This window comes from Parabacteroides sp. KHUB-03 (genome assembly GCF_056640975.1).
Genome location: NZ_CM153257.1, coordinates 2169899 through 2285241, shown reverse-complemented (window position 1 = coordinate 2285241; position 115343 = coordinate 2169899). Strand labels below are relative to the sequence as shown.

The 115343-nt window shown below is 41.2% G+C and carries 87 protein-coding genes, 2 tRNA genes and 3 pseudogenes (2 of these 92 running past the window's edge); 60 read left to right on the top strand and 32 right to left on the bottom strand.

Going from position 1 to position 115343, the window contains the following annotated elements:
* Positions 1-25, bottom strand: partial view of an alkaline phosphatase gene (locus tag ACYIB7_RS09765; protein WP_103982172.1) — the 5' portion only. The gene continues 1676 nt to the left of window position 1, outside the view; only the first 25 of its 1701 coding nucleotides appear in the window; its start codon is at positions 23-25; the stop codon falls past the left edge of the window.
* 21 nt (positions 26-46) lie between these two features.
* Positions 47-1222 carry a M24 family metallopeptidase gene (locus tag ACYIB7_RS09760; RefSeq protein WP_103982171.1) on the bottom strand — a complete coding sequence of 392 codons (1176 nt, stop codon included), beginning with the start codon at positions 1220-1222 and terminating at the stop codon, positions 47-49.
* 307 nt (positions 1223-1529) lie between these two features.
* On the opposite strand from ACYIB7_RS09760, the gene ACYIB7_RS09755 reads away from it, so the two are divergent.
* The 4 genes from ACYIB7_RS09755 to ACYIB7_RS09740 all read left to right on the top strand — a co-directional run bounded on the left by ACYIB7_RS09755 (position 1530) and on the right by ACYIB7_RS09740 (position 8485).
* A complete protein-coding gene (locus ACYIB7_RS09755) occupies positions 1530-1880 on the top strand; it encodes a hypothetical protein (RefSeq protein WP_103982170.1) in 351 nt (116 codons plus the stop codon).
* Between the two features lie 32 nt (positions 1881-1912).
* Positions 1913-4105, top strand: a complete 2193-nt coding sequence (locus tag ACYIB7_RS09750; RefSeq protein WP_480336916.1) for a DUF4838 domain-containing protein — start codon at positions 1913-1915, stop codon at positions 4103-4105.
* A 184-nt stretch (positions 4106-4289) separates the two neighbouring features.
* Positions 4290-6008 carry a phosphoethanolamine transferase family protein gene (locus tag ACYIB7_RS09745; protein WP_480336914.1) on the top strand — a complete coding sequence of 573 codons (1719 nt, stop codon included), beginning with the start codon at positions 4290-4292 and terminating at the stop codon, positions 6006-6008.
* An 11-nt stretch (positions 6009-6019) separates the two neighbouring features.
* Positions 6020-8485 (top strand): ATP-binding protein, encoded by a 2466-nt coding sequence (locus ACYIB7_RS09740; protein WP_480336912.1) that lies wholly within the window; start codon positions 6020-6022, stop codon positions 8483-8485.
* Here ACYIB7_RS09740 and ACYIB7_RS09735 read toward each other — a convergent pair.
* Positions 8482-9315: an exodeoxyribonuclease X C-terminal domain-containing protein gene (locus tag ACYIB7_RS09735; protein WP_103982166.1), complete on the bottom strand. Its 834-nt coding sequence runs from the start codon at positions 9313-9315 to the stop codon at positions 8482-8484. The genes ACYIB7_RS09740 and ACYIB7_RS09735 overlap by 4 nt on opposite strands.
* Before the next feature lie 427 nt (positions 9316-9742).
* Here ACYIB7_RS09735 and ACYIB7_RS09730 point away from each other — a divergent pair, with 427 nt between their 5' ends.
* Complete coding sequence (locus ACYIB7_RS09730; RefSeq protein ID WP_480336910.1) at positions 9743-11077, top strand: sigma-54-dependent transcriptional regulator; 1335 nt, start codon at positions 9743-9745, stop codon at positions 11075-11077.
* Between the two features lie 217 nt (positions 11078-11294).
* Positions 11295-13565 carry an LruC domain-containing protein gene (locus ACYIB7_RS09725; protein WP_103982164.1) on the top strand — a complete coding sequence of 757 codons (2271 nt, stop codon included), beginning with the start codon at positions 11295-11297 and terminating at the stop codon, positions 13563-13565.
* A 45-nt stretch (positions 13566-13610) separates the two neighbouring features.
* On the opposite strand, the gene ACYIB7_RS09720 is transcribed toward ACYIB7_RS09725, so the two are convergent.
* Together ACYIB7_RS09720 and ACYIB7_RS09715 are read right to left on the bottom strand one after the other, a co-directional pair.
* Positions 13611-14567 (bottom strand): GNAT family N-acetyltransferase, encoded by a 957-nt coding sequence (locus ACYIB7_RS09720; RefSeq protein ID WP_480336909.1) that lies wholly within the window; start codon positions 14565-14567, stop codon positions 13611-13613.
* A gap of 7 nt (positions 14568-14574) precedes the next feature.
* On the bottom strand, positions 14575-15486 hold the full coding sequence (locus ACYIB7_RS09715) for a DUF2156 domain-containing protein (protein WP_099465209.1): 912 nt from the start codon (positions 15484-15486) through the stop codon (positions 14575-14577).
* A 207-nt stretch (positions 15487-15693) separates the two neighbouring features.
* Between ACYIB7_RS09715 and ACYIB7_RS09710 the strand changes: the two genes are divergently transcribed.
* The 26 genes and pseudogenes from ACYIB7_RS09710 to ACYIB7_RS09585 all read left to right on the top strand — a co-directional run bounded on the left by ACYIB7_RS09710 (position 15694) and on the right by ACYIB7_RS09585 (position 43633).
* Positions 15694-16506: an AraC family transcriptional regulator gene (locus ACYIB7_RS09710; protein WP_103982161.1), complete on the top strand. Its 813-nt coding sequence runs from the start codon at positions 15694-15696 to the stop codon at positions 16504-16506.
* A 22-nt stretch (positions 16507-16528) separates the two neighbouring features.
* Entirely contained in the window at positions 16529-17386 is an 858-nt protein-coding gene (locus ACYIB7_RS09705) for an AraC family transcriptional regulator (RefSeq protein WP_103982160.1), read from the top strand.
* Positions 17387-17548: 162 nt separating this feature from the next.
* Positions 17549-17653 (top strand): annotated as a pseudogene (locus tag ACYIB7_RS09700) (DUF417 family protein); the annotation flags it as partial.
* A gap of 62 nt (positions 17654-17715) precedes the next feature.
* Positions 17716-19095 (top strand): FAD-dependent oxidoreductase, encoded by a 1380-nt coding sequence (locus ACYIB7_RS09695; RefSeq protein WP_480336906.1) that lies wholly within the window; start codon positions 17716-17718, stop codon positions 19093-19095.
* Between the two features lie 12 nt (positions 19096-19107).
* Positions 19108-20571 carry a decarboxylating NADP(+)-dependent phosphogluconate dehydrogenase gene (gene gnd / locus ACYIB7_RS09690; protein WP_103982158.1) on the top strand — a complete coding sequence of 488 codons (1464 nt, stop codon included), beginning with the start codon at positions 19108-19110 and terminating at the stop codon, positions 20569-20571.
* Positions 20572-20581: 10 nt separating this feature from the next.
* Positions 20582-22048 (top strand): glucose-6-phosphate dehydrogenase, encoded by a 1467-nt coding sequence (zwf, locus tag ACYIB7_RS09685; protein ID WP_103982157.1) that lies wholly within the window; start codon positions 20582-20584, stop codon positions 22046-22048.
* Between the two features lie 9 nt (positions 22049-22057).
* Complete coding sequence (gene pgl / locus ACYIB7_RS09680; RefSeq protein WP_103982156.1) at positions 22058-22756, top strand: 6-phosphogluconolactonase; 699 nt, start codon at positions 22058-22060, stop codon at positions 22754-22756.
* Positions 22757-22975: 219 nt separating this feature from the next.
* Positions 22976-23902, top strand: a complete 927-nt coding sequence (locus ACYIB7_RS09675) for a tyrosine-type recombinase/integrase (RefSeq protein ID WP_103982155.1) — start codon at positions 22976-22978, stop codon at positions 23900-23902.
* 375 nt (positions 23903-24277) lie between these two features.
* Positions 24278-25615: a DUF3575 domain-containing protein gene (locus tag ACYIB7_RS09670; RefSeq protein ID WP_480336905.1), complete on the top strand. Its 1338-nt coding sequence runs from the start codon at positions 24278-24280 to the stop codon at positions 25613-25615.
* Between the two features lie 10 nt (positions 25616-25625).
* Entirely contained in the window at positions 25626-26528 is a 903-nt protein-coding gene (locus tag ACYIB7_RS09665) for a DUF5119 domain-containing protein (RefSeq protein ID WP_480336903.1), read from the top strand.
* Between the two features lie 22 nt (positions 26529-26550).
* A complete protein-coding gene (locus ACYIB7_RS09660; protein WP_103982153.1) occupies positions 26551-27462 on the top strand; it encodes a fimbrillin family protein in 912 nt (303 codons plus the stop codon).
* Between the two features lie 18 nt (positions 27463-27480).
* Positions 27481-28398, top strand: coding sequence for a fimbrillin family protein (locus ACYIB7_RS09655; RefSeq protein ID WP_480336902.1), 918 nt, complete (start codon positions 27481-27483; stop codon positions 28396-28398).
* A gap of 26 nt (positions 28399-28424) precedes the next feature.
* On the top strand, positions 28425-29375 hold the full coding sequence (locus ACYIB7_RS09650) for a fimbrillin family protein (protein ID WP_480336901.1): 951 nt from the start codon (positions 28425-28427) through the stop codon (positions 29373-29375).
* Between the two features lie 21 nt (positions 29376-29396).
* Positions 29397-30362: a fimbrillin family protein gene (locus tag ACYIB7_RS09645; protein WP_480336900.1), complete on the top strand. Its 966-nt coding sequence runs from the start codon at positions 29397-29399 to the stop codon at positions 30360-30362.
* 82 nt (positions 30363-30444) lie between these two features.
* Positions 30445-31782 (top strand): fimbrillin family protein, encoded by a 1338-nt coding sequence (locus ACYIB7_RS09640; RefSeq protein ID WP_480336899.1) that lies wholly within the window; start codon positions 30445-30447, stop codon positions 31780-31782.
* Positions 31783-31804: 22 nt separating this feature from the next.
* Positions 31805-32932 carry a fimbrillin family protein gene (locus tag ACYIB7_RS09635; RefSeq protein ID WP_480336898.1) on the top strand — a complete coding sequence of 376 codons (1128 nt, stop codon included), beginning with the start codon at positions 31805-31807 and terminating at the stop codon, positions 32930-32932.
* A gap of 88 nt (positions 32933-33020) precedes the next feature.
* Positions 33021-34220 carry a BF2992 family fimbrillin-A clan protein gene (locus tag ACYIB7_RS09630; protein ID WP_233202189.1) on the top strand — a complete coding sequence of 400 codons (1200 nt, stop codon included), beginning with the start codon at positions 33021-33023 and terminating at the stop codon, positions 34218-34220.
* A 25-nt stretch (positions 34221-34245) separates the two neighbouring features.
* Complete coding sequence (locus ACYIB7_RS09625) at positions 34246-37602, top strand: BACON domain-containing protein (protein ID WP_480336897.1); 3357 nt, start codon at positions 34246-34248, stop codon at positions 37600-37602.
* 80 nt (positions 37603-37682) lie between these two features.
* Entirely contained in the window at positions 37683-38420 is a 738-nt protein-coding gene (locus ACYIB7_RS09620) for a DNA-binding domain-containing protein (RefSeq protein ID WP_480336895.1), read from the top strand.
* 346 nt (positions 38421-38766) lie between these two features.
* Positions 38767-38985 carry a hypothetical protein gene (locus tag ACYIB7_RS09615; RefSeq protein ID WP_480336894.1) on the top strand — a complete coding sequence of 73 codons (219 nt, stop codon included), beginning with the start codon at positions 38767-38769 and terminating at the stop codon, positions 38983-38985.
* 65 nt (positions 38986-39050) lie between these two features.
* Positions 39051-39335, top strand: a complete 285-nt coding sequence (locus ACYIB7_RS09610; protein ID WP_480336892.1) for a hypothetical protein — start codon at positions 39051-39053, stop codon at positions 39333-39335.
* A 520-nt stretch (positions 39336-39855) separates the two neighbouring features.
* The gene (locus ACYIB7_RS09605; protein WP_480336891.1) at positions 39856-40074 is read left to right on the top strand and encodes a hypothetical protein; all 219 of its coding nucleotides are present in this window, start codon (positions 39856-39858) and stop codon (positions 40072-40074) included.
* Positions 40075-40449: 375 nt separating this feature from the next.
* Positions 40450-41820 (top strand): RNA-directed DNA polymerase, encoded by a 1371-nt coding sequence (locus ACYIB7_RS09600; RefSeq protein WP_146059433.1) that lies wholly within the window; start codon positions 40450-40452, stop codon positions 41818-41820.
* Positions 41804-42148, top strand: coding sequence for a four helix bundle protein (locus ACYIB7_RS09595; RefSeq protein WP_099465227.1), 345 nt, complete (start codon positions 41804-41806; stop codon positions 42146-42148). Before ACYIB7_RS09600 ends, ACYIB7_RS09595 begins: the two co-directional genes overlap by 17 nt.
* A gap of 20 nt (positions 42149-42168) precedes the next feature.
* On the top strand, positions 42169-42450 hold the full coding sequence (locus tag ACYIB7_RS09590; RefSeq protein WP_099465228.1) for an HU family DNA-binding protein: 282 nt from the start codon (positions 42169-42171) through the stop codon (positions 42448-42450).
* 7 nt (positions 42451-42457) lie between these two features.
* The gene (locus tag ACYIB7_RS09585; protein ID WP_480336888.1) at positions 42458-43633 is read left to right on the top strand and encodes an OmpA family protein; all 1176 of its coding nucleotides are present in this window, start codon (positions 42458-42460) and stop codon (positions 43631-43633) included.
* Between the two features lie 132 nt (positions 43634-43765).
* Here ACYIB7_RS09585 and ACYIB7_RS09580 read toward each other — a convergent pair.
* The 4 genes from ACYIB7_RS09580 to ACYIB7_RS09565 all read right to left on the bottom strand — a co-directional run bounded on the left by ACYIB7_RS09580 (position 43766) and on the right by ACYIB7_RS09565 (position 45517).
* Positions 43766-43837, bottom strand: a tRNA-Met gene (locus ACYIB7_RS09580).
* Positions 43838-43966: 129 nt separating this feature from the next.
* Positions 43967-44281: a chaperone modulator CbpM gene (locus tag ACYIB7_RS09575; protein WP_099465230.1), complete on the bottom strand. Its 315-nt coding sequence runs from the start codon at positions 44279-44281 to the stop codon at positions 43967-43969.
* Between the two features lie 14 nt (positions 44282-44295).
* Positions 44296-45201 (bottom strand): DnaJ C-terminal domain-containing protein, encoded by a 906-nt coding sequence (locus tag ACYIB7_RS09570; protein ID WP_103982145.1) that lies wholly within the window; start codon positions 45199-45201, stop codon positions 44296-44298.
* Between the two features lie 244 nt (positions 45202-45445).
* Positions 45446-45517 (bottom strand) — tRNA-Met (locus ACYIB7_RS09565).
* Between the two features lie 216 nt (positions 45518-45733).
* Here ACYIB7_RS09565 and ACYIB7_RS09560 point away from each other — a divergent pair.
* From ACYIB7_RS09560 to ACYIB7_RS09545, 4 genes are read left to right on the top strand one after another with little or no spacing between them, the layout of a single operon-like run.
* Positions 45734-46327 carry a TetR/AcrR family transcriptional regulator gene (locus ACYIB7_RS09560; protein ID WP_103982314.1) on the top strand — a complete coding sequence of 198 codons (594 nt, stop codon included), beginning with the start codon at positions 45734-45736 and terminating at the stop codon, positions 46325-46327.
* A gap of 8 nt (positions 46328-46335) precedes the next feature.
* Positions 46336-47280, top strand: a complete 945-nt coding sequence (locus tag ACYIB7_RS09555) for a 3-oxoacyl-ACP synthase III family protein (RefSeq protein ID WP_099465233.1) — start codon at positions 46336-46338, stop codon at positions 47278-47280.
* A gap of 20 nt (positions 47281-47300) precedes the next feature.
* Positions 47301-48047, top strand: coding sequence for a 3-oxoacyl-[acyl-carrier-protein] reductase (gene fabG / locus ACYIB7_RS09550; protein ID WP_099465234.1), 747 nt, complete (start codon positions 47301-47303; stop codon positions 48045-48047).
* A gap of 1 nt (position 48048) precedes the next feature.
* On the top strand, positions 48049-48723 hold the full coding sequence (locus ACYIB7_RS09545; protein WP_480336884.1) for an RluA family pseudouridine synthase: 675 nt from the start codon (positions 48049-48051) through the stop codon (positions 48721-48723).
* A 56-nt stretch (positions 48724-48779) separates the two neighbouring features.
* Here the strand turns inward: ACYIB7_RS09545 and ACYIB7_RS09540 are convergent, their stop codons facing one another.
* From ACYIB7_RS09540 to gltB, 7 genes are all read right to left on the bottom strand, one after another.
* Entirely contained in the window at positions 48780-50966 is a 2187-nt protein-coding gene (locus ACYIB7_RS09540; RefSeq protein WP_099465236.1) for a glutamine synthetase III family protein, read from the bottom strand.
* Between the two features lie 127 nt (positions 50967-51093).
* Positions 51094-52326, bottom strand: coding sequence for an LL-diaminopimelate aminotransferase (locus ACYIB7_RS09535; protein WP_455628343.1), 1233 nt, complete (start codon positions 52324-52326; stop codon positions 51094-51096).
* Between the two features lie 35 nt (positions 52327-52361).
* A complete protein-coding gene (gene dapF, locus ACYIB7_RS09530; RefSeq protein ID WP_480336882.1) occupies positions 52362-53171 on the bottom strand; it encodes a diaminopimelate epimerase in 810 nt (269 codons plus the stop codon).
* A 415-nt stretch (positions 53172-53586) separates the two neighbouring features.
* A complete protein-coding gene (locus tag ACYIB7_RS09525; RefSeq protein ID WP_480336880.1) occupies positions 53587-55293 on the bottom strand; it encodes a DUF6383 domain-containing protein in 1707 nt (568 codons plus the stop codon).
* A gap of 138 nt (positions 55294-55431) precedes the next feature.
* Positions 55432-57096, bottom strand: coding sequence for an asparagine synthase B (asnB, locus tag ACYIB7_RS09520; RefSeq protein WP_103982140.1), 1665 nt, complete (start codon positions 57094-57096; stop codon positions 55432-55434).
* Positions 57097-57116: 20 nt separating this feature from the next.
* Positions 57117-58541 carry a glutamate synthase subunit beta gene (locus tag ACYIB7_RS09515; protein ID WP_103982139.1) on the bottom strand — a complete coding sequence of 475 codons (1425 nt, stop codon included), beginning with the start codon at positions 58539-58541 and terminating at the stop codon, positions 57117-57119.
* Positions 58542-58675: 134 nt separating this feature from the next.
* On the bottom strand, positions 58676-63190 hold the full coding sequence (gene gltB / locus ACYIB7_RS09510) for a glutamate synthase large subunit (protein ID WP_480336877.1): 4515 nt from the start codon (positions 63188-63190) through the stop codon (positions 58676-58678).
* 360 nt (positions 63191-63550) lie between these two features.
* Here gltB and ACYIB7_RS09505 point away from each other — a divergent pair, with 360 nt between their 5' ends.
* From ACYIB7_RS09505 to ACYIB7_RS09490, 4 genes are all read left to right on the top strand, one after another.
* Positions 63551-65437 (top strand): amidophosphoribosyltransferase, encoded by a 1887-nt coding sequence (locus tag ACYIB7_RS09505; RefSeq protein ID WP_480336875.1) that lies wholly within the window; start codon positions 63551-63553, stop codon positions 65435-65437.
* Positions 65434-66537: a glutamine-hydrolyzing carbamoyl-phosphate synthase small subunit gene (gene carA, locus ACYIB7_RS09500; protein WP_480336873.1), complete on the top strand. Its 1104-nt coding sequence runs from the start codon at positions 65434-65436 to the stop codon at positions 66535-66537. The genes ACYIB7_RS09505 and carA overlap by 4 nt, the downstream gene beginning before the upstream one ends.
* 183 nt (positions 66538-66720) lie before the next feature.
* The gene (gene carB / locus ACYIB7_RS09495; protein WP_480336871.1) at positions 66721-69948 is read left to right on the top strand and encodes a carbamoyl-phosphate synthase (glutamine-hydrolyzing) large subunit; all 3228 of its coding nucleotides are present in this window, start codon (positions 66721-66723) and stop codon (positions 69946-69948) included.
* An 83-nt stretch (positions 69949-70031) separates the two neighbouring features.
* On the top strand, positions 70032-70619 hold the full coding sequence (locus ACYIB7_RS09490; RefSeq protein WP_103982134.1) for a Crp/Fnr family transcriptional regulator: 588 nt from the start codon (positions 70032-70034) through the stop codon (positions 70617-70619).
* 54 nt (positions 70620-70673) lie between these two features.
* Here the strand turns inward: ACYIB7_RS09490 and ACYIB7_RS09485 are convergent, their stop codons facing one another.
* The 9 genes from ACYIB7_RS09485 to ACYIB7_RS09445 all read right to left on the bottom strand — a co-directional run bounded on the left by ACYIB7_RS09485 (position 70674) and on the right by ACYIB7_RS09445 (position 79570).
* Positions 70674-71816, bottom strand: a complete 1143-nt coding sequence (locus ACYIB7_RS09485; RefSeq protein ID WP_103982133.1) for an iron-containing alcohol dehydrogenase — start codon at positions 71814-71816, stop codon at positions 70674-70676.
* Between the two features lie 42 nt (positions 71817-71858).
* On the bottom strand, positions 71859-72632 hold the full coding sequence (gene trpA / locus ACYIB7_RS09480) for a tryptophan synthase subunit alpha (protein WP_103982132.1): 774 nt from the start codon (positions 72630-72632) through the stop codon (positions 71859-71861).
* Positions 72633-72699: 67 nt separating this feature from the next.
* Positions 72700-73350 (bottom strand): phosphoribosylanthranilate isomerase, encoded by a 651-nt coding sequence (locus ACYIB7_RS09475; protein ID WP_103982131.1) that lies wholly within the window; start codon positions 73348-73350, stop codon positions 72700-72702.
* Positions 73347-74156: an indole-3-glycerol phosphate synthase TrpC gene (gene trpC / locus ACYIB7_RS09470; RefSeq protein WP_480338470.1), complete on the bottom strand. Its 810-nt coding sequence runs from the start codon at positions 74154-74156 to the stop codon at positions 73347-73349. The genes ACYIB7_RS09475 and trpC overlap by 4 nt, the downstream gene beginning before the upstream one ends.
* 106 nt (positions 74157-74262) lie before the next feature.
* Positions 74263-75258: an anthranilate phosphoribosyltransferase gene (gene trpD, locus ACYIB7_RS09465; RefSeq protein WP_103982130.1), complete on the bottom strand. Its 996-nt coding sequence runs from the start codon at positions 75256-75258 to the stop codon at positions 74263-74265.
* Positions 75255-75830, bottom strand: coding sequence for an anthranilate synthase component II (locus ACYIB7_RS09460; protein WP_103982129.1), 576 nt, complete (start codon positions 75828-75830; stop codon positions 75255-75257). Before ACYIB7_RS09460 ends, trpD begins: the two co-directional genes overlap by 4 nt.
* 51 nt (positions 75831-75881) lie before the next feature.
* Entirely contained in the window at positions 75882-77285 is a 1404-nt protein-coding gene (locus ACYIB7_RS09455) for an anthranilate synthase component I family protein (RefSeq protein ID WP_103982128.1), read from the bottom strand.
* Between the two features lie 37 nt (positions 77286-77322).
* The gene (gene trpB / locus ACYIB7_RS09450; RefSeq protein ID WP_480336867.1) at positions 77323-78507 is read right to left on the bottom strand and encodes a tryptophan synthase subunit beta; all 1185 of its coding nucleotides are present in this window, start codon (positions 78505-78507) and stop codon (positions 77323-77325) included.
* A gap of 388 nt (positions 78508-78895) precedes the next feature.
* On the bottom strand, positions 78896-79570 hold the full coding sequence (locus ACYIB7_RS09445) for an SGNH/GDSL hydrolase family protein (protein WP_103982126.1): 675 nt from the start codon (positions 79568-79570) through the stop codon (positions 78896-78898).
* 101 nt (positions 79571-79671) lie between these two features.
* Here ACYIB7_RS09445 and ACYIB7_RS09440 point away from each other — a divergent pair, with 101 nt between their 5' ends.
* Both ACYIB7_RS09440 and ACYIB7_RS09435 read left to right on the top strand, forming a co-directional pair.
* Positions 79672-80229 carry a LemA family protein gene (locus ACYIB7_RS09440; RefSeq protein ID WP_099465256.1) on the top strand — a complete coding sequence of 186 codons (558 nt, stop codon included), beginning with the start codon at positions 79672-79674 and terminating at the stop codon, positions 80227-80229.
* A 5-nt stretch (positions 80230-80234) separates the two neighbouring features.
* A complete protein-coding gene (locus tag ACYIB7_RS09435; protein WP_103982125.1) occupies positions 80235-81209 on the top strand; it encodes a M48 family metallopeptidase in 975 nt (324 codons plus the stop codon).
* 436 nt (positions 81210-81645) lie between these two features.
* Here the strand turns inward: ACYIB7_RS09435 and metF are convergent, their stop codons facing one another.
* Together metF and ACYIB7_RS09425 are read right to left on the bottom strand one after the other, a co-directional pair.
* A complete protein-coding gene (gene metF, locus ACYIB7_RS09430) occupies positions 81646-82596 on the bottom strand; it encodes a methylenetetrahydrofolate reductase [NAD(P)H] (RefSeq protein ID WP_099465508.1) in 951 nt (316 codons plus the stop codon).
* Between the two features lie 50 nt (positions 82597-82646).
* Positions 82647-83012 carry a winged helix-turn-helix transcriptional regulator gene (locus ACYIB7_RS09425; protein ID WP_103982124.1) on the bottom strand — a complete coding sequence of 122 codons (366 nt, stop codon included), beginning with the start codon at positions 83010-83012 and terminating at the stop codon, positions 82647-82649.
* Positions 83013-83178: 166 nt separating this feature from the next.
* On the opposite strand from ACYIB7_RS09425, the gene ACYIB7_RS09420 reads away from it, so the two are divergent.
* The 8 genes from ACYIB7_RS09420 (at position 83179) to ACYIB7_RS09385 (ending at position 92946) form a co-directional block, all read left to right on the top strand.
* Entirely contained in the window at positions 83179-83706 is a 528-nt protein-coding gene (locus ACYIB7_RS09420; protein ID WP_103982123.1) for a DJ-1/PfpI family protein, read from the top strand.
* 161 nt (positions 83707-83867) lie between these two features.
* Entirely contained in the window at positions 83868-84887 is a 1020-nt protein-coding gene (locus ACYIB7_RS09415) for a branched-chain amino acid aminotransferase (protein ID WP_480336864.1), read from the top strand.
* 173 nt (positions 84888-85060) lie between these two features.
* On the top strand, positions 85061-86239 hold the full coding sequence (locus ACYIB7_RS09410) for an ATP-binding protein (RefSeq protein WP_099465488.1): 1179 nt from the start codon (positions 85061-85063) through the stop codon (positions 86237-86239).
* Between the two features lie 47 nt (positions 86240-86286).
* Entirely contained in the window at positions 86287-89835 is a 3549-nt protein-coding gene (gene nifJ, locus ACYIB7_RS09405; RefSeq protein WP_103982121.1) for a pyruvate:ferredoxin (flavodoxin) oxidoreductase, read from the top strand.
* A gap of 204 nt (positions 89836-90039) precedes the next feature.
* A complete protein-coding gene (locus ACYIB7_RS09400; protein WP_480336862.1) occupies positions 90040-90816 on the top strand; it encodes a Cof-type HAD-IIB family hydrolase in 777 nt (258 codons plus the stop codon).
* Between the two features lie 31 nt (positions 90817-90847).
* Positions 90848-91390, top strand: a complete 543-nt coding sequence (locus ACYIB7_RS09395; RefSeq protein ID WP_099465485.1) for a beta-class carbonic anhydrase — start codon at positions 90848-90850, stop codon at positions 91388-91390.
* A 188-nt stretch (positions 91391-91578) separates the two neighbouring features.
* Positions 91579-91740 (top strand): hypothetical protein, encoded by a 162-nt coding sequence (locus tag ACYIB7_RS09390; protein WP_200817927.1) that lies wholly within the window; start codon positions 91579-91581, stop codon positions 91738-91740.
* A 207-nt stretch (positions 91741-91947) separates the two neighbouring features.
* Positions 91948-92946, top strand: coding sequence for a M20/M25/M40 family metallo-hydrolase (locus ACYIB7_RS09385; protein ID WP_480336860.1), 999 nt, complete (start codon positions 91948-91950; stop codon positions 92944-92946).
* A 65-nt stretch (positions 92947-93011) separates the two neighbouring features.
* Here ACYIB7_RS09385 and ACYIB7_RS09380 read toward each other — a convergent pair whose 3' ends face one another.
* Together ACYIB7_RS09380 and ACYIB7_RS09375 are read right to left on the bottom strand one after the other, a co-directional pair.
* A complete protein-coding gene (locus ACYIB7_RS09380) occupies positions 93012-94964 on the bottom strand; it encodes a SusD/RagB family nutrient-binding outer membrane lipoprotein (RefSeq protein ID WP_103982117.1) in 1953 nt (650 codons plus the stop codon).
* Positions 94965-94983: 19 nt separating this feature from the next.
* On the bottom strand, positions 94984-98160 hold the full coding sequence (locus ACYIB7_RS09375) for a SusC/RagA family TonB-linked outer membrane protein (RefSeq protein WP_103982116.1): 3177 nt from the start codon (positions 98158-98160) through the stop codon (positions 94984-94986).
* Positions 98161-99052: 892 nt separating this feature from the next.
* Between ACYIB7_RS09375 and ACYIB7_RS09370 the strand changes: the two genes are divergently transcribed.
* A complete protein-coding gene (locus tag ACYIB7_RS09370; RefSeq protein ID WP_103982115.1) occupies positions 99053-102220 on the top strand; it encodes a SusC/RagA family TonB-linked outer membrane protein in 3168 nt (1055 codons plus the stop codon).
* Between the two features lie 47 nt (positions 102221-102267).
* Positions 102268-104184 carry a SusD/RagB family nutrient-binding outer membrane lipoprotein gene (locus tag ACYIB7_RS09365; protein ID WP_480336858.1) on the top strand — a complete coding sequence of 639 codons (1917 nt, stop codon included), beginning with the start codon at positions 102268-102270 and terminating at the stop codon, positions 104182-104184.
* A gap of 78 nt (positions 104185-104262) precedes the next feature.
* On the opposite strand, the gene ACYIB7_RS09360 is transcribed toward ACYIB7_RS09365, so the two are convergent.
* The 3 genes from ACYIB7_RS09360 to fabD form a co-directional block, all read right to left on the bottom strand.
* Positions 104263-104934 carry a 3-keto-disaccharide hydrolase gene (locus ACYIB7_RS09360; RefSeq protein ID WP_103982114.1) on the bottom strand — a complete coding sequence of 224 codons (672 nt, stop codon included), beginning with the start codon at positions 104932-104934 and terminating at the stop codon, positions 104263-104265.
* Between the two features lie 9 nt (positions 104935-104943).
* Positions 104944-106293: a Gfo/Idh/MocA family protein gene (locus tag ACYIB7_RS09355; RefSeq protein WP_103982113.1), complete on the bottom strand. Its 1350-nt coding sequence runs from the start codon at positions 106291-106293 to the stop codon at positions 104944-104946.
* 153 nt (positions 106294-106446) lie between these two features.
* Positions 106447-107325, bottom strand: coding sequence for an ACP S-malonyltransferase (gene fabD, locus ACYIB7_RS09350; RefSeq protein ID WP_103982112.1), 879 nt, complete (start codon positions 107323-107325; stop codon positions 106447-106449).
* 141 nt (positions 107326-107466) lie between these two features.
* Between fabD and tatA the strand changes: the two genes are divergently transcribed.
* From tatA to radA, 8 genes and pseudogenes are all read left to right on the top strand, one after another.
* Positions 107467-107667 carry a twin-arginine translocase TatA/TatE family subunit gene (tatA, locus tag ACYIB7_RS09345; RefSeq protein WP_103982111.1) on the top strand — a complete coding sequence of 67 codons (201 nt, stop codon included), beginning with the start codon at positions 107467-107469 and terminating at the stop codon, positions 107665-107667.
* 6 nt (positions 107668-107673) lie between these two features.
* Entirely contained in the window at positions 107674-108516 is an 843-nt protein-coding gene (gene tatC / locus ACYIB7_RS09340; protein WP_103982110.1) for a twin-arginine translocase subunit TatC, read from the top strand.
* 100 nt (positions 108517-108616) lie between these two features.
* Positions 108617-110827 (top strand): GH92 family glycosyl hydrolase, encoded by a 2211-nt coding sequence (locus ACYIB7_RS09335; protein WP_480336855.1) that lies wholly within the window; start codon positions 108617-108619, stop codon positions 110825-110827.
* Between the two features lie 175 nt (positions 110828-111002).
* Positions 111003-111992 (top strand): isoaspartyl peptidase/L-asparaginase family protein, encoded by a 990-nt coding sequence (locus ACYIB7_RS09330; protein WP_103982108.1) that lies wholly within the window; start codon positions 111003-111005, stop codon positions 111990-111992.
* Between the two features lie 17 nt (positions 111993-112009).
* A pseudogene (locus ACYIB7_RS09325) lies at positions 112010-112818 on the top strand (DUF2961 domain-containing protein).
* Positions 112819-112867: 49 nt separating this feature from the next.
* Positions 112868-113821 (top strand): annotated as a pseudogene (locus ACYIB7_RS09320) (glycoside hydrolase family 43 protein); the annotation flags it as partial.
* Positions 113822-113902: 81 nt separating this feature from the next.
* On the top strand, positions 113903-114985 hold the full coding sequence (locus tag ACYIB7_RS09315; protein ID WP_234999269.1) for a glycoside hydrolase family 43 protein: 1083 nt from the start codon (positions 113903-113905) through the stop codon (positions 114983-114985).
* 2 nt (positions 114986-114987) lie between these two features.
* Positions 114988-115343: the beginning of a DNA repair protein RadA gene (gene radA / locus ACYIB7_RS09310; RefSeq protein WP_103982106.1), read on the top strand. It continues 1015 nt past the right edge of the window; only the first 356 of its 1371 coding nucleotides appear in the window; it begins with the start codon at positions 114988-114990; the stop codon falls past the right edge of the window.

Below are 115343 nucleotides of genomic sequence, written 5' to 3'. Positions count from 1 at the left end.
GCAAAATAGCTATTGTCTTTTTCATATGTATAAAATTAATGTAAGTTTAAGATAACTCGATTATTTCTTCATTGCAGCGGGTCAACTTTTCAATACCGGTATCAGTCACCAGAAAACTATTTTCTATACCCACAGCTCCTACGCCGGGAATAACAAATTTCGGTTCCAGGGCAAATACCATATTGGGGGCTAGTTCTTCTTTAGAACGGGGTGTTAGTACAGGCAATTCGTTTATTTGGATACCGATGCCATGCCCTATAAACTTAGCTTGTTGCTTTGTTCCCATGAAATAGGGGGAAAGGCCTTCTTTCTCCACGATTTCCATTGCCGCATTATATAAATCTGCACAGGCTGTTCCTGGCTTAGCATTACTTTCTATTTTATTTTGTATGGTAAGGGCAACCTGATGGGCGCGGTAGGCCAGGTCTGTAAGTTTCCCAACGGAGAAAACGCGTGTCATGTCAGTCATATATGGAGTATAGTTCCCTGCCATATCTACCATGATGGCTGTTCCTTCTTTTAAAACCGTTCCGTTTGCCCCCAAAGGACACGATGCATCCATTCCAGCTCCACCTAAAGCAAAATCAAAAGGAGAAGGGACTTCTGCATTTTCTCCGGCCAGAATACTTCCCATGAATATGTCCATATTGGCGCCGAATGCCCTGAATAAACCTATCGATCCGTTTTTTCTCATTCGCTTTTCTATTTCATACTGCAGTTCCAGGTCTGTCATTCCGGGATGGAAGCATTCCGGAATTTCCGCATAAGTAGCAACGTGGTTTTGGGCTGATATCCGGAATTGTGAAATTTCCCGGGGTGTCTTTATCATCCGTAGCGTACGCATCAGAGTGGTTGCATTGCCTGTTTCTTTTGGATTAAAAACAGACTGCAACCGGACGAAATCATTATAAGTTAATTCGTCTGCTTCCAATAGCAGTTTGCCAGGCATTTTTAGTCCTTGTTTTGCAAAAGTTTCTGTTATCTGTTCCGGTTTGCGTATATAAACTACGTTATTGCCTGATAACCCGTTTGGCCGTTTTACAAAGAACCAAGGAGTCCCTTCTGCCGGTATGTAAAAATATCCGCTGTAAATGCGACCGGTCGTATAATATAGATTAACATCTACGGTAAGTAAGCATCCGTCTGCTTCTATTTTTTGCATAGCTTGTTGTATGCGTTTCCATTTTAATTTCAGGTCACCAATCAATTCTTCTTGTATCATTTTTTTGGAACTTTTTATTTTTATCCAAGCATCAAAGGTATTAATAATTGTAAGGAAAAAGAGCTGTTCTATATTAATTATTGATTAAAATATGTCATAAATACCTACATGTAGGTACTTCTTTGTCATTTTCCGAAATCATCCCGATCTTTTTTCAAAACCATCCCGATGAAATTAAAAAATCATCGGGATGGTTTGCTTTTGTGATATTATTTGTAATGCCTCATTGGATAAAAGATTCGTAGATTACGGCGAAAAACAGTATATTTGCATAATCCTGTAGAATGATATTATAGAATTACGGTTTATGACAAAAATACAAGAAACACTGGCTGCACTGCCGGAAGATAAAAAAATACAGTTTATACCTGTTTTTGGTGATATAGATACTTTTTATACGGTGGTTTATCTTATTGCCCGTAATGAACATATAACGGATATTGAGAAACCTGAACGTTATGAAGACAGATTGCAGATGATTCGTCAGATACGTGCGAAAGTAAAATGTTTAGTAAATTCTTTCGGGCTGGATGGGGAAAATATAGTTGCTGATATTGCGAGCGATTATTTTGAGGATTATGTTAACTATAAGGAGCCGGAATTTATTATTACGAATGATGAATTTATTGCTATTGTCCGGAAAATTTCAAAAGCCTGATATAAATCGATATATTTCTAAATCTAAATAACATGAAACTAAAAAACACGTGTGCAGCCCTGCTCTTGTTAGTGGCGACAGGAATAAATGCACAAATTCAGTTGGTAAAAGACAATAAACCCGTTTCGAGGATTATTGTAGACAAACAAAATGCTGTGGATGATCAGGCTGCACTTTTATTGCAGGATTTTGTGACCCGGATAAGCGGAGCAAAGTTACCTATAGTTTATAGTAAAAAGGCAAAACCGGGGGATGTCGTAGTAGGAAAAGGAGATACTTCGGGATTAACCGAAGACGGTTTCCGCCTGGCGACGGATCAGGGGATTCTTTACATTAGTAGCGGAGGAGATAAAGGTTCTATTTACGGGGTCGTAACATTACTGGAGGATTACCTGGGAGTTGCATATTATACGGCAGATACCTATACAGTTAAAGAGCAGTCTACTATAATTTTGCCGAAACTGGATCGTGCGGAAAATCCTGCATTCCGTTATCGCCAGAGTCAGTGTTATGCCTTGAAAGATGATCCGGTTTATAAACTTTGGTTTCGTTTTGAGGAACCTCAGGAAGTATTTGCAGGAGGTTATTGGGTGCATACGTTCGACAAAATATTACCATCGGATATATACGGAGTTTCCCATCCGGAATATTATTCGTTTATTAATGGAGAACGCCGTCCGGGCAAAGCCAGTCAGTGGTGTTTGACAAATCCTGAGTTGTTTGAAGTGGTAGCACAGAAAATAGATTCTATTTTTAAAGCAAATCCGGGAATGAATATGATTTCGGTTAGCCAGAATGACGGGAACCATACCAATTGTACTTGTCCGGCTTGTAAAGCTTTGGATGACCGGGAGGGAGGACCTTCGGGAAGCCTTATCCATTTTCTGAATAAACTGGCCGAACGTTTTCCTGACAAGGAATTTTCTACTTTGGCCTATCTGTATACAATGCATCCCCCAAAGCAAGTAAAACCATTGCCGAATGTAAATATTATGCTTTGTGACATAGATTGCAAACGTGAAGTTCCGTTGACGGATAACGAATCGGGACAGGACTTTATGAAAGCAATGGAGGGTTGGTCTGCTATCAGTAAAAATATATTTGTATGGGATTATGGAATCAATTTTGACAATTTTGTTTCTCCGTTTCCTAATTTTCCAATATTGCAGAAGAATATTCAGTTATTCAAAGAACATAATGCAACAATGCATTTTTCGCAGATAGGAGGCTCCAAAGGTGGCGATTTTCCGGAAATGCGTGCTTATATGGTGAGCAAACTGATGTGGAACCCATATCTTAATACAGATTCGCTGATGCAAGCCTTTATGGATGGTTATTATGGTGCTGCTGCTCCATATATTTATCAATATGAAAAACTGTTGGAAGGTGGTCTGCTGGCAAGTAATGTGGATTTATGGATATATGATTCTCCTGTTACGCATAAAGATGGCATGTTGAATGCCAAATGCCGTAAACGCTATAATGAATTGTTTGACCAGGCAGAACAGGCGGTTGTATCAGATAAAACTCTGTTAGACCGTGTACGTCTTTCGCGTTTGCCATTGCAATATGCAGAACTTGAAATTGCACGTGCTGAGGGTGGGCATGATGTAGATGAGATAAAGGCAAAGTTGGCCTTGTTCGATGAAAGAACGGCTTACTTCAACGTGCCTACGCTGAACGAACGGAGCAATTCACCTCACGAATATTGTCAGTTATATACGGAACGTTATCTTCCGGGTAAGGCAACCAATCTGGCAAAGGCAGCGAAAGTGATCTGGCTGACACCCCCTTCCGGCAAATACAAAGCAACAGGAGAAACAGCCCTTACTGATGAACTGTTTGGCGGAACTACCTTTGTGGAAAGCTGGGTAGGTTGGGAAGGCGTAGATGGCGCTTTTATCCTGGATATGGGAAAAGAAACGGAATTTTCGTCAATTGAAAGCGACTTCTTGCATCAACTGGGGCAATGGGTGTTGCTGCCTAAGAGCGTTACTTATTCGGTATCTGCCGATAACAGGACATATCAACCTTTCGGAACAAAGTCTCTGGATGAAGACCGGTCTGTCCAGGTAAAATTTGTCCAGGTAAAATGTGAAGCGGATGCACCTGTGACAGCCCGTTATATAAAGGTAGAGATAGAAGGTGTGAAGACATGTCCGTCATGGCACTACGGGGTAGGTTACCCGGCCTGGTTCTTTATAGATGAGGTAACGGTAAGGTAATATCTTGCGTATAAATAAGTGAAAAGTTATTTTAATGGGATTTTAATCCTGTTGAAATAACTTTTTTTGTGTCTCTGTACAGTTATTATCCAATAGATAACAACTATTTTTGTCAGTTCCAGAAATTCGTTTTCCGGATCAGAAGTCGTATGTTGGGTTAAATGGATGATATATAGTATAGATAATGAGGCGTTGTGATAAGTTGGTACATTGGATTTCTTTGCAGAAGCATCTTTTTTTTGTTTTTGCTTTTTTATTTGTTGTGCCTAATTTTGTGTTATTCTTTACGGAATCCTTGCCAATAACGGTTGGAGTGGCTTCTATACTATTGCCGTTAGCTTTCTGGATGGGATTATTATTGTTGACCCGCAAGCCGGGCATTGTAGTCTGGTGCTTTTTACCTAAAGTGATATTGGATGGGGGGCAATTAGTATTATTGTATGTTTTCGGCCAGTCTGTAATAGCCGTAGATATGTTTCTTAACCTGACAAGCTCTGATGCATCGGAGGCCAGTGAGTTGTTGGGGAACTTAATTTTGATAATAAGTTGTGTGTTCTTTTTGTATACGCTTCCTACTTTATGGTTAGCTTTCAGATCGATTCGTTCTAAAAAAGTTCTATCTGCTTCTTTTAGAAAAAAATGGGCGAAAATAAGTTTGCTTATGTTTATTACAGGCGTTGTATTCTGTTTTTTATCTCCTTTACAAGATTATCGTTTTTCTCTTAAAGATGATATTTATCCGGCAAATGCTTTATACAATTTGTATTTTGCTATAAACAAAGCGGAGAAAAATGCGAATTATTCGAAAACATCTGCAAATTTTAAGTTTGATGCAACGAAGCCTGTGCAGGCGGAGGGGCGGCGTGAAATATATATATTGGTAGTAGGCGAGACTTCAAGAGCAATGGAGTGGAGTCTTTATGGCTATGACCGCGAAACGACCCCTTATATGGAAAAACTTGCAGGATTAGCACATTTTACGGACGTGGTTACTCAATCGAATAATACGCATAAAAGTGTGCCTATTATCCTTTCGGCAGCATCGGCAGAAGATTACGGAGTTATATATAGCGGAAAAAGTATTGTTACGGCTTTTAAAGAAGCAGGTTTTCATACGCTTGTGATAGCCAATCAGAAACTGACTACTTCTATGATCGGGGCTTTTTACCGGGAAGCCGATACTTTTATAGACATGAGCCAGTTTAAGGCAGGTTCTTATTTAACATCTTTGCATGACGGTGCTATTTTACCGTATTTGCAAAAGGAACTGGATAAATCGAAAGGAAACGTATTTGTGGTACTTCATACTTATGGCTCTCATTTTAATTATCATGAACGTTATCCGAAGGAATTTTCAATATATAAACCCGACCAGGTAGAGGGTATACGGGCATCACACAAAAAGATATTGCGGAATGCTTATGATAATTCGATAAGGTATACGGATTATGTATTGAATGGAATTGTTGAAATTTTAGGGAAGACGAATGCATGTGCTTCCATGATGTATCTGAGTGATCATGGAGAAGATATATTTGATGATTCCCGCAACCGTTATCTTCATGCTTCTCCGATACCGACTTATTATCAGTTGCATATACCTTTATTGATTTGGTTTTCTCCGGAATATCGTGAAGTATATCAGGAGAAATACCAGACCGTAATGGCTCATCAATCTATACCGGTGAGTACAAATACGGTTTTCCATACTATGCTGGATATAGCAGGAGTACGTACTTCTGTTGCCGATTCGACACTGGCCGTGTCGAATCATGCTTATATAATCCGTGACCGGATGTATTTAGGGGATCATGACGACCCGATACCATTTTGGAAAGTAGGCTTGAAAAAAGCAGACTTTATAATGATGGATAAATGGAACATTGCTTACGATAAAGACTGATTTTTTTATAAATGAGTAGTCAAAACAGACATATAACAAGTAAAGTTGTTTTCGGCTATATATTATTGATAAGTATAGCTGTATGTTCTGTTGCTTACACTTATCGGATTGTGCAGCAAGTGGCCGGAGAAGAGCAGCCAGACAGTACTTCAAGGCGTAAAGTCTATTATGTTACGAATACTTTGTCTCTTTTGTATGAAAGTGAAGCTTTGGGACAACTGGTGGGAATACCGGATAATGATTTGACGCATTTTAACCGAACACTTAACAAAGCCCATCAGAATATGGATACGTTGCGTGTGCTGATATCGGATTTGCAACAACAAGCAAAAATAGATTCAATAGATATGATGTTGGAGCAGAAACGCCGGAATACTCTCAATCTGTTGGAAACCTGGAATGAAGCTAATGCAGAACGTCTATATACTGAAAATATAGAAAAAGTAATAGCCATACAAGATACTGTGGAAGAACGGGTTGAGTTGCAGGATCGGATTCATATAAAAAAAGATACAGTTGTGATTCCTCAGAAACGCCGGGGCTTTTTTCGACGTCTGGCTGAGGCTTTTTCTCCTTCCAAACAAGATACGAACATCGTAGTGAATACTACGCGCGAGATTGTATCGGATACACTTTTAAATGCTTTTAGTCCATCTGATACGATTGTAAGTGTATTAAAAAGCATACAGGATAGTGTAGCCGGGCAACGTAAACAATTAATAGATCTTTTAATGGTGCGTGCTGTGAACTTGCGTTATAACAATAGCGTGATAACTAGTAAGATAAATCAAATGTTACGCGATATTGAAGAGGAAGAGGTTAACGCTTCTCTTGGGCGGATGACTAAAAAACAGGATTTGCTTCGTGAAACTTCCCATTTAATCGCAGGCATAGCTATTATTTCGGTTATTATTGCAGTACTATTTTTATTCTTTATCGGTCGCGATATTTCACGTAGCCAGTATTATCGTTTGCAGTTGGAAAAGGCGAAACAATACGCTGAAAATCTTTTGCGCAGCCGCGAGAAATTAATGTTGACAATCAGCCATGATATACGTGCTCCGCTTTCATCCATAATAGGTTATATTCAATTGTTATTGAATTTGCATCCGGATGAACGTCAAAGGTATTATCTGGAAAATATGACTGGTTCTTCCAATCATATTTTGTCATTAGTAAACGATTTACTGGATTTTCATCGGTTGGAATCCGGGCGAATGGAGATACATCGTGTTCCATTTAATGTAGCCACACTATTTAATGAGATATATACGAGTTTCAAGCCTCTGGCAGATGCGAAAAAATTGCAATTTGTCATGAACCTGAAAGACCGGTTTATGGATAAAGCTTATGTAGGAGATCCTATCCGTATACGTCAAATAATTGGTAATCTTTTGTCCAATGCCATTAAATTTACTCAAGAGGGGCGGGTTGTGATGGTTGTCTCTATTAATGAAAATGAGGCGGTTTATCAGCTTTCTGTCATAGTTTGTGATTCGGGACCGGGTATACCCACGGAGGAACAAGGCCGTATTTTTGGCGAATTTACCCGTTTGCCGGAAACGGATGAGGAAGAAGGGTTTGGTTTGGGGTTATCAATTACCCATAAACTTATATCATTAATGGGTGGAGAATTATCATTACAAAGTACATTGGGGGAAGGAAGTGATTTTACTGTGATTTTACCACTTTCTTTATCGGATATACCTGTTCAATCTCCAACTCAGGAACGGGAGAATGGTAATGTTGTTCATACTTTTGATAAACGGGATATCTGTTGTCTTCTTGTAGATGACGATCCTTTACAGCTAGCTTTGACAGAAGAACTTTTGAAACAAAGCCATGTAAAAGTAGTATGCTGTACAAATCCGCATTCGGTACCTGAGTTATTGAAAAATACTTTTTTTGATGCAATAATTACGGATATTCAAATGCCTGGTATGGATGGTTTCCATTTGTTGGACATGATACGGACTTCGGGCATACAAGGTACGGAAAAAGTACCTGTTATTGCTCTTTCTGCGAGTGTGTCAAAAGAACATGATCATTATTTGGATGCAGGGTTTACGGCTTTTCTTAATAAGCCGTTTACAGCTACACAGTTAATATCTTTGTTGAATAAGTTGTTGACTATAAATCTTGAAGTAAAGACGGAATTGAACTTTTCGTCATTAACAGCATTTGCAGGAGAGGATAAAGAAGCATCGGCTTCTATTCTTCATACGTTTTCGGAGGAAACGAATAAAAGCATAGTACTTTTGCAAGAAGCAAAATCTAAACATAATAGGGAGGAAGTAGCACGATTGTCTCATAAATTAATACCTCTTTTTACGATGTTAGGCGCTAATACATTGGTTCAGCAGCTAAGGTTGCTTGAAAAAAACGATGAAGAGTTGTCTGATACCGGTTGGATGCATTTGTTGTCCGAAGTTATAGAGCAGGCTGTTGTTATAGTAAAACAGGTAACAGGAAATTAGAATTTGATGTATCCTAATTTGGTATATTTTATGCCTCGTATTTCAATATGTTTTAAGATTCTTGCTGACAATAAATGTATTTTTTCTTCCACTTTGTATGCATGGGTATAACAACTTAAAACACGTGATTCGAAACTGTGCTCTTTTGCTTTGTATGTAAACAGGAATAAATTTTTATCTGTGTCTATAGCAGTAATAAGTTGATCTACGTAAAAATAAGTACTCCCGTTCTCTATCCTTGTTTTATAAGGGTCATCTTCAATCCGTACTTTTGTTATTGTCAGATTTAGGTTGGTGAGCTTATCACCAGGAGTTCCAACAAAAGAACTTATTGGCGTTTTGTATTTTTTGCGGGTATATAAATCTATATATATCTGGCTATAAGTGACAGCTATCTCTTTAAATCTATGTTCACTTTTTGTCTGTGCCTCATATTTATCGGCAAGCCAGCATACATACCGTGGATCTATTGTGTAAATATCCTGTAAGTGATGCCCTCTGTATTTTCCGAAAGAAATAATGTCATCGCCATGGCTAAAAAAAGAATCTGTTTTGTCGGTTATGTATAGCGGTAAAAAGGAGTTTGCCACCATGTGAATAGCTTTGTTTATTGAACTGATTGCATTTAATTCTAAATTGGAAATATATACGGATGGATGGTGAACAGCATTAAGATTAAAAAACCAAAGCGTGTAATAAAGTGTTTTATTATTAGGAACAAGAATATAATAACAACTTTTGTCGGTTATTTTTCCTTTGTTGAATGTCTCTAATTTGTCAAATATGAGTTTTTCAACCTCTTTGGATATGTCTGGTAATTTAGTATTCATCTTATCGTCTAAGATAAGACTTTTTTGCTAATAAGTCAAACAGGAGTTAAAACTAAAAAATAATAAGAGTGAACAAAATGTGTGATAGCAGGTGTGGATAAATTCTACAATTGTGGAAGGGTATTCTACATAAATAAGAAAAGAATTTTTATGTAAGGAAACATTATATGCTACTTATCTGTTCATAGATAGTATTTTATGGATTTAAAGGCGTGCTTTTGGCAGACTTTGGCACGAAATTGGAATTGATTTAACTGAAATCGAAAATTGGCGTTTCTACATTTAAACCGTTATAAACAAAAGATTCGCAAGTCCGAATATTCTATTAAGTCTGTAAAATGAAAGGGCATTCCATATTGGATGCCCTTTTTGTTTGTCTTTTCAAAATTCCTTTAATACCTTTGTGTAACATTTAAAACGTATAATTATGCCATCAATCCTTATAGTTGAAGATGATATAACTTTCTCCCTGATGCTGACGACATGGCTTGGCAAAAAAGGTTTTGAAACGGCAAGTGTGGCATCTGTTTCGGAAGCAAGGCAAAAAATAGAAGGTGGTAAATATGACCTTGTTGTATCAGATTTGCGTTTGCCGGATGAGGATGGTATTTCATTATTAAGATGGTTGAAAGGGAAATATCCCGTATTACCTTTGATCATGATGACTAGTTATGCGGAGATTCAAACTGCTGTACAGGCTATGAAATTAGGAGCGGCAGATTATATAGCAAAACCTCTGAACCCGGAAGATTTATTAAATAAAATAAATGAGGTATTCAAATCTTCTGGAAATAAGACGATAGAACCGCCTGTTGTTAAATCTGTTAATGAATCTCAGAGTTCTTTATATATAGAAGGACAAAGTTTGGCTTCACAACAAATGTATGAACATATTCGTTTGGTTGCCCCTACGGATATGTCTGTATTGATAATGGGAGCAAGCGGTACAGGCAAAGAGCATATAGCACGTCGTATTCATGAGCAGAGCAACCATAGTAAAGCTCCATTTATAGCGGTGGATTGTGGAGCTATTCCAAAAGAATTGGCAGTCTCAGAATTTTTCGGACATGTGAAAGGCTCATTTACCGGAGCAATAGAAAATAAGACGGGTGCTTTCGTTGCGGCACAAGGGGGTACGATATTTTTGGATGAAATAGGAAATTTATCTTATGAAGTTCAGATACAATTATTACGTGCTCTTCAGGAAAGAAAAGTGAAGCCTATTGGCAGTAATCAGGAAATAGCTATAAATGTACGCCTTATTTCTGCTACTAATGAAAATTTGCGCCAGGCTATAGATAAAGGGGATTTTCGTGAAGATCTTTATCACCGTATAAATGAATTTACTATCCGGATTCCGGATTTAAAAGAAAGAAAAGAAGATTTATTGTTATATGCAAATCATTTTCTTGATTTGGCAAATAATGAATTGAATAAAAATATAATCGGATTTGATAGTGCTACTTTGCATTTATTCCAAACTTATTCATGGCCGGGTAATTTGCGCCAGATGAAGAATGTTATTAAATATGCAACTTTGCTTGCGGCCGGCCGCTACATTACATGTGCGGAGTTGCCGGAGGAATTAAAAATTCCGGAACAGTCTTTTTCTAATATTCAATTGAAAAATGAAACGCATGAGAGGGATTTAATTAAAAAAGCATTGATAGAAGCCGGATATAATAAAACACGTGCTGCCCAGTTATTGGGAATTGATAGAAAGACTCTCTATAATAAACTGAAACTTTATCAATTGGATTAATTTTTAAGAATAATGTTTTTTGTAAATTTAATAAATCTATAATAAACATATTGCGTTGCGTATTTTCTGATCTCCTTTGTTTTTTATATGATATAATCTGTTTTTCTTAATTGTGAATAAATGTTATAAGTATTGATTTCCTTTGTTTTTTGTATGCATCGATAGTTTTTATTCTACTATATTTGCAGCGAGGGTAAATATAATAAAATGTTTGATTATGAAGTGCATATTAAAAAAGAGGGCGATCTTTTTCATTCCTGTACTGATGATACTGTTTTTTGCATGTACAAAAGACGTATATGAAGGTGAAGATCCTAAAAAACCGGATTCAGGTAATACTAGTGGCATTCCTGATGATTTTGATTTTACAACTGTAAAAAAAGCGAAATTGACTGTAGATGTAAATGATCAGTTCAATGGGAAATATTTTTATGTTGTGGAGGTATATGATGCAAATCCTTTTGCATCAAAAAGTGCTAATCTGTTAGGGAAAGGAGTTGGTAAAAAAGATGCTCCTTTTGTTGTGGATTTAATCTATCCTCTTATTTTAAAAAACGTATATGTAAAGCAAACAGATCCTCTTCAACGTGAGAGCGTGAAAGCTTGTGATGCGACAGTTGACGTAATAAATTGTACATTTGGCTCTGTTGCTGCAACAAAAAGCCTGTCTGATACTAATTTGCGTAGCGGAACAGTTTTATCTGCTTCAGATTATCCTTTGCCTGCTGATTATACGGATTTATCTGACGTATCTGATGGTTATCAGTTACAAAATGGAAATTATTATATTCCGGAAGGTGTCTTATTAAATGCTAGTAAACTAAAATCATATTGGGCAGGAAATTCAGCTTTATATGTTGCCGGGACAGTAACTTTAACCAATTGGTATATGGCCAATAATGATAAAATTATTGTTTTACCTGGAGGAAAAGTTATTATAAATAGTATGTCTGGAGGGACAATTGGCCAGTCGAATACTATGGTTGCTGTGCATGGCTCTACTGCTTCTAAGTCGGAAGGCAGTATAGAATTTACATCAGGAAGCATTCAAGTTGATCCTGGTGCTACTATAATTAATGATGGTACTTTGATCGCAAAAACCTTAAAAATCAACGGAAAGGTTATTAATAATGGTACCATGGAGATTACAAAAAATGGAAGTGGTGGAAATTTTGATCAATTATTGCGTAACGCGTCATTGGTAATGGCAGGTAGTACTTCTTATTTTGAAAATAATGGGCATTGTTCATCAGCAACTTTTGGGTCTGTTCAGGGAGCTATACTGATTAATAGTTGCAGCTTGGATATAGAAAATAAAATGTATTGTGATGGTACGGATATTGAATTGGTAGACGGTAGTTTGTTTAAATGTGACGAATTTAAAGGTAATGGTCTTAACGTCAATATGTTTGGCTCTGCTGTTGTGAAAATTGAAAAATCAGCGACTTTTGTATGGAATAATAAAATAATCGGACATAATGTTGATCAATTTATACCTACAATAATGATGAAATCATATATTGGGGGAAGTGGTGAAGGTTCCGCCTTTTTTGGTGGAATATTAAATTTGATTTGTTTATCTGATTTTTCGGGAGATTGTAAAATGGAACAAGGGGTGACTTTATCACGTGTTCCTGTTAATGCAGTAGCTCCGACAACTTGTAATGATGACGGAATAGAAGAAAACCCGGGAAGCGGAACACCTTCCGATCCGAAGTTTCCAATAGAAGTTGCTCTTTCTACATATTATATTTTTGCTATGGAAGATGGCTGGCCAGGGAATAGCGACTATGATATGAATGATTTGGTTTTAGGTGTGAAAAACTTTATTTATTCTCAAGATAAGGATAACAATGTCGTTTCGATGGAAATTAATTTAGACATGAGAGCTTTGGGGGCTACTAAAAAGTTAGGGGCTGGTGTGCAATTGGATAAAGTAATCCCATCTTCGATTAAAAGTGTAACTAGGACTGCATTGAATGATATTTCTGTAAATAATTATTTTGTTTCTTCTGGAAATGGGGTTGAAGGCTCATCATATGCCGTAATTCCGTTGTTTGGTAATGCGCATGCTGCATTTGGAGTGCCAAACGGACAAATAACAAATACATATAAAGGTGCGGATGCGGTTGTTTCTGGAAACATTCTATGTAAAATAGATTTTACGGCACCGGTAGCTATGGAGAACGTAAATGTAAATGCGTTGAATTTCTTTATTGTGAATGGAGGTGATTCGAACAACAGATCAGAAGTGCATTTAGCAGGTCGGATTCCAACAGAAAAGGTGAAAGGTGATACTAATGGATATAAGTCGGATGATAACATGATGTGGGGCTTTATGATTCCATACGATGATTTTAAATATCCATTGGAAGGTATAAATATTATGGAGGCTTATCCTACGTTTGCAAATTGGTGCAAATCCGGAGGGACACAGGATACTGATTGGTATAAACATCCGGTGGATGATAAAGTATTCACTGAATAAATAAAAAAGGTTTCGGAGATTGCTTCCGAAACCTTTTTTATTTATTTAATCAAGCATTAAACTGATAAATGCTTTTTTGTCAGGATAATCCAACAAATGCTGTGTTAATGTTTGAATGTCCATATTCTCTAAATCACTTTTAGATAAAGGACTATGAGGGTGTTTGGAATGCCAGTGATGTATAAGTCGTTTTGTATCTATTACTTTAGCCATACCTTTGGGCATTGTACTGGGAGGAGTTGGTGATATTTCGCAGATTGCTTGATTTACATTGTTTTGTAATGTGGCTTCCTGAAGTAAAAGAGCTTTTATATCTTCATTGTCATACATCAACTCTTTTGCGTAAATATTTTTTTGTCCGTTTGAGTCTATAAATAAATGAAGGAAGATCATACCTACAGGTTGTTCGTTTTCATTGAGTGCCGTAAGCATTTGTCCTCCATTAAGTGCCAGGTCACGAAGAATAGTTACAAAATCGTCATAAGTATGTAATACGCAGCATGTACGCTCCCTGAGTTTTTTATCGAAGTATTTATACAATGTGTTCATTGAATCGACCTCAGGAGGAACTACTGTTAATAATGGCTTTTGAACGACTATTTGAGGACGGATATAGGTTTCTGTTGTATAATCGAAGGCCTCGATGTAACCCTGTTCACGGTAGTAATCGAATAACCTTGTGTTTGCAGGTATTAATGCAGTTATTGCAACATCCCGTTTTTTCATTTCTTCAAAAGCTTCTTGTAGCAATTGTTTCATTAATCCTTGACCACGTTGTTCAGGAACTGTACATGCACCTGATATATATGCTACCGAAATTTCGGTACCAAAGTAGGTCATTGTGTATGGGAGCATTTGTAATGCAGAAACAATTTGTCCGTTTCTTTCGATTGTTAGCGTATTATCATCTTGATATACGCGATCAAAATAAAGGTCTATAAATGCTTCGGAATCACCGAAACATGTTCTCCATAAATCTTTTACTTGTTGTTTTTTGTTCATAACGCTATTATTTTAGTATTGGTTTTTTTATAGCGGCACATTTTTCAAGTAGAATAGTAGGGTTATAAGAAAGCTTGGCTTGGCGCAGACCTGGTATACCTAAATCTTCTTCCCGGTTGACATATATATATTGTTCGGGCAGATGAGATGCAAATTCTTGATTTACTAAGGTGTATGCTCCATCATAATTTACATCAGCTTTTTCTACATGAACAGCAAATGTGTTGTGATTGACCGGTGCTCCAAAAGAAAATGCCACAATCTCTCCTGCGACACAGATGGCTCCTCCAATTAGTCCCAATTCATTGTAATGATGGAGGGCATAAGTCAGTGAACGACGTTCGTCATTTAATTCTTCGTCATCTTTCTCTGTTAGGTTGGCTTTATACCATTTGCATTCTAATTCGAGGCATTGAGGAACTATATCTGGGGTGATAGGCATATATTCATAAGAATATTGCTTTTTAAAATTATTGATATGATTGCGTTTGGATTGGTATTTTTTTCCTTTCAGAGAAGCCAAATTCTCACGAAGATATATATAGTCATAATAGTCTCGTTCAGGAATGTAATAAAAATCTTTAGGTAAAACCCTTTCTAATTCTGTTTTTGCGTCAGGAGTAATTCCTAGCATACATAGAGGATGACCGTGTTTTAGAGAATCTTCTTCTAATAGATTAATTATAGATTTTAGGTCTCCTTTACCTACTGGCATCATATATGCAATTCTACTTTTATCTTCAATCCAGAAACGGATTAAAAGATATCCTTCTACGATAGCAAATTCGCTATTATATAGAAATCGCCAACTACACATGTTGGCGAACGAAAAATCACAGTTGCGATAATCGCTTGGAAAAGTGAATGAAGTGATAACTTCTCTGTCATCCAATGTTATAGGTTTGAAAAATATTTCCATTGTTTTGTTTGTTCTTTTTATAGTGTGCAAATATAGAACTAATAAGGATGTTTGAATGTTCAGACTTTATAAATAAACTTGATTCACTTATAAGTATTTTAGATAGTGCTTTTTTATTTGAATAATTATGAAATGCGGTATCTGATCAAAACTAATAACTATCTTTAAATGTTTATTGAGCAAATCAATTCTTTAAATGCATAATATATGGGGAATAGTATAAATAGAATATTGCCAATAGACCTATATCATATGGTTTCTGTACCTGAATTAGTACTGGAACGAGCATTAAAAATATATCATGTGAAAGATGGGAAGGGAGAGGCTTTGCCTTCTTTTGAAACAGGTACATTAGTTGTGATTTGTACCGGAGGCTCTTTTTCTTGTAAGGTAAATAAAGACGATTGTAATATAGTAAAGGGACAGGTTTTACTTGCTGCAGGTGAAGGTGTAACAAGTGTAAAATCATTTATAGAAACTAACTTTAGCGGTATAGTTGTCTTTGTCTCGGAGGAATTTTTGATTAACCGGCAACGTTTGATTATTCGGGATATTACTGAGAAAGAAATAAATGAAGCAATGACTATGCTTAACTTAATAGAGTCGCAATTGAATACTCCCAGGGAAATACGGGCTAAGGTAATTGAATCTTTGTTGAGAGCTTTAGTTATCGGTTTACAGTATTCTGTGCATGAAGAGAGAATAGAGAGGGATGATATTCCTCTTTTTTTCCATGATTTGGCTTTATTGATTAGTCGTTACCATCATTCTCCGGCTTATTTTTATGCAGAAAAATTAGGATTGAGTTCACCGGAATTTAATATGAAATGCCGTCAATATTCTCAAATGACAGCTGTGGAATGGATTGCAGATTATGTATTGTTGGAGGCAAAGGATCTACTTCGTAAAACACGTTTACGTCCATCGCAAATTGCTATTATGCTGGGATTTTCGAACCAAGATACATTCTCCAGATGGTTTCGGCGGCTGACGGGAGAATTCCCATCCGAATGGAAATGAATAATTATAAAACAAATATATTATGAATCTACTTTTTGAAAACGCAAAAATGAAAGGGAAAATACTTCTCTGTAATACTTTGCATGAAAACAACACCGCTTTGAGAGATAAAGAATTTTATAAATTTATATGGATACTTTCTGGTGAGATTGAACTGGAAATTGATCATCAAAGGGTTATATTGAAAGCTAATCAGTTGATGTCTTTATCTCATTTGTACCGTTTGGAGTTTGTACGGATAGAAGGTGAATATATTGCTTTATTATTCAATAGTAATTTTTATTGTATACATGGAAATGATCACGAAGTTTCGTGTAATGGCTTATTGTTTCATGGATCGTCTCAAATAGTTATTTTTGACTTAAAAGAAAAAGAACGTGATAAGTTGGAAACTTTGTTAGGCATTATGCAAGTGGAGTTTGAAGATTGTGACCATTTGCAGGAAGAAATGCTTCGGGTTCTTTTAAAACGTTTTATAATTCTTTGTACCCGTATTGCTGAGAACCGTCATGGTGTAGCTCCGGAAAATGGCTCACAATTTGAAATAATCCGGAAATTTCATGTATTAGTGGATACATATTATAAAGAAAAGAAACAGGTCCAGGAATATGCAGATATGTTGAATAAATCTCCTAAAACTTTGGCTAATATATTATCTTCTTACCATCAGCCTTCAGCCATCCGTATTATACATGATCGGATTAAGGCAGAAGCTGAACGATTATTACTTTATTCCAATAAAAGTGCGAAGGAAATAGCTGTAATTTTAGGATTTGAAGATCAGGCAACTTTTAGCCGCTTCTTTAAAAAAACAACGGGCCTGAGTACTTCAAATTATCGTTCTGTCTATAAAAATAAAGCTGAGAAAGTTTTAGAATAGGAAAAATTGCAAATTATAATAGGAAAATAACCATTTCTTACGTATAGAGCAGCCGTTACTTTTGCAATAATAATATTAATACCTGAATATAAGTGATTATGAAAACAAAAGTAACAGCTTTTTACAACGAGTTTCTTCATTTAGCAGCATCTTCTAATCGTACCTTTACTTTCAGGAGCAGGCAGATTAGTGATAAAAGATATAGCTATTTTAGCCGGAGCCCTTATTCTTCTTTCTGATACGGCTCGAAGACTTTTAAAGAAATAATACGAACAATTAGGTTAAAATAAGTGTTGTTTTAATAGTTAATAATAGGAGAAAGGACGGCAATGAAAAGATATAATGCAATAATTATAGGTTTTGGTAAAGCAGGAAAAACATTAGCTGCAGAGTTTGCGTCTCGCGGATGGAGTGTTGCAATTATTGAACGTTCATCAAAAATGTATGGCGGGACTTGTATTAATATTGGTTGTATTCCGACGAAAACACTGGTACACTTGTCTAAAGTTTTGGAGTATCGGAGACCTGCTAGTTTTGATCAATATGCAGAAGAATATAAAAAAGCGGTCAAAGCTAAAAATGATTTAACTTCTTTTCTCCGTAAAGTAAATTACGAAAAATTAAATACAAAAGATAATGTAATTGTTTACACAGGTGAGGCTTCATTCCGTTCTCCTTATGAAATTTTAGTGAAGTCTTCTAAAGAAACCATACAAATTGAAGGAGAGAGAATTTTTATTAATACAGGGGCTTCGACAATTATTCCTAATATAAACGGTATAAAGGGAAATCCTTATGTTTATACAAGTACATCAATTATGGAACTGAATAAATTGCCCAAGCGTTTGGCTATTATAGGTGGAGGGTATGTAGGGTTGGAGTTTGCTTCAATGTTTACAGGATTTGGTTCAAAAGTTACTGTTTTAGAGGCAGGTGAACATTTTATTCCCCGGGAAGATAGAGACATTGCTGCGGCAGTCAAAGAAGTATTGGAAAAAAAGGGAATAAATATCCATCTGAATGCAATTGTTCAGACTATAGAGCATGATTCTAAAAAAGCATCTGTTATTTACAGGGATGCGATAACAGGCGAAACAACAAAAGTAAATGCGGATGCTATTTTATTGGCAACAGGTCGTCGTCCTAACACAAAAAGTTTGGACTTAGAGGCAGCTGGTATTAAAACAGATAGTAGAGGTGCTATAGTTGTAGACAAGCATTTACGTACAAATGTAGAGAATATCTGGGCGGTTGGAGATGTACATGGAGGACTTCAATTTACCTATTTATCTTTGGACGATTACCGGATTATCAAGGAAGAATTGTTTGGTAACGGGCATCGTAACTTGGACGATAGGCAAGCAATTGCATATTCTGTTTTTATAGACCCTCCTTTGTCCCGTGTCGGAGTAAGTGAAGAAGAAGCCTTGAAAATGGGTAAGAATATAAAAGTAGCCAGAATGCTTTCGGCTGCTAATCCCAGAAGTCGGACTCTCGGCCAGCCGGAAGGCTTATTGAAAGCGGTTGTGGATAAAGATACAGGATGTATTCTGGGGTGTACCCTTTTCTGTGCCGATTCTAGTGAAGTTATAAATATAGTGTCTTTAGCTGTGCGGACAGGTGAAAACTATACATTTCTTAGAGATAATATTTTTACTCATCCTTCAATGAGTGAAGCATTGAATGATTTGTTTTCTATGATAAATTAAAATAACAAAGATATGGATAATTTTGAAAAATCTGATATTGGACTGATTGGTTTAGCCGTGATGGGTGAAAACTTGGCCCTGAATATGGAAAGTAAAGGTTTTAAAGTCTCTGTATATAACCGGACAGCTCCTGGTGAGGAAGGAGTTGTTGGCCGTTTCCTTGAAGGACGGGGGAAAGGGAAAAACTTTATAGGAGCCTTTTCTATAAAAGATTTGGTTGAGTCAGTTAGCAGACCCCGCAAAATAATGATGATGGTTAAAGCCGGTTCTCCGGTTGATGAACTGATAGTACAACTTGTTCCGTATTTATCTCCCGGCGATGTTATCATTGACGGAGGCAATTCGGATTTTCTTGATACAGAACGCCGTGTAAAGGAGGTTGAAAGTTTAGGAATGTATTTTATTGGTACCGGTATATCGGGTGGCGAAATCGGGGCATTGTATGGACCTTCTATTATGCCGGGTGGTTCGCCTGCAGCCTGGCCGTTGGTAAAAGATATCCTGCAGGCTATAGCAGCAAAATTGGATGATGGGACTCCGTGCTGCCAATGGATTGGTCCGGGTGGTTCAGGGCATTTTGTTAAGACTGTACATAATGGTATCGAATATGGAGATATGCAACTTATATCAGAGGCTTACTCGCTTTTAAAAAATCTTGCAGGATTGGATAATGAAACATTAGCACGTGTCTTTGATGAATGGAATAAAGGTGAATTGGATAGTTATCTGATTAATATTACGGCAGATATACTTCGTTATAAAGAAGGTGGTACTTATTTGTTGGATAAAATTCTTGATGTGGCAGGCCAGAAGGGAACCGGTAAATGGAGTGCCATTGCTGCTATGGACGAAAATGATCCGTTAACTTTGATTACAGCGGCTGTTTATGCACGTATGCTTTCTGCATTGCAGGATGAACGTAAAAAAGCATCGGGGCTATATCCATATGTAGGTATTCAAGAAGAAACAACTCTTTCGACAGAAGAGTTTCGTATGGCTCTTTATGCATCTAAATTGGTTTCGTATGCACAAGGATTTTCTCTCCTTCGCCGTACTTCCGAGCACTACGGGTGGAAACTGGATTATGGTACTATAGCAATGATATGGCGTAAAGGGTGTATTATTCGTTCTGTATTTTTGCAGAAGATAACGGAAGCATATCGTAAACAACCGGAGTTGGAGAATCTGTTGTTTGATGATTTTTTCCGTAGTAAAATACAAACTTCGCTTCCTGCTTGGCGTAAATCTGTATCTGAAGGTGTGATGAATGGCATCGCTTTGCCTGCTATGAGTGCTGCACTAAGTTATTTTGACGGACTGAAAACGCTTCATTCTGCTGCAAATCTTATCCAAGCGCAACGTGATTACTTTGGAGCTCATATGTATGAACGGGTGGATTGGGAAAGAGGGAAATTTTTTCACACAAACTGGACTGGTGAGGGAGGACAGACAGTTTCCGGTAGTTATAACGTTTAAAAAGAATAGTATGAAAAAGGCAGATGATCAATTATTAGTTATATTCGGAGCATCGGGTGATTTGACTGGCCGTAAGTTGCTTCCGTCCCTTTTCGAATTGCATGTTCGGGGTTTGCTTCCGAACCGTTTTTGCATTTTAGGAGCATCCAGGACTAACTATTCGGATGAGGAATATCGTACATTTGAGCGCCAGCATATTATTGATGAACAGAAAGGTAAAGAATATAGTGAAGAGCAACTTGACCAGTTCCTTGATTTTGTTTATTATTTATCGTTCGACTCTAATAATACGGATGAGTATTATAAATTGCGTGAGCGAATTGAGTTATTGCAGAGTAAGTACCAATTGCCGGATAAAATTATATATTATCTGGCAACTCCCCCGATGATGTATGAAGTGATTCCGCGATGTTTATTGGAAAGTGGATTGAATGCTTCCCAATCAACGGATGGTTGGAGACGCATCATTGTTGAAAAACCTTTTGGTACTAGCTTTGAATCAGCGAGAGCATTGAGCGAACATCTTCGTCATATTTTCCATGAAGAAGAAATTTATCGTATAGATCATTATTTAGGGAAAGAAACGGTACAAAATATATTAGTACTTCGTTTTTCGAACGGTATATTTGAACCACTCTGGAATCGTAATTATATAGAATCTATAGAAATTAGTGCAACAGAAACGTTGGGAGTTGAAAATCGTGGTAAATATTATGATTCAGCGGGTGCGATGCGTGATATGATTCAGAACCACCTGATGCAACTTATGTCGTTTGTTGCGATGGAATCTCCTGCCATTTTTGAACCGGAACCTATTCGGGATGAAATAGTAAAAGTATTTCGTTCTCTTCGTCCGTTTAAGCCAAAAGAAATTGATACACAAATTGTCCGGGCTCAATATAAAGGCTATCGGGAAGAAAAAAATGTTGCGCCGGATTCTACTACAGAAACTTATGTGGCTATGAAATTTTTTATTGACAATTGGCGTTGGAGTGGAGTTCCGTTCTATTTTGTAACAGGGAAAGAGATGCCGGAGAAAAAATCGGAAATCGTCATTCATTTTAAATCAACTCCGCATAAATTGTTTGTGGGACAATGTTCGGGAGGTTCGTGCAATAAGCTTACAATTCGGATTCAACCGGATGAAAGTATTTCTTTGAAATTCGGATTAAAGATGCCCGGCGCAGGTTTTGAAGTGAAACAGGTTGGTATGGATTTTCGTTATGATTCACTTTCTAAGACTTATCTTCCGGATGCATATGAACGTCTTTTGTTGGATGCAATGTTAGGCGATAGCACATTATATGCACGTAGTGATGCTTTGGAAACCAGTTGGAAATTTATAGATCCAATTCTTCATCACTGGAAAGAGGAAGGTGAGAAGAACTTATTTTATTATCAGCCGGGAGAAAATGGCCCGTTCCAGAAAATAATGTTGGGAATGGTGGAAAAGCCTTGTTCCTGTAAAAGTAAATAAAGAGAATATATGAAAATAGAATATTGTAAAGATTCAAAAACAGCGCTTCGTATTATGACTGAGCATTTGACTCAGCTAATGCAGGAAAAAGGTTTAGAGCCGTTTAATCTGGCGTTGTCGGGAGGGGAAACTGCAAAACAAATGTTTTCCCTTTGGGTAGAAGAATATAGAGATAAAATTGATTGGAATGCACTTCGCTTTTTCTGGGTAGACGAACGGTGTGTTCCCGCTTCAGATTCTGATAGTAATTATGGACAGGCAAATCGTTTGTTGTTTAAACCTCTGCACATTCCGGAAGAACATATTCATCGTATTAAAGGAGAGAAAGAACCAGGGGCAGAAGCTATGCGTTATTCGTGGGAAGTAAAAGAATATCTGCCGTTATTTAACTTGATGCCTACTTTTGATTGTATTATATTAGGCATAGGAAATGATGCACATACAGCTTCTATTTTTCCTAATACAATGGAACTATTGTCAGATAGCCGTAGTTATACAGTTTCTCAGCATCCAGCCAGTCATCAGTTTCGTATTACTATGACAGGTACCCTTATTCTTAATAATTCACCTTTGTTGATACCCGTTTTCGGAGAAGATAAGAAGGCTGTAATAGAGCATTTGGCAGATCGTTTTTCTCCATCAAACGATACACCTGCTGCATATATTTTATCACATGCAGTAGATGCAACGGTATATACTACAGAATAGGATGCTGATGTGTGGAATCTTATTCTGGCTTCTTTGTAATCATGTTTTAACCAGATAGTCCATTATATAATAATGGGCTTATTATGTTATTGTTAATTGTAACCTTAGTTTCTGTTTTTTGTTTTTAGCTAAAATGACTAATATAAGCTAATATTTGAATATATCATTTTTGTGTTTTCCTCTGTTTATTTTTCACATGGTTTTTTATATTAATTAGTTATGGAGAATAAATTTACAATAGGAGCAAATGTTAGCCGTAAAGGTTTTGTATGGTTTGCCGACCAGTTAATAGAGGAAAAAAAGAAAACTGGTCATTTAGGTTTAGTACGGGTTTATCAAAGTAGTTTGAAGTCTTTAATCCTTTTTGTGGGGAATACATGGATTCCTTTTCATATATTGAATCATGAATTTATTAGAGATTATGTAGAGTGGCTTGAAAATAGAGGGATAAGTCGTAATACAGTACATTTTTATTTACGGAACATAAGAGCTATTTATAATCGGGCACAGTCTTTGGGATGTATATCTTCGCGTAAAAATCCTTTTGAAGGTTTTTCATTTACTCCACAACCAACAGTTAAACGCTCTCTTAGCAAGAATAAATTACGGAAAATATTGGATTTGAATTTAGTATTTGGAACTCCAGTTGCCTTAACAAGAGATATGTTTATGTTTAGTTTTTATTCATGTGGTATGGGATACGCCGATATGGCTTATTTACGCCATTCAAATATACATGAGAATATGATCCGTTATCAACGCGTCAAAACGAAGAGAGAGGTCGTTATATTTCTGGAATCTCCAATGTTACATTTAATTGACAGATATCGCCGGGAAGATAGTGATTATGTTTGGCCAATCTTGTTGGATGATGCATCACTTGAAGAAAATTATCAACGTTATCGTAGTGGCCTCACTGCGTATAACCGGAATCTGGCACGTATAGGGGAAAAGTTAGATATACAGGGACTCAGTTCGTACGTAGCCCGCCATACGTGGGCAACAGTCGCCCGTAATAATTTAATGCCGACAGCGATTATTAGTACGTGTTTGGGGCATGCCAGTGAACGAACAACGCAAATTTACTTAGATTCTTTTAATTCTTCTTTGATACGACGTATAAATAAAAAGGTAATTGAACTATAAATCCAGGTTTTATTCAAATAGAATGATTAAAAAAACAAAACACTCCAGATTTTAAATTGCTCTTGAAATTCATGTTGTGTCTCAAAATAAAACAATGTGCATCTATTATCAATAGGTGCACATTGTTTTATTATTTGTAAATACCGTCACAAAAATAGTGAAAATAAAAATACCAAAACACTTATAATTCACCAATGAAACATAATTTAACGATCAATAATACTGACGAGTTAGCCTATTTTAACAATGGCATTATTTTACAATTAATCTAAAAGAAGGTTATAGATGTGTTGTATATGATTGAAATACAAAGATGTAGTGTCTTATGTGCACCTATTGATAATAGATGCACAATTAAACTTAGAAGCTTAAGTAGTGAAAAAAGTTCTGAACATATTGTTATTCTGTATATTGTTAGGGGTAAATGAAGTGTTGGCACAGAATTATTTACCTGCTAATTCTTATTTGTTTTCTTTTCCAGAAAATCAGAATTTTTTACTAGTCGATTATGGGGATAATGCGTTTGCTTTGCAATGTATGAACGAAGATCTTCTTTCCGCCCGTTCAAAATTATTGGATAATAAATCTCATATTTTAATTGTTGCTCATGTCAGCGCTTATGATTATGCCGAAGGAACTGTTATTAATGAAGCTTCACTTCGTGCAAGTCGTATACGTGCATATGTTAAATCCAAATTGAATATTCCTCATGAATGCGTGGCTTTCTACATTGATAAGAGTGGAACATACAGGGATAGGGTAGATGTATATTTAGTAGGATCACCTCTTCCGTGGTTTGTTAATCAGGAAATCTGCTATAGTGAAAGTCTATATCCTGTTGCTGTTAAAGATGCTATTAAACGATACGGAAGTGTTCCTTATGTTGATTTCTATTCACGGGGTTCTTCAAATGGAGAAAGTCGTATCATTTATGTTATTACGGACGAATTGTTTGATGACTCGGAGCTGGAAGACTATCGTTTGCTTATTAAAAATAAACCATCTGTTTCTGTTACCGGAAGAGTGATGACAGAAAATGGGACTCCGGTACTCAAAACACAAACGGTAAAACCGGCAGTTAAATCAACTACCCCGTCTGTTGTACAGAAAGAATTACAGACTGCACATTATGTCTTTCCTTTAAAATTTGCAGTAAAAACGAATTTACTGCCTTGGTTTAAAATTGTTTCTTCTCTTGAATTGGGCAATGGAAATACAGGGATTCAGATAGGTTCTTTTATGCCAAACCTGGAATTAGAATACTATTTTGCTGATAGATGGTCGATTGCTTTGGCCGGTAAATATGCAGACTTTTCGTATAAGGGAAAGGATGATAATAAATGGTCCGTATCAGATATTACATTATCGCCTAAAGTGTGGCCGATTGAAAAAGGCTCTTTTAGTGGGCTTAGTGTTGGATTGTTTGGACAGTATGGTGATTTTGATATACGGGGGGAGAAAATTAGTGTGGATGGATTGTATGGTCGTACCGGACGTTTTTGGACAGCAGGTGCTTCAATCGGTTATTTAATTCCTGTTTATTCCGGTTTTTGTATGGAAGCGGAGTTGCAGACCGGATATCGTTCTGTCTTTAATGGAAAGAAATACAGGTATGACGAAATAGATAATAAAAATTATTTGGAGACTCGTTTTTCGTCTACCGGATTTATGGTTGGGCTAAAAATAAGTGTATTGTATCGTTTTGGATTTTAAAGGAAAGAGTATGGTGAAATGTAAATATACACAAGTCCTATGTTTGGCCGGAATCATTGCTTTAGTTGCCGGATTATCAGCCTGCGTATATCGTTCTACAGACGAAGACTGGGATCGTAATGGAAAGGTTCGTTTGATATTGAATTGGAAAACGAAGGATAAACCCTCGGACATGATCTATTATTTTTATAAGGAAGGCTCTTCTGTTCCTATTCTTAGGTATGGCAAATCTTCCGGATATGAAGGTACTCTGCCTGCCGGAATTTATCAGGTTGCCGTTTGCAACCCTGATGGTACGAATATAGACTTAGATATGGATAATGGCTACGATGCTGCCCGTGCAGTTGCTCGTCCTGTTTCTTCTTTGAAAGCTACGGTGTCGCATGTTGCCCAGCCTATGAATTTGTATGGTACAGGTGAGGGAAAACTTGATGTTAGCGGCCCCGATTGTAGCACCAATGAATTATATCCGGCTTGTTTGGTTAAGCAAGTGGAGTTGAATATTAAAATAATTGGTTTGGATGGTATCAGGAAGATAGATGGTTTTATTAATGGTGTTTCTCCTGAAATACATATTCCTACGGGGAAAGCTCTTTTTGACCGTGTGGCTTCTGTCAGATTTACTCCGGAACAGATTGCAGGTGATGTATATGCTACATCGCTTAATTTATTTGGTTTTTGTTGCGGAGGTGAAGGTGAACGTGCGGAGTTGTTTCTTAACGTTACCAAGAAGGATGGTAATGCTTTTACTTCATCAACAGATATAAGCGATCAGGTGAATGACGCTTTTAATGAAAGTTTATCCACTTATATAGTATTGGATTTGGAGATTTCGCCAGATAAAATAGATGGGATAAAGATAGAATTGACCGACTGGCATAAAGGGGTTGCCGGGGTTGAAACCTATGAGTAGTATATAGAAATTACGTAAGGGTATGAAATTTGTATTGTGTTTTTATCGTCTGTTAGCTCTGATTGTATTATTTATTTATACAGGAACGGGGTGTTCGTCGGAAAAAGATGATTTTTCCGGACGGCGCGAAATTGTTTTACAATCACAGCTAGGTTATGCAGGTAGCGATAATTATGAAAATATAATAGATGATTCTGTCTTTTTTGCGAAAGGTGTCGAATCAAAAAACTATACAGAAGTCTGGAGTGCTGCCATGCAATCAGTCGGCCGTGTCGTTTTTGCAGAACCGCGTTATTATCCCGAAGATAATAGTCAAGTATACTTATGTGGTTTTATACCATCGGCTGAGCTGTCGGATAATAATCAAGTTTCATATATACTAGACGGACAGCAAGATATTATGTTGTCGGAAGAACAGGCAGGAAGCATGAACGATATGTTCTGGCAGGATGAAAAACGTTTCGATTTCATTCATTTGCTTACACAGTTACGTTTTCAGATTCGTTGTGATGCCGAGGGTGCTTTACGGAATTTATCCCTTAAATCAATTATAGTAGAAGGTACACAAGCAGAAGCAACTTTGTCTCTTACAGATAAATCTCTCCAATTTACAGGTCCAAAAAAAGACATTATAGGATATGACTATACAGATGGTGATGTCGTTTTGCTGGGTACGGATAATGTATCTGTCCCTGGTGTGGTAATGATCCAGCCCAATGTACCTGTCTATATTTCTGTAATCTTGCAGACGTCTGTTGGCAATGAAACAAGGTTTGAGCATTTGCCTGTGGTTTTTGAAGAAGAGGGAGGAATGTCTTTGGCAGGAACTTCATATCTCTTATCAATAAATGTACATACGAAAGGAGTCATTGAATTGTCTTCGATAGTTGCCAATTGGATAAGGGGTAGTAATGGAATGGGAGTTATAGAGTGAATATAAATTATAAGTATTATGAAACAAAGTTGGATTTGTTCGGCATTATTGGCCGTAACGATGTGTGGTTGCTCATCTGATGATGGAATGACCGGTAATGGTAGTGATGCGGAAATCAAAATTGGTGCCACTGTATATGGAACAATTACAAAAGCTCCAGTCACAACAGGTGATGAGTTTACTGCTGCCATTACTGCTTTTGAAGCTACAAGTGAACCAACAGACTGGACTGTAGCTCCAAGTTGGCAAAATTCGGTAACACTGACGGCTGCCGAAACTTCAGCAGGAGATAAAGTGCCGTTAAATACTTCCAAGACATATCCGACAAATGGAAATGTTTATATGGCAGCTTGGCATCCTAATATTGCTTCTGTGAGTGGTGTCGTAACCTTTAAGAAAACTGGAACGGAAGACATTATGTGGGGTGGAATAGTGAATGGAAGTAAAATGAAACCGGTTGGAGCTTTTGCTTTTACGCACGCATTAACTCAATTGGTTTTTCAGGTACAGGCGTCTGAGGCGTATATGGAAGATAGCCCTAAAGCAGTAAAAGCCATAAAGGTACAAGGTGCACAGTATGCACAATCCATGAATATTAAAGATGGTGGAATTACTTATGCCACTGCAGCAGAAGTTCCTGTACCCGGTGCTCCCGAAACACCGCTGGCATTAACTACTACGTTGGTTAAGTTTGGTGAACCGTTAATGATAAATACATTAGACGGAGTAAAAGTAAAGATCACGTATGGCGATGATACCATAAGCAAAGAAATTACTATTAAAAACACAAAGGATCAGCAACCATTGAAAGCATTGGCAGGCAATTCACATCTTATTTCTTTAGTATTCCAGAAGAGTGGTGAAGTTACAATTGAAGGAACTGCCTCTGTTGCTCCTTGGGAACAAGGTGCGGAAGGCTCAGGTACAGTTGAATAATAATTATTAATATAAAATAGAACGTTATGAAAACAAACAAGTATTTATTAGTGGGTATGCTGGCTGTATGTGGTTTATGCAGTTGCTCAAATGATGAAGAACCGATTGATAACGGAACAGCAAAAAATATTGAATTAAGTGCAGGTATTAGTACAACTACCCGTGCTGTGATTGACGCCGATTATAGTAAAGATTTGAATGTATCTTTCGGACGCTTGGATAATCCTTTTTCGAACACTACATGGGCAGCGGCTATTGATGCTGTTCGTGCCGGAGGTAGCGGAAATACTTCAGTAACATTCGGAACAACACAAACATATTCAGTATCTAATGGAGAGTCTGCATTAATTGGGTTCTATCCCCAGGCTAGTTTCGCTACTACATCTAATCCTGCAAAGGTTTCTTATACGATAACGGGAGATGAAGACATTATGGCTACCGACGTACAAAAGGGTGCTGCTAATAATCCTTTTCAGCCATTTACCTTTCAGCATTTGCTAACACAATTGCAATTCAAATGTGTGGGTTCTAGTGAAGCAGTTGCAAAATGGTCTGCTATTACTTCCATCACAGTGAAAGCGGTGCCTACAGCATTAGAACTTTCTATCGATAAAACAAGCGGCGCTTCTTTAGCACCTGCTGCAGCTCCGGTAAATGCAGATTTAGCTGTATTGAATTGTCCTGCGGCTGTTACACTTTCTACGGAAACAAATCCTAAGACCGGTTATTTGATGCTATATCCTACGTCGGGTATGGGAACAGCAGCTTCGGCTATTACATTGGAAGTGAAAGCTACTTATGACGGTATGGAGAAAACATTAACAGTACCTATCAATAATATAGCAGATGGAGTTAAAGCCAGTCAATCTCACATGATTACCCTGAACTTTACTGTAACGGGAGAAATTACCGTAGAAGCCGGTATAGCCGAATGGATACCTGGTAACAGCGGAGGTTCTTCTGTTGTTCCAAACTAATGTTTTTAAATGTAGCAGGAGATGAAGATTTTACTAACGACAGTGACCGCGATGTTCCTTTGGGGATGTATGTCTTGTTCGGATGGAAAGGATGATCCGATTCCTGTTCCGACGGAGGTGCATTTGGAAGGGGCTATTGGCTCTGCAACCCGTACAGTGATAAACTCCGGCTATGAAAAGGACTTGGATGTATGCTTTGCCCGTCAGGACGAGACGTCGAAAGGAGCTGCTGTGTATGGGAGCTGGAACATTTGTCTGGCTAAGCGGACAAATGGAAACGGACGCAGGCCGATTGTTTTTGCAGAATCCCAGTTATATCCGATACAGGGAGAGAATACTCGCCTGCATGGTTACTATCCGGCGGATAATGGGAAAGCGACATTAGTTAACGGAGGTGTACAATTTTCAGTAGACGGAACTACCGATATAATGGCTACGGGACTTTTGACGGGTAGTATGGATGCTCCTGTTACCTTGTGTACATTCCGCCATTTGCTTACGCAGTTACAATTTGTTTGTTACAGTTCTCATCCCGATAAATGGGGAAGTATAAAGAACATTGAAATTGTGGGAGTCCATACTAAGCAGGAGCTAGATCTTGTGTTGGTATCTCCTTCGCTGTCTAATGTTTCGTCGAATGGTGATGTACGGGATTTAACAGTTCAGGATATTCGGGATTTGCCAATTCCGGAAGTAACAGATCCCGGGAATGCTTTGCCGGATGCCCAAGGATATGTCTTGTTGCCTGTGCAGCCTGTCGACGGTACAAAAGAGCATCCGCTTTACGTCCGTATAACTACAACGAAAGACGGAAGAGGAAATGAAGTTCTTACAACATCCGATGTTTGTTTGTCGGTAGAAGGAGGTTTCCAGACAGGCAAAAGACATTTGATAACACTTTCCTTTACTGATGGAAATAGCATAGATGCTGTTTCTGTAGGTGTGGAACCCTGGACAGATATGGATCAGGAAGAAATACCTGTATGAGGAGAGAGTGAGCGAAGCGAACTAAACGAGAAATTAATATAAATCAGGTACTCCGTAAAGAGGACCATAAAAACAAATGGATATGAAGAACATTATGAGAGTTGGCGCCTTTGCGGTTGCCATGTTTACAGCAGTAAGCTGTTCTGAAAATGAAACGGATATTCCGCAGCCGGATAATAATGGACAGGTTGCATTAGGAGTAACCACCAATCTGAAAGTAGATGCCGGAACGAAGTCTGTTACGCGCTCTGTTGTAGTAGGCAATAAGATTACCTATAACAAAGACAATTATGCTGATAACGATTCTGTGCCGGGCATAGGTATTGCAATCTTGAACAAAGCCAAGAATGCTTGGTACTCACCGGATGGCTCTAACCATACTGCTTATGCCACTTCTCATCAGGTTTGGTTTGTAGGTGATGAAGCCGGAGCCAACTGGCTTTCCATATTAACGAAAGGCGCTACCCATGCAGATCAGGAGGAGACCCCTTTCTACCTGACGAAAGATGTTGGTTGCGTATATGCTTATTATCCTTATAATGCAAATGCTCTTAGTGGCGTAACTCCTTCATCGGAAGCTGATTTGAAAGTTCCTGCTAATCTTTTGGCAACAGGCACTATCGATGCTCAATATGCTAATAATGCAGCCATGAAGTGGGATGGTGCTAAATGGGCTTCAAACGGTTCTACTAGCAGTGCTGCCCGTAAACAGAAGATCGCATCTCTTGACGAAAAAGACTATATGTATCATGACGCAACTGTTGCTGGTGGCCGTTATGTAAATAATGGACATGCCGATGGGTTCGCTGTTGTTAAACCGGATGCTGATGCAGATAACGCAAATGAAAATAATCCGGGTTGGAAGATTGGCTTGAGCATGAATCATGCGCTGTCTATGGTATCTTTCCGTGTATATGATGGTGGAAAGTTAAGCACTTCAGATGTCACTCTTAAATCGATTGTAATAAAGAACCATTCGGGTGCTACTAATTTTCTGGGAGAAGGTACGATGTCTTTGGTTGACGGTACAATTACAACAAGTGGTAGTGCAGCAACAATCACCCGCAACATAAGCAATTACATATTGAAACGCCAGATAGAGACAGGAGATACAGAAAGCGAAAACCAATTTATAGCAGCAGGCACAGGACTGAATGCCGTAAGCGGTAAGACTGTTTCTAAGGCTGTCAGCATGTCGGTTTATCCTATCTCATTTAGTGATAATGAAATAGATGTGACAGTTACCTTAAATGACAGTAGTAACGATATGGTCTTTACTGTTACTCTTCCTGCTATGGAATGGGTAGCCGGTAGTAATTACATTTATACATTGATGGCTGGTAAGAATAAGCTGGACGTTGTTAGTGTAGATGTAACAGACTGGGTAGACGAAGAAATAAGCGAAGAAATACCTCTATAATCCTCTTTTAAGTACAAAGCCCATGAAACAGTTTTTATATAACCTGTCGCTCATTGCATTGATACTGCTGTGCTCATGTACAGAGGCGGAGACCTCTTTGGGCACAGGCCATGAAGGCGAAGGCGATAATACGGAAGAGGGAGTCCCTTTGAGTGTTAAGAATCTGGGCTTGTCAGTGGAGGTGGAATCGAGAAGCATTGTTACGGGAGTGCCTCCTGTTGCTACACCGGGTAACCCTAACCCGCTCCAAACAGTGGGACTGTTTGTTACGCAGGATAAGAACGGAATAACGTACCCGTATGATGGCAACTACAGACAGGTATTCAAGTACAATGTTTCGGCTTGGGAGCCTGATCTGGATTTCTATCCGATGCTCTATCTCTTTTCCGAAAAGGGAACGGTGTATGCCTATTCTCCTTCTGAGAAGAGCGTAAGCTTAGCTTCGGAGAATGGTACGAAAGTACCTGTCATGAGTAGCGTCTCGGTAAAGGACAAGCAGTCGTTTATATTTAGTGATGGCGGAACCGGAGCTCCGGGAGATGTAGCAACCGATGTACAATGGGAACTGGATGGTCAGGAAGACTACCTGTACGGTAAAGGCACTGCTATCGTAGACCGTTGGCATCCTCAGGTGTCGCTTACATTGAGCCATGCCCTTGCTAAAGTGAGCTTCCGTATCATCGAGTCCAACAGTGGCTCCGCCTTGTCGGAGTCGTATGTGATGTCTCTGGTACTGAAAGGGACAGGAGCTTTTAAGAAGGCTTCCAGCGCCAAGTTGAATCTGGAAACCGGCGAATTGAGCGGTTCGCTTACAGCGGTAGACCAACTTTCGTTCATCCCGGTAGGGGAACCGCGAAAGGTAGCAACCAATGTAGCTGACAGGTCAAAGGCTCCCATACAGGCATTCGGGCTGGCTATTCCGGTAACGGCAACGGGGGTGACCCTTGAGTTTACGGATGATGCCAAACGGGTGTTCACCATGAAGCCGCAAAATGATGGTTCGCCTACGACATTCAACATTAACTGGGAGAAGGGCAAGAACTATATCTACAATATCGAGATACAACCTCAGGGTATTGTGATAACAGATTTACAGGTGACCGACTGGATAGCCGGAAACGGTAACGGTGAGGACATACCTGTTGAATAAGTTGATAGTTTACAAGTGACCTGTCAACTTATAAAGGGTGGGCGGGGAGAGATACCCCTCCCATTCACAAGAGAAAAAACAAAGAGACATGATGAAACGATTCCATTTATATAAGACAATTCTTTCATGCCGTACCCTGCTGGCTACCGTTTGTTTGTTGGCAACGGGATGTACGGGCAGCATGGTAGAAGATGTCGTTCCCGACGAAGCTCAGCCGGTAGAGTTGAGCTTTAGTCGTCCTGATTTGGGATTGACGGTGGTCACAGCGGGCGGTTCATCTACGAAGGCGCAGGTACGGGCCGATGGAGACCCGACAGCTCTGCCCGAAGGTGCAACCGTACGTATTGCTGCCTATCTGATAGGACGTTTGGGTGAAACTGTGACCAACCCGGCAGACTTTTCTACTGTTACTCCCAATTTTCAGGCTACCTACGTTGTGGGGGCGGATGGTTCATTATCTCCTTGTCTGGTAGATAATGAGGGAAAGAAAATAGAAGGTACTGCAAAAGGCATGTTTGTGCGTAGTGGTAAGTACGACTTCTATGCCATATCTCCGGCACGTCCGATTACGAATGCAGGAGGCACAAACCAGATAACAAATATCCCGCACAAAGAGGATGTAATGGCCTCCTGTGCACGAACGGTTACCATATCCAAGTCTTCAAGCACTGTAACCTTACAGACATTTAAACGAAAGTGTTCTTTGGTCGTGTTCAATGTGGCCTGCGACGCTTCGAGCGCTGTTTCGGTGATTAGTTTGAGAGGAACCGCCCTGAAGCTAAGCTCCATTTCCAAGTCGGGGGCAAACCTGGTTGCCGGTGAGAGTGAAGAGATTTCCAAGACCGGATCGGAGGCTACCGATGCCGGCACAGTCTCTTTTGTTGAAAGCGACTTTCAGGCCGTAGATCCCGCTTCCGATCCAGATAACCTGGGATTGAACAAAGTGATAGGAATCGTCCTTCCTAAAGATGGCACTCCCTTTAATATAGCCGTAACGGTAGAGCGTGATGGTAATTCGGTAAACCTGGGTGCAACGGTCAACAAGAACATTGCATTTGATTCCGGCAAGAGATATGTCTTTACCCTGCAGGTAAAGAACGATGTAAGTAAACTGCTTATGCGTGTGATGGACTGGAATACCATTTCGTTTACAGACGATAATGTAGGGGGAGCCGATCCCGGCAATCCGAATCCTTCCGACCCGGATATTAATGAGGGTATAGGCGTAGGAATTGTTATAGCTGAATGGACTAATATTGATTGGAGTGGTAACGGTAATGTAGGTTGAGATGATAATGGAAAAACAAAATACAATGAAACAGGCAAATAAAGTAAATAGTGACAGGTATGCAGATATCCGGAAACTACGTGTCGGGCTTTCGCTGACATGTTTGCTTCTTTTTGTTTTGCTGATGTTTCTGGGTGCGTGTTCGCAAACGGAAGTAGAAGAACGTCCTACAACGGGAGGCGAAGGAAAGGAAGTAGATGCAACATTCCGTATGAATGTTCTATCCAGCAACTCACCCTCTTCGCGCAGCCTTCTGTTTACAGGAAAGGAAACGAAAGAGTCGGTAGATACCGTATTTACGCCTTCCACAAGGGCAACCAATGCAATGGATAAAACGGCCGAAGACAACATAAGCAACCTTTGGGTAGCCCAATACGACGATACGGGCAAACTGTATAGCCAGTATTTTGAAAGCGGCGCTTTTACAACCAATCCTTCCGGTGGTATGGAAGTGAACTTAAAGCTGAAGACCTCGGCTGCATGCCGCATTTATTTTATTGTTAATGCCGGCGACCTGGAATCGTTTATTACCAGCGAGGCCGTATTGAAGACTTATACGAAAGACTTTGCCGTTTCGGCCGACGGCCTTCCCTCGGGAAGTCTGGGTATGACCGGATTATGGACAGGAGCCATAACGGATGCCGGAATAACCAGCTCGGTGGATATGGTGCGTCAGGCGGCTAAAATAGCTTTTAAGTATACAATCGGTAATGCCAACGGGTTCTCGTTCACCCCAACCAGTGTGACGTTGAACAATGTACCCGGCAAATCACAGTTTATAGAACCTGATGCACAACTATCGTCGGTTTCATATAAAAACTATACCGGAATAGTAGACAACACCTCGGCAACTATGTACTGGTATCTGCCCGAAAACAAGGCAGGCATAGTAAATGGAGCTAATGCCGTATCATCCGAGAAAGAGAAAGTAGGCACAGGCGTTACGAATGCAACATATATCGAAATACAGGGTACGGCCATACAAGACGGCGTTACTTACGAGAATGTCTCCGTCAAGTTATACCCCGGCGGCGATGCCACTCACATGACGAATACGTACAACAATTATAACGTTTCGCGCAACTGCGCCTACAATATGACAATAACCCTTACCGGAATAGACTTTGCCGATAAGCGCGTTACGGTAGGCAAAGTACCCGATATTATTAACCCCGATAATCTGGAAGCAGCCAAAGGTTCGTCCAAAGATGTGCAGGTAACAGCCCGTCCGGGTGTGCAATGGAGCTTTATGCTGCCTACATGGCTCTCGGCAATGATAGGTAGTACTTCGGCAGGAGCAGGCGCGGAGATCACATACAACGGGCCGGCCAAGATCACGTTTACGGCCGTATCTGCCAACCCTTCGGCCGAAGAGCGGTCCGACAACTTTACGATAGACGGTAAAGTTGTTACAGTCAAACAAAGCGGCTCCGTATTGGCCGTTAATAACCCGGGGCAGATGGACGCCGCTGTTAATTCGGTGAGCACTAATGCGTGGGTAAATGCAACGAAAGGACTGGCGATTCAGGCAACAATCAGCGGGGCGGACTGGCTCTCGTTCGCATCTCCTTTGTCTACTGAGGCTACAGGTGCAAATCAAGACCTGACGTTTAAAGCTACTACCAGCAACCCATCAAAGAATACCCGCCAGGCCACAGTAGTGGTGAAGGGCGGAAACTCTATAAGCAATGGCAGCTACCTTGCTTTGTCTAAAAACGTAACGGTTACGCAGGCCGGTTCTACCGTAACAGGCAGCTCGGTAGACGTGGCAGCTACGCCGGTGTCTAATGCTTCGGTAACTTTTGGCGCCACTCCCGGATTGACCTGGACTGCTTCCACCGGTACAGCCTGGATTGCGGTAGGCACTACCAGCGGAAGCAACACGGCAGCAAGCAATACCGTAACTTATAGTACGACAGCCACCAACCCCGGCAGTGCCAAACGTGCAGGTACTATCACGGTTACGGCCGGCGGACAAGCCGATAGCCCAACAGGTACACTAACTGTTAACCAAGCCGGATCTACGCTCGCAGTAAGCGGGGCTGCTACGATACCAAATACAGGAACCCAGTCTGCCTCCTCTACCTTTACTGCTACGCAAGGTCTTTCGTGGGTAGTGTCTAAGAGCAACCTGGACTGGTTGACGCTTTCGGGCACGCTCAGCGGTACGAACAATACGACCGGCTCTGCGCAAAGTATAACCTATAGCGCCCCGGTAAATCCGTCCGCCTCTGTCCGCTCCGGTACTATCACGGTGAAAGCCGGAAATGCCGTAAGCGGCACCGATGCCGGACTTACAAAAACTATTGCCGTTAGCCAACCCGCATCTTCGCTTACCGTATCGGCTAATGTGAACCCATTGGCTGCAACGTCCGGCGCTAGCGGTACTTATACGCTGAATGGAACGAGCGGATTGAGCTTTAGTGTTGCCAATGCCGTTTCTTCCTGGTTGACATTGACAGGTACTACTACGGGGACGACTAATGGCTCCAACCAAACATTTACTTATAAAACAGCTTCGGTGAATCCTAATTCAACGGAACGTAGCGGCAATGTAACGGTAACAGCCGGAAATATATCGAAAGCGGTAGCGATCAGACAAAGCGGTTCTACATTCTCGGTAAGCAACACCTCCGTAAATATAGCAGCCACTGCCACGAGCGGTAGCATTACGGTTACGGGTACAAGTGGCTTACCCTGGACAGCTACCCGTAAGAGTGGAAGTACGGCCATTTCTGCCGGAACGTCTTCATCTACAGCCACCGGATCGGCACAAACGTTAAAGTTTAATACTTCTGCCAATACGGGCGATGAGCGTTCTGCTGTGTTTACTATTGCAGTAACGGGGGGTAATCATTCAAAAACGGTTACGGTTACGCAGGCGGCAGGGCTTATGAATAAAATTACCATCAACCAGGCCTTGGCCAATACATATAAAATTTGGACAGGAAGTAACACCGCTTACCCTCCATTCAATTATGATGGCGGCGCTTCTTCCGGTACAACGGGTTCTGATAGGAACGGTAGTTCTTCTGCGTTTACAGTCAGTAAGGAGTATTCCATCGAGGTTGAAAAGACTGAGCGTGGTACTACTATATCCAATTACGCTGCCGCTATTAGTTATTGTAAAGGATTAGGTACAGGTTGGCGTGTTCCTACAATGATAGAGTTAAAGGGAATATATGATAATAGAGCTACATTGCAAAACAACGGTTGCGCTCCGTTCCTCAGCAAGTGGTACTGGAGTAGTTCGGTCTACAATGGTAATGCCGGCAACGCTGCATATTGCACTTCAGCAATGGCAATTACAGTAACGCTACACGAGCAACAGCAATGGCTATGTTCGCTGTGTCCGGGATATCTGATCAATTTAACAATTTAACAATTTAAACGAGAAGCCGGGGCTTGCCCCGGCTTCGAAAAAAAATAGAGTTTCCTTAATCTAATTAAAACAAAGAAAATATGGCAACAATCAATGCAATTGCGCACAAGAACGAACTGACAAAAGACGATCCAAACGATTATTACCTGTTGCCGCAGGTAACAGCTTCGCTTTCGGTCGAGGATATAATAGAACGTATCGCTAAACGGGAAATAGCAACTACCAGTGTGAACGGGACTGCTTTTGTTCACCTTTTTCTGAAAGAATGCGCCGCGGCAGCGGCGGAAGGAAATAACATTGTGACCGATTTGTTCCGTTCTTCCATCAGTATCAAGGGATGCATCACTTCAAAAGATCTGGGACACGAAATAGATGCAAACAGGTTGCGTGTCTCCATCAATCTTACACAAGGAACAGAAGCGATCGAGGCTATATCCAAAGCCAGGGTATATGCCTATTTGCAGCCGGGAGCCACAGGCCCCATTATTCAGAACGTATGCGATCCTACCACCAACGAACCCAATCAGTTGCCTTTCCGCGGCATGGCGCTTATCCAGGGAATGAACCTGTCGCTAAAGGGAGACGACCCCACGGTAGGCATCACCTTTACGCCTGTCGATCCGGCCGAAGGAGACAGCCCGGTGCTTATCCAGGCAAAGATGGTAACACCCAATACTTCGACCAAGCTGCAGTTTGTGCTGCCGGCCGAAGTCACGACGGGAGATTGGAGGGTGAAGGTAACTACGCAATCAAGCGGTAGCTATACAACCAAAGAACCCCGTTCTTTTGAATATCCGGAGGTGGTTTCTGTTTATTGATAATTGCAAGCATAATTCCAAACACTTTGCAAGCATAATTCTAAAGTGTTTAGACTTATAACTCTAAAATGTTTGCAAGCATAACTCTGGAGTGTTTAGACTTATAACTCTAAAGTGTTTGCAAGCATAACTCTAAAAGGTTTGGAGTTATAACTCCAAAGTGTTTGGAATGGTAATTTTGAGAAATAGGAGATTGAGAGATATAAAATAAGGTAACTAATCTGGACTTCGGAATACCCTGCAGTTACGGCTCAGGGTAGTGTAAGATTTGGATGAATCCGGTTGCCCACAGGGCTGAGAGGCTCTGTTAAGATTCCACCGGGAAGCCCCGGCAGGCAAGTTATAAGTGGCAACTACACCGTTCATCAGCAACTACTACTGGAGTAGTTCGGTCTACAATGGCAACGCCGACAGACGCTGCAAACTGAACTTCAACAATGGCAATTACAATTGGAACAACACGAGCAACAGCAACAACTATGTTCGCTGTGTCCGGGACTCATTGAAAGTCTGCAAGCTGTTAGTCCGGCTAAAAAAGAGAAGAGGAGGATGTAAAAAGAGATAAAGAAATAACTAATCTGGACTTCGGAATACCCTTCAGCTACGGCTCGGGGTAGTGTAAAGATTTGGATGAATCCGGTTGCCCACAGAACAGAGGTTCTGTTAAGATTACGCCGGGATGCCCCGACAGGCAAGTTAGAAGTGGCAACTACACCGTTCATCAGCAATTGGTACTGGAGTAGTTCGGTCTACAATGGCAATGCCAGCAACCGCTGCATATTGAACTTCAACAATGGCAATTACAATAACAACAATACGAGCAATAGCAATAAATATGTTCGCTGTGTCCGGGACTCATTTAAGGTTGGCGCTCATAAAAATGTTTGGTTTTTAGGAAAACAAAGTATAACGTGATTAATAGATAAGAGTATTTAATAATAATCTGGACTTCGGAATACCCTGCAGTTACGGCTCAGGGTAGTGTAAAGATTCGGATGAATCCGGTTGCCCACAGGGCTGAGAGGCTCTGTTAAGATTCCGTCGGGACGCCCCGGCAGGCAAGTTAGAAGTGGCAACTACACCGTTCCTCAGCAAGTACTACTGGAGTAGTTCGGTCTACAATGGTAATGCCGGCAAACGCTGCCAGTTGAACTTCAACAATGGCAATTACAATAACGACAACACGAGCTGGACCAATGGGTATGTTCGCTGTGTCCGGGACTCATTAAGGGTCTGCAAGCTGTTAGTCCAGCTAATAAAGAAGAGGAGGAGTAAGATAAAGAGATAGTAAAATAAAGAGTAATAACTAATCTGGACTTCGGAATACCCTGCAGTTACGGCTCAGGGTAGCGTAAAGATTCGGATAAATCCGGTTGCCCACAGAACGGAGGTTCTGTAAATATTACACCGGGATGCCCCGGCAGGTAAGTTATAAGTGGCAACTATACCGTTCCTCAGCCAGTGGTACTGGAGTAGTTCGGTCTGGAATGGCAATGCCGGCAACCGCTGCATATTGCACTTCGGCAATGGCAATTACAATAACAACAACACGAGCAACAGCAACAACTATGTTCGCTGTGTCCGGGACTTGTCGGGAATCTTTAGACAGTGGAGGCAGATTAGAAAGAAAAAGAGAGTGAATAAATATAAGTAATAAACAGTTTGAACTTCAGAATACCTTGCAGTTACGGCTCAGGGTAGCGTAAAGATTCAGATAAATCCGGTTGCCCACAGAGCAAAGGTTCTGTTAAGATTACATCGGGATGCCCCGGTAGGTAAGTTATAAGTGGCAACTTCACCGTTCATCAGCAACTGGTACTGGAGTAGTTCGGTCTACAATAGTAATGCCAGCAAACGCTGCATATTGAACTTTAGCAATGGCAATAACAGTAACGCTAACACGAGCAACAACAATGGCTATGTTCGCTGTGTCCGGGACTTGTTTAGAATCTTAATGATAGTCAGGTTTTGACCGTCTAAAGAATGAAGAGAGAACATAGAACATAAGAGAATATGTAATGTAGATGAAATGAAGATAGATTTTGAATCATTAGTGGAAGCGTGGCTTGATTGTCGCCGGGCTAAAAGGCGTACACCGGTTGCGATGGACTTCGAGGTGGATGCCGAAAGCAACTTGTATAACCTGTATAAGGAGATAGAAGAGGGTACATACAAGATATCACGCTCAAATGCTTTTATAGTGCTCCAGCCGGTGAAGAGGGAGGTGTTTGCAGCCTCTTTCCGCGACCGGGTGGTTCACCATTATTTGGCTGCCCGCATAAACCCCTTGTTTGAAAAGGAGTTTATACTGGACAGTTATTCATGCAGGGTAGGAAAAGGCACACTGTTCGGGTTGAAACGCCTGAAACGTTTCATAGCCCAATGCTCCGCCAACTATACCGAAGACTGCTACGTGCTGCAATGCGACATCCGCGGCTTCTTTATGAACATAGACCGCCGCTTGCTGGCAAACAAGCTGGATGCTTTCCTGAAAGAGAAGTATAAAGGGGACGATTTGGAGACTATTCTCTATCTCACTAATATGATAGCTTTGGATAATCCGGTGTCGAGGGTGCATGTAAAAGGGTTCCGCCATCTGTGGAAAGGCTTGCCTAAAGACAAGAGCCTCTTCTCGATGAACGGTATGCCTATGCCTTGCGACAAGGCGCCGAAGCAGTTGGACATGTTTGTCTGCAACAAAGAACTGGGCTTGCCCATCGGCAACCTGACGAGCCAGTTGTTTGCCAACTTCTACCTGAATAGCTTTGACCACTATTGCAAAAGTAAACTGCGACTGCGTTACTATGGACGGTATGTAGACGATTTCTTTGTGGTACATCAGGATAAGGACTTCCTTAAAAGCCTGGTACCCGTTTTTCAGACATTCTTGCGTGATGAACTGGGGCTTACCCTGCATCCTAAAAAGATACGGTTGACACATTATTCCAAAGGAGTCCGCTTTGTGGGCGCTATCGTGAAGGGACGGACTATAAAGACGGGCAAACGCGCCATAAAAGGCATGCGTAAAACAATTGGTGAGTATAACTACAAAGCTTCCCGTCGTCCGCTCAGTGATGATGAAGAAGAACATTTCCTTCAGAGCCTTAATTCGTATCTGGGTCTTATGAGGCACCATAATAGTTTTAGCCTGCGGAAGAAGGTGCGCGAGTGGCTCTCTCCGGCGTTGGATAAGCTTTATTATTTCACCCCAGAGAAGATCGTACGGAAAGAGAAGGTGCGGTTGCTGCGCCACCAGGCTGTACGGAATATATGTGCAAATATTATGAGATGTCAGAAAAAGGCCGGGCTGGTTCCCGGAAACTACGACGATTTATACATGGAAGTGTATGCTGCCCGGTATAATTGTCCAGAAATATTGAATCATGGCTTTACATACTGAAACACCGCTTTATCTGCGGACAGTGGAGTTGATTAAAATGATTTACGCCGTGTCGCATCATGCCCCGCGTGAATACAAGTATACGTTGATGCAGGATATACGGCGGGATGCGATGAATCTTACACGCTGCATTTACCGTGCTAATGTGTCGCAAGACAAGACGCCGCATTTGATGCAGCTTGTCGACGAGTTTGAATTCCTGAAACTGGAAATACGCCTGTGCAATGAATTGAAGGTAATAGATACCGGCAGCTATGCCAAGCTTGTATTGATGATGGAAGACATCGGACGGCAGATTACAGGTTGGCGCAAGAGTATAACAAAGTAACAAACATAAATATATAGATTATGAATAAGACAGATTTGGCAAATGCGTTGTCGGAGAAGATGGATATTACACAACAGGAGTCTCTCCGCTTTATTGGCTCTTTGATGGAAGTTATAGGCGAAGAACTGGGAAATGACGGTATGATTGCTCTTCAGGGATTTGGCTCATTGGTTCCCTGGAAACAAAAGGAACGGCCCGGACGAAACCCCCAGAATGGAGCTCCTTGTACGATACGTCAACGGATGAGTGTCAAGTTCAGGCCGGGTAAGTTCTTGCTAGAGTCGATCAACAGACAAAAATAGATAAATAATGAAGGTGAAAATTGTAGGAGATATAACGGGGCTTGCTTTATTAATGGCATTACCCTCGTGCGGATCAGGGCGACAGGCTGTGGAGACGCAATCGGAGTTTATACCACAACAGGAAGTAACAGAGAGGAGAGACCTGGCCGTGCAGGCATCCGGATTGGTACGCCGTAAAGAGATACCGATGGTACAGGTAGACGCCTCCTCTGTGCTTAGCCGTATGATTAATTATATAGAGCCTGAAACGGCGGTTATGACGCCTGCTGTTACCACACAGCAATTGACGGCATATATAGACTTTCCGGCTAACGGAATAACCATAAACCCAACTTATGGAAATAACCGTGCGGAGCTGGCCAAGCTGAAAGAGCAATTGATGCCGTTGCTCCGCCAAGGGAACCAAGTAGAGTCGATTCGCCTTACCGGTTATGCCTCCCCCGATGGAAATACCAAAGAAAATGAGCGTCTGGCAGGTAACCGTGCTATCCAATTCAAAAACTATCTGCTGAAGCAGTATAAGTTTCCTGATAACGGAATGATTAGCATCGATTGGGTAGGCGAGGACTGGGACGGCCTGGCAAAGATTATAGCTAAATCGGGCAAGCCGTATGCACGCCAGGTGTTGGCTATTATAAACGGGCGTCAGGATGCTGATAGTTGCCGTCGTCAGATACGTGCATTAGACAAGGGCAATGTATATAAAGATATTGAGAAGAACTTCTTCTCGCGTTTGCGCCGTATGGAACTGGCCGTGTCTTATAAGTCGCAGGCAATGGTTGCCTCCAAACAATCGGGTATGGATATGACGGAGTTGGCACAGAAAGTATATAGTGCTCCCGATAAGCTAAGTCTGGATGAATTGTTGCAGGTTGCAACTTTGTACCGTCCGGGTACCGAACAGTATCGCGAGGTGTATGAATTGGCAGCTTACCGTTTCCCTTCTTGTAAGGAAGCCGTCTTGAATGCGGCAGCAGCTTCTATTGCTTTGGGAGATGTCGAAGCTGGCCGTTATTTTCTGCAAGGGGCGGGCGACGATCCGCGTTCGTGGAATAACAGGGGTGTTTTGTGTCTGATGAATGGGGATCTGGAAGGAGCTATGAACTTCTTTCGTAAATATCTGCCCCAGAACCCGAGACTTGCGCGTCAAAACATGGAAATAACCAAAGAGATGCAGAGATGATGAAATAGTAGTTATAAGGCTAGGGGAGGTATATGTTGGGAAACAAATACACTCCCCGAATTTCATTTACTATAAAAAATAAAGGCAACATACATTTCTGTATGCTGCCTTTTGTGCTTATTCTTCAAAAAGTTGCGGAGGCAAGACTCGAACTTACGACCTTTGGGTTATGAGCCCAACGAGCTACCACTGCTCCACTCCGCGATATAGTACAATCATCGTTGATTGTGAGTGCAAAGGTAGTAAAGATATTATACAATCCAAATTTATTTACAAAATGTTTGTGTAATACTCCTTGTACTTGCAATGGAAGGATTGATTAGCAACGTTTTGTTACATGTTAATAATATTGAAATTGTGAGACTCGTATATGCGTAACCTCTTTTTTAAAGAATGTATTTCGTGTTGGAGAGTCTCCATACGGTTAAGTAGATGGTGAATTGCATCTATACCTTCCATATTAATGGACAAATCATAATACATACGTGTATATTGTTCCACCTCTTTTAATTGGGACGATAAAAGGTATCTTTCGCCATCTACAATGTTAATGTCTATCAGGCCCCCTTCTTCCAATAAAAGAATAAAGGAAGGGTCTATATGGCATTTCTGGCAGTATTCACTGACAATAATTAGTTCTGTTTGCATAATACACTACTGTTTTAATTAAGACTTTGTATTTCTTTGAATAGTTCCTTTTGCTTTTCTGTCAGGTTTGTCGGTATATCTATAGAATATGTGATTATAAGATCTCCGAATTTCCCTTCATTTTTATAAACGGGGAACCCCTTTCCTTTTAAACGTACTTTCGTGTTGTTTTGAGTTTCGGGCTTCACTTTTAACTTGACTTTGCTATCCAATGTATCAATAATCTGTTCGCCTCCTAATATCGCAGTATACAGGTTTAGAGGAACTGTTACATACAGGTCGTCGCCATCGCGTTTGAAACGGTTGTCTTCTGCAATGACGAATGTTATATATAAATCTCCGGCAGGTCCCCCGTTGATGCCGGGTCCTCCTTGTCCTTTCAGTTTTATTGTCTGGCCGTCAGCCACGCCGGCCGGTACGGTGATACGCAAATTCTTTCCATTTACGGTGATTACCTGTTTGTGTGTTTTTGCAGCATCAGTTAATGACAAGCGTAATTCGGCAGTGTAATCTTGTCCCCGGAAGCCATAGTTTGCATTGCTCCCTCCGCGGCTGCGTGATCCGAACATAGATTCAAAGAAATCAGAGAAACCACTTCCGTCACTTGACTCCGACCAGAATGTACCGTCTCCATTACCTCCAAAGTTTGCCCTTTGTTGGCGATATTGCTGTTGTTGTGCTTCATACTGGTCGGCATGTTTCCAGTTTTCTCCATACTGGTCATATTTCTTTCTTTTTTCAGGGTCGCTCAGAACTTCGTTGGCTTCATTAATTTCTTGAAACTTCCGGTGAGCGTCAGGATTGTTCGGGTTTAAATCCGGATGATATTGGCGGGCCAGTTTTTTGTATGCTTTTTTTATTTCGTCTTGCGAAGCTGCCTTGTTCACTCCCAAAATGTTGTAATAATCTATATAGGCCATAATATTATATGTTAATTCCGTTATATGCTATCCGTTAGTATATACTCAATAAACATGCCACAAAAAGGAAAGTTGAGAGGAAAAACACATATTTTCAAATCATCGGGATGTTTTTTTCAAATCATCCTGATGAAATTAGAAAAACATACTTATGAAATAAGAATTCATAAAGAAACGTTCCTGAATAAGTAATGGAGGGATAAAAAAAGAGAGCGCCATATTGTTGTGACACTCTCTTTCTCTGTTGCGGAGGCAAGACTCGAACTTACGACCTTTGGGTTATGAGCCCAACGAGCTACCACTGCTCCACTCCGCGATATGGTACATATCATTCTTGATTGCGAGTGCAAAGGTAGTATATATTTTTTAATAAACAAGTAATTTGCCGTGTTTTTTGGAGAAAGGATAAAAGGAAAGGCCAGTTTGGATTGATAGAGTAGTAGGTTATTTCGATAAAATGTAGTTTTGTTCTTGGTAGTTAATAATTTTTCCGGTACTTTTGCGCACAGTTTTAATCAAAATGTGCAATACAATGCCGATGACAGTTTCTAAAACACGTGACATGTTGGTGGATGTGGCCAGACAATTGTTTGCTCGCCTGGGGGTGGATAACACAACGATGAACGATATTGCACATGCATCAAAGAAAGGAAGACGTACATTATATACGTATTTCAAGAGCAAAAATGAAATTTATCTGGCTGTAGTCGAATCAGAGCTGGATCAGTTGCATAAAATGCTTCTGGATGTGGCCGGTAAGGATTTGCCTGCAGATGAAAAACTGATGACTTTTATTTATACTCGTCTGGATGCAATAAAAGCACTCGTATTTCGTAACGGAACGCTGCGTGCTAATTTCTTCCGGGATATATGGCGTGTCGAAAAGGTACGTAAAGGTTTCGATATTCGGGAGATAGAGATTATCAAAGGGATATTGGATGCGGGTGTAAAAGAAGGAATCTTCCGGATGCCGGATACTGATATTACCGCTTTGGTGCTGCACCATGCTTTAAAAGGTTTGGAAGTCCCTTATATCCGGGGAATTATGGGCGATAATATTAATCAGCGGATTAAAAGAAGAGATAATGTGATGAACTTAATATTCAACGGAATCAAGATAAAGTAAAACCAGAGATGTTTATTAACGCAACAGGGTTTTATGTGCCCGAAGAACGGGTACATAACCAACATTTTTTGGAATTAAATGGGTTGACAAGTGAGTGGATTGAACAACGCACAGGTATTAGAACGAGGTCTAAAGCTAAACCCGAAGAGAACATTAACACAATGGGGCTGGAAGCTATTAAAAATGCACTTCCTGATCTTCCATACGACATTACGGAAGTAGATTTGATCGTTGCCGCCTCATATTCGCCTTACGATACAGTAGCAACGGCTGCACATATTGCTCAGCATGAGTTCAACATAGTAAATGCAAAGGCTTTGTATCTATCTTCTGCCTGCTCTTCTTTTGTGAATGCACTTGAAGTTGTGGAAGGATATTTTGCAATGGGTAAGGCTACGAAAGCTCTGATTATCTCGGCTGATAAAAATTCTGCTTATTATAATGAGACAGATCCGAAGGCCGGCCATTTGTGGGGGGATGCTGCTGCAGCGTTTTTTATTTCAAAAGAACGTGTGACGGAACATGATGCACAGATTGTGGAAATCTTTACACAAGGCCTTGGACATCTGGGTAAAGGACCGGAAGGTGTGCAATTGCGTCCGCGTGACGGCGGTATTATGATGCCGGAAGGACGTGATGTGTTTATTCAGGCTTGTACTTATATGCCGAAGAATGTATTATATCTATTAGAGAAGAATGGATATACGTTAGATGATCTTACCTATTTTATAGGCCATCAGGCAAATATGCGTATAATGTCGAATATAGCAAAACAATTAAACCTGCCTGAAGAAAAGTTTTTGCATAATATAGAAGAATTGGGTAACACCGGTTCTGTAAGTTCTGCATTGGTATATGCTCAGAATGCTACTGGTTTCAAAAAAGGAGACGTGGTTTGTATTACCGTGTTTGGTGGTGGATATTCTGCAGGTGCTTGTTTAATAAAATGTTAAATGATTAAAAATAAAATCGTATGAAATTATTAGAAGGAAAAGTTGCTATCGTAACCGGTGCTGCTCGTGGTATTGGAAAGGCGGTTGCTATGAAGTTTGCTGCCGAAGGTGCAAATATTGCTTTCACAGACTTGGTAATTGATGAAAACGGTTTGGCTACACAAAAAGAACTTGAGGCTTTAGGTGTTAAAGCTAAAGGATATGCTTCAAATGCTGCTAATTTTGAAGAAACTCATACAATTGTTGCTGAAATATTGAAAGACTTTGGCCGTATAGATATTTTGGTAAACAATGCGGGTATCACAAAGGACGGCTTGATGATGCGTATGACCGAGTCTCAATGGGATGCTGTTTTGACAGTTAACCTGAAGTCTGCATTTAACTTTATCCACGCTTGTACACCTATTATGATGAAACAGCGTTCGGGCAGTATCATTAATATGGCATCTGTTGTAGGTGTTCATGGCAATGCAGGGCAATGCAACTATTCTGCATCTAAAGCCGGTATGATTGGCTTAGCTAAATCTATAGCGCAGGAATTGGGCTCTCGTGGTATTCGTGCTAATGCGATTGCTCCGGGATTTATTATCACGGATATGACTGCCGCTCTTTCGGAAGATGTAAGAGAAGAATGGTGCAAGAAAATTCCTTTGCGCCGTGGCGGAACACCTGAAGATGTAGCTAACATTGCTACGTTCCTGGCATCTGATATGTCCTCTTATGTATCAGGACAGGTTATTCAGGTTGATGGTGGAATGAATATGTAATATGGAAGTAATCTACGAAGACAATCATATCATTGCGGTAAATAAAACCTGCCGCGAGATTGTTCAAGGAGATAAGACCGGTGATACTCCTCTTTCAGACTTGCTAAAGGCTTGGCTGAAAGAGAAGTATTGTAAACCCGGAAATGTTTTTGTTGGTGTAGCTCATCGACTGGACCGCCCTGTCAGCGGGGTTGTTTTATTTGCCAAAACCAGCAAAGCGCTTGCACGGCTGAATGAAATGTTCCGCACCGGCCAAGTGAAAAAAACATATTGGGCAATAGTGAAAAATTGTCCTCCGGCGGAAGAAGGTGAGTTGGTGAATTGGTTGGTTCGCAATGAAAAGCAGAATAAAAGTTTTGCTTATGATGTTGAGCGACCTGATTCGAAGAAAGCAATTCTTCATTATAAATTAATAGCTCATTCGGATAACTATTATTTGCTGGAAATAGATTTGAAAACCGGCCGCCATCATCAGATACGTTGTCAGTTGGCAAAGATGGGATGCCCTATTAAAGGAGATATGAAATATGGTTTCGATCGTTCCAATAAAGATGGAGGCATCAGTCTGCATGCCCGTAGTGCAGAGTTTATTCACCCCGTTTCCAAAGAAAGTATAAGAATAGAGGCTCCTGTGCCTGATGATAATTTATGGAAAGCGTTTATCAACGCTTTGTAAAAAGAGACTATTCGAAGAAATAGTCTCTTTTTGTTTCTTAGACTTGTCGAATAAAGCTAGCGGATAAATAATAGCTCCCTGTATTTGGGTAGGGTCCACATTTGGTCGTCTACCACCAGCTCCAGTTTGTCGATATGATAGCGTATGGCTTCCAGCATAGGGACAATCGTGTCGTGGTATGCTATAGCCTTCTCGCGTTCATTCTCTATTTTATTGGCTTTTTTTCGGGCATTTACCATTTCGTCTACCTTTTCTTTGATGAAGATGGTATGGTTGGCAATGTCTTCAATGATTTCAAGATTCTTCGACGACAGATGCACTGCTTTTTCGGTTGGGAATAAATCTTTCATTTTGTATACGTTGTCAATCAGGGAAGATTGGTATTTCGTGGCCATCGGGATGATGTGGTTCATGGCCAGATCGCCTAGTACACGAGCTTCTATTTGTATCTTTTTAGTGTATGTTTCCCACTTTACTTCATTGCGGGCCTCAAGTTCTTTGCGAGTCATGACGCCGGTAGATTCGAACATCTTTACACTACTGTCTTTCAGATAGGCATCGAAGATAAGAGGTACACTGGTTTCGCAATCCAATCCCCGGCGGATTGCTTCGGCTTTCCATTCATCGCTATATCCGTTGCCGTCGAAATGGATTGCTTTGCACTCTTTAATGTCTTTACGAAGTTGGTCTATAATAGCTGTAAATTTGTCTTTACCTTCTGCAATTTTTGTGTCTACAGTTGTCTTGAAATGTTTTAACTGGTCGGCTACGGCCGCGTTCAGAGCTAGCATGGCAGATGCACAGTTGGCAGACGAGCCTACTGCGCGAAACTCAAAGCGGTTTCCGGTGAAGGCAAATGGCGAAGTACGGTTGCGGTCTGTATTATCTATCTGCAGTTCGGGTATACGGGCTATATCTAATTTCATTCCCTGTTTGCCGGCTAGATTGAAGTTTTCGCTGTCGCTCTTTTCCAGATGATCTAATACGGCAGAAAGCTGTGATCCCAGAAAGCTGGAGATAATTGCCGGAGGTGCTTCGTTTGCTCCTAGGCGATGGGCGTTGGTAGCGGACGAGATACTGGCTTTTAGCAAGGCATTGTGGATATATACAGCCTTTAGCACGTTTACTACAAAGGTGATGAAACGCAGGTTGTCTTCAGGAGTTTTGCCTGGAGCCATCAGTAAAATACCGGTATCGGTACCCAGCGACCAGTTGTTGTGTTTACCTGAACCGTTTACTCCTTTGAATGGTTTTTCGTGAAGTAACACCCTGAAGCCATGTTTGCGACTGATCTTACGCATCAATGCCATAATAAGCAGATTGTGGTCGTTAGCCAGATTGCATTCTTCAAAAATAGGAGCTAGCTCAAATTGGTTTGGAGCAACTTCATTATGACGCGTCTTTACTGGGATACCCAGCTTGAGCGCTTCTATCTCCAAATCTTTCATGAACTCCATTACACGAGTCGGAATAGCACCGAAATAATGGTCTTCAAGCTGTTGGTTTTTACTGCTTTCGTGTCCCATCAGGGTGCGGCCGGTCAGTAGCAGGTCGGGGCGTGCAGCATATAAACCTTCGTCAACCAAAAAGTATTCTTGTTCCCAACCTAAATAAGAGTATACTTTTTTGACATCTTCGTTGAAGTAGTGACAGACGTCTACTGCAGCTTTGTTTACTGCTTCCAAGGCTTTTAGCAGAGGAGCTTTATAGTCTAACGATTCTCCGGTATAAGCAATGAAGATTGTTGGTATGCAAAGTGTATCGCCTACGATAAAGGCTGGTGATGACGGATCCCAGGCTGAGTAGCCACGGGCTTCGAATGTATTACGGATACCGCCGTTAGGGAAGCTGGATGCATCCGGTTCCTGTTGTATGAGCAGTTTACCAGAGAATTCTTCTATCATGCCTCCTTTTCCGTCGTGTTCTACAAAAGCATCATGCTTTTCGGCTGTTCCTTCGGTCAGCGGATGAAACCAGTGTGTGTAATGGGTTGCGCCCATTTCGAGTGCCCATTTCTTCATACCTGCTGCTGTGGCGTTGGCAGTTTCGCGGTCTAGCGGTGCGTTGTTGTCGATGCAGTCTATCAATTTAGCATACGCTTTTTCGGGAAGATACTTAAACATTTTCTGCCGGTTGAAAACGAGTGAACCGAAATAAGTTGCCGGCCTTTCGGTTGACGCCGGGACTTCTGCTGCCTTTTTCTCGAAAGCGGCCTCTACTACTCTGAATCTTAACTTTGACATAGTACCTGTTTGTTGAAGTTATAGTGAATATATAATAGTTGTTGTATAGTGCTGGTTAGAGCGTGAATAATTAGCCTGATTGATGGTCGCGACCTCTCTATAGTGTCTTTTTATGTAGATAACCGATTTATTGGTGTAGCCATTTTTTTAATCTGTCCATAGCTTCCATTGTGTCGTTTCTGTCTCCAAAGGCAGTGAGGCGCAAGTAGCCTTCGCCACTGGGACCAAATCCTACACCTGGGGTTCCTACTATGTTTACTTCGTAAAGCAGTTTATCGAAGAACTTCCATGAACTTAGTCTGTCGGGTGTTTTTAGCCACAGATAGGGGGCGTTGGTGCCGCCGTATACATTCAGGCCGCATGCTTTGAGTCCCTCTTTCATGATTCTTGCATTTGTCATATAGTAGTTTATAGTTTCTTTAACTTGTTTCTTTCCTTCGGGTGAATATATGGCTTCGGCTCCGCGCTGGGTGATGTAGCTGGTGCCGTTAAACTTGGTACTCTGACGTCGGTTCCATAGTTTGTTCAGTTGCACGGTTTCGCCATTTAGTGTAAAAGCGTTCAATTCTTTCGGTACTACGGTGTAACCGCAGCGAACTCCTGTGAAGCCAGCTGTCTTTGAGAAGCTGCGGAATTCGATGGCTACCTTTTTTGCTCCCTTTATTTCATAGATAGAGTGGGGTATATCTGTGTCTTGGATATATGCTTCGTAAGCAGAGTCGTACATGATAATGGCGTTGTTGGCTAAAGCATAATTGACCCATTTTTTTAGTTCGTCTTTCGATAAGGTTGTTCCCGTTGGGTTATTAGGGTAACATAAGTAGATGATATCTACCCGCCTGTCGGGCAGACTGGGGATAAAGTTGTTTTCTTCCGTACAGGGTATATAAACGACGTCGCTCCATTTGCCGTTTTCGAGTATTCCCGTACGTCCACTCATCACATTAGAGTCGATATATACGGGATATACAGGATCTGTTACGCCAATACTGTTGTCATGGCGGAGCATGTCTCCGATATTTCCGGTGTCGCTTTTGGCTCCGTCGCTTACAAATACTTCGCTGGGTTCCAGATAGACGCCACGGCTGGCATAGTCGTTTTTCAGGATGGCATCAATAAGGAAAGAGTAGCCTTGCTCCGGACCATAGCCGTGGAAGGTTTCTTTCGTTGCCAGCTCGTCCACGGCCTTATGCATGGCTTCTATAACGGCAGGGGGAAGGGGTTGCGTAACATCACCGATCCCCATGCGGATGATTTTGTCTTTGGGATGGGTGATTTTAAAGCTGTTTACCTTCTTCGCGATGTCTGAGAATAGATAACTGTTTTGCAATTTGAGGAAATGTTCATTAACTAGTGCCATATCTTGCTGATTTGATTTATGCTGTTTATTGTTTATTATAAACTTATTGTTCCGTCGAATACTTTTATGGCTTCACCTGTCATATAAACATGGTTGGATTCGTTATCCCACCGGATAGAAAGTATCCCTCCGTCCATAATTATATTAGTAAGCCTTCCGCTTTTGCCATTCACAATGGCAGCTACAGCGGTTGCGCAGGCTCCTGTTCCACAAGCCTGGGTAATGCCTGATCCTCTTTCCCATACCTTCATTCTGATTTCTTCTTCGGTTATAACTTGTGCGAATTCTATATTGGTACGATGGGGGAATAAAGGATGATGCTCCAACAGAGGCCCTATTTCGGAAAGGTTCACCTTGGCTATATTTTCCACAAAAATAACTAAATGCGGATTACCCATCGATATAACGGTACCGATATATTGTTTGCCTCCTGCTTCCAGTTCCAGAGCTATTTCGCCAATGGTAGGGGCACCCATGTCTACGGTAACCAGGGTTACTTTCTTCCGTTTGACGGTTAATTGCAATTCTTTGATGCCTGACAGGGTTTCCAATGTGATGGTTTTCTTTTTTGTCAGACCTTTTTCGTATACGTATTTGCCGATACAACGGGAGGCATTTCCACACATCATGGCTTCTGAGCCGTCTGCATTATAGATGTGCATGCTGAAGTCGGCAATATCTGACGGGCCTATTAAAACCAATCCATCCGAACCTATTCCTGTGTGAGGTGCACTCCATTTGACGGCTAGTTCCTCCGGATTGGCAAGAGGATAGAGCATTGTGTTGACGTATATGTAGTCATTTCCGGTTCCGTGCATCTTTGTGAATTTGACTTGGTGTGTCATTTTTACTCCTTGAATCTTGTTGTTGTAACTTTTTGTTTTGTAACAATACAAATATATGACGTTTTGTGATTTAATGTTGCTTATATATGTCTGAATGCTTATTAAATATTGCTCTTGTAATAATTTGTGTTGTTAATATCCATTTTTGCTTATAATCTGTAATTAAAACCAATTGTTCAAATATTATTTGTAACTCATGACTAGCTTCTATTAGATAATAAGTCATGCTTATGCGGTGAAATTATAACTTGTGTGGATGGTATATGGCCTTCTTTGTGTTAAATGGGAAGCGAAACAGAGATAATTCTGACAAAATGGAAATAAAAAAAGAGGCTTAAAATAATAAAAGAGGAGCCGTTCGATAATTCGAACGGCTCCTCTTGAATAGCAAATCAGTAAAAGAATGTTCTACCGGTTAGTTTGCTTTAATCTTGAATGATTTTCTTGCATTATCTTTTATAATTGTAACAATATAAATGTTATCTTTTGCTAAAGAAGGAATAGCGATATATTCGTTTGTTCCGGAGATAATTCCATTAGTAAGTTTAGCTCCATTTATGCTGACAACAGAATAGGTAGCTTTATCACAGTTTTCAACATAGATTCCGCCTTCTTGTACATATACATTTGCATCTTCAAGAACAGGAGACGCTTCGTTGCTGGTGATAACGCCAAGTGCATTAGACTTAACGAATGCGGTAGCCATCGGGGTGTCTGATCCTGCAGGCGTAAATTCAATCTTGATCTTTTGGTCTGCAGTAGGAACTGTAGCCTTTATAGCCATAGCTTCAGCTAATGTATTGCTTTCATTTCTTGTTTTCATTGTTACATTGACAATGACATTACTTTCTTGCAGGCTTATAGCTTCTAATGTTGTCTTAACATTAATAGCCATTACATTGATTGTTGGTTTAGCAGTTTCGCTTTCGTAATACACAGAGTCTATTGTTATATCAATATTCTGATTCATGTCTGCTTTCAGATTACCGATAATGCCGGCAACCAAAGATGACATCATGTTACCGAATGTGGTGCTTAAAGAAGCAGGCATTGTAATAACTTGAGCTGAAGTTTTAGTCCATTCCAAATCTTCACTGTTAACAACACCATCACCATTAGTATCTGCAGAAGGAACAGCACTGATCTCATTTGTAGTTGTTAGTAACATATTAGCTCCATTTACAGAAATGACAGGAGTTAACTTACGGTAGCCGTTGATTTTGCTGTCCGTACCATAAGAAGCTAAAACAATTGCTTCGACAGGCATACCTGTTGTTGATTTCAGGTTTGCATATACTGTGGCATCGCCCATAGGAATAGAAGCAGTAGGAGCCTGTAATGGTTTGCCAAACAAACTGGCTTTGATAGTACCTGCCGTCATTAACTTAGTCATGTCTAAAGTTACCATAAAGTTAGGTACTTCTGCCAAGCTGCTAACCATTCCGCGTAAAGCATCTTCCATTACAATAGAATAACTTAAAATGCCATTGCTGCCTTTTGTTTCTTCGATAGATAACAGATCGCCTGCTTTTAACGGGAAGTTTTCAATGCTTGACCCCAGACCTGCTAATAAAGGACTTAAAGATAAAGTAGCGCGGAATGAACTGTATGGTAAAATAGTACCTTTGTCTCCTGATGTGAATGATACGGTTAGCAACTCGCCAAGTACATCAATAGAAGCAACAATTTTGTGAGGTATTTTTATACTGACAGGGCGTACACCCATTGCAAATGTGAAATCTTTAGATTCGCTGAATGTTAGTTTTACTTTCTTTAACAGGCTGCTTACAGCATCAGGCATACCTGTCATTTTGATAGAACTTAAATCTACATTCATGCTGTCAGGAATGACATCAATCACTGTTGGAGTGGCAGCTCTTGTAGCCAAGCCTTGTTGAAAAAATAGAGGGGATGAAACAATACCTTCGATTGTAGGATTCGTTAATGCCATGAAGTCTACACCCGAAATAGTTTTAACCTGATCAAATATGGCTGGCACTATCTCTTTAACGATAGCAGCTTTTTCTGCATTTGTTAATTGGGGCTGGTTCTGCGCAGAACCAGTGAATGTTGTTGCAAACAACATTACCAATGCACTAATAAAAGTAAAGATTTTTTTCATATATACACGATTTAAATTATTAATAAACCTCGACAAAGGTATCATATAAAATAAAACGTTCAAGGATTTTTTCGAATAATTATTGGTGTCGAATAATATAGCAACAATATAAAATTCAGCCTCTGTTGATAATGAATTTTAATGGGAAGCTTTGTGTATGCCCGTTACAGAACGTCCGCTTGGGTCATTTCTGTTTTTGAAAGAGGTGTCCCAAACAAGTGCCTCTGCTGTTGAACAGGCTACACTAGGTACGCTTGGTACACTCCGTGCAGCACATTCACTAGGGAAATGTTCTTCAAAAATGCTGCGATAATAATATTCTTCTTTATTTTGTGGCGGATTAATCGGAAACCGTTTTGTTGCATGAAGCATATCGTTGTCTGATACGGCTTCCGCCGCTATTTTTTTTAATGTATCAATCCAATTGTAGCCAACACCATCGGAGAATTGCTCCTTTTGTCGCCATACTATTTCGTGAGGAAGCATTTTCGAGAATGCTTCGCGTAAAATCTTCTTTTCAATGATTTCTCCGGGGCACATTTTTGCTGTAGGATTAAGGCGCATTGCCACATCCAGAAATTTTTTGTCGAGAAACGGAACGCGTCCTTCCACTCCCCATGCACAAAGGCTTTTGTTTGCACGCAAGCAATCATATAGATAAAGCTTTCTGAGTTTGCGGATAGTCTCTTCGTGGAATGTTTTTGCATCGGGAGCTTTATGAAAGTATAGATAGCCGCCAAATATTTCATCAGCACCTTCGCCGCTAAGTACCATTTTTATCCCCATACTCCGGATTACGCGGGCCAATAAATACATAGGGGTAGAAGCTCGTACGGTTGTTACATCATAAGTTTCGATGTAATAAATCACATCCCGTATGGCATCTAGTCCTTCTTGTATGGTATAGTTTATTTCGTGATGTATGGTACCGATGTGGTCTGCTACTTTTTGGGCGGCCGCCAGATCGGGAGCTCCTTTAAGGCCAACTGCGAAAGAGTGGAGTTGAGGCCACCAGGCATCTGTTTTTCCATTATTCTCTATTCGTTTGGCGGCATATTTTTTAGCGATGGCTGATATAATGGATGAATCTAGCCCTCCCGATAGGAGCACTCCATAGGGAACATCGCTCATGAGCTGGCGCTGGACGGCTGCTTCAAGAGCGTTATATAATTGTTTTATATTGGATGGATTGTTTTTTACATTATCATAATTTGTCCAATCACGGGTATACCATTTCGTTAGTTCCCGGTTTTTACTATAGAAATAGTGTCCTGGTAAAAACGGTTCATAATGGGTGGCATATCCTTCCAACCCTTTTAGCTCGGAAGATATTAATAGATGTCCTTCGTTGTCATACCCTATATAGAGAGGTATAACGCCTATTGGGTCTCTGGCGATGAGGTAGATATCTTTCTCTTCGTCATACAGTGCAAAGGCAAAGATCCCATTCAGGTCTTCTAAAAAGTTAATGCCTTTTTTCTTGTAGAGTGCGAGGATCACTTCACAGTCCGATCCTGTTTGAAACTCATATTCATCTTTTAATACTTCGCGTAGTTCACGATGGTTGTAGATTTCTCCATTAACGCAAAGAATATGTTTGCCATCTGCGCTGATTAAAGGTTGTCCTCCTGAAGCGGGATCGACGATTGATAAGCGTTCGTGTGCAAGTATTGCAGTCTTGCCCTGGTAAATGCCGCTCCAGTCGGGGCCACGATGACGTATTTGTTTACTCATTTGTAAAGCTTGTCTGCGATAAACGGAAGTATCGCCATGTATATTGAATATTGCTGTTATGCCGCACATAGTTGTTGTTCTTTATAAAGTTATTTGTTCATTAAATATTTATCTATTTCTTCTGCTGTTTTTCTTCCGGATGCCATAGCTTTTACAACCAGACTGGCTCCGCTGACTGCATCTCCACAGGCAAAGACTTTATCCATAATTGTCTGGTTTTTTTTGTTTACGGATATATTCTTGCGTTCGTTGACTGGTAGTGAGAGTTCTTTGATCAGTCCTTCTTGCTCCGGGTGCACGAATCCCATGGCAAGGAATATAAGGTCGGCTTCTATAATCTCTTTCCTGCCGGTTTTTTTTATATCAGGACGACTACCGTTTATAGGAGATGTCCATTTCACCTCTTCCACTTCTACTCCTGTAAGTGTGTTTCCATTTCCTATAAATCGACAGGATGCCAAATTCCAACGACGTAGACATCCTTCTTCGTGGCTACTGCTGGTTTTTAATATTTGCGGGTACATGGGCCAAGATGTTTGTGGATTGTACTCTACCGGAGGTTTAGGCATAATTTCTATTTGCGTGACATTTGCCGCTCCATGACGGTTAGCCGTTCCTACGCAATCGCTGCCAGTGTCGCCTCCTCCGATGATGAGTACTTTTTTCCCTTTACAGTTAATAATGTTTTTAGGTGGAATCTGGATACCTTCCAGTTTGCGGTTCTGTTGAGATAGCAATTCCAGTGCAAAATGAATGCCTTTCAGGTTACGTCCTTCGATTGGCAGGTCACGTGGAACTTCCGATCCGATGGCTATGCAAATAGCATCGTAGGAATCCAGTACATCTTTTGCCAATATCTCTTTGCCTACCATCGTGTTTACTTTAAAGATGACACCTTCGTCTTTCATCAGCCGTATCCGGCGGTCTATGATGTTTTTCCCTAATTTGAAATTTGGGATGCCGAAGCGAAGTAAACCACCCGGCAGTTCGTCTTTTTCAAATAAAGTGACTTCATAGCCCCGGCGATTCAGTTGTTGCGCTGTTGCCAATCCGGCCGGCCCACTACCAATAACTGCAACGCGTTTTCCATTGCGGACTGGTTGTTTTGGTGTGATATAACCTTCACGAAAAGCCATTTCTATGATAGCTGCTTCATTTTCACGGATGGTGACAGGTTCATTACAGCTTAATTTCAGCACACAGCTTTTTTCACAGAGAGCCGGGCAGATACGTCCGGTAAACTCAGGAAAGTCGCATGTTTGTTCCAACACGTGGTAGGCTTCTTTCCAGCGTCCTCTGTAAAGCAGGTCTTGCCATTCGGGCTGTTTATTACCCAACGGGCAAGCCCAGTGGCAGAAAGGTACGCCGCAATCCATGCAACGTGATGCTTGTGTGCGCCGGTCGTTGCTGTTCAATGTTTGTTCTACTTCGCTGAAATCGCCTATGCGTTCATGTACAGGCCTGTAGCCTGCTTCTTGTCTGTGTATGGTTAAGAATGCTTTTGGATTTCCCATTGTTGTACTTCTTTTTAATGATGTTTTGTTTGTTATTAATTCCATCCGTTTTGGTGATAAGCTGTCACCTTACCGCGTGGTAGTTCATCACCTTATCGCGTGACGAGGTCTCACCCGGCCGGGTGGTTCCGGAGTTAATAATCCCGTTGCATTTCGGCTATTTTTTGTTGTAGCTTCATCATCTGTTCTTCCTGCAGTACCTTTTTATATTCTATCGGGATGATGCAGATGAATTCTCCGGAGTATTTGTTCCAGTTATCGAGCATTTTTCTGGCCAGTAGGCTACCTGTATAGCGGTAGTGCTTGCGGATTAATTCGTTCAACTCTTTATTGGTATTACTGTCTTCTATGAGTGATAATTCCACCGTTTCCATGTTACAGAAGTAATCAAAATCGCCGGCTTTATTCCATACATAGGCTATTCCTCCGCTCATACCTGCTGCAAAGTTTCGTCCGGTTTGCCCAAGTATGACCACACGTCCGCCTGTCATATATTCGCAACAGTGGTCACCTACCCCTTCTGCCACAGCAATAGCGCCGGAATTACGTACACAAAAACGTTCTCCTGCACGTCCGTTGATATAGACTTCTCCACTAGTAGCCCCATACATTAAAGTATTACCGGCAATAGTGTTTTCTTCGGCTCTGAAGGTAGATTGTACAGGAGGTATCAGGCTGATGCGACCGCCGCTTAATCCTTTACCTAAATAATCATTGGCTTCTCCTTCGAGGCGGAAGTGGATACCATGTGCCAGAAATGCTCCAAAACTTTGTCCTGCAGAACCTTTGAATTTGATGTTTAAGGTATTGTCTGGCAGGCCTGTATTACCATAATGTTTTGCAATCTCACCGGATAACATGGCTCCTACTGAACGGTCTGTGTTGGCAATGGTATAGTTCAGTGATATTTCGTGCTGAAACTTGATGGCAGGCATAGCATGTTTAATGATGTCAATGTCTTTTACATTGTTTATCAGGTGCGCCTGCTTTGTCGTTTTGTGAATGGCATTTTGTTTACCTTCTGCCGGAAAATGAATTAGCTTGTCAAAATTAAGCAGATCATGCTTGGCAATTGAGTCTGATGGTTTACGGATAAGCAAATCCGTATGTCCTATAATCTCATCCAAACTTTTAGCGCCTAATTCAGCCAGATATTCGCGGACTTCTTCTGCCAGGAAAGTGAAAAAGTTTACCAGATACTCACTGCGTCCGCGGAAACGCTTGCGTAGTTCTTCGTCTTGTGTGGCAACTCCTACCGGGCAGGTATTTATATGGCATTTGCGCATCATAACGCATCCCAGGACAATAAGGGCAGAGGTGGCGAATCCAAATTCTTCAGCGCCGAGCAAGGCCATTAGAATAATGTCGCGTCCGGTTTTCAGTTGTCCGTCGGATTGCAGGCGAACTTGTCCGCGAAGATTGTTGAGGACTAATGTTTGTTGTGTCTCGGACAAACCTAATTCGGGTGACACACCGGCATAGCGAATGGAACTTACAGGAGAAGCACCGGTACCACCTTCGGCACCGGAAATGATAATACGGTCTGCTTTGGCCTTAACCACACCAGCAGCAATCGTTCCTACTCCGCTTTCGGCTACCAGCTTAACACTGATTTCGGCATGCGGATTAACATTTTTCAGATCAAAGATAAGTTGTGCGAGGTCTTCTATAGAGTATATATCATGATGAGGTGGCGGCGAAATCAGTGAGATGCCCGGAATAGAATGACGTGTTTTGGCTATAATGTCGTTTACCTTATAGCCTGGTAGTTGTCCTCCCTCGCCGGGTTTTGCTCCTTGTGCGATTTTAATTTGTATTTCATCTGCATTTACCAGGTATTCGGCAGTAACTCCGAACCGGCCGGATGCCACTTGCTTGATGGCAGAACGAAGGGATGTGCCATCTTTACCAGGAATAAAACGTGCCGGATCTTCTCCTCCTTCTCCTGTATTACTCCGTCCGTGTATTTGGTTCATAGCTATAGCGATGGTTTCGTGTGCTTCACGACTAATTGATCCGAAGCTCATTGCACCGGTAACAAAACGTTTCATAATATCGCCAACAGGTTCTACCTGTTCCAGTGGTACGGGTTTCTGTTTTCTGAATGTAAGAAAGTCGCGTAAAAAAATAGGTGTCTCCTTATTATCGATCAGGTGGCTATACTCTTTAAACTTTTTGTAACTTCCCAACCGGGTAGCGAGTTGAAGGGTAGCGATCGTTTCCGGGTTCCATGCATGTTTTTCTCCATCTTTACGGAAAGAATAGACTCCGGCGTTGGGAAGTGGGCTGCCTGATGTTTGTTTGAAAGCCTCTTTGTGCATGGCAATAATATCGCTGGTAATTTCATCTAAGTGGATACCTTCTATATTACTGGTAGTTCCTCCGAAGTATGTGTTTGCTAGTTCGCTGCTGAGGCCGATAGCTTCGAATAGTTTGGCTCCACGGTAACTTCGAATAGTGCTGATACCCATTTTACTGATAACTTTGAACAATCCTTTACATATTGCTTTGATATAATTCTTGCGGGCGGTTTCGTAGTTAAGCTGGATGATTTGGTTGTCTACGATATCTTTGATAATCGCAAATACCATATAAGGGTTGATAGCACTGGCGCCATAACCCAATAAAAGGGCAGCATGCATTATCTCGCGCATGTCTCCTGTTTCTACGACAAGAGCTGTCTGTACGCGTTTCTGTACTGAAATCAGATAATGATGTACGGTACTGACTGCAAGTAATGACGGGATGGGAGCATGTTCTTTGTCTATCCCTTTGTCACTAAGTATAATGTAGTTTGCCCCATCGGCAACGGATTGTTCAGCTTGCTTACAGAGTTTTTCTAATGCAGATTGAAGTCCTTTGCATCCTTTTGCTACTTCAAATAACATGGGTAGTTTGACTGATTTGAACCCTTTGTATCTGATATTACATAAAATATCTAATTGTGTATTTGTAAGAATAGGATGATTTAGTTTAACCATTTTGCAATGGTTTTCATTCGGACTGAGGATTTTGTTACCCACAGCCCCGATATATTCTTCCAGGCTCATAACTAACTCTTCGCGGATCGGATCAATAGGTGGGTTAGTGACCTGTGCAAATTGTTGCCTGAAGTAGTTGTACAATAGTTGTGGGCGGGTGGACAAAGCTGCCAACGGTGTGTCGTTTCCCATAGAACCGATCGGTTCCGTACCATTTGTGGACATAGGTATGAGAATGCGTTCTATATCTTCCCTGTTGTAACCAAAAATATGTAAACGTTGGTCGAACTGGCCTACAATATGAGGAATTTTTCTTCCAGACTTTATTTCATCCAGTTCTACCCGGTTGTTGGCAAGCCATGTACGATAAGGTTGGGCGTTTGCCAGTTCCTTTTTTAATTCACTGTCGTAATATATTTCACCTTTTTCAGTGTCGATGAGAAGTATTTTCCCCGGCTGTAAACGACCTTTTTCTTTGATCTCATTTGGCTCGAAGTCTATTACGCCTACTTCCGAGGCTACTACCATCATGTCATGTTTCGTAATCAGATAGCGTGCAGGTCTTAATCCGTTACGGTCTAGCATACCTCCGGCATAACGACCATCACTGAATAGAAGTGCTGCAGGGCCATCCCATGGTTCCATAAGGATGGAGTGATATTCATAAAAAGCTTTTAAACTTTCGGAGATAGGGTTTTTCTCGTTGAAACTTTCCGGTATCAACATTGTTATAGCATGAGGAAGGCTCATTCCGGAAGCTACAAAAAACTCGAGTACGTTGTCAAGAGAGGCACTGTCACTCATGTTTGGTTGAATAATAGGGCGTATATCTTCTATATCGGGAATGTTGGATGAAGACAGGACACTTTCACGAGCTTCCATCCATCCGCGATTTCCGCGAATCGTATTGATTTCCCCGTTATGTGCAAGCAGTCGAAAAGGTTGTGCCAAACTCCATGTGGGAAATGTGTTGGTGCTAAAACGTGAATGTACCAATGCCAGCCCGCTGGTGAAATAATGGTTTGTTAAGTCAGGGAAATAGTGACGCAGCTGCATCGACTCCAGCATACCTTTATATATAATACTTCTGGTAGATAAGGATACGATATAGAAGTTTTCTTTTCCAGGTAAATTGGCTGAAGCGATCTTTTTCTCAATTCGTTTACGAATGATGTATAGCTTTAGCTCCATAGTTTGTTGGTCATTACAGCCGGTAACAAATATTTGTTTAATATCCGGTTCAGTTTCCTGTGCAGATTTTCCTAAAATACTTGTGTTAACCGGTACTTTTCGGAGATGCATTAATGTTAGCCCCTCTTTTTCTATTTCTTCTATTATAATGCTGAGTATGGCAGTTTGTTGTTGTTCATCTTTGGGTAGAAACACAAGTCCGGTTCCATATTTACCTTTTTCAGGTACAGGAATCCCTTGAAGTAAAATAAATTCATGGGGAATCTGTAACATGATGCCAGCACCGTCTCCAGTTTTATTGTCAGCCCCTTCAGCCCCCCGATGCCGCATATTTTCCAATACTTTTAGAGCCGATTCAACAATGTTGTGTGATTTCTCTCCATGAATGTTAACTAACATTCCAACTCCACATGCATCGTGTTCGTAAGCAGAGTTGTATAAGCCTCTTTGACTGGTGAAATGATCTTTTTTGCTCATTTTGTATATCTATTTGATTTATTATTTCTGTAATATGTGTCTAAATGATATGCAAATATAATTTTATGTTTCATATTGGAATATATTATTGTCTCTTGATTTTTGTTTAATTTAGGTCCGGGAAGCAACAGGCTTTAAATTGTTAGATAAATGAGCAGAAATACTTATAATTTATAGTTTTATAGTAGGATGTTTTTAGCTAATTGTTATTTTGTCTATTTGTCTGATGTTTTATATATAAATTAACTAAATGCTGTATTTGATAATTATTTGTGTTAATATGTTATTTATTGGGCTTATTTATAATCAATATGAAATATAATATTTGTAACTTTGTCGCCGTATTAAAATAAAACCCCAATGGAAGTACTTAAACATGAGTGTGGAGTCGCCATGATTCGGTTATTGAAACCTTTAGAGTATTATTACGAGAAGTATGGAACCTGGATGTATGGGCTCAATAAACTTTATCTGCTGATGGAAAAGCAGCATAACCGCGGACAGGAAGGTGCCGGTTTAGCTTGTGTTAAACTGGAAGCAAGTCCCGGCGAAGAATATATGTTTCGTGAAAGGGCACTTGGAACAAGTGCAATAACAGATATATTTTCTGCTGTTCATCAACATTACAAAGAACTACCTTCCGATAAATCGAATGATCCATATTACGCCAAGGCTAACCTTCCTTTTGCAGGAGAGCTTTATATGGGGCATCTCCGTTATAGTACCACCGGCAAATCCGGTATTTCTTATATCCATCCTTTTTTACGGCGCAATAACTGGCGTGCCAAGAATCTGGCTCTTTGCGGTAACTTCAACCTGACAAACGTAGACGATATTTTCCATGAGATAACAGCTATCGGTCAACACCCGCGTAAATACTCCGATACATATATCATGTTGGAGCAGATGGGGCATCGTTTGGATCGTGAAGTAGAACGTCTTTATTGCAAGAGTGAGGCAGAGGGGTTGACCGGAATGGATATTACCCATGCTATAGAAAATCAGATTGATCTGTCAAACGTACTGAAACGCTGTGCTCCACAATGGGATGGAGGTTATGTAATATGCGGCCTTACAGGTAGTGGCGAATTTTTTAGTGTACGTGATCCGTGGGGTATTCGTCCGGCTTTTTACTATGTGGACGACGAGATTGCTGTACTTGCTTCGGAACGTCCGGTTATACAGACTGCAATGAATGTGCAAGTAGAGGATATAAAAGAACTGAATAGGGGAGAAGCCCTCTTTATCAATAAGAAGGGAGAAATCCGGACTTCACAGATTATAGAACCGAAAGAGAATAAAGCTTGCTCTTTCGAACGTATCTATTTCTCCCGGGGTAGCGACGTAGATATATATAAGGAAAGGAAGCTACTGGGCAGCAATCTGGTGCCCGATATACTGAACGCTGTAGATCATGATCTGGATCATACCGTCTTCTCTTTCATCCCAAATACGGCGGAGGTTGCTTATTTTGGTATGCAGGAGGGATTAAACAATTACTTGAACCGCCTTAAAACCGAACAGATTATCGGCAGCAAACGCCTTCTTGATGAACAAGAGTTGTCTGATATCCTTTCTAAGCGCGTTCGTTGTGAGAAAGTGGCGATTAAAGACATAAAATTGCGTACCTTTATAGCCGAAGGCAACAGCCGTAACGATCTGGCTGCTCATGTATACGATATTACTTACGGAAGTTTGGAGCCGTATATAGACAATCTGGTCGTGATAGACGATAGTATTGTTCGCGGAACAACTCTGAAGCAAAGCATTATCAGTATCCTCGATCGCTTGCATCCGAAGAAGATCGTCATAGTTTCTTCTTCTCCCCAGGTTCGATACCCGGATTATTATGGTATTGATATGTCGCGGATGAGCGAATTTATAGCCTTTAAGGCAGCAGTGGCATTATTGAGAGACCGGGGAATGGAAAACATCATCCTGGAGGTTTACCGGAAGGCAAAAGAACAACAGATGGCAGGGAGAGATCTGATCGTAAACTATGTAAAGGAGATTTATGCTCCTTTTACCGACCGGGAGATATCGGCTAAGATGGTTGAACTGCTTACCACGGAGAAGACCCGGACAAAGGTGGAGATTGTCTATCAGACTTTGGAAGGGCTGCACGCATCTTGTCCTGACCATCCGGGCGATTGGTATTTTTCGGGCGATTATCCGACACCGGGAGGAGCACGGTTGGTAAACAAAGCCTTCATTAATTACATGGAAGAAGAATATTTAGTCAAATGACACAACATATGGATTATATGCAGAAAGAAAAAAAAGCAACATTGATTCTGGATGACGGTACTGTTTTCCGAGGCATCTCTTTTGGTGCTGATAAAAACATTGCCGGCGAAGTAGTGTTCAACACTGCCATGACAGGATACCCGGAAAGTTTGACCGATCCCTCTTATGCCGGTCAGTTGATGGTCTTGACTTATCCGTTGGCAGGCAATTATGGAGTACCTCCACGCATCTTCAATGAAGAAGGGATTGCAACCTTTATGGAGAGCGAAAAGATACATGCGGAAGCAATTATTGTGAGCGACTACAGCCATGAATATAGCCATTGGAACGCGGTGGAAAGCCTTGGCAACTGGCTCAAGGATGAGGGCGTTCCGGGCATTTATGGCATTGATACCCGTGCGTTGACAAAGAAGTTGCGCGAACATGGTGTAATGATGGGACGCATTATTATTGGAGACGATGATAAGGAGAATGTGTCCGGTTTCGGGCAATATGGAAATGTAAACTATGTGGATAACGTATCCTGCAAAGAAGTTATTACGTATGCTGGAGGGAAGAAACGTGTTGTGTTAGTTGATTGCGGAGTAAAACATAATATTATCCGCAGCCTTTTGAAACGGAATGTAACGGTAATCCGTGTGCCCTGGGACTATGATTTCAATCAATTGGAATACGATGGATTATTTCTTTCGAACGGCCCGGGCGACCCCGATACCTGCGATGCTGCCGTACAGAATATCCGTAAAGCGTTGCAGGGCGATAAGCCCATCTGCGGCATTTGTATGGGAAACCAATTGCTGGCAAAAGCCGGTGGTGCTTCTATCTATAAATTGAAGTACGGACATCGCAGCCATAACCAGCCGGTACGTATGGTTGGTACGGAAAAATGCTTTGTCACCTCCCAGAATCATGGTTATGCAGTAGATAACGACACATTGGGTACTGAATGGGAACCGCTCTTTATCAATATGAACGATGGTACCAACGAAGGCATACGTCATAAGACAAAGCCCTTCTTTTCCGCTCAGTTTCACCCCGAAGCATGCAGCGGCCCTACAGATACGGAGTTCATTTTTGATGACTTTGTGGCTCTGCTGTGACAGGACAGGTTTGCGAGAAGCTCAAATTTAACCGCAGCTACATCTGTAATTAAATTGTAGGGCTTCGCATACATGTCGGAAGTTTAGGGTGACTTAGTAGCCGGGTAGAAATAGCCTGTTGTTTTTAACTACTTTGCTTCTTACATTACGGATTGGCATTAATAAAGAAAAGATAATAATACAATGAAAGAAAATATAAAGAAAGTCCTGGTACTAGGTTCCGGCGCACTTAAGATAGGTGAAGCCGGCGAGTTCGACTATTCGGGCAGCCAGGCATTGAAGGCTATCAAAGAAGAGGGTATTCATACGGTGCTCATCAATCCTAATATTGCTACGGTGCAAACGTCCGAAGGGGTTGCCGATACGGTTTACTTCCTGCCTGTCACTCCTTTTTTTGTAGAAAAGGTAATTGCCAAGGAGCGTCCTGACGGTATTTTATTGGCCTTTGGAGGGCAAACGGCACTGAATTGCGGTGTGGTTTTGTATCAGAGTGGAGTATTGGAGAAATATGATGTGCGCGTATTAGGAACGCCGGTGCAGGCTATCATGGATACGGAAGACCGCGAACTGTTTGTCCGTAAGTTGGACGAAATCGGTGTGAAGACTATAAAAAGTGAAGCGGTAGATAATATCGTTGATGCCCGCCGTGCAGCCAAAGAACTGGGATATCCGGTTATCATCCGCGCAGCATATGCGTTGGGTGGACTTGGTTCTGGCTTTTGCGATAATGAAGAAGAGCTGGATGTACTGGCGGAAAAAGCCTTTTCTTTCTCCCCGCAAGTATTGGTAGAAAAGAGTTTGAAGGGGTGGAAAGAGGTGGAATACGAGGTGGTGCGCGACCGCTTCGACAACTGTATCACTGTCTGCAACATGGAAAACTTCGATCCGCTTGGCATCCATACAGGTGAATCGATTGTGATAGCTCCTTCGCAAACGCTTACTAATAGCGAGTATCATAAGCTCCGTGAGCTGGCAATCCGCATCATTCGCCATATCGGCATTGTAGGAGAATGTAATGTGCAATATGCTTTCGATCCGGAAAGTGAAGATTACCGGGTGATTGAGGTAAATGCCCGCTTGAGCCGTTCGTCGGCATTGGCATCAAAGGCAACTGGTTATCCGCTGGCATTTGTCGCTGCCAAGTTGGGGCTGGGTTATGGTTTGTTTGATTTGAAGAATTCGGTGACGAAGACTACGAGCGCTTTCTTCGAACCGGCTCTGGACTATGTGGTTTGTAAAATTCCGCGTTGGGATTTGGGGAAATTCCACGGCGTAGCCCGTGAACTAGGCAGCAGCATGAAGTCGGTAGGCGAGGTGATGGCTATCGGACGTACGTTTGAGGAAGCCATTCAAAAAGGTCTTCGTATGATTGGACAGGGAATGCACGGTTTTGTAGAGAATAAAGAACTGGTCATACCGGATATAGATAAAGCTTTGCACGAACCGACCGACTCCCGCATTTTTGTTATCTCGAAGGCTTTCCGTGCCGGTTATACTGTAGACCAGATACATGAGCTTACCCGGATAGACCGCTGGTTCCTGCAAAAGCTGTATGGTATTATGCAAACCGATAAAGAACTGCGGGCATTTGATATGAAAGGAATACAACGTTGGCGGTTAGACCCGGCCTTGATTCGCCGGGCGAAGGTTCAAGGTTTCTCGGACTTCCAGATTGCACGGGCTCTTGGTTTGGATGATGATATAGAAAAAGGAATGATGCAGGTGCGTCAATTCCGTAAAGAACATAACATACTGCCTGTTGTAAAACAAATCGACACGTTGGCTGCCGAATATCCGGCTCAGACTAACTACCTGTACCTGACTTACAGCGGAACAGAGAATGATGTGCAATATGTCGGCGACCGCCGTTCGATAGTTGTGCTGGGCTCCGGTGCATACCGTATCGGCAGTTCAGTCGAGTTTGATTGGTGTGGAGTGCAGGCGTTGAATACGATCCGCAAGGAAGGTTGGCGCTCTGTTATGATCAACTATAATCCTGAAACCGTGTCGACAGACTATGATATGTGTGATCGCCTTTACTTTGACGAACTGACTTTCGAACGTGTGATGGATATTCTCGAATTGGAAAATCCGCACGGCGTGATTGTCTCTACCGGAGGTCAGATACCAAATAATTTGGCTATGCGTTTGGATGAACAACATGTCAATATCCTCGGAACTTCTGCAAAGAGTATCGATAATGCCGAAGACCGTGAAAAGTTCTCTGCCATGCTTGACCGGATCGGTGTAGACCAGCCCCGCTGGAAGGAGCTTTCTTCGATGGAAGACATCCATGCTTTTGTGGATGAAGTCGGGTTTCCTGTATTGGTTCGTCCGAGCTATGTACTGAGTGGTGCTGCTATGAATGTTTGTTCTAATCAGGACGAGTTGGAACGCTTCCTCAAGCTGGCCGCCAATGTGTCGAAAAAACACCCGGTTGTAGTGAGCCAGTTTATCGAACATGCCAAGGAGGTGGAAATGGATGCTGTTGCCGATAAAGGTGAGATTGTCATGTATGCAATCAGCGAACATATCGAGTTTGCGGGTGTCCATTCCGGCGATGCAACTATTCAGTTCCCTGCACAAAAACTGTATGTGGAAACAGTCCGTCGTATCAAACGCATCAGCAAGCAGATTGCAAAAGAACTGAATATCTCCGGCCCGTTCAATATTCAGTATTTGGCCAAGGGCAATGAGATAAAGGTGATAGAGTGTAATCTCCGTGCTTCCCGAAGCTTCCCCTTTGTGAGCAAGGTGTTGAAGATAAACTTTATCGAACTGGCTACCCGCATTATGTTGGGATTGCCTGTCGAAAAACCTAATAAGAATGAATTTGACCTGGATTATGTAGGTATCAAAGCTTCCCAGTTCTCCTTTAACCGTTTGCAAAAAGCTGACCCTGTATTAGGTGTGGATATGGCCTCTACCGGTGAGGTGGGTTGTATAGGTGATGATCTATCCGAGGCCGTTTTGAAGAGTATGCTTTCGGTCGGTTACCGTATTCCGGCAAAGAACATTCTACTTTCTACCGGTACGCCGAAACAGAAAGTGGCAATGCTTGATGCGGCAAAGATGTTAGCGGCGAAAGGCTATAACCTTTATGCTACCGGAGGTACATATCGTTTCCTGACAGAAAACAATATACCCTGTACTCAGGTGTACTGGCCGAGTGAGCAAGGCGAGCCGCAGGCACTTACCATGTTGCATGAAAAGAAGATTGATATGGTGGTGAACATACCCCGTGATCTTTCTGCCGGTGAGTTGGATAACGGTTATAAGATACGTCGTGCTGCTACAGACCTGAATATTCCGCTTATCACGAATGCCCGTCTGGCAAGCGCTTTTATCGAAGCCTTCTGTACATTAAGTATAGACGATATTCAGATTAAAAGCTGGCAGGAATATAAATAGTTGATATAAGTTTTGATGAACTTTTTCTATGTTTGGATATATCAATTAATTTCTATCTTTGCGTTGATTAAAAACGACTTTGAATGAATTCCCAAAGAGATATAGCACATAAGATTGTAGAGCTATCGTATCCTCCGTTTCAAATAACTGAAGAAGCTGTAGATAAGTTGGCCTCTATATTAATCCGTACAGACCTGAAGAAAAATACAATATTCCTGAATGAAGGGGAAATCTGTAAACAGATAGGATATGTAGAGAAAGGCATGATCCGCCAGTTTTATTTTAAAAACAAGAAAGATCTGACAGAACATTTTGCATGTGAGCATAGTATTTTTATCTGTATTGAAAGCTTTCTTCGTCAGCGTCCGGCGCATTTGATGGTAGAAGCTCTGGAAAATACAGTTTTGTATGGGATTCCTCATGATCCATTATTGAAATTAGCTTCTGAAAATTATGAGATCGAAGTCATTTATCGTGGCTTGTTGGAAGATTCTCTCATTTTATCACAGCGGAAAACAGACTCATTCCGTTTTGAAACGGCTAACGAGCGTTATAACCGTTTGTTGAAAGAACATCCCGAAATCATACAGCGTGCACCATTGTCTCACATTGCTTCCTATCTTCTTATGACGCCGGAAACGCTCAGCAGGGTGCGTGCCAGTTTGCAGTAAAAAACAGGGAGGTGATTTTTACACCTCCCTGTTTTCGTATTAAGTAAGCTTCATTTATTTACAGTTTTCAAGAATAGCCCTTGCTGTCTTTCCGTCTACATTCTGACATTCGCCAAAAGCAACACCGCGTTTGTTGAAACGATGTTCTATTTCGGTAATTGTTTCGTCACCGATGTTTACTTCTGATAAACGGGTTTGTAATCCGAGACTACGGAAGAACTGTTCTGTTTTTTCTATTGCCTTGTCTATTCGTTCGTTGGCCGAACCATAGTTGATGCCCCAGACACGTTCACCGTATTGGAGAATCTTGTCTTTTTTCTGGTCACGGAGGGTGCGAAGGGTTCCGGGAAAAACAATTGCCAGTGTAGCGCCGTGGGTCAGGCCATGGAGTGCTGTCAGTTCATGCCCGATCATGTGAGTTGCCCAGTCCTGCGATACTCCCATAGATATGAAACCGTTTAATCCCATTGTTGCAGACAGCATAAAATCGGCCATCAGATTGTAATTCTTGGGATCATTTTTGATTTGAGGGGCTATTTCAACGAGAGTATCTAGTATTCCTTCCGCCCAGCGATCCATCAGCCGGGATTGTCCGGTGGTTGTCATATATTGCTCCATCACATGTACAAAAGTGTCGGCAATTCCGCAGGCTATCTGGAAAGAAGGTAATGAGAAAGTCGTCTCCGGGTCAAGTATGGAGAATACCGGATAGTCGCTGTAAAATGGGTATTTTTCTTGTGTCTCCTTGCAGGAAATTACAGCCCCGTTATTCATTTCCGAACCAGTGGCGGGCAGGGTGAGGACAGTTCCCATTGGAATACAATCGTAATAAGAACCTTTTTTTACGAGGTCCCAGGCATCTCCGTTATAATTCAGCCCGGCAGAAATCAGTTTGGTTCCGTCTATAACTGAGCCACCGCCAACAGCAACCAGGAAGTCTATCTGCTTCCCTTTTCCCAACTCGATAGCTTTGCGGAGAGTTTCGATGGTCGGATTAGGTTCGATACCCCAGAATTCTACAATATCACGGCCTTTAAGGGCTCTGATTACCTGATCGTATACTCCGTTTTTCTTTATGCTTCCTCCTCCAAACGTTACCATGATGTGGTGGACGGCTGGAATGGCCGTTGTTAACTTTTCGATCATACCCTTGCCGAAAATCAGGCGGGTTGGATTGTGAAATGTGAAATTGTTCATCTTTTCGGATTTTAATTTATGAATAAAACATCACGAAGATTGCTATTGTTTCAGAGCTTCCAGTAACTTATCGACTGCTTCCGCAGGTGTAGCTTCGCTTTTTAGCAGTTGTACAAACTTACTGCCGATGATAGTGCCCGATGAATTGGCTACGGCTGCTTCGTAAGTAGCTTTATTGCTGATGCCGAAACCGATCAGCCGTGGGTTGTGCAATCCCATTGCATTGATGCGGCGGAAATAGGCTTGCTTTTTTTCATCGAAATCTTTTTGTGCCCCGGTGACGGCAGCGCTTGATACCATGTAGATAAATCCGCTGGTATGAGCGTCAATGAGACGTATGCGTTCTTCGGAGGTTTCGGGGGTAATGAGCATGATGACTTTTAGATCGTAACGGTCGGCTATGGGTTTGTAATCTTCCATATAGTCGGCATATGGAAGGTCGGGAATGATAACACCGGATACACCTGCATCTGCACAACTTTGGCAAAAAGCCTCAAATCCGTATTGCATGATAGGGTTGAGGTACCCCATCAGAATTACAGGAATATGTATATCATGATGTATTTCTTTTAATTGTTGAAAGAGCAGACGGAGAGTCATTCCGTTTCGCAGCGCTTGTGTGGCTGCTTCCTGAATGACGGGGCCATCGGCCATTGGGTCAGAGAAAGGGATGCCTACTTCCACCATATCGATGCCTTTGTTTTGAAGGGCTTGAAGGGTGGCTGCCGTATTGTTGAGGCCGGGATAACCGGCTGTGAAAAAGACGGACAGTATACCGCCTTTTTTGGTGTTGAATAAGTTTGTGATGCGATTCATATTGATAATATTAATTAGTAGTTAAGTAGTCAAGTAGTTAAGAATAATAGCGACTCTGACTACTTAACTACTTTGACTTCTTAGATTTCTTGACTTCTCTGATTGCGGAGAGGAAAGTTCGTAATTTTTCTACGTCTTTCAGTCCGGGTTGGGTTTCAAAACCGCTATTCAGGTCTATGCCGATAAACCGGGGATGGCGGAAATGGCGGATGCCTTCAATACTGTCCGGGTTGATTCCACCACTCAGTAGAAAAGGAGTCTCACCTTTATAGGTTGATAGAATATTCCAGTCGAACTGTTGTCCGCTACCTCCGTAAACATTGCATTTGGTATCGAAAAGGAAATAGTCAATACGTCCTTCGTATTTTACCGTCTGCTCCAAATCTTCGGCGGAAGCTATGGGGATGGCTTTAACAATGGCATAGCCCCGTTTCTGAAGGGTGTAGCAATCGTCCGGACTTTCATTGCCGTGCAGTTGCAGGTAGTCCAGGCCGAAAGAGGTAGCTGTCTGTATCATCGTCTCAACGGAAGCATTGACAAAGACACCAACCTTTTTCAGTTGACAGGTGCGCAAGCGGTATTCTTGAAGATGATTGTCAACTGCTTCAAATCGTCTTGGCGATTTGGGGTAGAAGATAAAGCCTATCCAGTCCACGTTCAGCCTGGCAACGTCGCGTATATTGTCCGGCTCGCGCATGCCGCATACTTTTACGATCATGATAATTGTTGGATTAGCCGGGTTAATGCTTCACCCGGATTTCCGGTTTTCATAAACGCTTCACCCATGAGGAATCCGCGGAATCCACCTTCGCGCAGCCGTATAATCGTTTCGGCATCCGATAGTCCGCTTTCCGAAACTAGCAATGGTGCTTTCGTTTCCTTTTCCGCATGTTCGCGTAACTTCTCTGTCAGACGGAAGGAGTTTTGCACATCTGTATGGAAGGTTCCGAGGTTACGATTGTTTACTCCCAGCATGTCGATGCAATCATTCAAGTGATCCAGTTCTTCGGCGGAGTGCACTTCGAGCAGTACTTCCAGTTGCAGGCTGTGTGCCGTCTCTGCTAATTGCCGGCACTCTTCAACGGTGAGGGCGGCAGCAATCAGAAGAACAGCATCGGCACCCATTACCCTGGCCTGAAATAGTTGGTACGGATCAATAATGAAATCTTTCCTGAGCAACGGTAGCGTGGATATGCGCCTCGCCTTTTGCAGATCACCCAATGAACCTCCAAAAAAATTATGATCTGTCAGGATGGAGCATGCTGCAGCACCACCCTCCTCGTAAGAAGGCACGACAACCGCTGCGTCAGCTTTCGGAAACAACCATCCCTTCGATGGACTCTTTCGTTTGAATTCCGCAATGATCCCAGCTGATGACTCCAGCGCTGCCCGCATGCTGAGCGGCGCTCTGTCGAGGCGGTCGCTTGCCATGCCGAGCATCGTTTGTAGTGGAACAGCCTGTTTATGTTGTGCCACCTCCAGACGTTTGTTGACTATAATATCGTTTAATATATCTTTCATAATCTGTTTTATTTCTATTCTATATCTTTTGCTTGCAGCTGCATCTTTATGCTTGTGCAGCAAGTAAAAGGAGTTACTGCATCTTTTCCTGTCTGGCAATCCAGGGCGATCAGCTATTCAGTGATACAAACTTTTTGAAGGTTTTTAACGCTTTTCCGCTGAAAAGCGCCTCTTTTGCTTCCGTGAGACAATCCGCTATCTTTTTATCAGGACAGATTACTTGTATGGCGAATGCAGCATTTGCTATTACACAATTGGTTTGTGCAGGTGTGGCGGTTCCCGAAAGGACTGCATCAAAAATACGGGCGGCATCGTCTACGGTTGCTCCTCCGTCCAGATCGGCTTCCGTGCATCGGGTAAGTCCGAGCATTTCGGGGGTGTAGAGTTTTTCTTTCTCTGCCATGGCAACCTTAAATTCAGCCGTAAGCGAAATTTCATCGTACCCGTCCAGACTGTGTACTACGGCGAAATGCGTCCCGCTCTCTTGATACGTGTAGTTGTAGAGCCTTAACAGTGGCAGGTTGTAGACTCCTAACAGTTGATAGGTCGGAATCACAGGATTTACCAACGGCCCCAACATGTTGAAAAAACTACGCACGCCCAGGCTTTTGCGAACGGAGGCTACAGCCTTCAAGGCAGGGTTGAAGAGTGGGGCATGCAGGTAGGCGATGCGGCACTCGCCGATGGAACGGCGCAGATGCTCGATTTCGTTTGTAAATTTAACGCCGTGCTGTTCCATTACATTGCTGGCTCCGCTTACCGATGTGGCTCCATAATTGCCGTGCTTCACTACGTTGTAGCCTGCACCTGCCACTACAAAACACGCACAGGTACTGATGTTGAATGTGTTCTTGCCGTCGCCTCCCGTACCTACTATGTCGATAGGCTTGTACTCGGAAAGGTCGATGGGAATTCGCATTTCGAGTAATGCTTCCCTGAAACCCGTCAGTTCTTCTACGGAAATGTTGCGCATCAGAAATACGGTGATGAGGCTGGCTATCTGGGAGTCGTTGTAACTTCCTCCGGCGATGTTCTGAAGTATTCTGCGTGCCTCGTCACGACCCAGATACTGATGTTCGAACAATCTGTACAATATATCTTTCATGCAAATGATGTTTTTAGCCAGTTGCTTATAATGATCTTGCCTTTGGGGGTAAGAACGGATTCGGGATGAAATTGTATGCCGCGGACATCATACCGCCGATGGCGCAGGGCCATGATTTGTCCTTCTTCGCAATCCTCGGCAGTGACTTCAAGGCAATCGGGGAAGTTTTCGTGCGAAACGACCCACGAATGGTAACGCCCGGCGCGAAATCCGGGTTCGAGTCCTGCAAAAAGGGGATCGGGGGCGATGACACGGATGTCTGAGCAAACGCCGTGGTGTACGTTCGCCAGGTTGATTAGCTTTGCACCGAATGCTTCGCCGATGGCCTGCTCGCCAAGGCAGACGCCCAGGATGCTTTTTGTTGGCGCATAACGGCGGATGAGAGGAAGCAGAATGCCGGCTTCTTCCGGTATGCCGGGGCCGGGTGAAAGGAGAATCTTGTCGAAACGTTCTACTTCGTCCAGTGCAATCTTGTCGTTGCGGTACACCTCTACATCGGCGTCCAGTTCCTTCAGTATATGAAGCAGATTATAGGTGAAGGAATCGTAATTATCGAATAAAAGAATCTTCATTGTCTTGTATTTGTTTATTTATATTTGTGTGTAATTCTGTCAAGCCTCCGGTTAATTAATAAGTTGATTGGCCAGGTCGATTGCTTTTTTCAGTGCTCCCAGCTTATTGTTTACCTCCTGCAGTTCGCGTTCGTCATTGCTTTTGGCTACTATGCCGGCGCCGGCCTGATAATAGAGGACGTTTCCGCGGCTCACAAAAGTGCGGATCGTGATGGCTTGGTTCAGATCGCCGTCCATACCGATAAATCCTATGCAGCCGCCGTAAGCTCCGCGGTTGTGTTTCTCTATCCCGGTAATGAGCTGCATGGCACGAACTTTGGGTGCACCGCTCAAAGTTCCGGCCGGAAAGGTATCTATATAGGTTTTCACCGGGTTACTTTCCGGATCGACCTCTCCGCTTACACGTGATACGAGGTGGATTACATGGCTGTAATATTGTACCTCTTTATAGAAATCTACTTGTACATCGTGTGCGTTCCGGCTTAAATCGTTTCGGGCAAGGTCTACCAGCATGACATGCTCGGCATTCTCTTTCGGATCGGCCAGAAGCGCTTCGGTACGCTGGCGGTCTACTTCCACATTTCCTGTTCTGAAGGCTGTTCCTGCAATCGGATCGATGCTGGCATGTCCATCGGCTACTTTGCAATGCGTCTCCGGAGAAGAACCGAAGATGCGGAAGCCTCCGAAATCAAAATAGAATAAATAAGGTGACGGATTGATACTGCGCAGGGCACGATAAACCTTGAAATCATCCCCTTTAAACGGTTGCTCGAAGCGACGGCTCAGTACGATTTGGAAAACGTCGCCACGCAGGCAGTGATGGATGCCCTGGCGCACCATAGTTTTGTATTCGTCGTCTGTGATGGGAGAGGTTTCTTTACCGACAGATTGAAAATTGTAGGAGGCGTAGTTACGGTTTTCGATCAGTGTCTCGATTTCCTGCAGGTTGCCTTTTTCGCCATCAATAACCAATTCCACCAAGGCGAGTTCGTTTTTAAAATGATTGAAGACCAGTATATACTTATATAATATGTATAGCATGTCGGGAGCATCATTTTCTTCGTGGTGCGCTTCCATGACCGGGATATTCTCAAAATAGCGTATGGCGTCGAAGGCTGTGTAACCAAAAAGACCGCAAACTTTCCGGTCGGCTCCTTCTATGCTGAAACTGGACAGGAAGGCATTCATTGCATCTGCAACGTTATGCGTTTCGGTTATCGGACTTACTTTGCGACTTCCGTCAGGATAGACCGCCGTACATTCGCCATTGTTGATGCCAATACTGGCCAAAGGGCAAAGAGCTATGTAAGAAAGGCTGTTTTCATTTCCATGAAAATCAGAGCTTTCCAATAGCGCCGACTCCGGGTATATATCCCGCACTTTCAGATAGATGCTTACGGGGGTATGAAGGTCGCCCATCACACGCTTGCTTATTGTTTTAAATTTATAGTTCATAACGGTGTTATTTAATACCAGTTTACATGATATTCAATTAGTTGTTTTTATAATTGATATATGTCTCCATATCCTTGTCTCCACGTCCTGAAACTGTCAGTACAACAATGTCTTCTTTTTTGAAATCAACCTTAGGCAGAGCACCCAGCGCATGTGCGCTTTCCAATGCGGGGATAATGCCTTCAAGTTCGGTTAGTTCGAAAGCGGCTTTTAAAGCCTCGTCATCATCTACGGCCAGTATCTTTGCCCGGCGACTGACGGACAGGTTGGCATGAATTGGTCCGATACCGGGATAATCCAGACCGGCGGAAATGGAGTAAGGCTCTTCTATCTGGCCGTCTTCGCTTTGCATCACCAGGGTACGGGCGCCATGGATGATACCCTTTTTGCCAAGTTGGATGGTAGCGGCACTCATGCCCGAATGGATACCTTTTCCTCCGGCTTCGGCAAGTACGATCTTTACGCGTTCGTCATCAATATGGTGGTAGATGGTTCCGGCTGCATTACTTCCTCCGCCTACACAGGCAATCAGGTAATCAGGATAATTCCGGCCTTCTTTTTCTTGTAGCTGTTTCCGTATTTCTTCGCTGATAACCGATTGTAGGCGGGCAACCATATCCGGATAGGGGTGAGGACCAACAGTAGAACCGATGATGTAATATGTATCGGAGGGATGACAACACCAGTCGCGAATGGCTTCGTTTGTGGCGTCTTTCAGTGTCATGTTGCCGGAGGTGACGGGAATAACAGTTGCGCCGAGCATCTCCATTTTTTGTACATTAGCGTGCTGACGTTCTACGTCCGTTTTACCCATGTACACAATACATTCCATGTCCATCAGGGCGCACACAGTGGCAGTAGCAACACCATGCTGACCGGCTCCTGTTTCTGCAATGATACGGGTTTTGCCCATCCGGCGTGCCAATAGGATTTGCCCGATTGTGTTGTTTATCTTGTGGGCGCCCGTATGATTCAGGTCTTCCCGTTTGAGGTAGATTTTGCAGCCGTATTTTTTACTTAACCGCTTGGCAAGGTAAAGGGGGGAAGGACGGCCTACGTAATCGCGGAGCAACTGATCGTATTCAGCTTTGAAGCTTTCGCTATCCAATACTTCGAGGTAAGCATTCTGGAGATCTTTTACGCATTGGTGAAGGATTTCCGGGACATAAGCTCCTCCAAATTCACCGTAGTAACCATTTTTGTCTACTTGATACGTTTTCATCTTTGATTCTTTTATTTTGTTGTTTTTATGTTTTTGTGATAAAAAGAAAAGAGGCCTGCCGCAAGTGCGACAGACCTCTTTATTGTATTTTGTACTATTCAGGTATATACATATAGGCTTCGTCCCTTACGAACTTTTGAGTTGTACGGAGCGCCACCACCAATATGTATTTACTATGAATGTTTTCATTTTGTTCTCTTGTTACGGCAGCAAATATAGAGATTGTATAATAATCTGCAAATAGTATTGCTGTTTTTTTTGAAAAAATAATTTGTGTGTCCTTTATTATGATATAAATAAATCATCCCGGTCATTTATAAAAAAGATCCCGATGGTTTTATAAAATCATCGGGATCTTTTTACTAAAAGTGAATTCTTGTCCGGAAATTTATTTCAATGCTTTTTCAATAGCTGCTTTTACCATCGGTTCCATGATTTTGTATCCCTTGGTGGTAGGGTGTACTCCGTCTGACGCATTTTCGGCAGAAAGACCTCCTCGTTCATCAACCATTGCAGTATAATAGTCCAGATAAATAGCCCCTGTTTTATCTGCGTAATCCTTAATCATATTGTTTAATTCTTTTACCAGTGGAGCAGGCTTTACACCAGGACGCCAAGGGAATTCGTATGCCGGAAGTGTAGAGCAAAGGATAACTTTAATATTGTTTGCCCGGGCAAGATCGGCCATTGAAGCTATGTTTTCGAACGTGTTCTTTAATGGTACGGCATAATCATTATATGCAATGTCATTTATACCGGCAAGAATAACTACTACTTTCGGATGAAGATTGATTACGTCAGGACGGAATCGCACCAACATCTGGGATGTTACCTGTCCTCCGATACCTCTGTTTGCATAATTGTTGGAAGTAAAAAAAGCCTGATTGTTATTCCACCATCCTTCAGTAATGGAATTTCCCATAAATACAGCCACCGGTTTCTCTACGGTTGTGTTCGCTTTTGTAAATTTACCGAAATTGGCCCAATCTTTATATTCCGGTGTTTGGGCTGAAATGAGAGTAGCACTTAAAAGGCATATAGCCGATACGATTAATTTTTTCATGATACAATTAGATATATTCAATTAGTAATGGAACAAAAGTAGAAATAATATCTGTTTTTTATGTATGTTTGCCACAAGTATAATTATAAACTTTGACATCTATGACATCAATTATTATTATCGCTGTTGTTGCGGTTATTGTTATTTGGGTAATTTCATTGTATAACTCTTTGGTGAAGCTGAGAAACAACCGGGAGAATGCATTTGCTGATATCGACGTGCAGTTAAAACAACGTTATGATTTGATTCCGCAATTGGTAGAAACAGTAAAAGGGTATGCGTCACATGAAAAAGAAACGTTAGAAAGAGTCATCAATGCTCGTAACGGAGCCGTTAATGCAAAAACAATTGATGAAAAAATTGCAGCAGATAATATGCTGACTTCCGCACTTTCCGGCTTGAAGATCACTTTGGAGGCTTATCCCGACCTGAAAGCAAATCAAAATTTCCTTCAACTGCAGGAAGAGATTGCAGACCTGGAAAACAAATTGTCTTCTGTAAGACGTTATTTCAATTCGGCAACAAAGGAACTGAATAATGCAATCCAAACTTTCCCGTCCAATATTATTGCCAATATGTTCGGTTTCCATAAAGAAACAATGTTTGATTTAGGTGAACAGCGTGCTACGTTGGAAGAGGCTCCGAAAATTAAGTTTTGATAAGGATGCAATACGTTGGTATACATACACAGCAGAGGCAGAATAATTTTCGTTCCATGCTTTTGCTTTTCCTTTTTCCCTGTCTGGTGATAGGGCTGTTGTATGCGTTTTGTTATTTATTGCTTTTACTGGCTTATAATGATGATGGCCTGACACAGACGCAAATGTTGAGTTATTCCACGGCTATGTTTATTCATTTTGCTCCGTATGTATTGGGTGGTGTTTTGCTATGGTTTATTATTGCTTATTTTGCAAATACCAGTATTATCAATTCGGCAACCGGCTCTCGTCCGTTGGAACGAAAGGATAATAAGCGTGTGTATAATTTGGTGGAGAACCTATGTATGGCTCAAGGTATGAAAATGCCAAAAGTGAACATCATTGATGACGATTCTTTGAATGCCTTTGCCAGTGGAATTAATGAAAATACCTACACTGTAACATTATCCCGGGGCATTATTGATAAGTTAAATGATGAAGAACTGGAAGCGGTGATTGCCCATGAACTTTCCCATATTCGTAATCGGGATGTACGGTTGCTTATTGTTTCAATCGTATTTGTCGGAATTTTTGCCATGTTGGCTCAGATAGCAATGCGCTCTGTTTATTATTCTTCATTTACCTCATCACGGGACAGGGAAGGAAAAGGGAACGGAACAATTGTGATTGTTTTGGTAATGTTGGTTGCTGCGGTGGGATATTTTTTTTCAATGTTAATGCGCTTTGCAATTTCCCGTAAAAGGGAATACATGGCAGATGCCGGTGCGGCAGAGATGACTAAAAATCCTCGTGCATTGGCTAGCGCTTTAAGGAAGATCTCAGCTGACCCTGATATTGAAGCTGTTCATCGTGAAGATGTTGCACAACTTTTTATAGAACATCCGGGTAAACAGGCAGAGAGCGCTCTGAGTGGCCTGAGTGGTCTTTTTGCTACGCATCCACCTATAGGGAAGCGCATCCAAATATTGGAACAATTCTGATAATTTGATTATTTTGTGGGTTTTTATTGCGGTTATTGCGAATATATTATGCATTAATAAATATTATACAATATGTTTTGATGACAAAATGATAGTTGCTGCCTTTGCGTTATGTAAACGAAAGGTAGCAACTGTTTTTATATATGAATATACATAGGAAAAAGAAAGCTTCCATCTTGTTGATATATACGGGTGGAACCATTGAATAAGAGAAATAACGATACCCGAAAATGGTTATCTATGAAATAAGAATTAAGTTTATAAAAACATAAATCGATATTAAAAATGAATATCCGTTATTTATAAATGGTTTGGCTATTACTAAAATGGCTGCAGCTATGGCCAATTATCAACTGGGATTAAACTGAGAAGATAGCATATAAAAATCAAACAGGAAAGGGCGTATTATAGATATGTATATAATACGCCCTTTCTTTTAATATATTTCTTTTGCTATCTTTTGAACACTGTCCGAAGCCATCATCGTATAAAAATGGAGGCTCGGCACACCATGTGCGATCAGGTCTTTACATTGTTGAATACACCATTCAACACCAACTTCTTTAGCTTCTTCATCGTTTTTACATTTGCGGAGTTCGCAAGCAAAGGCTTCCGGTATGTCGGAACGAAATATTTTAGGAAGTACGGTCAGTTGATTTTTGAATACTATCGGCTTGATTCCCGGAATAATAGGAACAGTAATACCCTCTTTGCGACAGCGTTCTACGAAAGCATAATATTTTTCATTATCGAAAAACATTTGTGTTACCAGATAATCGGCTCCGTTTTTAACCTTCTCTTTCAGGTAAAAGATGTCAGATTCCATGTTGGGGGCTTCTTCGTGCTTTTCGGGATAGCATGCCATTCCATACGAAAATGGAGTTTCATTTGCTTCAAATGCCGAACCGTCTATGGCAATTCCTTTATTGAAATTGTTTACCTGCTTCTGTAAATCGGTAGCATGTTCATGGTATTGGTTGGTCTTTTGGTCGGCATCTAACGTTTTTATGTCTCCTCTCAATAATAACAGATCGTAAACACCCAGAAAGTTGAGATCGATTAAAGCATATTCCGTTTCATCTTTTGTAAATCCTTTACATATAATATGGGGCACCGCTGTAATTCCATATTTGTATTGTATGGCAGACGCAATTGCTACAGATCCGGGACGTTTACGGATGTTTACCTTTTGGAGGTTTCCATCCGATAATGTTTTATATATGGATTCGCTGTGATGGGAGGTTATATTAATGTATTTAGGATTAAATTCCCTGAGTTTATCAATTACGTTGTAAACTTTTTGAATACTATTTCCTTTTAAAGGAGGTAGTATTTCAAAAGAAAAGGCAGTGCTTTTACTGCTTTTTATCAAGTCGATTACTTTCATATTGTGTTTTATTTTGTTGCAAAAGTAATAAATCTTACCTGTTTTTACAATCAAACAGTTTCTTCGTATTTTTTGTCTGTCCGTTCCTGCAGGATAGCGTCGGTATTTGCGATTGCCCAGTCTACAAGATTCTTTAAAAGAGGAATCAAACTATTCCCTCTTTCGGTAAGTTTATATTCGACACGTGGCGGAACTTCCGCATAGATGGTTCGGCTGACTAATCCATCAGCTTCCAATGCACGAAGAGTAACTGTAAGCATACGTTGTGAAATGTCTCCGATACTTTTTTGAATGTCATTGAATCGCATCGTATTGTTGGCATTTAGAGTAATCAGGATAAGCATACCCCATTTACTGCTGAGGCGGCTTATTATGTCACGGATCGGGCAAAATCCCGTAGGGTGAAAATTTTGCATAATTTAACCTGTTCTAATGGATTGTGTTTCAATATTAGTTACTTCAATGTAAGTGACTGACTTTTATGTGCCTTCTTGTTCGCATGAAAGAGTCAGTATATATTTGCGATACAAAAGTAATAAACTTACTATTAATAACTATTGTCTCATCTAATTTTATAATGTTATGGCAAAGCAAGTAGCAGTTTTAGCAGTTAATCCGGTAAATGGATATGGTTTGTTTCAGTATCTGGAATCTTTTTTCGAAAATGGTATTCCATATAAAGTGTATGCAGTTTCCGATGGAAAAAACATACGTGCGAATTCTGGTATAATGATCCAGGCTGATGATGTTGTAAAAAATTTAATAGGTCATGCTGATGATTATGATGCTTTGGTATTTTCATGTGGTGATGCAGTGCCTGTATTTAAAGAACATGCTTCGGAAGCATATAATGTAGATTTATTGGCAGTAATTAAAGAGTTTGCAGATAAGGGCAAGTTAATGGTTGGGCATTGTGCTGCTGCACTGATGTTTGAAATAGCCGGAGTGGATAAAGGCAGAAAATTGGCTGTTCATCCTTTGGCTAAGCCAGCTATCCTGAATGGTGTAGCAACGGATGATGCCTTTGTTGCGGATGGGAATTTCTATACTGCACAATGTGAACATTCTGTTTCTTTATTAATGCCAGAATTGATTGAAGTATTGAAATAAAAGTACAACTTTTTTTTGTATACGGGGCATTAATACATGTTTGTAGAGAATTGAGATAGAGATACGGCTTATGTTTATAGATGTTTATCTTTGTACGTATTTTTGTGTCATTCTATAGTTTTATTAATATCTTTGCGTTCAATAATCTAATAACGTAAGATATGGAAAGTATAAATTGGTCTGATCTGTCTTTCGGATATATGAAGACGGATTATAATGTAAGATGCTATTACAGGGATGGAAAATGGGGGGAATTGGAAGTTTCTTCTTCGGAGATTATAAACATCCACATGGCAGCTACATGCTTACATTACGGACAGGAATCTTTTGAAGGCTTGAAAGCTTTTAAAGGAAAGGATGGAAAAATCCGCGTATTCCGTATGGATGAAAATGCCAAACGTATGCAGTCTTCAAGCCGTGGCATTAAGATGGCTGAGCTTCCGGTTGAGAAATTTGAAGAAGCTATACGTAAAGTTGTCAAATTAAACGAACGCTTTGTTCCGCCCTATGAAAGCGGTGCTGCTTTATATATTCGTCCGCTGATGATAGGTTTGGGTGCCCAGGTCGGAGTAAAACCAGCTCCAGAATATATGTTTATGGTATTTGTTACGCCTGTAGGTCCTTACTTTAAAGGTGGATTCAAGCCTTCAAAAGTATGCATTATGCGTGATTATGACCGTGCTGCGCCTCATGGAACAGGTACGATTAAAGTTGGTGGTAACTATGCCGCCAGTCTGGTAGCCGGCGAAAAAGCAAAAGAACTGGGCTATGCCGCAGTGTTATATCTGGACCCAAAAGAAAAGAAGTATCTGGATGAATGTGGCCCCGCTAATTTCTTTGGTATTCGTGGAAATAGTTATATCACGCCGCAGTCTAATTCTATTCTTCCCTCTATTACAAATAAAAGTTTGCAGCAATTAGCTGAAGATATGGGGCTGAAGGTAGAACGCCGTCCGGTTCCGTTTGATGAAATCGCTACTTTTGAAGAAGCTGCAGAATGTGGAACGGCTGCAGTGATCGCTCCGATTTCTCAGATTGATGATATTGACATGAATAAGTCGTATATAATATCCAAGGATGGTAAGCCTGGTCCTGTTTGCGAAAAGCTTTACAATAAACTTCGTGGTATCCAATACGGTGACGAACCCGATACCTACAACTGGGTTACAATCATTGAATAATATCTTTTAGTAAATAATAGTTGATAAGTGATAGTTTTGAATTAATATTTTATGGTGAAAATTGCTAACTCTGTGTTGCAATATTAAGAAGATTAATTATCTTTGCCACGTTTATAATTTGATACAGTTGCAGGAAATTGTTAACTGTCACTTGTCAACTATTAACTGGAAAAGTGGAAGCATTCTTTAAAACACATAAGTATTTGGTGGAACATTTGCAGGCACCGGTACGTAGAGGATTGATGGATGAAATCAACTGGGATGACCGGTTGATCGGTATTAAGGGTTCCCGCGGTGTAGGCAAAACTACATTTTTGCTGGATTACGCCCGTGAATATTTTGGCGCCGATAATAAAGAATGTCTGTACATAAATTTGAATCATTTTTATTTTACGGAACGTACACTGGTAGATTTTGCTGCTGAGTTTAGAGCAAAAGGAGGTAAGGTGTTGCTTATAGACCAGGTGTTTAAATATTCGGGTTGGTCGAAAGAGCTCCGTTACTGTTATGATAATTTCCTTGATCTTAAAATCGTTTTTTCTGGTTCTTCTGTAATGAGGTTGAAAGAAGAAAATCCCGATTTGTCAGGAAAAGTTGTTTCTTATAATCTGCGTGGTTTTTCCTTCCGTGAGTTTCTGAATTTAATGTCGGGAAATGAATTTCCGGCGTATACTTTTGATGATATCCTGCAAAATCATCAGGATATAGCGAAAAAAATTTGTTCGGTTGCAAAACCGATGGCTTACTTTCAGGATTATTTGCATCATGGTTTTTATCCGTTCTTTTTGGAAAAACGTAATTTTTCGGAGAACCTGTTGAAAACTATGAATATGATGTTGGAGGTAGATGTCTTGTATATAAAACAAATAGAACAAAGCTATTTGCCAAAACTGCGTAAACTGCTTTATTTGTTGGCAACAAGTGCTCCCTGTACTCCTAATGTGAGTCAGTTGAGTAAAGATATTGAAACGTCACGTGCAACGGTAATGAATTATATAAAATACCTGACAGATGCCCGTTTGATGAATATGCTCTACCCTGTGGGAGAATCGTTCCCGAAGAAACCGGCTAAGGTATATATGTATAATTCGAATCTGATGTACCCGATTCGTCCTATGGAGGTGAATATGGGGGCTGTGCGGGAATCCTTCTTCTATAATCAGTTGTTGAAGGACAATACTTTAAATGAAGGAGTGAAAAATACTCACTTTTTAGTGAATTCCAAATATAATTTCCGGATTGAAGAAAACATGAAAGTGAGAAACAATCCTGATTTATATTATGCTGTTGATAAGACTGAAGTAGGGGATGGAAACATGATTCCGCTTTGGTTGTTCGGTTTTTTATACTAATTTGAACTAATGAGATTCTTTATTAAATACTAATAGTTTATAGGTCTATGACAAAACAGAAGAAATTTTTAACCTGTGATGGTAATCAGGCTGCTGCACATATCTCTTATATGTTTAGCGAAGTAGCTGCTATTTACCCAATCACACCATCGTCTACAATGGCTGAGTATGTGGACGAATGGGCGGCTGCCGGACGTAAGAATATTTTCGGCGAAACTGTTATGGTACAGGAAATGCAATCTGAGGGTGGCGCTGCAGGTGCCCTTCACGGTTCATTGCAGGCTGGTGCTCTGACTACAACTTACACTGCTTCTCAGGGTTTGTTGTTGATGATTCCTAACATGTACAAGATTGCTGGAGAATTGCTTCCATGCGTATTCCATGTATCTGCCCGTACACTGGCTTCACATGCTTTGTGTATTTTTGGCGATCATCAGGATGTAATGTCTGCGCGTCAGACAGGTTTCGCTATGTTGGCTGAAGGCTCTGTACAGGAAGTTATGGATCTTGCAGGTGTTGCCCACCTGGCTACAATCAAATCTCGTGTTCCTTTCATGAACTTCTTCGATGGTTTCCGTACTTCTCATGAAATCCAGAAGATCGAGGCTTTGGAAAATGAAGATCTGGCTCCGCTGATCGATCAGAAGGCTTTGGCCGAATTCCGTGCTCGTGCTTTGAATCCTGAAAATCCGGTTGCACGTGGTATGGCTGAAAATCCGGATCATTTCTTCCAACATAGAGAATCAAGTAATTCTTACTATGAAGCCGTTCCTGCTATTGTAGAGGAATATATGAATGAAATAGCTAAGATTACAGGTCGTAAATATGGTTTGTTCGATTACTACGGAGCCGAAGATGCAGAACGCGTAATTATCGCAATGGGTTCTGTAACGGAAGCTGCTCGCGAAGCTATCGATTATCTTGTAGCCAAAGGTGAAAAGGTTGGTTTGGTTTCAGTTCACTTATATCGTCCGTTCTCTGCTAAACATTTCTTGGCTGCTATGCCAAAGACTGTTAAACGCATTGCGGTTCTGGACCGTACAAAAGAGCCGGGAGCAAATGGCGAACCGTTGTATCTGGACGTAAAAGACTGCTATTACGGTGTTGAAAATGCTCCGGTTATTGTTGGCGGCCGTTATGGTTTAGGATCAAAAGATACTACTCCTGCCCAGATTATTTCCGTATATGAAAATTTGGCATTACCGATGCCGAAGAACCAGTTTACAATTGGTATAGTTGATGATATCACATTCACCTCTCTCCCTCAGAGAGAAGAAATCGCTTTAGGTGGCGAAGGCATGTTCGAAGCTAAGTTCTACGGTTTAGGTGCTGATGGTACAGTTGGTGCAAACAAGAACTCGGTTAAGATCATCGGTGATAATACAAACAAATATTGTCAGGCATATTTTGCTTATGACTCTAAGAAATCAGGAGGCTTTACTTGTTCTCACCTGCGTTTTGGCGATCATCCGATCCGTTCGACTTACTTGGTAAATACGCCGAATTTCGTAGCTTGTCACGTTCAGGCTTACCTGCGTATGTATGACGTAACGCGTGGTTTGCGTGAAAACGGTACATTCTTGTTGAATACAGTGTGGAACGGTGAAGAACTGGCTAAACATTTACCCAATAAGGTAAAACGCTATTTTGCTCAAAAGAATATTACCGTTTACTATATCAATGCCACACAGATTGCATTGGAAATAGGTTTGGGTAACCGTACAAATACAATCCTTCAGTCTGCATTCTTCCGTATTACAGGTGTAATACCTGTTGATCTGGCTGTAGAACAGATGAAAAAATTCATCATGAAGTCTTACGGCAAGAAGGGCGAAGAAATTGTAAATAAGAACTATTCTGCTGTAGATCGTGGTGGTGAATATCAGAAACTATTCGTTGATCCGGCTTGGGCTGCCCTGCCAGATGATGAAGAAGTGACAAATAATGATCCGGCATTTATTAATGAAGTAGTTCGCCCGATTAATGCCCAGGATGGTGACTTATTGAAAGTATCGGCTTTCAAGGGTATCGAAGATGGTACTTGGCATCAGGGTACTGCTAAATATGAAAAACGTGGTGTGGCTGCATTTGTTCCGGTATGGAATGACGCAAACTGTATTCAGTGTAACCAGTGTGCTTATGTATGTCCTCACGCTTCAATCCGTCCGTTTGTATTGGATGACGAAGAACAGAAAGGTGCAAACTTCCCGATGTTGGATGTAAAGGCTCCGGCTACTATGAAGGGTATGAAGTTCCGTATTCAGGTATCAGTTCTTGACTGTTTGGGTTGTGGTAACTGTGCCGATGTTTGTCCGGGCTTCAAGGGTAATAAGGCATTGTCAATGGTTTCTTTGGAATCTCAATTGGCAGAAGCTCCTAACTGGGAATACTGTGTTGAAAATGTGAAGAGCAAACAACATTTGGTAGATGTGAAGATGAATGTAAAGAATTCTCAGTTCGCTACTCCGTTGTTTGAATTCTCTGGTGCTTGTTCAGGTTGTGGTGAAACTCCATACGTAAAACTGATTACTCAGCTATTCGGTGACCGTGAAATGGTTGCTAATGCTACCGGATGTTCTTCTATCTATTCAGGTTCAGTTCCTTCAACTCCGTATACTCTGAATGAAAAAGGACAGGGTCCGGCTTGGGCTAACTCATTGTTCGAAGACTTTTGCGAATTTGGCCTGGGTATGGAATTGGCTAACGAAAAGATGCGTGAACGCCTGGCTAACCTGATGAATAAGATCGTTGCAGGCGAACATGCTCCGGCTGAAGCTAAAGAAGCTGCAGCTGCATGGATAGCAAACATGAACGATGCAGACAAGACTAAGGAATTGGCTCCGCAGATTATGGCATTTGTTGAACAGGGAATTGCCGAAGGCTGCCCGGTTTGTGCTCAGATCAAGGAAATGTCTCACTTCCTGGTAAAACGTTCACAGTGGATTATCGGTGGCGACGGTGCTTCTTATGATATCGGTTACGGTGGTTTGGATCATGTAATTGCTTCCGGCAAGAATGTTAATATCCTTGTTTTGGATACCGAAGTATATTCTAACACTGGTGGTCAGTCTTCAAAAGCTACTCCGGTAGGTGCAATTGCCAAATTTGCTGCTTCCGGTAAGAGAGTACGTAAGAAAGACCTCGGTCTGATGGCTACTACTTACGGTTATGTATATGTTGCACAGATTGCTATGGGTGCCGACCAAGCTCAGACATTGAAAGCTATCCGCGAAGCTGAAGCATACGATGGTCCTTCTTTGATTATTGCTTATGCACCATGTATTAACCACGGCTTGAAAGCTGGTATGGGTAAATCTCAGGCTGAAGAAAAAGAAGCTGTAGGATGTGGTTACTGGCATTTGTGGCGTTACAATCCTGCTCTTGAAGCAGAAGGTAAGAATCCGTTTACACTTGATTCTAAGGAACCCGAATGGGCTAAGTTCCAGGGCTTCCTGAAGAGTGAAGTACGTTTTGCTTCCTTGATGAAACAGTATCCGACAGAAGCTGCCGAGCTGTATCAGGCTGCTGAAGACAATGCTAAATGGCGTTATAACAACTACAAACGTTTAGCTAATCAGCAGTGGGGTGTTGAATAATTGAATATATTATTCTTAAATAAAATAGAGAGACTGTCTGACGACAAATAGTCAGGCAGTCTCTTTTTTTGTTGCCTACCCTTTCTTTTTTTGTTGCCTACCCAAATACTGTCAGATACCAAATTTTACTTATTAGTGTTCATATTCGACGAATTTTATTCTCTATCTTTGTTATTAAATTAATAGATAAAAAGATTTTAAGTTATGATTAAGGCTGTATTTTTTGATATTGACGGAACATTGGTTAGTTTTAAGACTCATGTTGTACCTCAGTCTACGATTCATGCACTTGACTTATTGAGGAAAAGAGGGATAAAAGTGTTTATTGCAACCGGCCGTCATTTAAGCTCTATCAATAATCTGGGAAATTTGGAATTTGATGGTTATGTTACTTTGAACGGAGGATATGTTCTGGCGGGAAAGAATGATGTGGTTTATAAACATAGTATTCCGGATAAGGATGTAGAATCTTTGGTTCATTATCAGGAGAAAGAAGGCTCATTTCCATGTGCCTTTGTTATGGAAAATGAAATTTTTATGAACTATACGGATAAGGCTGTTAAGGATGTTTTCCGTTTATTAAACTTTCCGTCGCCTCCTATTCGTCCGGTAGCAGACGTTTACGGCAATACTGTTTATCAACTAATTGCGTTTTTTACTGCAGAACAGGAAAAACGGATTATGTCCATTTTGTCACATTGTGAGTCTACCCGTTGGAATCCTTTATTTACGGATATAGTTCCTGTCGGAAGTAATAAGGGGATAGGAATAGATAAGATGTTGGAACATTTCCGGATCAATCTGGATGAGTGTATGGCTTTTGGTGACGGAGGGAATGATATTGCTATGTTAAAACATGCAGGAATGGGGGTTGCGATGGGTAATGCGGCCGAAGATGTAATGAAATCTGCAGATTATGTAACCACTTCGGTGGATGATAATGGCATTTATAATGCATTAAAGCATTTCAACATTATTTGACCTGAATTGTTATTCAAATAAAGGGGGAATTATGATAGACGAATTAGTTCAGTTTAATCGTGGGTTCGTGAAGAACAAAGGGTATGAAAAGTATATAACAACCAAATTTCCTGATAAGAAGATTGCTATTGTATCTTGTATGGATACCCGTCTGACCGAACTGCTTCCGGCGGCCTTAGGCTTGAAAAACGGAGATGTTAAGGTGATCAAGAATGCCGGTGCTATTATATCGCACCCGTTCGGTAGTGTGATCCGTAGCTTATTGGTTGCTATTTATGAGCTGGGAGTGGAGGAGATTATGATTATTGGTCATACTGATTGCGGAGCTAAACATATGAATAGTGCTGAGTTGATTGAGAAAATGAAAGCACGCGGAATACCTCAGGACCATATAGATATGATGCGCTATTGCGGTATCGATTTCGAATCGTGGTTGCACGGGTTTCATACATCCGAAGAGTCTGTTCATGAAACTGTAGAGCAAATATATAAACATCCCCTGATACCGAAGGATATTGTGGTAAGAGGATTTGTAATTGATTCAATTACAGGAGAATTGACGCCTGTGGAATGAATGAATATTCAATAGAATGCAGGCTTTTTAAAGGCTAAAAAAATGAAAAACGAAATAATTTATTATGTTGTACAACATTTTATCAAAAAAAATGGTTATCTTTGTAGCGTACTAAGGAAAAAGATTGTATAGGACGTGTATTATTAACCCAAGCTTTCCAAGCGTGGAAAGTATAAATTAAAATGATTATGATGATGAGAGAAAATGAAAAAAGCTTACGTGCTTTAGCGATGTTGCGTTATCAGGCAGACCGTTATCAGGCTGTTGGAAATGGTTCAATGTGTCAACGGGTAAATGCTGAAATTCGTCGTCTTATGGACGAAATGAACGCAATTGCAGTAAAGAATTAATTAATACTGCAATTTATTTGAATTAAACAATACTTTAAATATCCTCACCTCCGTATAAAACGGGATGGTGAGTTCGAAAAAAGGAATGATCCGGCTTTCTACGCTGCCAAAGAGCGATGGAAAGCCTTTTTTGTTTTCAATGAAACCTTTATCTTTGCAATCAGAGCTTAAAACTATTTCTATAAATAAACTCAGAAACATAACGGGATGAATAAATCAGGATTTCTTTTAGTATCATTGTTTTTAAGTACTGCCCTGTGGGCACAATCTCCCCAGCAAAAAGGTTTGGATGTAATAAATCAGGCAACTGCCGAAGCTCATATCGGCTTCCTGGCTAGTGATGAGCTGCAGGGACGCGAAGCCGGTTTCCCCGGTGGGCGGATAGCTGCAGAATATATAGTTGCCAATTTGAAATCCTTCGGGATAGAGCCATTAGGCGGTTCATACTATCATCCGTTTGAAGCTTATCATGTAGAACGACAAAAGAATGGCCGTTGGCAGGTCCATCCAGATTCTATTTCAAGGTTGAAAAAAGGGGTACATCAAAAGCTGTCAATGAATAATATTATAGGGAAGATAGAGGGAAAGAACCCAAATGAATACGTGATAGTAGGAGCTCATTATGATCATTTGGGTATTGACCCGATGCTAGCCGGCGATCAGATATATAATGGGGCGGACGATAACGCCTCGGGCGTTTCTGCCGTATTACAGATTGCGCGTGCTTTTCAGGCTACAGGCGAAAAACCGGAACGAACAGTTCTTTTTACTTTTTGGGATGGAGAAGAAAAGGGGTTACTCGGGTCTAAAGCCTTTGCCCAGTCTTTCCCTGAAATTAGTAAAGTAAAAGGATATCTCAATTTTGATATGATAGGCCGTAATCATATAGAAGAGCGCCCTTCCTATTTTGTTTACTTCTATACAGAGTCGCATCCTGTTTTTGGTAAATGGTTGAAAAACGACATTAAACAGTATAATCTGAATCTGGATCCTGATTACCGTCCATGGGATAATCCGACGGGTGGGAGCGATAATGGGACTTTTGCTAAATTAGGTATTCCTATTATCTGGTATCATACGGATGGACATCCTGATTATCATTTACCGGGTGATGAAGCTTCAAAAATTAATTGGGACAAAGTAGTCAATATCACAAAAGCCTCTTTCCTGAATATGTGGAATATGGCAAATGAAAAAAGTTTTTAAGAAGATAAGAAAAGGCTATCTCCATTGTGGAGATAGCCTTTTCTAGTATATGATTTAAACGAAGTTTATTTCTTCATTTCCCACCACAGAGGATTATTGGTGTCATTTACACCGCCGAGTAATTGCATAGCCTGGTCGTAACTATCTTTACTGTTCGTTTCTAAGCTAGATGGGTAACGCATCCGTTTTGGATAAAATTCCCATTTACATTCTTTTGCTGTACTTTTGGTCAATGGCACTTCATGTGCTGTTGGATTGTAATCTATTTCTACTGCCTGGTTTTCGAAGAAAGGTAATCCCAAACGACGGTGGTCAGACCAAGCTTCCAGAGGCAACCATGGATTCTGAGCGATATATTTTTGTGTGATAATCTTCGTCAGATGATCATTGTTATACTGTCCGTTTTTGTAGATAGAATTCTTCGGATAAGTATAAGTCATAGTCTTTGCTTCACCGGTATAACCGTCATAATAGGTTACTTCATGCGGAGTAGCTTCTACCGTATGATTAAATGCAACAGACGTACCTACGCGGTTATAGTCTGTAGATTTCAGATAATCGCCAAGAAATTGGGATACTTCATTGTATTCGAAGCTTGCAGCAATCCCCGATTCATAATTAGACTGGGCTGTTCCGGGAACACTCCATCCGTATACAGCTGCTTCTGCCAATAAGAAGTACGTTTCCCACGGAGCAAACCAAACACGTTTGTTGGTGCTCATGCGGAATTTTTTGGCAATTGAAGGATAGTTCTTCGAAGCACCGGTCAGTTCTGTTGATAAACTGGATTTTTTATCCCATTTACCGGCAACCCACGTATTCCATGTATACTTAACGGTTAACTTCATATAATCCTTATTGTTTTTGTCAACAAGTTCTCCTGTTGCCGGATCTGCCAAACGGGCAGTTGTTGCAGGTTCTCCGATATAATCGGAATAAATAACATTGTCTTTATACCCCGGAATGTTATACAGTGTAAGTGCGCGCGGGTCGATTTTGTCGGGTAAACCGTCATAAAAGAAACCGGCGCTCGGATCATTCGTAGAAGTTGGTAAATGCTTATCAAAGCGTAATCCCATATACTTCGTGGCGCTTTTGATCTTCACATCGTTTTTGATCTCATCAGCAACCTGAATATCGATGCCCCCTAAGCCAAGGAAGATGTTATTCATAGTAGCCGATATAGGTTGCGGGTTCCATGTACGGGACATAACACCGGCAGCACCATCCCATCCGTCTTTTTCCTGTACCTGAGCCATGTCGTTCAATGTAGTGATCAGATCGCCTTTAGCTGCGTTTTCAAATTCACTTTTGGCTAAAGCTGGGTTGGCTACGGTCAAGCGCATAGCCAAACGTAAGCGTAAAGAATTGCCGTATTTTTTCCATTTCTTCATGTCTCCTTCATAGAACTGGTCTGAAACGTTATTGGCTCCCGTAATCGGAGACATATCTTCGGCTTCATCTATTTTTGATACGGCATCTTTCAACTCTGCTAAGATAAATGTATAGATTTCTTCTACACTTTGGTAAGGGGCAACACTTCCATCAAATTTATTGATTGTTGGAATCGGGCCGAAGCAATCTGCCAACTCTGAAATCAGATAAGCACGCCAGATACGGGCCATTTGATATACGTTTTTTTCGTATGACTTAGCTGTTCCGTCTGCAATGCGTTTTTCGGCGAGGTTAATAGCTGCATTTACATTGTTTAACCAACCAACACCGTAGCCTGTCCCAAAATAGTCATTATTCCAACCTTCGTTATCTGCACCAATAGTAAAACCACTGGAACGGTCAAAACGAGCAGCACGTTTCCATGTCAATACGAATATACGTTCTGCAATATGGGGGTCCATTTGTGCTTCAGTTATCGATTTGTTTAGCAAGTGAGCAACCTGCACATTGTCTTCGCTTACGGCGTTAGGGTCTTTGTTTATCTCTTCAAAATCGCTGCATGCTGTGAATAACAGTGCTGCCGAAGAAGCAAGACCTATCATTATTTTATTAAATGTCTTCATACTTTAATTTTCCTTTCAATTAGAAACCAACTGTAACATTAAATGTATATGAGCGGGAAGTAGGAGCCGCGCCCAATTCAATACCGGTAGCATTGGTATTTGTTGTCGACACCGATTCAGGGTCAATACCTTCCAAGTGGCTTGCAATCATCCACAGGTTGTTTGCTGTGAAAGATAAACGCAAACGTTCCAGCGGTGTTTTTGCCAATAACTTCTTGTCGAACGTGTAGCCTAGCGTTAAGTTACGAAGGCGAACGTTTGTTGCGTCATAAAGGAATGCTTCTCCAACACCCAGGTTGCCTGTACCAACGCGTTCCCAGTATAACTGAGGAGTAACAGATGTGTTATTTGCTGTATAGCCATCTCCGGAAGCTGTAACAGAATTCGGTACAACAAATTCTTCACGAGCACCGTTTACGACTGTTCCTGCTGCCGAACCATTGTAATACATTTTAGCTGTTGTAGCCGAATAGATTTTACCACCGATACGTGCGTCAATCAAGAAGCTCAAAGAGATATTCTTATAATTGAATGTGTTGGTGATACCAAGCATACATTTAGGTTGCTGGTTTCCTAAATACTGCAGATCAGAAGTCAACAAAGGTAAACCTTGTGCGTCCACAATAATTTTGCCTGCGTCAGCACCACTTTCCACACGTTGGAATTTCTTACCGTATATATCACCGTACATACCGCCGGTATGGGCTACTACTTTTACTTCGTCATTGAAAGAACCGTCGGATAATCCCATTTCTTTGATACCTTCGTACAGGTCGATAACCTTATTGCGGTTGAATGATAAGTTAGCAGTTATGTTCCAGCTAAAACCTTTCGGGTTCTGGAAGATATCTGCATAAGCCATAAGTTCCACACCTGAGTTCTGAATGTTACCGGCATTGATCTTTTTGCTTGAATAGCCGGAGAACGGGTCTAGCGGTAAATCCAACAACTGGCGGGTAGCGTTACTCTTATACCACGCGAAGTCGATACCTAAGCGGTTGTTGAGGAATTTCAAATCAACACCGGCTTCCCATGACTTAATTAACTCTGAGCGTACATCCGGATTAAAAAGTACACTTCCCGGACTGGCAACCGGATTTCCGTATGGGTCTTTGCTCATTGAATATACTGTATACAGTTGATATGGATCCAAGTCATTACCCACTTCTGCAAAAGAGGCACGTACTTTAGCGAATGTCATCCATTCTGGTAAAGAGCCTCCGTTTTTTTGAACCATATCCGATATTACGGCAGATAAGCTAACAGATGGGTAAAAATAGGAACGGTTTACCTTGCTCATGGTAGACGACCAGTCGTTACGAGCCGTGATGTCCAAGAACATCCAACCGTCATAATTGATCTGGAATGAACCGTATAATGAATTCATTTTGCGTTGCGTCAAAGTATATTCAAGTCCCATCTTATTTTTGTCAACAGCATTGTTGATGGAGAATAGGTTCGGGATCAGTAAGTCGCCGGTAGAGATTTTTTCTACGGATCTTTTTTGTATCATTAAGTTACCACCAAATGTTACAAAACCACCGAATTTACCGAGCAGATTGTCTTTTTGAGCTGTAGTCAGGAAACTGAAGTTGTTTTCGTAGAAAGTTTCAGAACCTTCGGAGTAATTACCTTTAGGAGTAACATTTCCTCCTGCATATAGTTTGCTGGTAGTTGTTGTTGTATAGTAGTCCGTACCACCTTTTAATTCAACGTTCCACCAGTCAAAAATCTTATAAGACAAAGACATCGTACCCAGGAAACGGTTACGTGTATCTTCATTTGTTCTGTACTGTTTTGTCCAGTACGGGTTTTCCTGCGGTGTACTTTCCGTATCCCACCAAATCATATTGCCGTCTTCGTCCAGACAATCTTTCAGATCGAGGATATTGATTGAACGAGGTAAGTTGTAGATAGTGCTGAATGCATTTGACTGGTTGATACCTTGGAGAGGACGGTTATGTCCGATGTTGTTCAGGTAGTTAACCTTTCCATCCAGTTTCCAGCGCTTGTCCGGACCAAATTCCATTGTACCGCGCAAGTTAATAGAAGTCTTGCTCAGTTTTGCACCTGGAACAATACCTTTGTCGTCAGAACGATTGATAGAAGCGAATACCGAAGTACCTTCGTTTGCCTGCTGGAAAGAAATACCTTCGTTAAATGATACACCTGTATCGAAATAATTACCAACGTTGTCATAAGTATACATCGGTACATTTTTACCATTCCAACTATCGATGTTTACAGAGCCGTCGGCTATAGGACCCCAGCTGGCACGTGATTTCACATCATAAATGCCGGTTGATCCTTGTCCGTAAGAATTTTGGATGTCTGGCTGCATAAACATAGTTTCGGCAGTTACTCCTGCATTAACAGTGATACCCAGTCCTGACTGTTTTTTACCGGATTTAGTGGTGATCAAAATAACACCGTTACCGGCACGGGAACCGTAAAGAGCTGCTGCAGAAGCACCTTTCAATACGTTCATCGATTCGATGTCTTCCGGATTAATATCGGAAAGACCGTTACCCATGTCAGGTCCTTTGTTACCCCATGCGTCGGCTACACCGCCCTGGAAGTTATCCATAGGTATACCGTCAATTACGATCAAAGGTTGGTTTGTTCCTGTGATAGAATTGTTACCACGAAGAACAATTTTGGAAGAAGCACCCGGACCACCGGAAGAACGAACAACCTGCAAACCGGAAACTTTACCGGATAAGGCGTTGGTCACATTGCTTTCGCGAGAATCCAGGATAGCGTCACCTTTCAATTCTTGCGTAGCATATCCCAATGCTTTCTTTTCACGTTTGATACCTAAAGCAGTAACAACTACTTCATCCAGTTTCTGAGTGTCTTCCGCCAGATTGATTATTCCCAAAGGCTGGCCGTTGTAAGTGATTTCCTGACTTGTGTAACCAATGAAAGATATCTGGATGACATCTCCTTTTTGTACACCTTCCAATGCGAAATTACCGTCAAAGTCGGTAATGGTTCCATTGGTTGTTCCTTTTACAACTACAGATGCTCCGGTAACAGGACCTAATGCATCTTCTACTGTACCTGTAACTTTTCCCGATTGTTGGGAAATGTTGGTACTTTGCTTAACAGGTGCAAGGTCTGCATAGGCGTTTCCTGAGAAACACAAAGCACCTGCAAATAGAATTAAGCTGACAGGTTTAAAGTTTTTCAACATAACTGATGGTTTTATTTAAATAAATAGACATTGTCTTGGCGAAACAAAAGTCTGTTATTTGTTCGATAAAAAGGAAGAGCCAGTTAGATTATGCGTTTAAGAGTGTTATTTGTTTTACCATAGTACTAAAAGAACTCTGCTCATTTTATATTCGTGGCAAATATATGAAATATTTATTTCACTGTGTTATTTTTCTTAAAAAAATATGGAAAGCCTTCAAATTTAACATAGTTAGTTTCTTCATCATTGAAAAGCTATGTTAAAATGTTTATTATTCAGTGATTGTTGATTTGTTATAGATTTTAAGAATATATACAGGTTTCTACTGCTGTTATGACAATAACTGTTATATCATTATAAAGCTGATTTTGATATTAGGAATGTGTGTTATAAAATGTCGTTTTTAGACTGATTATTCTGTTGATAGCTTTCCTTTTAATACAAATTGTTTAATGCGAATCAGTAGTTAAGGTAGTTATCAGCCACCGATATAAACCGACAGGTTCTTTTAGTACTATGGTAAAACTAATAACAAATTAAACACCAAGCCTCAATAATACGTTTTTTAATTATTCGGACGGTAACATCATAGTAGACCGGAATACCTTCGTAATAAGTATATCTTCCGCCGAAGCCAAACTGAATATCTCAGGTAGCGGATTTATCAAAAAATTTCATCGTGATGATTTTTTCAATTTATAGTTATGATTTCTAAAAGTCATAACTATGAATTCGGTTTTAAGTACAATAAAATGTATGGAACGTTTTGGTAATAAAGCGTCCCATACTATGTTAAAGTCAGAACATATCTTGTGTTTTTGTGTTTATAGTGAATAAAAGATATCGCTTTACGCTAAACATCGTGTAATAAATTAAACAAAAAGCATTAGTTATGTTGAAAAAATTCAGACCAGTCAGCCTGATTCTTCTATTGGGTGCGTTGAGTTTCACAGGAAGCTTATATGCGATACCCGGCACGGAAAATCCGGCAGCTAGTGTTCCCCAGCAGACTTCAAAGGTGTCGGGGACAGTGGAAGATGCTCTAGGGCCGGTGACCGGGGCGTCTGTAATTATTAAAGGAACAACCAACGGTACGATTACCGATTTGGACGGTAATTTTACTCTGGACGGAGTGAAAAAAGGAGATATTATCCAGATTTCTTTTATTGGCTACGTTCCACAAGATATTCCCTATACAGGACAATCTACTTTAACAGTGCATCTTTCTGAAGATACCCAGAAGCTGGATGAAGTTGTTGTGACGGCACTCGGGATGAAACGTGATAAGAAAGCATTGGGATATGCAATGCAGGAACTGAAGGGAGACGATTTACTTTCTTCACGTGAACCTAATCTTGCCAATTCATTGTCCGGTAAAGTTTCGGGTTTGCAGATAGTTCGTTCCAGTAATGGGGTTGGCGGTTCTTCAAAAATCGTACTTCGTGGTAATAACTCGTTAACCGGCAGTAATCAACCTCTGGTAGTAGTGGATGGTACTCCTATGGATAACTTCACTGGTGGTGTAGATGACGTTTGGGGAAACTCGGGTGCGGATATGGGTAATGGGCTGTCTGATATTAACCCGGAAGATATAGAGTCTATGACTGTATTGAAAGGTGCTTCGGCGGCTGCCCTGTATGGATCACGTGCAGGTAACGGGGTTATCCTGATTACAACGAAATCGGGACGTAAAACCGAAGGATTGGGTTTAACTGTCAATGCCGGTATAACTGCCGAGACTATTTTTCTTAAACCTCACATGCAGGACGATTTCGGACAGGGTTCTGTCGGTATTTATGATAACCAATCCCGTTTGAGTTGGGGGCCTAAGGCCGAAGGGCAGACTGTAAAGGATTGGCTTGGGCGAGATGTGCCATTGCATACGTATGACAATATTGATGCATTTTTCGGTACGGGCACGTCTTTTAATGAAGGGGTAAGTTTTCAGCAGGATATTAAAGGAACTTCTGTTTTTGCATCTGTTAATCGTTCGGATGATGCCAGTATAACTCCCGAATCGAAATTGAACAAAACCAATATAACGGTTCGTGCTACAACATTCCTGGATGAAGCAAAAAAATGGAAAGTAGATGCTAAAGTCAACTATATTAATATGAATGCACATAACCGTCCTATTCAAGGGGTCAATCCGTCAAATGCATTCAATACGATATATAATTTGCCCCGTTCTTTGAATATAAAAGAATTTGAAAACAGTGTAGATGAAAATGGTAAAATGGTTTGGTATGATGCTTCCAATAATCCACAGGAAAACCCCTATTGGGTGACGAAGTATCGCCAAAATGAAGATACGCGTAATCGTTTGTTGGGTAATTTATCTTTGAAATATGCTCCGACCGATTGGTTTGACATTGAATTGAGGGGGGGAACCGATTATTATACAACAACAAAGAATGAAAAGGTATATGCCGGTGGTAATACAACTCCCAGAGGCCTTTACAGTGAAGGATCGGAAACTTTTTATGAAAATAACTTCAGCTTTTTGGCTACAGCCCGTAAAGATAATCTGATAGACCGTTTGGGAGGGTTTATAACATTTGGCGGAAACCTGATGCAGCAGCAGCGTTCAAAAATGAATGCAAGTGCAGGCGAATTGCTTGTCCCGGATTTGTTTTCATTAAATAATGGCGTTGATAAACCGACGGTAACTTCGGAACTGATCCGTCGTCGGATGAATTCTTTGTATGGTTCTTTGCAATTGAACTGGGATGGCTACTTATTCCTGGATATTACTGCGCGCAATGACTGGTCGTCAACAATGAGTAAAGTGAATCGTTCTTATTTTTATCCGTCTGTCAGCCTCTCAGGTGTAATTTCGGATATGGTTCCTAAATTAGGGGGGGCAATGCCGGACTGGTTCTCATTTGCTAAAATTCGCGCATCCTATGCAGAGGTTGGTAACGACCTTGATCCGTATCAGTTGTATAACTATTTCTCTGTGGATAAAGATCAAAACGGAAATACTATAGCCAAACCGGGTAAAGTATTGTTTGATTCTTCTGTACGGAGCGAGTTGATCAAATCGTGGGAAGCCGGTTTCGATTTTCGTTTCTTTAATAACCGTTTAGGGATAGATTTTGCATGGTACAAATCGAATGCAACCCGCCAATTATTAGACTTGCCGATGGATCCGTTCTCAGGGTATGCTTCCCGTAAAGTAAATGCCGGTAATATTCAGAACGAAGGTGTGGAACTTTCACTGAATGGCGAAATTTTTAATAATCCCCAGGGTTTTAACTGGAATGCAACTGCGCAATTTTCTCTGAACCGGAATAAAATTATAGACTTGTATCCCGGTGTTACGTTATATAATATCAAAACGTTTGATGCCGTGCAGATTGTTGCTGTACAAGGAAGCCTTTATGGCGATATATACGGACAGACATTTCAGCGTGTAACAGATGAAAATAGTCCTCATTATGGAAAGATTGTCGTAGGAGAGGATGGTTTGCCGCTTATTTCAACGGATAAGAGTAAGGTGGGAAACCAGAATCCGGATTGGATGCTGGGACTTACCAATAACTTTTCTTATAAAGGGTTTAACCTGAGTTTTCTGATCGACTTCCGTATCGGCGGCGATATTTATTCGGCGACAGCTTCCGGTTTGTATACCCGTGGTAATGCTGCCGGAACAGTTGTTAATGGCGACCGCCAATCATTTGTGGTTCCTAACAGTGTTGTTCAGAAAGGAAATGGTTATGTAATGAACGAGGTTAAAGTAACTCCTCAGAATTATTGGGAACGAATAGGGTCTACCGGAAACTACGGTTTGCCGGAAATGTATACTTATAATGCTACTAATGTCAGATTGCGTAATATTACTTTGGGATATGACTTCAATCGCCAGATGTTGAAAAAGACTCCATTCCAGCGTGTTCGTCTTTCTGCGACATGTAATAATGTGTGGATGATCCATTATAATCTTCCGGGTATTGATCCTGAATCTGTAGCAGCAACAAATACGAATGCTACGGGATTTGAAAATGGGGCAGCGCCAACTAGCCGTTCTTATACCTTTAATGTTACAATCGGATTTTAATGGTAAGAGAATTAAAAAAATATGATATATAATATATGTATAAGATTATGAAGACAAAAAATATAATATTGGCCGGAATACTTGCCCTTGCCGGTTTATCTTCATGTAATGATTTTACGGAGATAAATGAGGATCCGAATTTAGTGGGTGAAGGTAAGGTTAAACCGGAATGGTTTATGAATGCTTCTATTATAGGGGCACAAATGAATCCTGAAATTGCCGAACGTGTATTTATCCTGACCTGGGATCGTGCATCACGTTTTAACAGGGGTAGTGGTTTTACATTAGGTACCGACAATAATGATTACATGACTCTTTATTTAAGTAATGATTATGCCGTGGGGTGGTTGAATAATGCAACGAAAGCTGTTCAGCTTGGCCAAAAGAAAGTGGAAGAAGGAGAAGCCGAACAATATCCTTATTATAAAAATGTAATACAGATGGCGCGAATCTGGCGTGCGTACCTGAATTCGGAAGTAGCGGATGGGTTCGGACCAATTCCTGCAATCTCTGCATTTTCGGGTACGCCGGCTCCCTATGATGGTGTCGAAGAAATATATACATTCATATTGTCGGAATTAAAGGATGCTGAATCAGCTCTTGATCCGTCTATCGACATGTCGGCGATGGCAAATGAAGATGCTTTTTATGCCGGAAACGTGAATGAATGGAAAAAATATGCCAATTCTTTACGTATGCGTCTGGCTATGCGTATCTCGGGAGTAGATCCGGGGTTGGCACGTTCCGAGTTTGAAGATGCTGCTTCAAAACCATTTATATCAGAGCAGGCAGATATTGCGTCCGTACAGGAAAAAGACGGTTGGGGAGATTTGACCGGTGTCATGTCCCGTCCATGGAATGGTCAGGCTATGTCTGTAACTTTCAAAAACCTGGTTGTTGGTTTAGGAGGCCTCGAATTTCCGCTACCGGATTCTTTAAAGAGTCACTTGAAAAATCCGTATGAATATATGGGATTGTATTTGAATCAACATTTCCCTTTGACAACAAATGATCCGTGTGCCGGTTTTTATTTTGACGGCATACCTCAGTTTGTTGATCCGAGAGCTCCGAAATTATTTAGTGTAGTTGGTTTTGACGACGGTGTTGTTTACCCTGGCTATATCGGGGCTGCTTCGGAAGTACAGCCGGTAGGTTTGCTTAATCCGAATAATACAACGGAAGTTATGGTTACTGTTAATCCGAAATATACGTGGACTACTTGGGTTGCAGGAGAATGGGATACGAAAGGTGGTCTGGTTAGTTCATTGACCGGTAAAAACTATAATTATCCGTCTATCGCCAAACAGTACCGTATGAATACGAATAAAAGGGTATTCTTTGGTCCGTGGGAAAGCTATTTCCTGCTTGCTGAAGCTGCTGTTAAAGGATGGAATGTGCCCGGAACAGCCAAGTCGAATTATGAACAAGGCATAACCGCAAGTTTTGAATATCACGGTTTGCAAAATGAAGTGGCGGATTATCTGGCTTCCAAGGACTATAACCGTATAGGAACTTCCGTTAATTTTGATCATACGACAGAAGCACAATCTTATACCGTTAATTATGTAGACCCGTATACAAAAACGAATAAAACGATGACTTATCAATATCCGAAGAATACAATTTACCGGGGTGGTGCATATAATAATGATGTGTTGACGAAGATTATCACACAGAAATATATTGCTCAGGTACCTTGGTTGCCCGAAGAAGCATGGAGTGATCATCGTCGTTTGGGATTACCATTCTTTGAGAATCAAGCTGTAGAGAAGGACTATAATCCGTTGAATCAGGTACCGTTGACTGTAGCAACTTCTAAAGAAAGCCGTTGGGATTTCTATCCTAAACGTTATCGTTATCCTGCAAATGTTCAGACAAATAACCTGGAAGGATACCAGCAGGCATTGAAACTTTTAGGAGGACCTGATCTGACAACAACATTGTTATGGTGGAATGGCAGATAACAGGAAAAGATAAAACAAAAAGAGGATGTGTTTGCACATCCTCTTTTTGTTTTATGAAAATGGTTAACCGTTGTCGGCTTATTTTTGAAGAGGTTTTATGCGTATGTTTCTGAATTTAATAGCAGAATCATGTCCGAGGAATGCAATATGCCCTTTGGAGCGCAATAAGCCCGGTTGTATTTTTTCAGCCGGAATACCTTGTGTAACCTTTTTGAGATTTGTATCCAGTATAACAGTTCCGTTTAGAATAACTTTTATATTGGCTCCATCAGCAATTACTTCTTCCACATTCCATTCACCTACAGGCTTCAGATAACCCCGTTTTGCGGGGGCGTAATTGTATAGTCCTCCGTGATATTGATAAGGTTTTAAATCTTTATACTGAGGATCTTCGTTATCTAGAATTTGTAATTCCATCCCTAAATATCCTTTACCTTTGGGCATAACGATATGGCGCAATCCTAATCCGTTATTTGCCCCTGGTGTTAATTGGAATTCAAAACGTAAAACAAAATTGTCGAATTCTTCTTTCGTGTATAAGTTACCTATTCCGGAAGCCTTTTTAACGATACATCCGTTTTCTACAAAATATTCATCGGTATTATTGATCCAGTTGTCCAACGATTTTCCATCGAACAGAAGTTGGTAACCCTCTTTTACCTCTTTATCCGAAAGTTGGTTTAGCTTTTGGCCTTGTGCGCAAAAGCAACAAACAAAAAGTATACTTGTTATGATGTTATAGATTTTCATAGAGTTGTATTATTTTTTCTTTTTTATTTCCTTTAAATTTTCCGCATCCCAGTAAATAGCCTCTCCGCGCATATAACTTTCATAACTTAACAGGGCAGGAGCGGCCGAGCGTACGCCGAATAGAACATCTGCGGTAAGAGGTGTTTTATTCCGTATTCCGGTAAAGAAATTATTAAAATGATCGTAATGTCCGCCTTTGTAATCCGGCATAGCAACGAAAGTATATTCGGTATCGGAGTTTTGAACAGGAGTATCGATACCTTGTCCTATTTTATTCAATGCTTCCAAGCACTGAATATCCAGCGGATGGAATGTTTTTAGGGTTACTTTGTCCCATTCGACATCCAATGTACCTTCCGAGCCGACAATGCGGAAATTCGTACTTCCCCATTTTTTAGAAACGCCATCTATAAGATTTGCCCCCAACTGGACAGTGAAAGCACCGGTATTATTTCGATCCGGATAGTCGAAATAACCCAGCATAATATCCGGCGTATCCCGGTAACCATCCGTATGGTAACGGATTCCACCTGTAGTATAAACTTTTTCCGGTCCTATGGCATCCATTATGAAATGCAGACTGGCTAATACATGTACGTATAAGTCTCCGGCAATCCCGGTTCCGTAATCTTTCCAATTTCTCCAGTAAAAGAAACGTTGTGCATCAAAATCATGTTTAGGTGCATTTCCAATGAATTGTTTCCACCAGATTGTTTTTTCCGATGCATCTTCCGGTATGGAATAATGCCCTAAATGCCTGGGGCCTCCGGTAAATTGCCCATCGATGAAATTTATTTTTCCGATAATTCCCGATTGCACTAATTGACGGGCTTTTCTGTTACCTAATGAGGCCATGCCTTGACTTCCTGCCTGGAAGTAGGCACCACTAACCCGTTGTGCATTAATCAAAGCTTTCCCTTCACTGATTTTGTGGATAACAGGTTTTTCACAATAAACGTGTTTCCCTGCTTTCATTGCAGCAATAGCAATCGGTTGATGCCAATGATCGGGGGTTCCGATTAATACGACATCCACATCCTTGCGTTTCAGGATTTCCTGATAATCTTTTGTAACGAAAAGATGGTTTCCCCATTCTTGCTTTGCCAATTCCAGGCGAGCGTCATATAGATCGCAAACAGCAACTAGCTTAATACCTTCTATGGATAAAGCAGTGTTGGTGTCTGCTGTTCCCATACCTCCTTTACCTATTAAAGCAATACGGATTTCTTTTATATCCGATTGGTCTGGTATTCGGGGTGGGCTTGTTATTCTTTCTTTTCCTGAAAGAAACTGAGGAGCAGAAGGCAATAAAATACCTCCTGCGATTAGTTGTTTAAGGAAGTTTCTTCTAATAGTCATTATGATTTATAATTTATAGATTAGTTGTTAATTGCAAATATAATAATACTTAATTTGTTTCGTAAAATATGAATGATAATATAATGCAAAAAAGAGGGTATATCGCTTAGCGATATACCCTCTTTTTTGCATTATTGGATTGTGAAGGTGAAATTATTGCATACCTTCAGTTGTAATGTCTTTGTTGATTTTCTTTACCAATCCTTGAAGTACGGCACCCGGACCTAATTCAATAAAATGGTTTGCCCCGTCGGCAATCATATTCTGAACACTCTGAGTCCAGCGAACCGGAGCTGTTAGCTGGGCAATAAGATTTGCTTTGATTGTTTCCGGACAAGTTTCAGCTTTGGTGCTGACGTTTTGGTAAACCGGACATATCGGTTTCTTTATTGTTGTAGCTTCGATAGCTGCAGCAAGTTCGGCACGAGCCGGTTCCATTAGCGGAGAGTGGAATGCTCCACCAACTTTTAGTTTTAGTGCACGTTTAGCGCCTGCGGCCAATAATTTTTCGCAAGCAGCATCGATACCTGGTACACTACCTGAGATAACAAGCTGTCCCGGGCAGTTGTAGTTTGCGCAAACGACTACATCGTCTATACTTGCACAAATTTCTTCAACAGTAGCGTCCGGCAAAGCTAAAACGGCAGCCATTGTAGACGGGGTAGCTTCGCATGCTTTCTGCATAGCCATGGCACGTTTGGAAACCAGAACCAGACCATCTTCAAAGGATAAAGCATTAGCGGCAACCAAAGCCGAAAATTCGCCCAAAGAGTGTCCGGCCGTCATGTCCGGTTTAAACTGATCCCCTAATGTTTTTGCTAAAATAACAGAGTGCAAAAAAATGGCAGGCTGTGTAACCTTTGTTTGTTTCAGATCTTCGTCTGTTCCGGCGAACATCAGGTCTGTAATGCGAAATCCGAGGATTTCATTAGCCTTCTCAAACATCTCTTTTGCAAGTGGATTGTTATCGTAAAGGTCCTTTCCCATTCCGACAAACTGTGCTCCCTGACCAGGAAATACGTACGCTTTCATCTTTCTAATTGTTTTCTAATTTTACTTTTTTAAGACGCTGCAAAGGTAATAAATTTGGAATAATAGGGGTACTATTCGTTACAAATACTATCTTTGCCCTGTGTTGAAGATAGAATATTAACATTTAATTATAATAATATCATGAACGAATTACTATTTCTTGGAAATTTAGGAACAGGCGAAATTGTTATTATCGCTATTATTGTATTGTTGCTTTTTGGTGGTAAAAAAATCCCTGAACTGATGAAAGGCATTGGTAAAGGTGTAAAGAACTTTAAAGATGGTGTAAAAGGTTTGGAAGACGATATTAAACTAGACGATAACAATACAGATAAGAAGTAAAGAAAGATGCAACAAGAAGAAATGTCATTCTGGGATCACCTGGAAGAACTTCGTTGGACTTTATTTCGATCTATTTTAGCGCTCTTTGTTTTTGCTATCGGTAGTTTTGCTTTTATGCGTGATATATTCAATCTCGTCATAACTGCACCCTGTCGTCCCGATTTTATTCTTTACAGATGGTTGTGTGAACTAAACCAATGGCTGATTAATGTAAGCCCTTGGCTGGATGTGTTGCCGGATTTTTGCAATGATAATTTTCATGTGGAAATTATTAACATAAAACTGGCATCGCAGTTTTTTACTCACATGACCACTTCTTTCTGGTTAGCGCTTGTGCTGACATTTCCTTATTTAATGTATGAAGTTTGGAAATTTGTTAGCCCGGCTTTATATGAGAATGAAAAGAAAAATATCCGTTGGGTATTTTTCTTCGGAACAATAATGTTCTTTTTCGGATGTGCTGTCGGTTACTTTATGGTATTTCCAATGACACTTCGTTTTTTGGCTACTTATCAACTAAGCCCTGATATCAAAGAACAAGTTTCTCTGGATTCTTATATGGATAATTTCCTGATGCTGATCTTTGTTATGGGAATAGTCTTTGAGATGCCGTTGGTATCGTGGTTGTTGTCGAAGCTGGGATTGTTGCATAAAGGATTTTTCCATAAATACAGACGGCATGCTGTTGTGGGATTACTGGTAGCTGCGGCATTTATTACGCCGAGTAGTGATCCGTTTACACTGAGTGTTGTATTCTTCCCGTTGTACGGTTTGTACGAACTGAGTGCTTTCTTTGTGAGAAAAGCGCCGAAAGAAGACGATGACGGAGATGAAGACGATGACAAATAAATCGAAAGTACAATAAAATAGTTGTACAAAGATGCAATCTTTTTGAGGTTGCATCTTTTTTTATATCTTTGTAAAAGCTCAAAACAATAAAGAAAATAGCATGAAGCACAAATCCTTATTGGCGCTCTCCTTACTGGCTATTGTAGCCTGTACGCCTGAGAAAAAACAGGAGGCAGACTATGCACAATACGTAAACCCATTGATAGGTACCGATTTTACGGGTAATACGTATCCCGGAGCACAAGTCCCTTTTGGGATGGTGCAATTGAGTCCTGACAACGGGTTGCCTGGCTGGGATCGTATTTCCGGTTATTTTTATCCTGATACGACAATTGCCGGTTTCAGTCATACGCATCTTTCAGGCACAGGTGCAGGCGATTTATATGATATCTCGTTTATGCCTGTAACCCGTCCTTATAAAGAGGCTTCGGCTCCTCTGGGCATTTATTCTACATTTTCTCATAATGATGAAGCAGCTTCGGCCGGGTATTACCGGGTATTGTTGCAAGACTATAATATTAATGTGGAACTTACGGCTACAGACCGTTGCGGTATTCAGCGCTATACATTTCCTAAAGCGGAAGCATCCGTATTTCTAAACCTGAAGAAAGCTATGAACTGGGACTTTACGCTCGATTCTTATGTAGAAGTGGTAGATTCTGTTACGGTTCGCGGATATCGTTTTTCACAGGGATGGTCTCCCGATCAGCGGGTTTACTTCCAGACCCGTTTCTCAAAACCTTTTACAGCTTATCATACGGATACTACTTCAATTATAACTAAAGAAAAAGGTTGGATAGGGACGGCTTATGTTGTCCGTTTTGATTTTAATACCCAAAAAGATGAACAGATACTTGTCAATACTGCTATTTCGGGCGTGAGTATGGATGGTGCAGCCAAGAATCTGCAAGCCGAGGTTCCCGAAAATAATTTTGATAAATATTATGACCAGGCTGTAGCTAAATGGAATAAGGAATTATCTAAGATAGAAGTACAGGGCGGTAATACAGATGACAAAGTGAAATTTTATACTGCGTTATATCATGCAATGATTGCCCCTACGCTATATAGTGATGTCGACGGTTCTTATTTTGGACCGGATGGCAAGGTTCATAAGGCGGAAGGCTGGAATAACTATTCTACATTTTCTTTGTGGGATACCTATCGAGCCACTCATCCGCTGTATACTTATATACAGCCTGAACGGACAAATGATATGGTACAAACATTCCTGAATTTTTATGATCAAAGCGGAGCTCTTCCTTTATGGAATCTTTACGGACATGAAACTAATATGATGATAGGTTACCATGCCGTGCCGGTTATAGTGGATGCCTATTTAAAAGGTATTGGCAACTTTGACCCCGAAAAGGCACTGCAAGCATGCATTGCTACTGCAAATCGTGATGATTACAGAGGTATCGGATTTTATAAGGAAAAGGGGTATGTGCCAGCTTACAGTGACCCGAAGAAGTGGGAAAACTGGTCGCTTTCCAAAACGATGGAATATGCGTTTGACGATTATTGCATTGCTTTGATGGCAGAAAAAATGGGTAAAAAAGAGATTGCCGATGAGTTCTATAAGCGTTCGCTAAATTATCGCAATTTGTATAATCCCGCTACTTCATTTATGCAGCCTCGTGACGAAAAAGGAAATTTTGTATCCGGTTTCAGCCCGGATGATTATACCGAAGATATTTGCGAAAGCAATGGCTGGCAATATTTCTGGTATGCGCCGCAGGATTTGGACGGATTGATCGGATTGGTGGGAGGTGAAGAACGTTTCACACAAAAGTTGGACAGTATGTTTACGTATAGTCCTGCTAACGAAGAATTACCGATTTTCAGTACCGGTATGATCGGCCAGTATGCCCATGGCAATGAACCAAGCCATCATGTTATTTATTTATATAATAAAGTTGGCCAGCCTTGGAAGACGCAGCAATACGCAGCCCGGGTAATGCATGATCTTTATAAGAATGCGCCGGACGGTATTTGTGGAAATGAAGACTGTGGGCAGATGTCTGCCTGGTTTGTATTCAGCGCGATGGGATTTTATCCGGTTAATCCGGCCGACCAGCAGTATGAAATAGGTACTCCTCTTTTCCCGGAAGTAAAGATGCACTTGGCAAATGGCAAGACGTTTACAGTGTTGGCTCCTTCCGTGAGTGTTGATAATATTTATATTCAATCTGTTAAGATGGATGGAAAACCGTATGATAAAAGTTATATTACCCATGACCAGATAATGAGTGGCGCAACATTTGAATTCGAAATGGGAAATAAACCGGGACCAGTCTGGTATAAGTAAAAAGTAATGGATATATGTTTTTATATTTAGATGCCTGCCCAACTTTAATTGGGTAGGCATTTGAATGTAATAGGGTAGGCAACGATTTTCAATTGGATAGGCAATTATTTCCGGAGGAAACATTATCTTTGAAACATTCAATATATATATTAGCAGACATTAATATCTAAACTATATGTTAAGGCATTTACTTATCCCGGTTATTATATTGTTTTCTATTGCATCTTTTTTACAGGCGCAAGAACGCGAGTACGTAATTGTTGTACATGGCGGAGCCGGAAATTTAGGAAACCTATTGAATAATACAGAGCAGTCCGCCCGGTATTATGCCGCTCTCGATTCGGCGTTGGTAATCGGAGATAATATACTTTCGGCTGGAGGGGCAGGTCCTCAGGCTGTTATGGCGGTTATTAATTATTTTGAAAACAATCCGTTGTTCAATGCCGGAATAGGGGCGACCTGTACTGCAGAAGGAACATTTGAATTGGATGCTTCTATAATGGAAGGTAAAGATTTAAGTGCCGGCGCTGTTGCAGGTGTGAAACATATAAAACATCCGATTAATGCAGCCTATGCGGTAAAAACAAAATCGCCTCATGTTATGCTTAGTGGTTTAGGTGCAGAAGAGTTTGCAAAAGAGCAAGGACTTGAAATGGTAGATGACAATATGTATTTTGCTACTTCAAAAACATTGGAATGGATCGAAAAATTAAAGCGGGAGAGTAAAAAAAACGGGACTGTTGGCTGTGTTGTATTAGATAAAGATGGAAATCTGACTGCCGGGACAAGTACCGGAGGGATGTTTAAGAAACGGTGGGGACGCATTGGAGATTCTCCGGTAATTGGCGCCGGAACGTATGCCGATAATAATAGTTGCGCTGTTTCCTGCACTGGTCATGGGGAGTATTTTATTCGTCATGCAGTAGCCTTTAACCTTTGCGCCCGTTATAGATATCTGAAAGAACCAATTGAACAGGCGGCTGATTATATTATAAATCAGGAATTGAATGCAGATGCCGGAAACGGAGGCCTGATTGCGGTTGATAAGCAGGGGAATATAGCTATGCCTTTTAATAGCGAAGGTATGTTTCGTGGCTATGTGTATAAAGAAAAAGGGAAAAAAACTACAGTGAAGAAGGTAGGAATAGGTAAAGAATTGAAGTAGTTTGTAATAATAGTAATATGAAAAAGATCAGTGTTTTATTAGTTGTGTTGTTAGCCTTGAGCGGTTCTGTGGGTGCACAGAATTATTCTTTTAATGGTTTGGATATGAATATGGGTACACTTTCCCGGTTATCTAATGCCCGGACTCGTTCTATCAGCCCTGAAAATTATACGGGAGAACGTGGTAAGGGAGGCATGGCTGATCCGGTAAAAGACAAGGATGTACGTAATAAAGCTAATTCGTGGGCTGCCGCAAAGGATTTAGGAAAAGGATGGAAAGTAAATCCTTTCATCATTGTAAAACCGGGTGAAACGATTACAATTGCAGAGATTGAAGGTTCGGGAGCTATCCAGCAAATATGGATGACACCGACAGGCAATTGGCGTTTCTCTATTCTTCGTATGTATTGGGATGACGAAAAGGAACCTTCCGTAGAATGTCCTGTGGGTGATTTTTTTGCCAGTGCCTATAATGAGTATGCTCAGCTTTCTTCTTTGGCTGTTTGTGTAAACCCCGGAAGTGCATTTAATTGTTATTGGAAAATGCCATTCCGGAAAAAAGCAAAGGTATGCACCAGGTGATTCGCCCAGATGGGTTGTACCGTGCAGTAACAGCTTTCGGATTGTATCGTTGGCATATATTGGATCCGGTTCGTTTTGATAAGGATCTGAAAGTAACTATACAGGATTTGGGATGTCGTCATGATTTCCGTTACAATAACCAGAAGTCGGATATTTCATCTACTTCTTTCTGGTATCAAACAGAACCGCATGCAAAGTTTCCTGCATTACCAAGCAAGGACGATTTGGAGATTCCTAGATGGTAATGGCTTTTTTAGTTAAATCAAGAATGTCAATGCTATTATAATAGTAATAATGAATAATCGAAGTTATATGAATATAAGTAAATTCAGCACTCTGTTAGGATGTGCCCTGATTTTTTGTTTGTCGTGTGCAGAAAAGAAAGCCGCGGAAGAAAAAGCATTTTTCCAGAACCCTATAGTAGCTCATGGTGCTGACCCATGGATTATTAAGCATGATAGCATATACTATCATTGTGCGTCAACGGAAGACCGCACAATTTCTGTCGGTAAATCTGCTTTATTGCATGTCCCAGGAGAGTTGAAAAAAGTATGGCAGGCTCCTGATATCGGTTGGAATTCGGATTGTGTTTGGGCACCAGAACTTCATTATTGGAATGGACATTGGTATATTTATTATGCTGCCGGCGAAAGTGGCCCTCCTTTTATTCATCAGCGCACCGGTGTGTTGGAATCTGTAACAGATGATCCTCAGGGAGAATATGTAGATAAAGGTATGCTGTATACGGGGGATAGTCTGGGTAATTGGGACTCCAACCGTTGGGCGATTGATATGACAGTGTTTGAATTGAATAATCAACTTTATGCAATTTGGTCTGGATGGAAGAATTTGGAGACGACGGATCATACTTCCCAGATGTTGTATATTGCCAAGATGGAAAACCCATGGACGATTTCATCTAACCGTGTTTTGATTTCCGCTCCTGATAAACCTTATGAAATAGGAGGAGACTTGGATTTGAATGAAGGCCCTGAAGTGTTGAAACATAATGATGACCTTTTTGTTATTTACTCTTGTTGTCAATCATGGCTACCGACATATAAACTGGCCTCTTTACGTTTGGCTTCCCGTGATGCCGATCCGATGGATCCGGCTAGCTGGATAAAGAGTGAACAACCTGTTTTCCAAGGAACGGAAGATGTTTATGGCGTAGGACATGCTTCGTTTACAGTTTCCCCTGATGGTACGGAGGAGTATATTATTTATCATTCAAAAAAAGATACAATACCGGGTTGGAATCGTGATATCCGTATGCAGAAATTTAGTTGGAATGAAGACGGTACACCTGATTTCGGTATTCCATCTCCTTTGTCGGAACCACAGCCTGTTCCCTCCGGTTCGAAAATTGAGGCTAAGATATCTCTAACATACAGCAATCCTTTGTCTGTGCAGTTTGGCGATCCGTATATTCTGTTAGCTTCAGACGGACGTTATTATATGTATGGTACGGGTGCCGGTGCGGTGGATGGTTTCTGCTGTTATTCGTCGGATGACTTGGTGAATTGGAAATCTGAAGGACAGGTTTACCACGGAAATACACCTCAATCGTGGGCTGTTGCCAACTTTTGGGCTCCGGAAGTTTATGAAAAAAACGGTAAATATTATATGTTTTTCAGTGCGGATTGGCGTCATAATCCAACCAAGGAAGAAGAGAATTTCCGTATTGGCGTGGCTGTGGCTGACAAACCGGTTGGTCCGTTTATAGAGTTACAGGATAAACCGTTGTTTGATCCCGGATATCCGGCAATAGACGGTAATATCTTGCAGGATGATAATGGCAAATGTTATATATATTACTCACGCTGTTGTTATAAACATCCGGTCGAAAGTGAAATTGCAGCCGAAGCCAAGAAGAAAGGCATGTTTGATACGATTGAAGAAAGTTGGATATATGGTGTTGAGATTTCGCCCGATTTTACTCAGATAATCGGTGAGCCGGTCATGCTGCTTCGTCCTCCAGTGTCTTTATCAGATAAGCAGAGTGAATGGGAGAGCCGTTCGGTAACTTCCGGGGAAGTGAACCGTCGTTGGACAGAAGGTTCTTTTATTCTGAAACATAATGGACTGTATTATATGATGTACTCTGCCAACTATTTTGGAGGTGCGAATTATGCGGTTGGCTATGCTGTTTCGGATAATCCGTTAGGCCCGTTTAAAAAGGCTGATAATAACCCGGTTTTAGAAAAGAATGTGGAGAAAGGTGGTATTGTTACGGGAACGGGGCATAATAGTGTGACTTGGTCGAAAGACAGGAAACAGATGTATTGCGTATATCATGGCCGTACCCAAAAGACGGGTGAAGAACGTGTTGTATTTATTGACAAAATGCATTTTACTCCGGAAGGCTTGTTAGTTGTAGATGGGCCGACGACGGAGGTACAAAACAGGTAAACATGGCAAAGACAAAAACAGTATATGTCTGTTCCAACTGTGGGACAGACTCTCCAAAATGGCAGGGCAAATGTCCGAATTGCGGAGAATGGAATACATTTGTAGAGGAAGTGGTTGCTAAAGACACTTCTTCACGCCGGTTTGTTCCGGGAATGACGGATAATGTGAAAATCCGTCCTGTTTTATTGCGTGATATAACGGCAGAAGAAGAAACGCGAATTGATTTGAAGGATGCGGAATTAAATCGTGTACTGGGAGGTGGTCTGGTTAAAGGTTCTTTGGTTTTGATTGGCGGAGAACCCGGTATTGGAAAATCGACACTGGTTTTGCAGACGGTGCTAGGTTTGAGAGGATTGAA

What these genes read in the sequence shown, in the direction of transcription:
- ACYIB7_RS09760 (WP_103982171.1), bottom strand. Translation starts at nt 1,222, where the DNA reads ATGATACAAGAAGAATTGATTGGTGACCTGAAATTAAAATGGAAACGC.
- ACYIB7_RS09755 (WP_103982170.1), top strand. Translation starts at nt 1,530, where the DNA reads ATGACAAAAATACAAGAAACACTGGCTGCACTGCCGGAAGATAAAAAA.
- ACYIB7_RS09750 (WP_480336916.1), top strand. Translation starts at nt 1,913, where the DNA reads ATGAAACTAAAAAACACGTGTGCAGCCCTGCTCTTGTTAGTGGCGACA.
- ACYIB7_RS09745 (WP_480336914.1), top strand. Translation starts at nt 4,290, where the DNA reads ATGAGGCGTTGTGATAAGTTGGTACATTGGATTTCTTTGCAGAAGCAT.
- ACYIB7_RS09740 (WP_480336912.1), top strand. Translation starts at nt 6,020, where the DNA reads ATGAGTAGTCAAAACAGACATATAACAAGTAAAGTTGTTTTCGGCTAT.
- ACYIB7_RS09735 (WP_103982166.1), bottom strand. Translation starts at nt 9,315, where the DNA reads ATGAATACTAAATTACCAGACATATCCAAAGAGGTTGAAAAACTCATA.
- ACYIB7_RS09730 (WP_480336910.1), top strand. Translation starts at nt 9,743, where the DNA reads ATGCCATCAATCCTTATAGTTGAAGATGATATAACTTTCTCCCTGATG.
- ACYIB7_RS09725 (WP_103982164.1), top strand. Translation starts at nt 11,295, where the DNA reads ATGAAGTGCATATTAAAAAAGAGGGCGATCTTTTTCATTCCTGTACTG.
- ACYIB7_RS09720 (WP_480336909.1), bottom strand. Translation starts at nt 14,567, where the DNA reads ATGAACAAAAAACAACAAGTAAAAGATTTATGGAGAACATGTTTCGGT.
- ACYIB7_RS09715 (WP_099465209.1), bottom strand. Translation starts at nt 15,486, where the DNA reads ATGGAAATATTTTTCAAACCTATAACATTGGATGACAGAGAAGTTATC.
- ACYIB7_RS09710 (WP_103982161.1), top strand. Translation starts at nt 15,694, where the DNA reads ATGGGGAATAGTATAAATAGAATATTGCCAATAGACCTATATCATATG.
- ACYIB7_RS09705 (WP_103982160.1), top strand. Translation starts at nt 16,529, where the DNA reads ATGAATCTACTTTTTGAAAACGCAAAAATGAAAGGGAAAATACTTCTC.
- ACYIB7_RS09695 (WP_480336906.1), top strand. Translation starts at nt 17,716, where the DNA reads ATGAAAAGATATAATGCAATAATTATAGGTTTTGGTAAAGCAGGAAAA.
- gnd (WP_103982158.1), top strand. Translation starts at nt 19,108, where the DNA reads ATGGATAATTTTGAAAAATCTGATATTGGACTGATTGGTTTAGCCGTG.
- zwf (WP_103982157.1), top strand. Translation starts at nt 20,582, where the DNA reads ATGAAAAAGGCAGATGATCAATTATTAGTTATATTCGGAGCATCGGGT.
- pgl (WP_103982156.1), top strand. Translation starts at nt 22,058, where the DNA reads ATGAAAATAGAATATTGTAAAGATTCAAAAACAGCGCTTCGTATTATG.
- ACYIB7_RS09675 (WP_103982155.1), top strand. Translation starts at nt 22,976, where the DNA reads ATGGAGAATAAATTTACAATAGGAGCAAATGTTAGCCGTAAAGGTTTT.
- ACYIB7_RS09665 (WP_480336903.1), top strand. Translation starts at nt 25,626, where the DNA reads ATGGTGAAATGTAAATATACACAAGTCCTATGTTTGGCCGGAATCATT.
- ACYIB7_RS09660 (WP_103982153.1), top strand. Translation starts at nt 26,551, where the DNA reads ATGAAATTTGTATTGTGTTTTTATCGTCTGTTAGCTCTGATTGTATTA.
- ACYIB7_RS09655 (WP_480336902.1), top strand. Translation starts at nt 27,481, where the DNA reads ATGAAACAAAGTTGGATTTGTTCGGCATTATTGGCCGTAACGATGTGT.
- ACYIB7_RS09650 (WP_480336901.1), top strand. Translation starts at nt 28,425, where the DNA reads ATGAAAACAAACAAGTATTTATTAGTGGGTATGCTGGCTGTATGTGGT.
- ACYIB7_RS09645 (WP_480336900.1), top strand. Translation starts at nt 29,397, where the DNA reads ATGAAGATTTTACTAACGACAGTGACCGCGATGTTCCTTTGGGGATGT.
- ACYIB7_RS09640 (WP_480336899.1), top strand. Translation starts at nt 30,445, where the DNA reads ATGAAGAACATTATGAGAGTTGGCGCCTTTGCGGTTGCCATGTTTACA.
- ACYIB7_RS09635 (WP_480336898.1), top strand. Translation starts at nt 31,805, where the DNA reads ATGAAACAGTTTTTATATAACCTGTCGCTCATTGCATTGATACTGCTG.
- ACYIB7_RS09630 (WP_233202189.1), top strand. Translation starts at nt 33,021, where the DNA reads ATGATGAAACGATTCCATTTATATAAGACAATTCTTTCATGCCGTACC.
- ACYIB7_RS09625 (WP_480336897.1), top strand. Translation starts at nt 34,246, where the DNA reads ATGAAACAGGCAAATAAAGTAAATAGTGACAGGTATGCAGATATCCGG.
- ACYIB7_RS09620 (WP_480336895.1), top strand. Translation starts at nt 37,683, where the DNA reads ATGGCAACAATCAATGCAATTGCGCACAAGAACGAACTGACAAAAGAC.
- ACYIB7_RS09610 (WP_480336892.1), top strand. Translation starts at nt 39,051, where the DNA reads ATGAATCCGGTTGCCCACAGAACAGAGGTTCTGTTAAGATTACGCCGG.
- ACYIB7_RS09600 (WP_146059433.1), top strand. Translation starts at nt 40,450, where the DNA reads ATGAAGATAGATTTTGAATCATTAGTGGAAGCGTGGCTTGATTGTCGC.
- ACYIB7_RS09595 (WP_099465227.1), top strand. Translation starts at nt 41,804, where the DNA reads ATGGCTTTACATACTGAAACACCGCTTTATCTGCGGACAGTGGAGTTG.
- ACYIB7_RS09590 (WP_099465228.1), top strand. Translation starts at nt 42,169, where the DNA reads ATGAATAAGACAGATTTGGCAAATGCGTTGTCGGAGAAGATGGATATT.
- ACYIB7_RS09585 (WP_480336888.1), top strand. Translation starts at nt 42,458, where the DNA reads ATGAAGGTGAAAATTGTAGGAGATATAACGGGGCTTGCTTTATTAATG.
- ACYIB7_RS09575 (WP_099465230.1), bottom strand. Translation starts at nt 44,281, where the DNA reads ATGCAAACAGAACTAATTATTGTCAGTGAATACTGCCAGAAATGCCAT.
- ACYIB7_RS09570 (WP_103982145.1), bottom strand. Translation starts at nt 45,201, where the DNA reads ATGGCCTATATAGATTATTACAACATTTTGGGAGTGAACAAGGCAGCT.
- ACYIB7_RS09560 (WP_103982314.1), top strand. Translation starts at nt 45,734, where the DNA reads ATGCCGATGACAGTTTCTAAAACACGTGACATGTTGGTGGATGTGGCC.
- ACYIB7_RS09555 (WP_099465233.1), top strand. Translation starts at nt 46,336, where the DNA reads ATGTTTATTAACGCAACAGGGTTTTATGTGCCCGAAGAACGGGTACAT.
- fabG (WP_099465234.1), top strand. Translation starts at nt 47,301, where the DNA reads ATGAAATTATTAGAAGGAAAAGTTGCTATCGTAACCGGTGCTGCTCGT.
- ACYIB7_RS09545 (WP_480336884.1), top strand. Translation starts at nt 48,049, where the DNA reads ATGGAAGTAATCTACGAAGACAATCATATCATTGCGGTAAATAAAACC.
- ACYIB7_RS09540 (WP_099465236.1), bottom strand. Translation starts at nt 50,966, where the DNA reads ATGTCAAAGTTAAGATTCAGAGTAGTAGAGGCCGCTTTCGAGAAAAAG.
- ACYIB7_RS09535 (WP_455628343.1), bottom strand. Translation starts at nt 52,326, where the DNA reads ATGGCACTAGTTAATGAACATTTCCTCAAATTGCAAAACAGTTATCTA.
- dapF (WP_480336882.1), bottom strand. Translation starts at nt 53,171, where the DNA reads ATGACACACCAAGTCAAATTCACAAAGATGCACGGAACCGGAAATGAC.
- ACYIB7_RS09525 (WP_480336880.1), bottom strand. Translation starts at nt 55,293, where the DNA reads ATGAAAAAAATCTTTACTTTTATTAGTGCATTGGTAATGTTGTTTGCA.
- asnB (WP_103982140.1), bottom strand. Translation starts at nt 57,096, where the DNA reads ATGTGCGGCATAACAGCAATATTCAATATACATGGCGATACTTCCGTT.
- ACYIB7_RS09515 (WP_103982139.1), bottom strand. Translation starts at nt 58,541, where the DNA reads ATGGGAAATCCAAAAGCATTCTTAACCATACACAGACAAGAAGCAGGC.
- gltB (WP_480336877.1), bottom strand. Translation starts at nt 63,190, where the DNA reads ATGAGCAAAAAAGATCATTTCACCAGTCAAAGAGGCTTATACAACTCT.
- ACYIB7_RS09505 (WP_480336875.1), top strand. Translation starts at nt 63,551, where the DNA reads ATGGAAGTACTTAAACATGAGTGTGGAGTCGCCATGATTCGGTTATTG.
- carA (WP_480336873.1), top strand. Translation starts at nt 65,434, where the DNA reads ATGACACAACATATGGATTATATGCAGAAAGAAAAAAAAGCAACATTG.
- carB (WP_480336871.1), top strand. Translation starts at nt 66,721, where the DNA reads ATGAAAGAAAATATAAAGAAAGTCCTGGTACTAGGTTCCGGCGCACTT.
- ACYIB7_RS09490 (WP_103982134.1), top strand. Translation starts at nt 70,032, where the DNA reads ATGAATTCCCAAAGAGATATAGCACATAAGATTGTAGAGCTATCGTAT.
- ACYIB7_RS09485 (WP_103982133.1), bottom strand. Translation starts at nt 71,816, where the DNA reads ATGAACAATTTCACATTTCACAATCCAACCCGCCTGATTTTCGGCAAG.
- trpA (WP_103982132.1), bottom strand. Translation starts at nt 72,632, where the DNA reads ATGAATCGCATCACAAACTTATTCAACACCAAAAAAGGCGGTATACTG.
- ACYIB7_RS09475 (WP_103982131.1), bottom strand. Translation starts at nt 73,350, where the DNA reads ATGATCGTAAAAGTATGCGGCATGCGCGAGCCGGACAATATACGCGAC.
- trpD (WP_103982130.1), bottom strand. Translation starts at nt 75,258, where the DNA reads ATGAAAGATATATTGTACAGATTGTTCGAACATCAGTATCTGGGTCGT.
- ACYIB7_RS09460 (WP_103982129.1), bottom strand. Translation starts at nt 75,830, where the DNA reads ATGAAGATTCTTTTATTCGATAATTACGATTCCTTCACCTATAATCTG.
- ACYIB7_RS09455 (WP_103982128.1), bottom strand. Translation starts at nt 77,285, where the DNA reads ATGAACTATAAATTTAAAACAATAAGCAAGCGTGTGATGGGCGACCTT.
- trpB (WP_480336867.1), bottom strand. Translation starts at nt 78,507, where the DNA reads ATGAAAACGTATCAAGTAGACAAAAATGGTTACTACGGTGAATTTGGA.
- ACYIB7_RS09445 (WP_103982126.1), bottom strand. Translation starts at nt 79,570, where the DNA reads ATGAAAAAATTAATCGTATCGGCTATATGCCTTTTAAGTGCTACTCTC.
- ACYIB7_RS09440 (WP_099465256.1), top strand. Translation starts at nt 79,672, where the DNA reads ATGACATCAATTATTATTATCGCTGTTGTTGCGGTTATTGTTATTTGG.
- ACYIB7_RS09435 (WP_103982125.1), top strand. Translation starts at nt 80,235, where the DNA reads ATGCAATACGTTGGTATACATACACAGCAGAGGCAGAATAATTTTCGT.
- metF (WP_099465508.1), bottom strand. Translation starts at nt 82,596, where the DNA reads ATGAAAGTAATCGACTTGATAAAAAGCAGTAAAAGCACTGCCTTTTCT.
- ACYIB7_RS09425 (WP_103982124.1), bottom strand. Translation starts at nt 83,012, where the DNA reads ATGCAAAATTTTCACCCTACGGGATTTTGCCCGATCCGTGACATAATA.
- ACYIB7_RS09420 (WP_103982123.1), top strand. Translation starts at nt 83,179, where the DNA reads ATGGCAAAGCAAGTAGCAGTTTTAGCAGTTAATCCGGTAAATGGATAT.
- ACYIB7_RS09415 (WP_480336864.1), top strand. Translation starts at nt 83,868, where the DNA reads ATGGAAAGTATAAATTGGTCTGATCTGTCTTTCGGATATATGAAGACG.
- nifJ (WP_103982121.1), top strand. Translation starts at nt 86,287, where the DNA reads ATGACAAAACAGAAGAAATTTTTAACCTGTGATGGTAATCAGGCTGCT.
- ACYIB7_RS09400 (WP_480336862.1), top strand. Translation starts at nt 90,040, where the DNA reads ATGATTAAGGCTGTATTTTTTGATATTGACGGAACATTGGTTAGTTTT.
- ACYIB7_RS09395 (WP_099465485.1), top strand. Translation starts at nt 90,848, where the DNA reads ATGATAGACGAATTAGTTCAGTTTAATCGTGGGTTCGTGAAGAACAAA.
- ACYIB7_RS09390 (WP_200817927.1), top strand. Translation starts at nt 91,579, where the DNA reads ATGATGATGAGAGAAAATGAAAAAAGCTTACGTGCTTTAGCGATGTTG.
- ACYIB7_RS09385 (WP_480336860.1), top strand. Translation starts at nt 91,948, where the DNA reads ATGAATAAATCAGGATTTCTTTTAGTATCATTGTTTTTAAGTACTGCC.
- ACYIB7_RS09380 (WP_103982117.1), bottom strand. Translation starts at nt 94,964, where the DNA reads ATGAAGACATTTAATAAAATAATGATAGGTCTTGCTTCTTCGGCAGCA.
- ACYIB7_RS09375 (WP_103982116.1), bottom strand. Translation starts at nt 98,160, where the DNA reads ATGTTGAAAAACTTTAAACCTGTCAGCTTAATTCTATTTGCAGGTGCT.
- ACYIB7_RS09370 (WP_103982115.1), top strand. Translation starts at nt 99,053, where the DNA reads ATGTTGAAAAAATTCAGACCAGTCAGCCTGATTCTTCTATTGGGTGCG.
- ACYIB7_RS09365 (WP_480336858.1), top strand. Translation starts at nt 102,268, where the DNA reads ATGAAGACAAAAAATATAATATTGGCCGGAATACTTGCCCTTGCCGGT.
- ACYIB7_RS09360 (WP_103982114.1), bottom strand. Translation starts at nt 104,934, where the DNA reads ATGAAAATCTATAACATCATAACAAGTATACTTTTTGTTTGTTGCTTT.
- ACYIB7_RS09355 (WP_103982113.1), bottom strand. Translation starts at nt 106,293, where the DNA reads ATGACTATTAGAAGAAACTTCCTTAAACAACTAATCGCAGGAGGTATT.
- fabD (WP_103982112.1), bottom strand. Translation starts at nt 107,325, where the DNA reads ATGAAAGCGTACGTATTTCCTGGTCAGGGAGCACAGTTTGTCGGAATG.
- tatA (WP_103982111.1), top strand. Translation starts at nt 107,467, where the DNA reads ATGAACGAATTACTATTTCTTGGAAATTTAGGAACAGGCGAAATTGTT.
- tatC (WP_103982110.1), top strand. Translation starts at nt 107,674, where the DNA reads ATGCAACAAGAAGAAATGTCATTCTGGGATCACCTGGAAGAACTTCGT.
- ACYIB7_RS09335 (WP_480336855.1), top strand. Translation starts at nt 108,617, where the DNA reads ATGAAGCACAAATCCTTATTGGCGCTCTCCTTACTGGCTATTGTAGCC.
- ACYIB7_RS09330 (WP_103982108.1), top strand. Translation starts at nt 111,003, where the DNA reads ATGTTAAGGCATTTACTTATCCCGGTTATTATATTGTTTTCTATTGCA.